Here is a 115,343-nt window from a genome sequence, read left to right as displayed (position 1 = left end):
CTGCTGCAAGACCAGGTGCAAGAAATAATTCTTTAGAAGCATTTATCACTAGAATCAAAGAGATTGAAGATTTATGTACTTCAATTAAAGGTGTTGAAAAAGCTTATGCTGTGCAAGCAGGAAGACAAATTCGTGTTATGGTTGATCCAAAAGTGATTAACGATTATGATGCAAAAGTTTTAGCAAAAGACATCAAAGAACGTTTAGAAAAATTTATTACAATTCCTGGTGACATTCATATCACAGTAATTAGAGAACTAAGAGCAACTGAGTTGATTACTTAGTTTAAAAAAACACTTTTGATTAAGTGTTTTTTTCTTGATTATTTAAATATAGTTAGTTATGCTATTCAAGCAGCAAAAGTTGCAAAAATAAAAGTTAGGTGAATCATGTCATATACAGTTAATCAACATTTTCTTCCACAATTTATGATTAAAAAATGAATTACTATAAATAATACTTATAAAGTTTATAGTAAGTTAAATAATTCATTTTCTGATATTTCATTAAAAAATAAAGCAAAAGATGTTTTTTCAGAAAATGAGTTTTATGAACATAAAAATTATTTATCAAATGAAATTGAAAATAAATTATCTGAAATGGAAAGAGAAATTGCAAATGTTTTTAATAAAATAATAAAATCATCAGAATCATATAAATCACTTCATTTAAGTAGAAAAGACTTAAAATTAATTAGATTATTTTATGTCTTACAAATGGTTCGTTCTAAAAGTATTATTATTAGAACTAATAATTTAGATGGTGATTATTTATTTAATGCCATAAATAAAAATAAAAACAGCGAAGAAATAAAAAATGAATTAATTTCTGAAATTAACTTTTTGTATAACAAGATTTTTAAATTAATTATTAAAAATGAATTAATTAATTGATCTGAATTAGAACAAATGCCTCTATGAACCGCAGGATATTCATATTTTCAAATAAGTAATTCTAAATTTCTAAATTTTTGTAAAATACCCAAAGATTTTAATACAAGTTTTGTAATAACAGATTTGTCTGCAGTTCAGATGGTAGATTCAAGTACAGCAGTTTCTATTGTAGAATTTATGCCTATATCTCCTGATATAGCTATAATTTTTGTTACTACATTGCCTGCTATTGCAAATTTTGAAAGAAAAAAATTAGATAACATTGCAAAACAGCTTTATAATAATGGTTTTAAAAAAGCACAAGAAAATTTTGGCTATTTACTTTTAAATAGAAATATTAGAAATAAGTATCAAAAGAAAGGTTTTAAAAGTTATGAAGATATATTTATATACCAGTTTATTAATTTGGATTCAGAAGAAACTGTTAGTACCATTAATGCATTAATGTTTTCTCAAGGATTAGACAATATTTTATGTAAATCAGAAAAAGACATTGAACAATTAAAAATTCAACGTGAAGAAAAAAATATTTCTATAATTGAAGAAGCAAATAGGTAGTTACCCTTTTACTTAATTAAAAATGATTTTTGATAAAAGAAATATAGTATAACCTTTTAATCGGTTATATTTCTTAAATGTTTCTTATGCTCCAAAAAAATTACTCAATCTATATTGCTTGCAAATTTGGTAGTTAAACTTAAAAATGATATAATATATAGGAACTTTATTAAGAGGTGAAAAAATGAGTTTTGCTGACATTATGGCAAAAAAAATGCAAAAAACATTAGAAAAAAATATTAACAAAAAAACTTTGACATCTGAAAATATTGAAGCTTTTCTAAAAGACTTAAGAGTTATTCTTTTAGAATCAGATGTTAGTTTTAAAGTGGTCAAAGATTTAATTAATCAAATTAGAGCAAAAGCACTTGGTGAGTATGTTAAAGAAGGATTAGATCAACAACAAATGTTGATGAAGATCATTCATGAAGAATTTTCTAACATTATGGGTGCTAAGAATATTGATTTGAATTTATCAAGTAAGCCTGCTGTTGTGATGGTTGCTGGATTGCAAGGTTCAGGTAAGACGACTACAGTTGCAAAATTAGCAAATCATATCATTGAAAAATTACATAAAAGTGTTTTATTAGTTGCTGGTGATACTTATCGTTTAGCTGCTGTAGATCAATTAAAAACTTTGGGAAAACAATTAAATATTGAAGTTTATCATGAAGAAAATCAAAAGCCGCAACAAATTGCGATTAATGCTAAAAAATATGCGCAAGAAAAAGGAATTGATGTTGTTCTAGTTGATACTGCAGGTAGATTACATATTGATGAAGCATTGATGACTGAACTAACAGAAATGCAAAATGCTATTAGTCCAGATGATGTTTTATTAGTGATTGATGGTATGGCTGGTCAAGAAATGGTGAACATTGCTCAAACATTTATGGAAAAAATTAATGTTCGAGGTTTTATCATTACCAAAATGGATGGTTCTGCTAAAGGTGGGATTGCCCTTTCATTAAGTTATTTAACAAAACTACCAATTAAGTTTTTAGGAATGGGAGAAAAAGTTAGAGACTTAGAAATCTTCTATCCAAAAAGAATGGCAGATCGTATTCTTGGGATGGGTGACATTGAAACGTTAATTGAAAAAGCTCAATCAAATTTCAGTGAACGTGATGTTAAAGATACAATGGATCGTATGATGCTTGGACAATTTGACTTGAATGACTTATTGAATCAGATGAAACAAGTTAAAAATATGGGGAAACTTGGTTCTTTAGCAAAAATGGTTCCTGGTCTTGCAGCAAAAGTTAGTGATAGCAAGATTAGTGAAGCAGAAAATGATGTTGCAATTGCTGAGATTATTATCAGTTCAACAACAGTACAAGAAAGAAAAAAACCTCAATTATTAAGATATCCAACAAGAAAGAATCGTATTTTAAAGGGTTCAGGAAGAACCGAAAAAGAATTAAATAAATTACTATCACAGTATGAAAAAACTAAAAAGGTGATGGATCGTATTGCAGGTCAAGTGAAGGCAGGACAAATGCCTGATTTTCCTGGATTAGACAACTTATTAAACTTACAAAAATAATTTTTAGGGGAGTATTTAATGAATTTGCCAAATTCTATTTCATTAGTAAGAATATTATTGATTCCAATTATTTTAGTTTTGATGCTAGTTAATTGAGATCAATCAATTATAAGTGGTAGTTATGAATTGCCAGTTGCTTGATTGTTAGCTGGAATTTTCTTTGTCATCGCAGCAGTATCTGATTACATTGATGGTTACTTAGCGCGTAAGTTAAATCAGGTGACAACATTTGGTAAGTTTTTTGATTCAATTGCTGATAAGTTACTAACAAATTCAGTGTTGATTGTTATGAGTTATCTTGAGATTGTCCCAATTTGGCTTACTTTAATTTTAGTTATGCGTGATTTTTTAATTGATGCGTTAAGACAAATCTTAGCAAGTAAGCAAGTTATCATGGAAGCTAATTGATATGGTAAATGAAAAGCTGCTTTTCAAATGTTTGGGTTGACATTGTTGTTCTTTGTTAGTTATCAGCATTTTAATGGTAGTGCAACTGGAAATGCTCTTTATGATCAATATGGTGTTGTTAATCAAGTAGTGTTGATTCCGATGTATCTAACATTAGCTTTAAGTCTTTATAGTGCTGGAGTTTATTTTTATTTAAACTATCATTACTTATTAAGTGGTGAAGCTAAGAAAAGTACTAAAGTTAAGAAAACTAAGAAATCAAAAAAATAGGAGTAGAAAAAAATGAAAGTTTTAAATCAATGAGCAGTAGTAACAGGAGCTTCGAAAGGATTAGGTTACGCCTATTGTCAAGAATTATTAAAAAAAGGCTATCATGTTCTTGGAGTTTCAAGAAGTGCACAGAATATTTTGGCCTTACAAAAGCAGTATCCAGAATTAAAAGTTAGAGCATGTGATTTGGATTTATCAACTATTGAGAATGTCTACAAACTTTATGATCTAACAAAAGAATTAAATGTTACTTTAGTGATTAATAATGCTGGTTACGGAGTTTTAGGAAAATTTCAAGATAGTTCATTAGATTCAGAGATAAATATGTTGACATTAAATATTGATGCCCTTCATATCTTAACTAAATTATTTACGCAAAGATTTTTACGATTCAACTATGGTCGTATCATCAATATCGCTTCAATGGCTTCGTTTACTCCTGGACCAGGGTTTGCTAGTTACTATGCTTCAAAAGCTTATGTTCTACGTTTGTCGACAGCAATTAATTATGAGTTGAAAGCAGAGAAAAGCAAAGTGCGTGTTATTAGTGTTTGTCCTGGACCTTTAAAGACAGGCTTTTGAGATCGTGCCAAACCTAGTGAAGCTAAGCAAGAATATAAGTCTGGTGTGCCAGTGATTGCTGTTGATGTTTACGCACAGAAATCTTTAAATAAGGCTTTAAAAGCAAAAAGAAAAAATTATATCTTAATTGGCTTTTGAAATCGTGTTATGAGATTTTTTATGGCAGTTTGTCCGAAAAGTTGATCTTTAAAATTACTTTATAAATATCAAGTTAGCCGTTAGAAAGGTGTAACTTTTATGACAAGAGCAGGATGTATTTTAATCTTAATTGTTTTTATCTTTGAGTCAATTTTCATCATTCCACTATTATGGACAATTCCATCCTTTATGGCAATTTCACGCATTAACAATGGTTTGGCAGGACCTAATGATAAGATTCTTGTTGCGGTTTTGGGAATTGTTTTTGGAGGAATTTTAGGAATCATTGGCGGCATCTTTATTTTAGTTAGTTCAAATCAAAGCAACTAATAAAAAAACTTATTAAATTAATTTAATAAGTTTTTTTATTTTTATTAATTATGATTATAATTAATTTAAGTGCTTAAAGGGGGTACAATTATGAAAAAATTATTAAGTTTATTAGCGGCGCTAACATTAGGGTCAACAGGTACTTTATCTGTTGTTGGATGTGGACCAAATAATATGAATGATAATGCTCAGATGCAAACTTATCGTTGAACTGAAATGCAAGCATCAAAAACAAGATTTACTAGTGAAAAGTTAACTCCAAAAATTGATTATTCAAATAAAACAGCATTTATTGAAAATTATGATATTTGAGATAGTTGAGCACTTTTAACAAACGATGGTAGTGTTGCAGTAATAGATGGATACATGTTTTGATTTGCTTTATCAAAACCACTGGATGGTTCAGTTGCTAGCAAGATTATGTTCTTTTATTCTAAAACAGGGTCAAATTGAGTTTCAGGTGGCTATGCTCTAGCAGAAAATTTAATTGCAGGAACTGAAGAATGATCTGGTTCAGCAATGTATGATGAACAAAGTGCTACAATCAACTTATTTTATACAGTTTCAAATTATACATTTGGTGCTAATTGAAATCAAAGAATTGCTTTAGCAAAAATGAAGTTAGTTTTAAGTGAAGGCAAACCTTCATTTGAAAAACCTTATTATCACGCAATTATTGCTGATGCTGATGGCGATTTATATCAAACTCATGATGATGCAGAAGCAGAAAAATATGACAAACAAAAATGAGCTTTTCGTGATCCATTTTATTTTAAAGATCCAAAAACAAATAAAGAATATCTATTATTTGAAGGTAACACAGGTAAGTTGACAGGAAAAGAAAATGAACGATTAAGTGAGTACACAGGTGGATTTAAAGATTATTCAGAAGATTATGATTTTGAAAGATCTAATCATGCTAATTCAGCAATTGGAATTGCAGATTTAGATTTAGTACAAAATAAAGTAACTTTATTAAACCCATTATGAGCTTCTAACTTAGTTTCTGATGAAACAGAACGTCCAGCAATGATTTATAATGCTGAATTTAATCGTTACTATTTATTCACAACAACTCATGGTTACTATAATATGAATTTAGCTGCTGAGTTAAATAAAAAAGATAGTTTACATGGTTTCACAGCAAAAAATTCTTTATTTCAAGCAATGACACCAATTAATGGTGATGGTTTAATTTTATATTCAAATGCAGAAAAAGATGAAGATGATCAATGAAATGCTGATTACTCTTATGCTTGAGGAGTTTTAAAAGATAATAAAGAAAGTAACTGCTTGTTGACTTTAGCTTTCTCTAATTTTTCTTCACAAGGAAATGATAGTGAATTAAAAAAATTAAGAGGAGCAGCACCAACTTTAGGATTAAAAATTGATGATGATAAGATTGTTCTTGATTTTGAATTACTACCAGCACAAGTTGTTAGATAGTTAATAAAAAGGTTTTGATGCTCTTTAATGTATAATGATAGTAGCAATTTATAGGGGTAGAATAAATGATAGGTGCTTATGTTAATTCTTGACAAGAAGCTTTAGTAACATTAGTGATATTGCTGTGAGTAGCATTTATTTTTTGTGGAACTTTAGTTGGATTATGATTATGTCGAGACAATAATAAATGAGGTATTTTAGTTGCTTCAATTGCGCTACCAATTATTGGAACAGCTGCTGCTTTAGGAATTATGCAAGTGAAATATAAAACTGTTGATAAATGAGTTAGTCATATTAAGCAAAAGAATAAAAAACAAAAAACTAAGAAACATAAAAAAGTTAAAAAAACTAAAAGCAAGAAAACAAAAAAGCGCCGTTAGCAAGGCGCTTTTTTCTTTTATTTAAATTTTAATTGAGATTTAAATGTATTTTTCGTTTAATTGCTTATATAATTATCTATAGTTAAATTTATTTATAATATTATTAAAGGAGTAGAAATGGAAGCGATAATTTTAGAAGCAACCAATTGTATGGATCACGCCATTCAGAATTATGAAAAAGAAATTAGCAAAATCAGAACTGGAAGAGCTAATCCTAATATTTTAGATAGCATTAAAATTAATTCTTATGGTGACTATCAACCTTTAAAATCTTTAGCTTCAATTAAAGTTGTTGAAGCAAGACAGTTGGTTATTAAGCCATATGATCAAAATTCAACTAAAGCAATTGCTGAAGCATTAAATAATGCCGATTTACAAATTCAAATCAATGTTGAAAATAGTAATTCAATTCGTTTGATTTTTCCAACTTTAACAGAAGAGGTTAGAAAACGATTAGTGAAGGACTTAGCAAAAGTTACTGAAGAGTATCGTGTCAAGGTTCGTAACTGTCGAAGAGATTCAATGCAGAAGGTGAAAGTACAAAATTTACCAGAAGATAGTGCCAAAAAAGTTGAGCAAGATATTCAAAAATTAACTAATAAAAAAGTTGAATTAATTAACACAATCGAACAAGAAAAAGTAGCTGACTTAATGAAAATTTAGTTCTTTTGCTAGATTAGGAGTGCTAAGAGATGAAAGAGAATTTAATTAAAAGAAGTATTACTGGTTGCTTTTTAGCAGTTGGTGCTGTTGTTTGGATGTTTATTGGATCAGTTTATCTAACATCAACTTTTGGTGACAAGCCACAATGATCAGCATATACTTTTATGGTAATTAATACTTTATTGTTTAGTTGAGCAATGTATGAGATTGTTAAGTTGCGAAAAGCATTAAAGTGAAGTATTTGAATTAAAGCATTAATTTTTATTATGGGTCTAATTTTACTTTGAATGCCAGTTGGTGATGAAACATTTGGACCTTATATCTATAATAATAAATGATTTCAATTTTGAATAACTTTAATAATTTATATCTTTTTCATTTTGCTTTTAGTTGCAATCAGATTTTCTGTTAAGAATTTCAGCACTAATGATTTAGTGTTTGTTTTGTTTTGAACATTTTATTTAGTGTTTGTTTTTAAAGGACTTAATTTTTTAATGTTACAAAGTCAAGACGCTAGACAATTAGGTTGACCAACACTTTCTTATATCTGAATAATTGTTTTAAGTAGTGATATTGGTGCTTACTTTGGTGGTTCATTATGAGGTAAGAAACCACTAGCACCAAAAATTTCACCAAAGAAAACTTGAGAAGGGGCTTTTAGCGGATTTGTTGTTTCAGTTGTTTTAAGTACTGTCTTGGTAGCTTTACTTTTAGAATTAGGAAACTACAATCCACTACCAATCTATCAAGGTCCACATGGTAAGCTACCAGTTTATATTGCTTACATTGGCATTTCTTGTATTTTAAGTTTCATCAGTCAAGTTGGTGATTTGTTATTCTCTTATTTAAAACGTAATCATGAAGTAAAGGACTTTTCTAATGTTTTTCCTGGTCATGGTGGGTTATTAGATCGTTTAGATGGATTTTCACTTGTTGTGTTGGTAACATATTTTCTTACTTTCTTATTGATGACAGGTATTTATTAAGGAGAAATAATTAATGATAATTTTTTTATCAATTTTAATTGGTTTAGTGACAATTTTATTTTTAATTACGATTCATGAGTTTGCTCATTTTATTGTTGCTAAACTTTCTGGAGCGTATGTTTACGAGTTTTCAATTGGGATGGGTCCCAAACTTTTTCAATGAGGAAAAAAAGAAACTCGTTACACTGTTAGATTGCTACCTTTAGGTGGTTATGTTTCAATTGCTTCTGAGATAGTTGATCCTCCAAAAGGAAGAGAAGAAGAAACAGTTGAAGAAAAGCAATTAATGGAAAATCTTCATCGTGGCAAGAAAGCATTATTTATCAGTGCTGGAGCTTTGATGAATTTATTGATTGCTTTTATTTTATTGATGGTGGGCTATGCGATTTTTCCTTATAAGCAAGATTTAAACTTAGCGCCAACATTTACCAATTATGGTCCAGTTAGCGAGGCAGTTGTTCAGTACAATCAAGAGCATGAAGATAACATAATAGTTGATGGTGATGTTATCGTTAAAATTAAAAATATTAATAAAATTGGTAGTGATGCAAATATTGCAAATTATTATCAATTAAATGATTGAATTCAAAAAAATAATGTTAAAAGTGATGAAAAAGAACCTTTTATTGAAATTACTTTTAGTGCTGGACAAATAGTATCAGGGATTGAACCAAAATCAACCGATAATTATTTTCTTGGTGTGACAGCAAGTAGTCAGTATTTAAATGCTGGACAAGTGATTGGATCTGGCTTTGTTGATACATTTAAAAATAGTTATAGTGTCTTACAAGCATTAGGAAAAATGGTTACTTTTCAGTGGGGTGAATTAAGTGGACCAGTTGGAATTATTAAATCAACTAGTTCGTTTTTAGATCCTAATTTGTCAACTCAGCAAAGTTTTAGCACTTTTTTCCGTTGAACTTCGTTACTTTCTGCTAACTTATTTTTATTAAATATGATTCCAATTCCTCCTTTAGATGGCTATAAATTTGCTGAGAATGCTGTTGAGGCAGTAACACGAAAGAAATTAAATCCGAAATTTAAAATAGTTGTTAGCATTATTGGAGCATTATTATTCTTAGGTATTTTTATTGCTATTACGATCAAAGATATCTGGTTTTAAGGTAAAATATTTAAAGAAAGGTCGAAGACATGGTTTCAAAAGAGTTATCAAAATTTTTTCAAGCAATAGAATTTAATGATCATTGATCATTTTTTTCTAATAGTAAATTTAATGTTCAGTATTATCATCATAATCAACAAGCAATTATTAATTTGGAGATTAGCAAATTTCTGCCAGTAAAAGTGCTAGCAGAATTAGAGCAAAAAGTAAAAAAGATGGAATATAAGCTTCGTTTAGAATTTCGTGTTCTTGAAAGTAAGTATGATTTTGAGTTGATTAAAGAATACTTTGATTACATTAAAATTTATAAATTACATTTGTTAGCAGGAATTTATGCTGACTTACCTTTTGATGCTTTTACTTATAAGGATAGTAATTTAATTATTAGAGTTCCTAATTCTACAGCAGCAAAATTAATATCAAAAGAACTTTCAAGTTTTGTTAATTATTTTTCTCGCTATGGTTTTAAAAATTTAAAGATAAAAGTTAATAGTGATTTGTCACTACCTGAATTACCTAGTTTAGATAAAGAACTTGCAGAAGAACTAACAAAAGTAAAAGTTAGTTCTTCTGCTTCACGAACACGAACAACACGTTCTTATGGTTCTTACAACAATAGTAAAATTGATTTAGTAAACGAAGAAAATACTCATAAGATTGCTGAACTTATTGGTGATGAAAGTGATGTATTTAATAGTGTTGTTGTGACAGGTACTGTCCTTAAAATTACTAAATTCTTCACTAAAAATAAAAAATGATTTTATACATTATTAGTTACTGATTACGAGCAAGCAATTTCTGTCAAGGCATTTCTTGCCACACAAAAACAAGAAACTTTAGTGATGTCAATTAAAGAAAAAGATACGATTAAAATTTATGGCCAAGCTAAGTATGATACTTATGCAAAAGAGCATGTTTTATGATTGAATGATTTTGTTGTGGTGCCAGCATTGCAAAAAACAAGAATTGATAGTGCAAAAGAAAAAAGAGTAGAGTTTCATGTTCATACTAAGATGAGTGCGATGGATGGAGTTAGTGATGCTAGTCAGTATGTTCAAACTGCTGGACAATGAGGTCATAAAGCAATTGCCTTTAGCGATCATTTAAACTTACAAGCCTATCCAGAAATTTATGCAACAGCTAAAAAGTTTCCTAATCTTAAAGTAATTTATGGAGTTGAGATGGATTTGGTTGCTGATTTTAATATTGTACACAATGCTAATAATGGTAATCTTGATGATTTAGAATATTTAGTTTTTGACTTAGAAACAACAGGTCTTTCAGTGAACTATCATGAGATTATTGAATTTGGATATGTTGTGATTAAAAATGGTGCAGTGATTGAACAAAATACGATTTTAATCAAACCAGAGACTCCAGTAACTAGTCACATCACAGAACTAACTAGTATTGATAACGAGATGTTAGCTGATAAACCAATGTTGAAAGATAAAATTAATGAAATTAAAGCAATTCTTGCAAATCGAGTTTTAGTTGCGCACAATGCTAATTTTGATATGGGCTTTTTAAAAGCTGCTTTTAAAAAATTTGATTTTCCAGTATTAGATAATCCAGTTGTTGATACTTTACAATTGGCACGAGTTTTAAAGCCAGAATTAAAATATTATCGTTTGGGTACGGTTTGTCGTGCTTTTAGTGTTAAGTATGATAGTGAAACAGCTCATAGAGCTGATTACGATGCTAATGTGTTAGCACAAGTATTTTTAAAGATGTTAGTTAAGATCAAAACTGAACAAAATTTAGTAGAGCTAACAAACTTTAAAGAATTATGTGAAGAAAAAATTACTAATAAAGTTCGTGGTGAACATATTACTGTTTATGCTAAGAATCAAACTGGATTGAAAAATCTCTATCAATTAGTTTCAGACTCACATACTTCATATTTTTATAAGACGCCAAAAATTGTTAGAGAAGCACTTGAAAAGTATCGTGACAACTTATTAATTGGTAGCGCTTGTGTTAATGGTAGTGTTTTTGAAACAGCTATGAATAAATCAACAGAAGAACTAATTGAAAAACTAAAATGATTTGATTTTATTGAGGTGCAACCACCTAGTGTTTATCGACATTTAGTATTGCGAAATAACCTTACTGAAACACAATTGCATGAAGTAATTAAAAAAATTATTACTTGTGCCAAAGAAATGAATAAAATTGTTGTTGCAACAAGTGACGCACATTATGTTGAACCCTATCAAAAAATTTTCCGTAGTATTATCATCAACAATAAAGGAATTGGCGGTGTTGCTCATCCATTGTTTGATTATAAAAAACAAGACTTAGAGTATCCAGATCAACATTTAAGAACAACTAATGAAATGCTAGCAGAGTTTAGTTTTTTAGCAGATGAAGCACTAACTAAAGAAATTGTTGTGACGAACACTAATTTACTAGCAGATCAATTTGAAAAAGTTGAAGCAATTAAGAGTGGATTGTATACGCCAGAAATTGTTGATGTTGATAAGAAATTGCGTGACTTATGTTTTACAAGAGCATGAGAGTTATATGGTAACCCGCTACCAGAAATAATTGAAAATCGTTTGAAAAAAGAATTAGATGCTATCATCACACATGGGTTTGCAGTTGTTTATTGAATTGCTCATAAATTGGTAGCTCAATCTCTTGCAGATGGTTACTTAGTAGGTTCAAGAGGTTCAGTTGGTTCTTCTTTAGTGGCAACTTTAGCTAACATCACTGAAGTTAACCCATTGCAACCACATTATCTTTGTCTACAATGTCACTATTGTGAATTTGTTACAGATGGTGTTACTAAGTGTGGCTACGATTTATCTGAAAAGTTATGTCCTAAATGTAATATTGAACTAACAGTTGATGGTCATGATATTCCGTTTGAAACTTTCTTAGGGTTTGATGGTGATAAAACACCTGATATTGATTTGAACTTTTCTGGTGAGTATCAATTAAAAGCTCATGATTTTACAAAACAAATGTTTGGTGAAAATAATGTTTTTCGTGCTGGAACGATTTCAACAGTTGCAAGTAAGACTGCTTATGGGTTTACTAAGAATTTTGTTGATCAAACAGGATTTAAAAGTAGAAACGCAACAATAGAATGATTAAGTGAAGGTTGCACTGGAATTAAACGAACAACAGGACAACATCCAGGTGGAATTATTGTTGTACCTAAGAAATATGACATCACTGATTTTACACCAATTAATTATCCTGCTGATGACACTAGTTCAACGTGAAAAACAACTCATTTTGATTTTGAAGCAATTCATGACAATTTATTAAAATTAGATATTTTAGGTCATGTTGATCCAACTGCCTTAAGAATGTTACATGATCTAACAGGAGTTGATCCAAAAACAATTCCTAATCATGATGATAAGGTTCTGTCTTTATTTTCAAACTTATCTGCTTTAAATATCACTAATGAAGATTTAAACGGTGAAAATACAGGAGCAATTGGAATTCCTGAGTTTGGCACTGGTTTTGTTAGAAAAATGCTACTAGCAACTAAACCTAATTCTTTTGCTGAATTGGTACAAATTTCTGGTTTGTCTCATGGAACAGATGTTTGAATTAACAATGCTGAATTATTAATTGCTAAAGAAGGACTAAAATTAAAAGATGTGATTGGTTGTCGAGATGACATCATGACATATTTAATGTATCAAAAGTTGCCTGCTAAAGTTGCTTTCAGTATTATGGAAGATGTAAGAAAAGGTAAGGGCTTGAAACCAGAATATGAAAAATTAATGCAGCAGCATCATGTTCCAAATTGATATATTGATTCTTGTAAGAAAATTAAATATATGTTTCCTAAAGCTCATGCAACAGCTTATGTTTTAATGGCTTGAAGAGTTGCTTGATACAAGGTTTACTACCCTCATGAATACTATGCAACTTACTTTACTACTCGTGCTGATATTTTTGATATTGAAACAATGCTAGCAGGTAAGAGTGCAATTGCAGCAAAATTAAAAGACATCAACAATCGTTTAGGCAAAGAAAGTATGAGGTCGAAAACATTATCTGCTACTTCATCAGTTAGTCAAAAAGAAAAAGACTTAGTGCCAATGTTAGAAGTTGCTTTAGAAATGTATGCTCGTGGGATTAGTTTTGTTAACTTGGATATTGAAAAATCAGAAACAAAAACTTTTCAAGTTGTAACAATTGAGAAGCAAAAATTTATTCTTCCAGCTTTTATTGTTCTGGATGGATTGGGAGAAGTAAACGCACAATCAATTGTTGAAGCAAGAAAACTTGCTGCTTTTAAATCAATTGAAGATTTAAGAGAGCGAACAAATATTACAAGAACTAATTCAATTCAATTAAAGGAATTGAAAGTTTTAGCGCACTTGCCTGAGACAACAGTCGTTGAACAAGAAAATGTTTCAAAAACAGAAGAAGTTGTTTTACAATAAATACTAGTAATTAATTTAATAATTGAAAGAAGAGAGATAATGAATTTTAAAATTAGTAGAAGGGCAAGTTTTTATATTTACCTATCAGCACTACTTATGTTATTTCTCTTTTTAGTGATTGATTTGATTATGGCAATTTATTTTCCAATTGGTGTTGCTAAACAATTAGGAGCTGGTGAAAGAGTTAGTCACTATTATTCATTCTTTACAACACAAAGTAACTATTTAGTAGCAATTTATTTTGCCATGGTGCTTTATTATTCGCATTTTAAAAGAATACTACCGATTTTTCAAGTTAGATTAGCTGTAACAGTTTACATCACAATTACAATGATAATATTTTGAGTTGGTCTTTTTAATCAAGTGCAAGATATTGATAAATATGATGTCTATCATTGAATTAACACAATGATTTTACATTTAGTGATGCCAATTATTATGATTATTAATTTTGTCATGACTTCAGGAAAAGAAAGAATTGCCATTAAAAAATGGCATCAGAATTATTTATGATTAATTGGTTTGTATCCAGCAATTTATTCAATTGTTATTTTAATTAGAGGTCACTTACGTTATTTAGATAGTAAACCTGAAGATACTTGATATCCTTATTTTTTCTTTAATATTGATCAGCCATATGGTTGGTTGATTGCTACTGCAGCAATAATTATAATTTTTGGTTTGGTATTTGGTTTACAATATTTTTATATTTCAATTAACAACTTAATGTTTGATCGTAATCAAAAACAAAGAAAACGTTTAGAGACTTACTATGCTAAGACACTAGCAAAATTAAGAAATAGACCAATTAAAAAAAATAAGAGTTAAATAGCTCTTATTTTTTTAATATTTATTCAATGTAGGTAATTTTATCAGCAATGATTTCAGTATAATAAAAATCATTTGTTTTATTACTAAAAGTTTGAATTCTTCCTTTAAGACCTAAGGTTACTCCTGGTTTTAGTAATTCTTTAAGTTCTTGACAATTTGCAAGTCAAGTTTTGATTGTGATGTAGTCTATTTCATATTCATTTTGATGATTTTTAAATGGTCTTTCAATTGCTAAAATAAACTTGGCTCATTTTGTTGGTACATTGTCTTTTGTTGAAACAGCTTCTGGTTCAGAAATTAATCTGCCAACAAGAATTACATTATTAATCATAGATTTATTCCCTCCTTAATTTAAATTATAGGAGCAGAAAATTTAATGTCATGCAGATTATTCCATTTATAAATAAATTTTAGTGACAAATAGCAATTGCTACAACATTAGTTTGATTGTGAGAAAGTGACAAACTAATTTGATAGTCTTTAATTTTTACTGTCGGTTGTCCATATTCGTTTTCAGTGATATTAATTTGATCAAAAACAAGATGTTCTGATGGTAGTGCTTTATAGATTGCTTCTTTTAAAGCTCATTTACTAGCTAAAAATTGTTTTTTACTAAACTCTGTTGCTAAAGTTTGAAACTCTTTTCATTCTTCTTGACTTAGATAACGTTTAATAAATTCAGGTTTTAATTGCATACGATTAATTTCAATAATATCAATACCAACATTTTTCATTAAAAACTCCTTTAAATTTAAATAGTTTCGGTTCAAATTGACTATTTTTATTATATAATATAACTTAGTTAAATAAAATTTTTCAATTTAAGGAGCTAAATAATGATTTTTTATTTGTCAAAAGAAGAAAAAGAAAAAATAATTAATCATTATCGAGAATATGAGATTGATAGTAAAAATATTCATGCTCAAAAAGTATATAAATATAATAATTTAACAATTACATTGTATAAAGAAAAAGTTATGTTTCAAGGGCCATGATCTGAAATTATTACTGAATATCGTGATTACTGATATATTTTTGATGAAAAAGAAACTTTTGTTATTGGTAATGATGAAGTTGGTACAGGCGATTATTTTGGACCAATTGTTGTTACTAGTTGCTATCTAGGTTCAGGAATGTTAGAAAAATTACGTCAATTAGGAATTAAAGATTCTAAATTATTGGATGATAAAACAATTTATCAATTGGCTAATACTATTATGAAAATTGTTCTTTTTGAATCAGTTGTGATTAATAATCGTAAATATAATCAATGAATTGAACAAGGATATAATGCGAATGTTATTAAAGCATGAGGACATAATCAAGTTTTAGTAAAAATTTTACAACATAAAAATAATATTGAAAAAATTGTGATTGATCAGTTTGTTGACAGCAAATTGTACTATAAGTATTTAGAAAATATGGAAGCTAATAAAAATCGAATTGTTAGAGATAATGTTTATTTTACTACTAAAGCTGAAAGTAAGTATTTAGCTGTTGCATGTAGTGCAATTATTAGTCGCTATTTATTTTTAGAAGAAATTAAAAAAATTAGTGAAGAAATTAAATTAGTTGTTCCTTTAGGAGCAGGAAAACCAGTAACTGATTTTTTTAATAATAATAAAGATATTTTGCCTAAAGACTTAAATAAATTTCTGCTTCGTCATACAAAATATCATTTTGCTAATACAAAATTAATCATAAAAAAATAAGAAAGTAACTTTTTTCTAAACAAAATCATTTCTCAACAAAATTTTCCATTTAATTATAAAATATATGTGTAGAAAAATGCAGCATATATTTTTCTTTATAGTCAAAAAATTATAAGGAGGGTTTTTAGTGAGTAAACCTATTAGTACTAATCCAATTAGTGTCTTCTCAGAAATTGGTAAGTTAAAATCTGTTTTAATTCATCGTCCAGGTGATGAAGTTGAAAATTTAACGCCGGATTTGTTAGAGGAACTATTATTTGATGATATTCCATTTAAAGAAGTCGCAATTAGAGAACATAATGCTTTTGCAGAAACTTTAAAAAATAATGGAGTTGAAGTTTTTTATATCGAAGAACTAGTAGCAAAAACATTAGATGAAAACAAAGATTTGAGAGATGGATTTATTGATAAATTTATTTCTGAAGCAAATATCAAACCTGAATATAAAGCTAAATATCGTAGTTTCTTAGTTGAGAAACCTAATTTAGAGATGGTTAAGCATATGATTGCTGGAACTAAAAAAATTGAATTAAGTATCAAAGATCAAGATCCTTATCCATTTATTACTAATCCACTACCAAATATTTTATTTCAAAGAGATCCATTTGCTAGTATTGGTCATGGTGCAACAGTTCATAAAATGTGAGCAGTGACAAGAAATCGTGAAACACTTTTTGCTGACTTTGTTCTTAGAAATAATATGATGTTTAAGAATAAAGTGAAATTTTATTATGAAAGAACAGATAAAGCACACATTGAAGGTGGAGATATCATGGTTCTAAATAAAAAAACTTTAGTTGTTGGAATGTCACAAAGAACAGAAATGGAAGCAATTGAATTATTAGCTAAAAGACTTTTTGAAGATTCTGATGCTAGTTTTACTCATGTTGCTGTGATTGATTTGCCTAAAGCTCGAGCTTTTATGCATTTAGATACAGTTTTCACTAATATTGATTATTCTACTTTTATTGTTCACCCATTGATTTTTAACTATTTAGATAAGTTTAATCTTTGAGAAATTACTAAAGAAGGAAAGAAAAAAGTTGATAAAAACTTACAAGTTTATTTAAGTGAGTTAGTTGGCCAAAAAGTAACCTTAATTAAATGTGGGGGTGAAGATGAGATTGCTGCGGGTAGAGAACAATGAAATGATGGAACAAATTGTGTTGTTGTTGAACCAGGGAAAGTAATTGCTTATGAAAGAAATCATGTCACAATTGATTTATTGAAAAAAGCAGGAGTAACAGTCTTGACTATTCCTTCATCAGAATTATCTCGTGGACGAGGAGGGCCAAGATGTATGTCAATGCCTTTCATCAGAGAAGAAGTTGATAATTATAAAGAAGAGATTAAAAAAGAAGAAGTCAATAATAATAAGCAAGACTTTAAAAATTCAGCATCTGGAAATTATAATGGACAGATGAAAAGAGAAGGTTCTGATAATTTCAAGTCAGATCTTAAAAAAGAAGAATCTAATAATTATAAAGCATTTAAAAGTGAAAAAAATGAGAATGATATGCAAGACTTTAAAAAATCATCAGCTGGAAATTATAATGGACAGATGAAAAGAGAAGGTTCTGATAATAATAAGGGAGACCTTAAAAAAGTTAACTTAAAAGGTAGACACTTCCTAACATTATTGGATTTCACACCAGAAGAAATTAATTACTTGTTAGAATTAGCTTTAAAGCTTAAGAATGATAAAAAAGCTAAAAAAGAGCAACAATATATGGCAAAGAAAAATTTTGCGTTGATTTTTGAAAAGACGTCAACAAGAACTAGATCAGCTTTTGAAGTTGGTGCTTACGATCAAGGTGCACATGTTACTTATATTGGTAGCACAGGTTCACAAATTGGTGTCAAAGAAACATTTGCTGATACAGCAAGAGTTTTAGGAAGAATGTATGATGGTATTGAATTCCGTGGTTCAAAACATACAGATGTAGAAGTTCTAGCAAAATATGCTGGTGTCCCAGTTTGAAATGGGTTGACTGATGAGTATCATCCAACACAAATTTTAGCTGACTTTTTAACTATTAAAGAACATATCAATAACGACTTAAAAGGGTTGAAGTTAGTTTTTTATGGTGATACAAGAAATAATATGGGAAATTCATTGATGATTGGTTCAGCCAAAATGGGGTTACATTTTGTTGGATCGGCACCAAAAGATTTATGGCCAAAAGAAGAATTAATAAAAAAATGTCAAGAGATTGCTAAATCAACTGGAGCGGTTATTGAATTTAGTGAAGATCCAATTGCAGCTGCGAAGGATGCTGATGCAATTTATACTGATGTTTGAGTTTCAATGGGTGAACCAGAAGAAGTTTGAGCTAAAAGAATTGAATTATTAGGACCTTATCAAGTAAATAAAAAAGTTATGGCAGCAGCAAAACCAGGTGCAATTTTCTTACACTGTTTACCTGCCTATCACAACAAAGAAACAAAAGTTGGTAAGGAAATGGGAGATAAATTTAATCGTAACGAATTTGAGGTAACTGATGAAGTTTTTGAATCACAACAATCAAAAGTTTTTGATGAAGCTGAAAATCGTTTACACACTATTAAGGCTGTTATGGTAGCAACAGTTGGGGATTTATAAGCACTAATAAATAATATGGGGGTTTGAAGTGCATAAAGCAAAACACAAAAAGCATAAACCTTTTAAATTAAAGATGTTTACAGCATTCACAATGCTGTTGCTAATTATTTTTGTGATAATTATTATTTCTTGAATTTTAAATGGTGTGGGGTTGACAACAGATCATCATAATCCTGATGGGACTTCTGAGGTAATTAAGATTGGTGCAGCAGGGATTATCGATTTATTTTGGGCACCAATGCAAGGATTTATTCAAAAAGCTGACATCATCATTTTTATTCTAACAATTGGAGCATTTATCAATCTTTTATTAGTTTCTAAATCTTTAATTGGTTCAGCGCAATGAATAACTCGTAAATTAAAAGGAAAAGAATTATGAGCAATTCTTCCTTTGATGGTGTTCTTTTCAATTTGTGGGTCAGTTGAAGGGATGGCAGAAGAATCATTAGGATTTTATATGGTTGCGATTCCGTTGATGATTGCTGCAGGGTTTGATACTTTTACTGGTCTGATGATTGTTTTATTAGGAGCAGGAGTTGGGGTAATTGGATCAACTGTCAACCCATTCTTAATTACAGTATCTGTTAATGCTATTAAAGATTCAGGGTATGATATTAATGCTGGTGACGGGTTAGTTTGAAGAATGGTTTCATGATTAGTTCTTACAGCAGTAGTTATTAGTTTTGTGATGATTTATGCAGCAAAAGTAAAGAAAAATAATAAAATCTCAATTACTTTTTCTACTGCAAAAGCAGATAAAGAATATTTTTTACAAAGTGCTAGTGAAGTTGTTGTGATGGATTGACGAAAAAATACTTCTTTAGCAGTCTTTGGGTTGACTTTAGCAGTTATGATTGTTTATTTAATTGGTTGAGATGCAATTTTAGGAATTGATAACTTTCAGCGTGCTGGAGAATGAATGAATAAAAACATTCCATGAATGACAGCTTTTATTCCAGGATTTGGACTTGGAGGCCTACAAGATGTTGCGGCATTCTTTTTAGTGTCATCAGTGATTGTTGGAGCTATCAATTGAAGAAGTGAAAGTGAATTCTGACAAAAATATCTTGCTGGAGCAAGTGATATTTTAAGTGTTTGTTTAATTATTGCAACTGCAGCTGGAGTTGGAATTATTCTTCAAAGAACTTATATGCAAGATTTAATTGTTAATGGGTTGAGTAGTGCTGTTTCAGGATTAAATTCTATTGTGTTGCTAGTAATTTTATTTATTCTATTCTTGCCTCTCTCATTTTTGATTCCTTCAACTAGTGGGTTTGCATCGGCAATTTTCCCAATTTTAGGTCCGGTCTTAATGACAATGCCAAATAGTGATGTTACAGGTTCAGGTGCGATTACTGCTTTCTCATTTGCTAGTGGAATTTTAAATCTCTTTACGCCAACGTCCGGAGTAGTTATGGGAGCACTGGCAATTTCTAGAATTAGTTATGATAAATTGTTAAAAGGAATCTGACCATTACTATTAATTTTAGCAGCAACATCAATTATCTTATTAGTATTAGGTGGTTTAATTGGTGGCACAATATTTTAGCAAACAAATAAGTTAAGCAAAGGAGTCAGAGAATGGCAAAAATTGTTGTTGCTCTTGGAGGGAATGCTTTAGGAAATAATCCCCAAGAACAAAAAGAAATTGTAAAAGAAACTGCTAAGAATTTAGTAGACATCATTGAAAAAGGGAACACTTTAATTATTTGTCATGGCAATGGTCCCCAAGTTGGGATGATTAATTTAAGTTTCAGTTTAGCTAATAAAAATGATAAGAGTTTGCCAGACATGCCTTTTCCTGAATGTGGCAGTATGTCACAAGGATATATTGCGTATCACTTACAACAAGCTATTCAATGAGAATTATTAAAAAGAAATATCAAAAAAGATGTTGCTGGGATTGTAACGCAAACATTGGTTGATGCTAGTGATTCTGCATTTAAAAATCCTAGTAAACCAGTGGGACCTTTCTATCAAGAAGCAGAAGCAAAAGAATTAGCACAAAAAAATAATTGAACAGTAAAAGAAGATGCTAATCGTGGTTGAAGAAGAGTTGTTGCTTCACCAATGCCAGTGGATATCTTAGAAAAAAATGTTATTAAGAATTTAGTAGATAACGGTTTTATTACTATTGCTGTTGGTGGTGGAGGAATTCCAGTAATCAAGAATGATAGTGGATATGAAGGTGTTGCTGCGGTAATTGACAAGGATTTTGGTAGTGAAAAGATTGCTGAAATTCTTGATGCTGATCAATTAATTATCCTAACAGCGGTTGATAAGGTGATGATTAATTATGGTAAGCCAGAACAAAAAGCTTTAGATACTCTAACTAATGAAGAAGCAGAAAAATATATTGCTGAGAAGCAATTCTCTGCAGGTAGCATGCTACCAAAAGTGCAAGCTGCCTTAAAATTTATTAATAGCAAATCAGGCCGTGTAGCAATAATTGCAAGTTTAACTAATGCTGCAGAAGCAATTGCTGGTACTGGTGGAACAAAATTTGCTAATTAAGAAATAAAGTTGTCCTTAATAATTCTATCTTTTAGAAAAAAATTTCTAATTAGTTAACTCACAAATTAGAAATTTTTTATTTATTTAGTTTTTTCTTACAATTATTAGGGTTTTAATTTAAAATGGAAGCAAGATATTTATAAGAGGAGTACATTACGTAATATGTATATGTTGGATTTAATTCATAAAAAGAAACAAGGATTAGCTTTAAATGAGAAAGAGTTAGAATTTTTAGTGCAAGGAATTACTGATGGTAGTATTCCTGACTATCAAATTACTGCTTGAGCTATGGCAGTTTATTTTCAAAGAATGAGTGATGAAGAATTAGTAGCCTTTACTAAAGCAGTGATTAATTCAGGTCAGACTTTAGATTTAAGTAAAATTAAAGGAATTAAAGTTGATAAGCATTCTACAGGTGGAATTGGTGACAAGACAAGTTTAGTGTTTGGACCTTTAGCAGCTAGTTTAGGGTTAAAAGTGACTAAGATGGCAGGTAGAGGATTAGGAGTTACGGGTGGTACGATTGATAAGTTGTCGACTATTCCTAATTTTAAATATGAACTATCAGTTACTGAATTTGTGAAGGATGTCAACAAAGTTGGATTCAGCATTACCAGTCAAACTGGAAATTTAGTCCCAGCAGATAAGAAACTTTATGCTTTAAGAGATGTTTCAGACACTGTTAACTCATTAGAATTGATTGCTGCAAGTGTGATGAGTAAAAAAATTGCTATGGGAGCAGATATAATTTTATTAGATGTTAAGTGTGGTAGTGGTGCTTTTGTTAGTGATATTAAAGAAGCAAGAGAGCTAGCAAATTTGATGATTAAAATTGGTAAGGCATTTAATAAAAAAGTTATTGCTGTTATTAGTGATATGAATAAACCATTAGGTAAAACGATTGGCAATAGTTTAGAAGTGCAAGAAGCAGTAGCAAGTTTGAATAATCAAGGTCCTGAAGATTTAAAAGAATTATCTGTTAGCTTAGCAGCACTTGCCTTAGTAGCAAGTAATAAAAAACTTAAATTGAAGCAAGCTAAATTAGAAGCAATAAAAATGTTTGATTCTTTAAAACCGCTATCAGTTTTTTATGATTTTATTGTTGCTCAAGGTGGAGATTTAGAATATATTAAAAATATCAATAGTGCTAAATCAGCAAAGTATATTATTCCAATTAAAGCAACAAGAGATGGGTATTTAAGTTTTACTGATAATTATCTTTTAGGTGAACTTTCAAATGTTTTAGGAGCAGGAAGATTAGTCAAAGATGCTAAGATTGATCCTACTGCAGGGATAGTACTTAAGCAAGTTGAAGGGGACAAAATTAAGAAAAATCAAATTATTCTTGAATTGCATACTAATAAAATAAAGAGCCAGCACAAGCAATTTCAAGCAATGGCTTTAGAAACTTTTAGCATTTTGGCAAAAAAACCAAAATTAAAATCATTAATTTTTGAAATAATAATGTAATTTTTTTTAAAATCTTTTATAATATTCTAGTATTTTAAGTTTTCACGTGGAGTTGTTATTGATGAAAAAGTTATTAAAATATTTATTAGTCCCAGTCTTTGCTAGTAGTACAACACTAACAGTAGTTGCCTGTGGTACTAGTGAACCAGTTTGAAATCAAGATATTTTAAGTTCAGCAGTTGGTCAAATGCAAGATCATACTTTTAATATGTCTCAAGATTTATTATTAGCACAAATTCCAGCTACTGGAACGTTATATAATACGTTAACTAATCCTGTTAAGAATAGAATTAATAATTACTATAGTAGTTTAGTAAGTTCTTCTAATATCAATTGAGGTTATCCAGATGTAGCAGTAAGTGTTACTGCTGAAGAAAATAATTCACCTTTTCAAAGAAAATATGGAGAAAATGTTGAATCAAGAATTAACTTAGATGCTCATTTAACTTATAAAGGTTTACAAGCTAAAACTACTATTGTTGTTAAGATTAGCAATGATAAGACAAGTCCTAAACAAAAGATTGATGCGATTGGTTCAACTTTAACAACCTATTTAGCTACAAATCCAGTCTTTAATTTTAAAACTTTATTCAAAGATGGTTTAATGAGCGATGATGCTAGTGCTAATAAATTATACTTTGAAGGGCCATTAAGAACTGCATTATTTATTGATACTACTGAAACTGATCCAGTTCCTTTTATTGATGTTGCAGGAGTTGATATTGCAGTTGAATTGCCATCATCTCCAACTAAAATTTATGACTTAACTGGTGTTGAAACTATTAATGAAAAGAAAGTAATCACAGGTTCAGTACAACATTTAGATTTAATTCTTTATGATCAACGAGGAAATTCAGCAATATTAAATGATAAAACTTTAAAAGTTGCACAGAATATTAATGATGCAAGTAATCATATAACAACAATGTTGACTCAAGGTGAATCAGTATTACAATTTAAACAAGCAACATTACCAACTGAAAGTCAAACTCTTGAAGAATATTACACAGTTGATGCTACTTTAAAAGGTAAAGTACAACAAAAATTCTTTGATATTATTAGTCTTTTTTATCCAGCAAGTAAAATAAATGGTAGTGAAACTTGAAGTGCTGAAAGAGTTTCATTCCCTAATGAAAGTTCAACTCCTTTTATTAAAAAAAATCCAACAGATACTCAGGGTTATTTCTTTATTAGTGTTAAATTTGAGTTTCATGTTGATAGTAATACAGTGATTGACAGTACAGTATATGATATAAAATTAAATCTTAGTCAGGCATAATCTTCTCAACCTGATTTAAAAAGCCATTAAAACAATTAATGGCTTTTTTAAATTTAAATTTAGAAAATTAACTTTTTATTATTATATAATTATCATAACTATAATAGGAGAAAAGGCAGAAAAATGAAAGAACTAACTGTTAGCATTGCTGATTTTCAAGGTCCCCTTGATTTGATGTTGCACTTGATTAAAGAAAAAAAGATGGATATTTTGAATCTTGATTTGCAAGTAGTAACTAAGCAGTATCTTGAGTTTATTTTTCAAGATGGCAACATCAATCTAGAACATATCAGTGAGTATCTTCCAATTGCAGCCTACTTATTAGAATTACAATCAAAGCAGTTACTACCAATTCCTGAACCTGAAGAAGTTGATAGTAATTATGAAGCTGAGATTAATCGTCAAAAATTAATTAATCGTATTTTAGAATATAAAAAATTTAAAGAGATAACTGGTTACTTTCAGCAACAGGCACAAAATCGTCAAAAAATGTTTTTTAAAGATGCTAGCAATTTAAAAGAATATTTTCCTGAAGCAAGTAAACCATCAATTTTAGCAAAAAATAACATTAATCAATTGGGACAAGCAATGATTAATTTATGAAAGCAACTGCAAAAAGAAAATAAACTACCAGTAAATTTAAATTTAAATTTAATTTCAGCAGAAGATCGTGCTGTAGAGATTAAGAAAATTCTTAAATCTAATAAAGAAGAATACCTCAGTTTAGAATCTTTATTTTTAGTTGAAGATTTAAGTTTGCATTATTTTATTATTACGTTTATTGCTATCTTAGATCTAGCAAAGCATCAATTTTTAATAATCAAACAGCAAAATAACTTTGGTCAAATCATGATTAAATATAAAGGAGCAACTCATTAATGAATGAAAAAAAACTATCTGATCAAGAATTAACAGCAATTATTCAAGGTTTATTATTTATTGCTGGTACAGAAGGCTTATCTTTAGAAGCACTTGCTACTTATTTAAATTTAGCTAAGAAAAAAACTAAAGTAGAAGCACTAATTAGTCAACTGCAAGATAAGCTAGAAGCAGATGAAGGTTCTGGATTGAGTGTCATTAAGTTAGGTGACTTATATAAGTTGACAACTAAAATTAAGCACCATCAATTCTATCAAGTACTACAAGAGCAGCCAATCACACGTTTATCGCAAGCTGCACTAGAAACTCTAGCAATTATTGCGTATAATCAACCTGTAACTAAAACTAAAATTGAAGAAATTCGTGGTGTCAATTGTGACGGAATTGTCAGCAAACTAAAAAGTTTAAATTTTATTAGTGAAGCAGGTAGAACTGAGTTACCTGGTCGACCATTTCTTTATGTCATCACTAATGAATTCATGGATCATTTTCAATTGGAATCTTTAGCACAACTGCCAGAACTACCAAATTTTAGTTTTGAAGAAGAACAGGAGATTTATAATTATTCTGATGAAAACAAATAATCAGACTCAAAGACTACAAAAAGTGATTGCTAATTCAGGATTTTGTTCACGCAGAAAAGCTGAATTATTAATTACATCAGGAAAAGTAAAAGTGAATAATCAAGTAGTTACAACATTGGGAACTAAAGTTAGTGATAGTGATGTTGTTAGCATCAATAATCAAGTGCTTCATTTTCATGACTATATCTATTTAGCATTTTATAAGCCAATTAATTGCTTGACTACTTTAAAAGATCCAAAGCATCGACCAACGATTATGCCTTATTTTTCAGATATTAAAATCCGAATTTATCCTGTTGGTCGACTTGATTTTGATACTTCAGGATTGTTACTTATGACTAATGATGGAGAATTTAGTAATCAAATTTTGCATCCAAAATATAAAATCAATAAAGTCTATCAAGTTACTTGTCAGGGAATTTTAACGCCAATGCAAATCAAGCAATTAGAAAAAGGAGTAAAAATTGACAGTAACATCATAACTGCTCATGCTGAAGTCGAAGTTCTTAAGCAAAATAGCAAAAAGCAAGAAACATTAATTAACTTAACAATTCATCAAGGTTATAAAAATCAAGTGAAAAAAATGTTGCAAGCAGTAGGTAGTAAGGTTCTAAATTTAGAAAGAATTGCGATTGGTAGTCTTAGCTTAAAAGGTTTGAAGCCAGGAACTTATCGCTACCTATCAGAAAAAGAAAAAAATAATTTATTAGCACTAGCAAAATAGTGTGCTGTTTGAGGTGAACAATGGAATGTTACTTTGCTGATAGTAGCAATAGCAATCAACAATTAGTTTTAGATCAAGAAGATACAACGCATATCATTAAAGTTTTACGTCATAAAATTGGTGATGAGGTTGTTGTTGTGTTTCAAGGAAAAAAATATCGCACAAAAATTGTTAGTTTGACACCATTTGTTGTTTGTCAAATCATTGAACCATTAGAGAGTGATAGTGAACTACCAATTAAGATTACTTTAGTTATGGCGCTGCTAAAAGAACAGAAATTTGATTTAGTGATTCAAAAAGCTGTTGAGTTAGGAGTGCATCAAATTGTTCCGGTGCAATTAGAGCGCTCAATTAGCGTTGTTAGCAATTTGAATACTAGTAAGCTTACTAGCAAGGTTGCTAGATGACAAAAGATTGCAAGAGCAGCAGCTAAGCAGTCTAATCGAAATATCATCCCAGAAATTATGCCAATTATTAGTAGTATTTCTGATTTAAAAAAGTATCAAAGTGAAGTTAACTTTCTTGCTTATGAAAATGCTGCGATTGCAAATTGAGAACCAAATCTGAAACAAAAACAAAGTGTGACAATTGTTGTTGGTCCAGAAGGTGGAATTAGTGAAAAAGAATTGAAAAGTTTTGCTGCTTTAAAATTCACTAATATCAGTTTAGGTCGAACAATTTTACGTGCTGAAACAGCGCCACTTTATTTTCTATCAGTGGTTAATTATTATTCAGCAATTAAAAATTAAGTGCAAAAAAAAGAGTTGAGCTATTGCTCAACTCTTTTATTCGTATCAGCGAAAGAGTTTTCATGATAAGTAATATAAAAGAACACTAATTAAGTTAATTAAAACAAATGCACCAACAAAAATACCAATTACTCCACCAAGACCGATACTATCAATTAATTGTGAGGTGCTGTTAGATAAACTATGAACAAAAAAGATGAGAACAAATAATGGAAGGATAATTAAGAAGTTAACAATTAATGCTGAGATTGTTTGGCCAGTTCTTGTTTTGATTAGTGATGACATTAATAAAGCAACACTTGTTAGCAAAACTGAACATGCTAAAGTAAATAAAATTGATAGCAACATTTGTCATTGAAAAATAGCATTTAGTAAATTATTTTCTTTAAAAGCAATTGCTAAAATGATGATTACTAAAAAAATAAAGAAATTAGAGATAGTCATCAAAATTAAGTTAAAAATTGAAGACATAATCAAAAAGTTGACTTTTTTAATTCGTGTTAGCCCAATTCGGCGATAAATAATTGATTGTTTGAAATCTAACAGAATTGTTAAGAAAGTTTGAACGGCAAATGATGTTGATTGAACTAGTCACAACAACATAATAATTAAAGCAGGGCTAACATTTTCATTACCCATAATTGTATTATAATTCACACTAACAGCGACAATAAAAATTAGTGGCAATAAGAACATTGAAAAAATAATTGCTTTATTATGTTTTAAATAACTAGTAAAAAGATTTAAAATTCCTCAATTATTAATTGTGAGAGTTTTATTTGTCATTATCTTTATCCTTTTTATCTAAATGTTTCTTTCATGATTTTGCTCATTTTTCATCATTTGCTGTTACTTCTTCAAGATTTTTAGCTACTGCTAGTTTGTTGTATATGCCAACTTTATATGCTTTAAATTTTTCTTTGACAAAGTGTTCAACACTGCCATATTCTTGGATAACTTTTTTGACATTATGAATACTAATAATTTCACCATTTAACATAAAAATTAATTCTTTACAAAATCGTTCAATTTCATTCATATTATGAGAGACAATTAGCACTGATAGATCTTTGTTAGTAAAAATTTCGTTTTCTAATAGTTCATAAATTCTTTCTCTTACTTCTAAATCTAAACCAGTAGCTAATTCATCTAAAATTAACAAGTCAGGGTCAACAATTAATGCTAATAAAATATTTATTTTTTGTTGTTGGCCACCTGATAAAGTACTGATTGGCTTATTAATAATGGTTTCTGCATCAAGAAAATATAATAATTTTTTGATTTCTTTAATAGATTTTTTTAATTTATAGCTTCTTAAATAATAGTTAACTAAATCTCAACCTGTCATTCCTTTCGGATATTTACCTTCTTGTAATTGCATGCCAATTTTTAAATTTGGTTTCAAAGTAATGGCGCCACTAGTTGGACGTCTTAATTGGGCAATCATTTCACAAAGTGTAGTTTTACCGCTACCATTTGGTCCGACAATACCAATTCTAGCTTTGTTAGAAATAGTTAAACTAAGGTCTTTAATAACCAAATTATTTTTATATTTTTTTGAAACATTTGTGATTTTTACATTTTCATCATTTATAATTGATCCCATTTTTTCACCCGGTTTTATTTTTAATAATTTTATCATTTTTTCTTAGTTCAATAAATAGATTTAAAAAAGATTAGAATTAAATTTAATTAGTTAATAGATTTTTTAGTTTAATAATATATTATACTATGAAAATAAATTTATTTTAAGTATATCTTATCTTCTTCATATAATATAAGATTAATGTAAGAACTTTACAAGTGGGCAAGGTTTTATTTCAATCAAAAAGGAGGAACAGGTCTTGAGAAAAATTAATATAATTTCAATTGATTTGGGTACAAAAAATTTAATTATTAAAATAAATGATCAAATAGTGTTTGATCAACCTTCTGTTATTGTGTTTGATACAGAAAGTGGACAAACATTTATTGGTGATGAAGCATTTTATATGCGTGATAGCTTACCAAGTACAAAAATTTTAAAAGAGCCATTAGTAAATGGTGTTATTGCAGATGTAAACGCATTAATTGCGTTGTTAACAGAAATCTTTATAAATATTGTTCAAGTTCACAACAAAAAGATTTGAAAAAAGAATGGATTTTGAAAAAATTCGGTTGTTTTAATTGGAATTCCTTCTAAGATTTGTCGTTTAGATGAAGAAGTTTTAAGTGAAACATTACAAGGTAAGCATGTTGCTAGAATTCCTTTATTTAGTGAAAAATTTAAAAGATATGAATTCTTTAGTAATGTAATGAATGCAGAAAAAATTATTATTGTTCCTGATGTTAAGTTGGCTGCAATTGGTGCAGGTCTATCAATTTGAGATCCACAAGGAGTTTTCTTACTTGATATTGGTGCAGGAACTTCAGATTGTTCAATTCTTGCTTCTGGAGATGTAATTATTCAAGATTCAATAGCTACTGCTGGTAACTTTATTGATACTGAAATTAAAAGATATCTTGAAGAAATGCATTACCTTTCTATTAGCAAAAAACAAGCAGAAGAAATTAAAATTCAAGTAGGTCTACCTATTGTAGATGAAGAATTAGCAGCTAAAGTAGCAGAGATTGATACTAAAATTACAGTTTATGGTAAGAGTTTAAAAACTGGTAACCCAGAAAAAATTGTTTTAGAAAGAAGCGATATTGAAAAAATAATTGCTCAATCAATTGAACCAATTATTGAACTTTGTAAATTAATTATTTTACGTTCTTCAGATACTTTTGCTAAAACAATTCAAGAAAATGGATTAGTTCTAACAGGTGGTAGTGCTTTATTAAAGAATATTGATTCATATATAGCAAAGGAATTAAACTTAGAACATGTTGTTGTAGCCGATGAACCATTAAAATGTGTTATTAAAGGTACACAAATTTATGAAATGCATAAAAGTGATTTATATGAGAAAGGTTACATTAGACCAAGTAGATAAAAGGTGGAGATAGAATGCAGATTTTTAAAAAATTACAAAAAGCTAACAAAAGCTTTAATCTAAATGATTCAATTGCTGGCTACAATTGATTATGTTTAGATATTGGAACTGAAAACATGAAAGCAAGATATATTAATACTGGTTTAAGATTTGATGAACCTTCTTATGTTGCTGAAGATTATGAAAAAAATCGTCTTTATTTTGGTCATGAAGCGAAAGCGTTAGTTGGTAAGACTAATGAAAATATTATTATTAAAAGACCAGTTAGAGATGGAAATATTGCCGATCCTAAATCATTAGAAAAAATTATTGCTAGAATTTTCAATAAGTTTAATCTTAATACTGTCCAAAGACGAAAATTAATTGTTATTATGGCAACTCCAAGTGATATTAATCCTGTTCAAAGAATAGCTTTAGAATCAATTGTTAAAAAACTAGGAGCTTATCGTGGTTTTATTCAAGAAGAAGTAAAAATGGCAGTTCTTGGATCAGGGCAAGATATCTTTGGAACTTCAATCATGTGTATTGATATGGGTGGTGGTTCAACTGATATTGCCATAATTAGTAAAGATTCAATTTTATATTCACTTTCAAGTCATTGTGCTGGAGATTATTTAACAGAAAAAGTTCAAGAGTACATTGTTAAAACTAAAAATGTTCGTGTTGGACTTAAAGAAGCAGAAGACTTGAAAAAGGCAATTGGTTCATTAATTCCAGGTAAAAATGAAGAATTATATCGTATTAGTGGTTTATTAATTCCAAGAAATAGTTCTAAATCAGGTGAAGTACTTGCGATATCTAAAACAATCTATATTTCACCAGAAGAAATTCGTACTAATGTGATGCAAAAGGAATTTCGTGATCATATTATTCCAGCAATTAGAAAAGTTTTACGAATTGCTGTTGAAAAAGCACTTGGTTCAATTGGTGATTTAAAAAAAGTAGGTAAAGGTGTCACAATTTGTGGTGGTGGAGCTTACATTAAAGGAATTGACAAATTTATTCAAGATGAACTTGCTAAAGAGTATCATTTAAAAGAATATGATAAGAAAGAAAAACTAGTTGCAGATGAAGTTTATGAAGGAGACTTCTTTGAAGTTCGCTGTGCAAAAGATCCTTTATATAATGTAATTAATGGATGTATGAAATATCGTGATGAAATTTATCGTGAAATCTTGCAAGAGCAAGAACACAAAGATAATTTATTATTTGATGATTCATCTGCTTTTCATAAAGCAAGAAGATAAAATGATTAAAAAAGTCTTATGAAAAAGCATAAGACTTTTTTAAATAATTATGAATTTTTTGTGATTGTAAAGTTACTTCTTTTCTACCTTAATTTATGCTAATAACACGTATATTATTTAATTTAAGTTATAATTATTATTAGATAAATTGCGGTATTGTTGACTAAATGCTGAAAGGAAAATGGAGTAGTAAGGGATGAATGTAGTAGCTAGTTATAAAACTGATATTGGAACTTTTAGAAGAGAAAATCAAGATTCTTTTGTTTTTTTGAAAAATAAAACAGGACAAGCATTAGCTGTTGTTTGCGATGGTCTAGGGGGACATAATTGTGGTGATATTGCAAGTTCAATGGCTGTAGCAATGTTGAAAAATTTTTTCAATCAAACAGAATGAAAAAAAATAAAAACTGATGACCAAATATATGATTGATTAAGAACAAGTGTTGAAACTATTCAACAAGAAATGAATGAATATAGTGTTAGCCATGAAGAAGCAAATGATATGGGAACAACTATGGTCATCACATTAATTGCGAATCATAAAGCTTATTTAGTGAATATTGGTGATTCAAGAGCATACATGTTTAATGATAAGGGACTGAAGCAACTAACTTCAGACCATAATATTTTGAATCTCTATCTAAAAAATAATCCCGAAAAACTAGCAGAAATGGATGTCAATAAAACTTATTGAAAAGCACTAACTAGTGCTTTGGGTCCGATAAAAAATCTAACAATAGATATCTTTGATCTCTCAATTACAACTCCTTCTTATTTCTTATTAACGAGTGATGGTGTCCACGACTTTTTAGAAGAATGAGAAATTAGTCATATCTTAGAAAAAAATAGTAGTTTAAAATCAAAAGTTAAGATGTTGATTAAACAAGCATTAAGTAATGTTTCAACAGATAATTTAACTGCGATGTTACTTTTAGTTAAAGATTAAAAAATTTTTAATTAAAATCAATTTTTATCAATAAAATTAATTAGTAGTTAAGTTTTATTTTATAAAGAAGGTTTGATTTCAATGTTTAAAAAAAATAATGCTAAAAAGCAAGAATGCTTAAAATGTAAGTATCAAAAGTTGATGCAACAAGGCAAGAAAATTTTTGATACTTGAGATCAAAAAGGAAAGCCACCAAAAAGGCTAATCGCAATTCAAAAAGAACTACTTAAACTGAAAAAGGCAATCAAACAAGAGAAAATTGATAATGAATTAGAATTTTGTGCTGAACATCCAGAAATTTTTGAATTTTTGCCAAGTGAGTGAACTTAAAAAATTGGTGTCTCAATGGAAATGAATCAGAAATTAAACAATCGCTATCAAATTATTAATAAAATTGGCTCTGGAGGAATGGCTAAGGTTTATGAAGCAAGAGATTTATATTTAAATCGTAATGTTGCAGTGAAAATTATTAATTTAGACACAAATAAAATTGATAATTTAAGTCAAGAGCGTTTTATACAAGAAATTAAAGCTGTATCAAGAATTAGACATCCAAATGTGATTTTAGTCTATGATATTTTTATTGATCAAAAAAATTGATGTTTGGTTCTGGAACTTTTAAAAGGTAAGACACTAAAAGAATATTTAAGCAATCTTGGTGTTTTGAGTATTAATGAAACTTTAAATATTATGCAAAAAATTTTACTAGGAGTTAACGCATGTCATCAAGCAGGAATTGTGCATCGTGATTTAAAGCCTGACAATATCTTGTTAAATGATAATGGGGCAATTAAGGTGTTAGATTTTGGAATTGCGATGATTGATGGCTATGAAGTTAAGAAGCATGCTCATCAAGTTGTTGGAACAATGAAGTATATTGCTCCTGAGGTTGTTAAGTTTCAAGCTGCGACAATTCAAAGTGATGTTTACTCATTAGGGATTATTTTATATGAATTACTAGTGGGTAAGCCACCATTTATTCATAAGAATCCACAACTACTGGCAAATAAGCATATTAAAGAACCAATGCCTTTAATTCGAGATTACAATCCGACAATTCCGCAAAGTTTAGAAAACATCATCATGAAAGCAACAAACAAAAATCCTGCTGAGCGTTATGCAACAATTCAAGAAATGAGTCAGGACTTAGCAACTTGCTTAAGTCACACTCGTAAAAATGAAAAACCAATAGTTAGCAAACAGAAAATGCTTGTGAAGACAAAAGAATTTCAGCTTAATAAATTAAATTTCTTTTTTCCATTCTTTTTAAAAAAATGATTTTTAATTTTATTAAGTTTCATCATTGTGCTAATAGTTGTTCTAGCTGTAGTAATTGTTTTTTATTTAAAGTAAGGAGAAAATTATGGAACTTAAAGAAGGAATTATCATTGCTGTTTCAAATAATTTTGCTGACATCAAAGTTGAAGAGAATTTCTATCAAGCTCACATCAGAGCTAAAGTTAAGGATAACGAAGAACTTTTAGTGGGTGACAAAATAGCAGTGACAATCATTGATAGCAAACAAGCAGTGATTGAAAAGATTCTGCCACGAACAAATGAATTGTATCGTCCTAAGATTGCCAATATTGACCAAGTTATTGTTGTGAACGCACTAGCGATGCCAAATTTCAACACTTTAATTTTAAATAAATTGCTAACTTTATTTAATTTTTATCAAATTCCTGTTTTGTTAGTTTTCACTAAAATTGATTTAGTTAAGACAGATGATCCAATTTTAGAAAAAGTTAGATACTATCAAGAATTAAAATATCAATGTTACTTTATTTCTAATCGCAATCAAGCAGGAATTAAAACATTAAGTCCAGTTTTTAAAAATAAATTTTCATTGTTAACTGGACTAACAGGAGTTGGCAAGAGTTCATTATTAAATTCTTTAAAGCCAGAATTAAAGTTGGCGACAAGAGAAATTTCTAAAGCATTAAAGCATGGAAAACATACAACAACGACAACTAAGTTGTATTTTTTATTAGATGGTGTTATTGCTGATAGCCCTGGGTTTATGGTACTTAAATTACAAGGGCTAACTAAACAAGATATTGCAGCTAATTTTCCTGTTATCAAGGATTTTTTTAGCAAATGCAAATTTGCTGATTGTTTGCATCAAAATGAACCAGAGTGTCAGGTTATTGCAAAAGTTACTGAAGAAAGCCAAGAACCAAGTCATAATTTAATTAAATTTTTTTATCAAGATTATTGTAGAATTTTATTAGACTTTATGTACTTAAATTAAGCAGGATGGAGGAATAAAGATGACAGAACCAAATGTTATAATTGCTGCTAGTATTCTAACAGCTGACTTTTTAAATTTAAAAGTTGAACTTGATAGCATTGTTAAAGCAAAAATTCCAGCAGTACATTTTGATGTGATGGATAACAACTTTGTTCCTAATTTAAGTTTTGGTCCTAAGATACTTAGTGATGTTGCTAGTTATTTAAAGACAAAAGGTGTTGCTGTTGATTGTCATTTAATGGTAGCAATTAAATCTAACATTAAAGTAAAAGATTTTTTGCAACCTTTTATTCTTGATGGTGTCAACAGTATTACTTTACATTACGAAGCTTTAAGTAAAAAACAACTAAAAGAATTTCTTAGTTGAAAAAATTGTGGCTTTAAAAAGGGTTTAGCAGTTAGTCCAGAAACAAAAATTAATAAGATTTTTCCTTATCTCGATTTATTAGATTTAGTTCTCATCATGAGTGTTCATCCAGGATTTGGTAACCAAAAATTTATTGATGCTTCTTATCAAAAAATTCAAACTCTATCTGATTACTGTAAGAACAACAATAAAAGTCCAATCATTGCAGTTGATGGAGGAATCAATGATAGTACAGCTAAACGTTGTATTGAAGCAGGAGCTAATTATTTGGTTTCAGGTAGTTACTTGCTTGATAATTCAAATTCGATTAAAAAACAATTAGAAAAGTTAGTGGCATGATGAAACAACTAATAATTGTTTGTCGTGATTTAGCAATTAATTGACAGCAGTTTAGTAATCCAATTTATATTGGTGTTGAATCAGGTGCTTTAGCGTTAATTAAAAGTAAACTACCGATTACATTTACTTGTGGAGATTTTGATAGCACTAGTAGTTCTGAGTTACAAGTTATTGAGGATGCTGCTAAAAAAGATAATTTTAAAATAATTAAAGTTGATGGCCAAAAAGACTATCTTGATAGCGAACTAGCAATTGTTGAAGCAATAAAATTAAAGTTAGAGTTTGATCAAATTGTTTTGATTACTGATGGTTCAAGATGAGATATGATTTTTGCACAAATTAATTTTTTAAGAAAGTATGCTAAGTATCAGCCAATTTTAATTGGTAGAGAAAATTATTTATTTGCTTTGCAGCAAGGAACAAAGTTTACTTTTACTAGTGAACAAATCAAGTATAAATATATTTCATTTTTTAGTTTAGATGAAAAAGCAGTGCTATATAATTTTACTGGTTGCAAATACTATCCTAATCAAGATGTTAGCATCAATAATCAGGATGTTCTAGCAGTTAGTAATGAGTTTCTAGCAAACGAAGCAAAGCCGACAATTGAAATTAAAAAAGGTTGATGTTTGGTTTGTTTGGCAGAAAAATTAAATTAAAAATATTGCTACCAAAAATAATTGCCAAAACTATACTTTTTATAATATAATTTATTAGGTAATTAAGAAATGGGAGCTGAAATAAATGCCATCAGTAAAATTAAAGTCACAAAGAGTTGACTCTAATGATAAAAAAGCTAATGAAGAAGATTTTAATAAAGCTTTAAAGTCTTTTCAAAAGATTTCTCAAGAAACTAAGCGTCAAGTAAAAAGACGTGAGTATTATGTTTCTCCAAGAGTTGAAATGAGAGCAAAGCGTAATTCATCTAAAAAAGGGAAGCGTCGTACTAAATAAGTTTTATTAGATTTTAAATCTAAGCAATGGTAAATCACTATTAATTTTATTAATAGTGATTTTTATTTTAATTAATTGAAAGTTAACAATAAATTATTGATATAATTAACAATATAAAGATATTTAGGAGTAAATAATAATTGATGAGTAATCAAGTGAATGTTTTTAATGAACAAAATTATGCTTTGGAAAATTTTCCAAATTTTGCTTTGTCAATTTTAAATCAAACTTTAGTAACTATTAAAAATCAACATGCTAATTCTGAAGTTGCAGTTGTTTTTATTGATGAAGCTAAGAGTTTAGAATTAAATCAAACTTATCGCAAAAAAGATTATGTGGCTGATGTTTTATCGTTTAGCAATAAAGATGAAAAAGATTTAGTTGAAGAAGAAAGTAATGATTTAGGGGATGTTTTTATTTGTTATCCTAAAGCTAAAAAACAAGCAGAAGAATATCAACATAGTCTAACAAGAGAATTATCTTTTTTATTTCTCCATGGATTGTTACATAATTTAGGATATGATCATGAAAATAAAGTAGATGAAGAAGTTATGTTTGGTTTACAAAAAAGAATATTGAATGAATTAAAGATTTATCGTAACTAAAAGGAGAATCACAATGGATGAAACAAAAGTATTAGATTTGCTAAATAAAGTAAAAGTATTGCAAGAAAAGGCTTATGTTCCTTATTCTAACTTTCGTGTTGCTGCAATAGTTGGTCTAAAAGACAACAAAGAAACATTAGGAGTTAATATTGAGAATGCTGCGTTTCCAGCTACTATTTGTGCTGAAAGAACAGCACTAGCACAAGCTATTACTCTAGGTTACAAAAAAGATGATGTTGATTTTTTATTTTTAATTACTGATAGCAAAAGTTTAGGTTCACCTTGTGGAGTTTGTCGTCAATTTATGGTTGAAACAATGCCATTAGATGCAAAGGTTTATATGAGTAATTGTAATACAAAAGAATTAAAAGATATTAAAATAGTTACTGTAGCAGATTTACTACCATTTGCTTTTATGTGCGAATCATTGAAGGGAAACGAAAAATAGAATGGACAGTAATTTTAAAGCTGGATTTGTCAGTTTTGTTGGTAAGCCAAATGTAGGTAAGTCAACTTTATTGAATACAATTTTACAAGAAAAGGTTGCGATTGTTAGCCATAAGCCACAAACAACAAGAGAACAAATGCAAGGAATTTATACTGATGATAATATGCAAATTGTTTTTTTAGATACTCCGGGAATTCATAAGCATCATAATCAATTAGGTAAGTTAATGAATCGTCAAGCAACTAGTGCTACTAAAGGTGCTGATGTTATTTGTTTACTAGCACCATGCAATGAACCAATTTCAGTTAATGAACAACATATTATTAGAATCTTAAAAGAAAGAGATACACCAATTTTTTTATTGCTTACAAAGGTTGATTTAGTGACAAAAGTTGAATTGTTTAATAAAATTAATGAATGAAAAGATTTATTAGAGTTTAAAGAAATTATTCCAATCTCAGCAACGAAAGAAGTTAACTTAAATATTTTATTGAAAAAAATTTATGATTATCTACCAGTTGGTGGTAAATTTTTTGAAATTGAACAAAAAAGTAATAGTACATCTCAACAAATAACTAAAGAAGTTATTAGAGAAAAAATTATTTTTCTAACAAGACAAGAAGTACCATATAGTGTTGCAGTTGTGGTTGAAAGTATGGAAACTAGTAAGAATTTATTAGAAATTTCAGCTGTGATTGTGGTTGAAAGAGATTCACAAAAAGCAATTTTAATTGGTAAGAAGGGGGAAATGATTAAAAATATTGGCATTCAAGCTCGTCAAGAGTTAGAGAAAATTTTTAATATCAAAATTATGTTGACACTTTTTGTTAAGGTTATCGATGAATGATCAAATAATCCTAAGAGCTTGAAAGAGCTGGGATACTTTTAATGAGAGGATAACAAGATAGCATGGAAAATAAGTATATTTTAAATCAGGGAGAATCAGATACAAAAAGATTAGATTCTTTATCAGAAATTTATGATAACAATAGCAAGAAATTTATTATTGAGAATATTGCAGAAAATTCAGTAGCAAAAATTATTGATGTTGGATGTGGTCAAGGAAGCATAACTAAGTTTTTTGCTAATCAGTATCCAAACGCTAAAGTAATCGCGCTTGATATTTCACAAGATCAATTAGTAATTTCTAAAAATAAAATGATAAATGAAACCAATATTGAATATCTTAGCGTTGATATTGAAAGTGACAGTATTACTTCAGAATTATGAGAAAAATTGCAATCAGCGGATTTAATTTATATTAGATACTTATTACTGCATTTAAAAAAATGAGAAATATTTTTTGATAATATTTATAAAATTTTAAAAAAAGGTGGACAAATAATTATTGAAGAACCTGGATTTCCATGAATAACTTATCCTTATTCAGAAACACTACAAAAAGCTTCTGTTGCTGCTCAGAAATTACTTCATAATTTAAATTATAAATTTGATTGTATTCCTCATCTTTGAGAGTTTTTAAATCAACAAAATCAATTTAAAATTAAAAATGTTGATTTTAGTCATCCAATTTTAAAAACTTATAATCAAAAAAGTCTTATGTGGATGTCTTTTGCACAAATTAAAGAACCTTTAATTAAAGCTAAAGTTTATGATGAAGTAGAATTTAACAATATTGTAAGCGAATTAAAAAAGATTGCTGAAGATCCTAAATATATAGGTATCTCTTTACGTTTGATTCAATTACATTTAGAAAAAATTTAACACTTATAATATATTGACAAATAAGGTATATAATAATAAAATATCTTAGTTTTTTAAAATAATAAGATAAAATATTTACTATACTCTTAAAATATAGATCATTAATTTAAAAATTTTATTATTAAATTAATTTGGAGGCATAAATGCAAGCGAATAATGCTTTTTCTATGAAAGAAATTATCAATCATTTAAAAGACTTTGGATTTGTATTTCAAGGTTCAGAAATCTATGGGGGCCTAGCAAATACTTGAGACTATGGTCACTTAGGAGTAGTTCTAAAAAATAAAATTAAGCTTGCTTGATGAGATTTTTTTATTAAGAATAATCAATATAATATTGGCTTGGATAGTTCAATTTTATTAAATTCTAAAGTTTGAAAAGCTTCAGGTCACTTAGATAGTTTTAATGATCCATTAATTGATTGTAAGGAATGTAAGTTCCGTTTCCGTGCTGATAGTTTAATTCAGCATTATTTTCCTGATTTAAATTGTGATGGTTGATCTGTTGAAAAATTAGATACCTTCATCACAGAAAAACAACTTAAATGTTTGAATTGTCAGAAATTTAACTTTACTAAAGTTAGACAATTTCAACTAATGTTTGAAATTAATCAAGGATTACTTCAAGATCAAGGAAATAAATTATACTTACGTCCTGAAACTGCCCAAGGGATTTTTATTAATCTTAATAACATCAAAAAAGCCTACAATAAAAAACTTCCTTTTGGCATTGGACAAATTGGTAAGAGTTTTCGTAATGAAATCACACCAGGAAATTTTATTTTTCGTACTTTAGAATTTGAACAAATGGAACTAGAATTTTTTTATAGTCCAGAAGATAAAACTAATTGATTTCAATATTGACTAGCTGAAATGACAAAATTTATTGAATCATTAGGAATTGCAAAAGACAGTTATCAATTAAGAGAACATGATAAAGAAGAATTATCGCATTATTCTCTTGGAACAACTGATGTTCAGTATCAATTTCCGTTTGGTACAAAAGAATTATGTGGAATTGCTAATCGTGGTAGTTTTGATTTAGTAAAACATAGTGAAGCAAGTAAAACAAAATTTTTAGTTGAAGACAGAACAACAAATAAACCAGTGATGCCTTTGGTTGTTGAGCCTTCTATGGGAATTGAAAGATTATTTTTAGCAATTATTTGTGAGAATTTAGTTCAAGAAGAAATTGAAAGTAAGAAAAGAATTGTGCTAAAGTTAAATCCTTTATTAGCACCTTATCATGTTGCAGTTGCTTCATTAAATAAGAAAAAATTAGGTCCAAAAGCGCAAGAAGTTTTTGAATTACTAGCTAAGAGTTGTATCGATGTTTTTTTTGAGCAGAAATCAGAAATTGGTAAGGTTTACAACTATCATGATCAAATTGGAACGCTTTATTGTGTGACAGTTGACTATCAAACATTAGAAGATAGCAAAGTAACAGTTAGAAACCGTGACACTATGAATCAAGAGAGAGTAGAAATTAATAGTTTAAAAAAATATTTATATGACAAATTAAATATTATTTTTTAATGGAGTAGAAATAGATGAGTTTAGAATTTAATCAAAAAATTCAAAAAATTAAAGAAGCAGTGAATATTGTTGATATTGTTGGTCAATATTTAAAGTTGAATCGTAAAGGTCAAAATTTTTGAGCAGTATGTCCATTTCATGAAGATTCAAATCCTTCTTTATCAGTATCGCAAGACAAGCAGATTTATAAATGTTTTGCTTGTGGTGAACAAGGGAATGTTTTTAAGTTCTTACAAAATTATAAGAACATTGATTTTTTTACTGCCTTAAAAGAAATAGCAAAATTGAGTAAAATTGATTTAAAAGATTTTGATTTAGAAATAGATGATGCTAGAAAAGTTGAATTGCATCAGTTTAAAATTTTAAATAATTTAGCAGTGAGTTTCTATCAGTATCAGTTGACAACAGAAGAGGGCAAACAAGCGTTTGAATATTTAAAGCAACGTAACATTACTGAGACAAACATTAATGATTTTGGCCTTGGATATGCACCAAATAGTAATCAATTATTAGAATATTTGAAGTTGCAAGGTTACAAGCAAATTGACATCATTGAATCGGGTCTTGCTAAGGTTAATGATAAAGATAAAGTGAAAGATATGTTTTTTAATCGTATTACTTTTCCAATTGTTGACTTGGAAGGTAATTGTGTTGGATTTAGTGCTAGAAAGTATTTAAATAAAGGAAACGATAATTTTAAATATATCAATACATCAGAAACTGAGATTTTTAAAAAAGGTCAAATTCTTTATAACTTGTATAATGCTAAAAAAGCAGTTTCAGTCAACAACAATAATATTTATTTAGTTGAAGGTTATATGGATGTGATTAGTTTAACTAATCAGCAAATAAAAAATTGTGTTGCTTTAATGGGTACTAATCTAACATTACAACATATGGATACGTTAAAAAAAATTACCAACAACATTATCATCTTTTTAGATGGTGATGAAGCAGGGAAAACAGCAGCATATAAAATTGCCATTAATTTATTAGCTCATGAATTTAATGTCAAGATTGTCGACAATCCAACAAATTTAGATCCTGATGAATTAATCAGTAAAGATGTTGAAAACTTTAAAGAAATAATTAAAAATACTTTACATCCTTTAGCTTTTGCAATTAATTTTTTCTTGCAAAAGTATGATTTGAAAAAAGATAGTGAACAAGTAAAAGAATTTCTTGCACAATTAAAGCCATTATGACAAGTGATACAAGACCCAGTAACAATTAAGTTTTATTTAGATAACTTAGAAAAACTTACTAACTTATCGCAAAAAGAATTACGGTTGAGTCTGCAGTTACAACAAAAATATATAGTTCAAAATACAACATATGTTAACAAGCCAAAAAATAAATTTAAAAGTATTTCTTTACAAGAGAAATTACTAGAAGTACAGAAACAATTATTTTTCTTGTTGCTATTAGATCGTAGTGTTTATTTGTTTTTAGAGCAAGAAAAATTTATTTTTGCTAACAAGGAATTAATGAATTTATATTTCTTAATTAGTCAGCAGTATCAAGAAAATGATAAGCTGACCAAAATTGATTTTGATGAAATTCTAAATCTGTTAAAAGATAATGAGATTTTTAATTTCTTACAAGCAATAATCAACCAGTATAAAGATAAAAATTATGAAGTTAAGCAATCTATTTTACAAGACTATTTAAAAATTATTAAAAAGTGTTTAATTGAAAGCGAAATTGCTAGTTTGAATCAACAACTTATCAAATCAGATGATTTGGACAATAAACTTAAACTATTAAAAGAAATGTCAGTTTTGAAAAATAAACTTAACGATTAGAGGAAAAAATTTATGAATAAAGAAAAAAAAGAATTTAAAAGCAAAGAAGAATTGAAAGCTGACTTAATTGACAAAATTAAAGTAGGTGAAGAGCTTAAGCAAGAAGAAATCTTAAGCGATTTACAACATTTGAGCTTATCTGATGATGAGATTGAAGAGATTTTTGATTTTTTAGAATCAGAAGGAGCAATTTTTCTTGATGCTTTAGTTGATGAAGAAGAAACAATTGAAGAAGATGACTTAATGCTTGACAACATTGCAGCTGAGTTAAATTTGAAAAATACTATGAGTATCTCAAATGATACAAGAAGAAAAGATGGGATTAAATCTTACTTCAACATCTTAGGAACTAGTCAAATTTTAACCCAAGAGCAAGAAGTTGAATATGCAAAAATGTTAGAATCAAAAGATCCAGAAGAAAGAGATTTTGCTTTTAAGCAATTATTTAACTCTAACTTAAAGTTAGTTGTATCGGTTGCTAGAAGACATTTAAATCGTGGCTTAGCATTTGAAGATTTAATTCAAGAAGGAAACATTGGTTTAGGAAAAGCAATTGTTAAGTTTAACTATCATAAAGGATTTAAGTTTTCTACTTATGCAACTTGATGAATTAGACAAGCCATCACAAGAGCGATAGCAGATCAAGGTAGAACAATTAGAATACCTGTCCATATGGTAGAAAGAATTAATAAACTAACGCGAATTGAACGTCAATTGAATCAAGAATTAGGTAGAGAGCCAACCCCAGAAGAAATAGCTGAAGCAATGGGACAAAATATGAATGCTAATCGAATTTTAGAAATAAAAAAATTAGCTTCTGAACCAGTATCTTTAGAAAAACCAATTGGTGAAGAAGATGACACTCATTTTGGTGATTTTATTAAAGATAAGAATATGTTGTCACCAGATGAAGCAGCAGAACGTCATTGATTGAGAGAACAACTTGATCAAGTTTTTGGTGATGTGCTAACGTTAAGAGAAGAAAAAGTAATTAGAATGCGTTTTGGTATTATGCCGACAAAATTAAAACGACTAATAAATCTTTGTGAAGAAGATGAAAAACAAGAATTAAAAAACGCAATGGATGAAATGCATTTACATGCTGAAACTAGTTTAGATGTCCCAGAAATTGTTCGTAATAAAGTAATTTATACACACATCAGCAAATATGATACACCAAAAACTTTAGAAGAAGTCGGCAGAGAATTTTCTGTTACAAGAGAAAGAATCAGACAAATTGAAGCTAAAGCAATTCGAAAATTAAAGCATCCTTCCAAATCAAAACTTATTAAGGAATTCTATAAAGGCTAAAATGAAACTATCAATTATCATTGAAAAGTTAGAAAATGCTTTTCCTTTAGAAGATGCTGCAGATTGAGATTTTGTTGGATGACAAGTTAGAAGTAAGAAAAAAGATAATGAGATTAGTGAAATACTAATTGCATTAGATGTAACTGAAAGTGTCATTGAAGAAGCAATTAAGAATAAAATAAAATTAATTATTGTTCATCATCCTTTTATTTTTGCTAAGAGCATTGCTACTTTAGCAAATAATAAATGAAAAAAAGAGTTACTTCGTAAATTAAAAGCAAATAATATTAATGTTTATGTTTTGCATACTAATTTTGATAAGAATCGTTTTGGGATGAATTTTTTAATTGCTGAACAATTGAAATTAGCAAAGATAAAATACTTTGATCAAGAAAAATTAAGTGTTGTTGGTTACTACAATAATTTATCTTTAGCAAAAGTTGTAGCTAATACCAAAACATACTTTGATTTTGATCAAGTTAAAGTTATCACTAAAAATTTAAAAGCAAAAATTAATAAAGTGATAGTAGCGTCTGGAGCTGCAGGAGATGTTGTTGAGTTGTTAAGCAAATCTGATAGTACTAAGAATGATATTTCACTTGTGATTACAGGTGAAGTTAAGTGACATCAAGAACTAGAGGCATTAGATAAGAATATTAATGTCCTAGTATTAGGACATAATATGGAAGAAAAATTTGTTGATTTCATGAGTGAATTTTTAGTTGCAAAGGTTTTTGAGCAAGAAAAAATTAAAATTCAAAAATACTTTTTCTCAAAACCAATTTTTTGTTAATTAAAATCCTTTTTAAAAAGGATTTTTTTATTTTGTTTTAGTAATTAATTATTAGGAGTCGATAGTCTATGAAATTCAAAGATTTTCAAAATGATAAAAAGCCGCGCGAAAAAGCAATTAAATATGGAATTGCAAGTTTAACGGATGAAGAATTATTAGCAATTATTTTACGTACAGGAACAAAAGAAAAAAATGTTTTGTTGCTAGCAAGAGATATTATTGATACATTTAAAGGAATTGAAAATTTTAATCAGATTGAATTTAATAGTTTAATTAAAATTAAAGGAATTGGTAAGAGTAAGGCTTTGGAGTTAGTAACTTGTTTAGAATTAACAAAACGAATTAAATTAGTCAATAAGCAATTTCAGTATGCAAAGATAATTTGGCCTGAAGATGTTTTTAATCTAGTAAAAGATTATTATGAAGATTTAAAACATGAGCATTTTTATTTATTATTGCTAAATAATCAAAATAAATTAATTCATCAAAATTTGTTGTATAAAGGTACTCATGATAGTTTAAAAGTCGATATTAAAGATATTTTATATTTAGCAATTACGTATCGTGCTAATAAAATTATTTGTATTCATAATCATCCAGGAGGTGATAGTGAGGCTTCTTTTGCAGATTTAAAAATTACTCAGGAATTAAAAAAACAATTAAAAATTTTTGAAATAACTTTATTAGACCATATCATTATTGGTTGAGAAAACTATTATAGTATTAATTTGAATAAAAAATATCTATTTCCAATTGATAAGTAGAAAAATAAATGTAATTTTTTATTAATTAGTATGAATATTTTATTTTTTTTGATTATAATTTACTTGAATGATTATCATCATTATTAAATTCAAATTATAGGAGAGGTATTAATGAAAATGCACGGAATAGGTGCTAGCAATGGAATTGCAGTAAGTAAAGTTTTAATTCTTAAAGAAGAAACAACTAAAATTAGTAATAATAAGGTTGAAGAAAAGAATTTAAACTCTGAAATTAACAAAGTTGATATAGCAATAGTACAAGTAAAAAATGACCTTGAAAAATTAGTTGTTACAACAAGAGAAAAATTAGGCGATGAACATGCTGCTATCTTTGAAGCTCATTTATCGATTTTAGCAGATCCAGAGTTATATCAGCAAATTAAATCATTAATTAATGATGAAAAATGGAATGCTGCTAAAGCAGTTGAACTTGCATGTGATAGTTTTTATCAAATTTTTAGTTCATTAGATGATGAATATTTGCGTGAACGTGCAGCAGATATTCTTGATATTAAAACTAAACTATTAAATCAAATTTTAGGAATTAAAGATAACTTTTTAAGTGAAATTAAAGAAGAAGTTATTATTGTTGCTAATGATTTGACTCCTTCTCAAACAAGTCAATTAAATCCAAAATTTGTTAAGGGATTTTTATGTAATATTGGTGGTCGAACTTCTCATTCTGCTATTATGGCAAGAAGTTTAGGAATACCTGCAATTGTAGGATTAAAAAATATTACAACTCAAGTACAAAATAATGAGTATGTAGCTTTAAATGGTAGTAGTGGTTTAGTTGAACTTAATTTATCAACAGAAGAAGTTAATAAGTGAAAACATCAAGAAAAATCTTGAGTAAATTTAAAAGCAGAACTAACTAGTTTTAAAGGTAAAAAAACAATTACAAAAGATAACTATGAATTTAAATTAGAAGCAAATGTTGGATCATCAAAAGATTTAGATTCAGCAATTGAAAATGATGCCCAAGGAATTGGACTATTTAGAACTGAATTCTTATATATGGAAAATACTGATTTTCCAACTGAAGAAGAACAATTTAATGAATATAAAATTGCATTAGAAAAAATGCATCCTTATAAAGTTGTTATCAGAACATTAGATATTGGTGGCGATAAAAAATTATCATATTGAGATTTACCACATGAATTGAATCCTTTTTTAGGATATCGTGCGATTAGACTATGTTTGGATCAAAAAGATATTTTTAGAACACAAATCAGAGCTTTATTAAGAGCTTCAGTTTATGGACAATTAGGAATTATGTTTCCAATGATTGCAACAGTTGAAGAATTTAAAGAAGCTAAAGCGTTTGTTTTACAATGTAAAGAAGAATTGATTAAAGAAGGACAAAAAGTAAGCGATAACGTTCAAATTGGAATGATGATTGAAATTCCTTCTTCTGCAGTTAATGCACATATCTTTTCTAAGTATGCTGACTTTTTCTCAATTGGAACTAATGATTTAATTCAATATAGTTTAGCAGCAGATAGAATGTCTGAAAAAGTTTCTTATTTATATCAACCTTACCATCCAGCAGTTTTAAGATTAATTAAAATGACAATTGATGGCGCTAAGGTGCATGAAAAGAAAATTCCTGTTGGAATGTGTGGTGAAATGGCAGGAGATAGCATTGCTGCTCCGTTATTAGTAGGTATGGGATTGGATGAATTTTCAATGTCAGCTTCTGATATTTTATCAACAAGAAAGTTAATTAATAGTTTAAGCAAAAAAGATATGGAATTATTAGTTGAACAAGCACTAGCATGTGAAACTCATGAAGAAGTAGAAAAATTAGTAACAGACAAACTTAATCAAATATTAAATTAAAAATACATTTTAAAATTTGGAGGAAAAAATGTTTTTATTTAGAAAAAAAAGAATTGAAGTATACGCACCAATTTCAGGGGAAGTTATTAAAATTGAAGATGTTCAAGATCCTGTATTTTCAACAAAAATGTTAGGTGATGGATTTGCTATTATTCCTAAAAGTACAAAAGAAGCAACATTTCTTGCACCAATCTCAGGAGTTTTGACTACTACAATGGATGCAGGACATGCGTATGGTATTACTGAAAAATCAACTAAGATTGAATGTTTAGTTCATATTGGGATGGATACAGTAGAATTAAATGGTAAGGGTTTTGATGTGAAGGTTAAGAAAGAAGATAAAATTACAGCAAAAGACTTATTAGTAAAAGTTAATTTAGATTCAATTAAGAAAAATAATAAAGATATTACAACACCAATTGTTTTTACTAAAGAAACAATTGCAGAATATGGTTATAAAATTAACATCTTAAAATATGGTAAAGTTAAGCAAGGCGATGTGATTGCTGAGCTTGTGAAGGAATAATTTTAAAAAAGCTCTAATGATAAATTAGAGTTTTTTTAATTATTAAGATAAAAATGATTTAATTTGATAAAATTAATATCATACAAATAGCAAAGCAAATTGGAGGTTGAAGTTAAATAATGAATTTTTGAGATAATTATTGGTGGGTGATACTTTTAATTTTTCTGTTAATTCTTGTCTTACTTTTTTTATTAAGATGGTATCAATTTCATCATATTGATTATAAGTGAGAAAAAAAACGTCATTTTCCCCAATGAACTAATTCTGGTGTCATCACTAGAGATAATTATTTATTAAGAACTAATTATAATTTTGTTGAAGATAGTAGATGTGTTGTCATTGGTGTCCATAGTATGGGTGGTTCAAAAGAGGACTTTAATCTAGCAAAAGATTTTTTCCATAAACAAAAAATTTCTTTTTTAAGTTTTGATCAAAGAAACTGAGGAGAAAATGGTAAGTGAAAATATCATAGTCTAGGAACAACAGTTAGTGATATTGAAGATATCATTAATGTTGTGATTGAAAGATTTCCTAAGCAAAAGATTATTTTATTAGGAGATTCGTTTGGTTCTTCATTAGTAGCACTTGCTTTAAAAAGATTAGATAATCAAGTAGCAGGCGCAATTCTAACTAATTTTGTTACTAAGAATTGAAACTTTAAATTAACAGCTAGTTTATTTTTTAAACTTGCTGCTGGACTTATTTTTTATAAAAATATCCTTCTTCCAATTACTTATGATCCTTCAGATTTATCTGATCGCACTGAATATGTTGATGCAGTTAATGAACGTAATTATCGTAGAAATAATAAATCCTTTACTTTGTTGTATCTAATGCAAGCAAAAAATAGTACTAAGTCAGTAGTTAAAAATATTAATGATACTGTTTCACCAGTACTGGTAATTCAGAGTGGTGAAGATATCTTAGCTGATTACGATAAAGTAGAAGATAATGAAAAGAAATGAAGAAAAGGTGTGACTTACAAATTTTATAAAAAAGGTAAGCACGCAATTCTAAATGATTCTCATACCGATGCAGTTTTAAAAGATATTGAAAAATGAATTTCAGGAATTAAAGGATAAACAAAAATGGTAGCTTAGCTACCATTTTTATTAATCCATTAAACCAGCTTGATAGAGGTTTTTGAAGTGTCCTTCTTTAACTTTTAATTCTTCAAATGTTCCAGTTTGAACCAGACCACGATTTTTTTCTAACACAAGAATTTGATCAACATTTTTAATTGTTGATAGGCGGTGAGCAATAACAATACTTGTTCGACCAACCATTAGTTTATTAAATTGTGCTTGAATTTCTTTTTCAACAATATTGTCTAGAGCACTTGTAGCTTCATCAAGAATTAGCAACTCAGGATTTTTTAAGAAGACTCTTGCGATGGCAACTCTTTGCTTTTGTCCTCCTGAAAGATTCATTCCTCTTTCTCCTAGCATTGTTTGATATTTATCAGGTAACTCTTCGATGTAGTCAGATAGATTAGCTTTTTTAGCTGCTGCTGCAATTTCGGCATTGGTTGCATTTTGTTTGGTGTAACGAATGTTTTCCGTGAAGTCACCATATAAAATTTGTGGATCTTGTTCGATGTAACCAACATGGCCTAGATAAGATTTTAAATTAAGTTGCTTTAAATTAGTATTGTTGATTAGGATTTCGCCACTTTCTGGGTCATAGTATCTTAGTAGTAGTTTACTAATAGTACTTTTTCCAACTCCAGTTGCACCAACAATGGCATAGCTTTTTCCTTTTTTAAAAGTATAATCAAAGTCTTTTAAGATTCAAGGAGAGCCTTCTTTATAGCGGAAATTGACATTCTTAAAGATGATGTCACCACTAATAGAGTTAACTTTAATTGCCTTATCAGCATCAACAATTTTTGGTTTGACATCTAGAATTTCATTAATTCTTAAAATCGCAGTTGAAGCTCGAGCTCAGTTAGTTAAGAATTGAATACTTTGAATAATTGGAAAAATTAAAGTGTTGACTGAAAGCATGAAAGAAATAACAACAGCAGGTTCAATGATTCCCTTACTTGCAAAATGCAGTCCAGTAACTAGACCAACAATATTAATTCCTGTTAGTAGTGTTACTAGTAAAGCTTGTGCAAAACTGTTAAAGTTAATTGTTTTCTTTGAAGCACCATAGTATCTTTTATGTTCAGATAGAAATCTTTTCATTTCTGATTCTTCAGTAGCATTACTTTTAATTAAAGCAATAGTTGAGATACGATCAGTTACATCAGCATTAACTTCAGTGTAGACTTTTCTTCATTTATAATTTAGAATTCGAATAATTTGAACACTAAAAATTGCTGCAACAGCGATAATTAAGATTATCCCTAGAACAATTAGTGACATTTGTCAATTAATTGAAAAAGTAACAATGATTCCTCCAATAAAAGTTACCAATGCACTAAGAAAAGCTAAAGGAATGGCTTGCATATTATCACCAATAATCTCAGTATCACTAATTAATTTAGTTAGTGATTCACCAATTTTACTAGTTTCATAATATGACATATCAACTTTTAGTAGTTGATCTAAAACTTTATTTCGGTACTCAATTTCAATTTTAACGCCAATTAATCCACCAGTTAGATTTCTGATGTACATTAAAATTCCTGAACCAACTTGTAAACTAATTAAGATATAAGTTAATTGAATAATTTTATTAGGATCAAAGCCATTAGTTAAAAAGGTATTAGTTACTTTTGGAATGATAACTGTTAGAACAGATGCAAGAATTGTCGCAGTAATAGCAATAGTATACAAAACTGGATAAACTTTATAGTATTTAAAGATTGCAGAGATGAAACCACTTTTTTTGATTTTTATTTCCGAATATTCTTTTTTTGCTTTTGCTTTTTTTAATTTTAATTTTTTAAACTTTTTTGATTTTTTCATTATGATACCTTTCTTTAATTTTTATGTCACTTTTCATAAATCAAATTAAATTCTTGATTTAATTTTACATTTTTATTTAGTAAATTAGTTCTTAATAATTCTAAGTATTTACTAAAGGCTAAACTTAAATCTTTAGCAGCAAGTTTTCTTAATGTCTTTACTTCAGGGTACTTTCTTTCTTTAGAAATTTTATCTGCTAGAAATACTATTAAATCTAATTTGCTCATTTTTAGGTCACCACTAGTATGTTTAAAAATTGCATCAATTATATCTTGATCATGAAATTTTAGGTGATGCTTTAAATAGAGTGCTCCAACATAAGCGTGATAGAGGTTAAATGGCGCTGTTAGACCTTCAGGGTAGTACTTATTAAGGTATTTAGTTAGTTGTGTCTTTGGCCATTGTTTGGCGATGTCATGGAAGGTTCCTGCGATTAGTGCTTGATTGGGGTCAACATGATGTTTGATTGCAAGTTCTTTTGCTGCTTGTCCCACATTAAGACAATGTTGGATACGTTCTTGATCTAAATTAAAATTTAAACGTTCTTGAGCATAAATTAAATTATTATTGATGTAATCTATAACTTTTGGATCAAGTAGTTCAATCGCTTCGCCAGTACGAATTTTTGATGAACTAACATCACTACTTGGTTGAACAACTAAATTCTCACAATGATATCTTTGCATTAATTCAATTGTTTTTGGATAGTGTGGTCGATTAACGACAATGATCTTAACTAGCTTATTTAATTCATCAATCCCTTTTCATTGATTTAAAGTAGCTAAGTTATCTGAACCAATAATGAAAAAGAATTCAGTCTTAGGATAAGTTTTTGTTAAATATTTAATTGTATTAATTGAATAACTAACTTTACTTTTACTTTTTAATTCGTATTCATTCAATTTTAATCAAGCAAGATTTTTAATGGCTAACTTAATCATGGCAATTCGTTGTTCAGTAGTTGCGCTAACATTATTTTTTAAAGGATTTTTTTTATTTGGTAGAATTCATACTTCATCAAGTTTTAATTTAGAAAAAGCAGTTTTTGCAATTTTTATGTGCTGATTGTGAATTGGATCAAAAGTGCCACCTAAAATACCAATTTTTTTCATTAGTTGTCTCCTTTAAGCGCTAGTAGAGTATCTTGATTAAAAGTTTTGCTATGAATCATCGCAAGTTCTTCTTTATAAGGTGGTTTGTTGTTAATTCAGGGAGTTTCTAAGATTTTTGTTTTGTTGATAAATAGAGGATGATAAATAATTTTGATTAAGCTATCAAAACCAATTTTTCCTAAGCCTAAATTTTCATGACGATCTTTATGACTATTTAAGCCAAATTTAGAATCATTTATGTGAAGAACTAGTAACTTATCAAGACCAATTAGTTGCTCAAATTCTTTAATAATGCCATCTAGATTGTTAACTAAATCATAACCTGCATCATATAAATGACAAGTATCTCAGCAGACACCAATTAATGATTTATTTTTGACATTGTTGATGATGTAAGCTAGTTCTTGAAAATTGCTACCAGTTTCGTTACCTTTACCTGCCATAGTTTCTAAAGCAATCTTCACTGTTTGATTTTCAAAGCATGCTGCATCTAAACCTTTGATAATTTGATTTAGAGCAAGATTTTTTTCTGCACCAACTGTGCTACCAGGATGAAGGACAATTGTGCTAACACCAATTTCTTGACAACGCTTTAATTCTTTTTGTAACAATTCAACAGAAAAGTTAAAAGTACTAGGTTTTAATGTATTAGCTAAATTAATAAGATAAGGTGCATGAACGATGACATCTTTAATATTAATATTATTTGTTTTTAATTCTACTTTGAATTCGGGTAGTAATAGTTCTTGGATTGGCTTACGATTGGCATTTTGTGGTGGTCCTGTATAAATCATAAAAGCATTAGCATTGTAACTAACTGCATCTTGGACTGAACCAAGTAAATATTTAGGTGCTTTCATTGAAACATGACAACCAATAATAACGTTAGAAGTATTCATTTCTCTAACCTCGAAATTTTTTCTTTTTTTGCAGATCTTTTTTTCTTATCTTTGTTAGTTTTGTTTTAAAATCTTTTTTGTATCCAGGCTTTACTTTTTTGTTAGCATGAAAACGATTGATTGTTTGTAAAGCTAGTTTGCTTTCAGTAGGTTTATTAGTTTTACTAGCAAGATTTTTTTCTTCCACTAATTCATTCTTTTTAATTTTATAATATTTTATATTAAGATTGGACTTTTTAAGTTCTTGAATAGCATTTAAATCATGATGATCATAAAAGATATATGAGATACCAGATTGGTTGTTTCGTCCAGTTCGTCCAGCACGATGTAAGTAATAGTTTAATTCTTTTGGCAGTTGTAAAGAAATAATATGTGAAATCCCTGGAATATCAATCCCTCGTGAACTAACATCAGTTGTCACTAAATATTGATAGTCAAGATTTTTAATTCTTTTGAAAATTTGGATACGACTTCTAGGTGATAAATCACTGTGCAGTAAAGCAGTTTTTTTGCCGGCATTAGTTAGTAAGGAACCAATCTCGGCAATTTGATTTTTAGTGTTGACAAAAATTAAGCATAAATAAGGATTGATTAAATTTACTAATGCTAGTAAGTCATTTTTTCTTTGGTTAAAAGGACAATTAATAAAAATGTGTTCAATTTTTGGTGCTACCATCTTATTAAGATTGATAACTTTTGTGTTACTAAAATATTTTTTTAAAAAACTTTGTAGTTCTTGATTGATTGTCGCTGAAAAAGCTAAACATTGAATATCAGAATTAAATTTTGTCATTAGAAAATCTAAATCTTTAACAAAACCTAATTCAAATAGCATATCACATTCATCAAGTACTAAAGTTCTAGCAGTAGTGATGTTTAGACCATGCTCTTGATAGAGTGTTTTGATTCTTGTTGGCGTACCAATAACAATCTCAGGTTGGTTATTTTTAAATTTTTCTGTTTGTTTTTTTAATTCTGTTCCACCAACAAAACAAGCCACTTTAATTGGTTGGTTTGCTGTTAGTTGCTTTGTAAAACTGAAAATTTGTTGTGCTAGTTCTCTAGTTGGTGCCATAATTACTGCTTGTGTTTTATTATTATTTTCAATTTGATTTAAAATTGGAACTAAAAAAGCATGAGTTTTTCCTGTACCAGTTGGACTTGTAACAATTAAGTTACTGCCTTTTAATGCTAAAGGAATCACTTGGTTTTGGATTTCAGTTGGTTTGATAATTTTGTTAATTTTTAATGCTTCAATAATTCACTCTTTAAGATTAAAATTGTTTCATGACATGATATTCACTCTCTTCTCATGATTAATATTTTATCGTAAATTTAATAAAATTAATTGTTTTTTTGTTAGTTTTATTTAGTGGTTTTTATTAATTGCTTTTATTTTTTTTATCTTTATAATAGGTTATAAATAATTAGGTAGATTAAAAAAAGAAAGTGAGTAGAAAGTATGAGTTTTGAATTTAAGTGTCCCAATTGTAATCATTTAATTACTGAGAAAGATTTTAATAACAATGAAAAAATTATGAGTCATTTAAATGAAATTTTTAAGAAACATGAAACTGAATATATTAATCAATTAAGAGCAAAGTTATCTGATCGTTACAAAGCTGAATTAATGAGAGAATTAAAACGTACAGCAGCTGAAAAAGAGATTGAAGTTAGTAGAATTTATCAAACTAAACTTGATCAATTAAATCAAGTTATTGCGAGTCAAAAAGTTGCTGTAAGTAAAAGTGAAAGTGAATTAGCCAAAGCATTGCTAGAAAAAGAAAATGAATTAATTAAAATCAATCAAAAAGAATTAGATAAGTTAAACGAAATTATTGCTGAGCAAAAAAATAGGATTGAAAACACTAATATCGAAATTGACCGAGCTTTAGCGCAACATGAAGTGAAACTAAACAAGCAAAGTCATGATGAGATTACAGCATTAAGAACACAAATAAGTCGCTTAGAAAAAGATAAGGAAGCGCAAAAACTAATGTTAGAAAAATTATTAGTTGATAAAGAAAATGAATTAATTAAATTAAATCACGAACAACTTGACCAATTAAAGCAAGTTATTGCGGAGCAAAAAAATAAAATTGAAACTAGTAGTGTGGAATTAGAAAAAACTTTAGCGCAACATGAAGTGAAACTAACTAATCAGAAACATGAAGAAATTACTACTTTAAAAGCCCAAATCAATGAGTTAAGAGAAGCAAACTTACAATTTAAAGTAATTCAAAATAAAACTAAAGGTGAAAATTTTGAACATGAAGTTGAAAGTGAATTAAGAAAAGTTTTTGAACCAGATGATATTATTTCTAAAATTACTGCACAAGATAAAAAAGCTGATTACTTACAAGAAGTAAGACAAGATAATAGTGTTATAGGTAAAATTGTTTATGAAGTTAAGAATGCAGAATGAAGTAACAATTGAGAAAAAAAATTAGTTGAAGATATGGCAAAGCAAAATTCTAAATATGGAATTTTAATTGCCACAAGTTTTAATAGTAAGTATCAAGGAATTCCTTTTAAACGTTCAGATTACAATGCTAATGTTTATCTTAGTGATCCTGAAAGTTTCTACTTTGTTGGTCAAATTTTACGAACATTAATTAAAATTGAGCATCGTTTAGAAAGTAATCGTGATAAGAATGATTATAATGAAAAAATTAATCAGTTTAATAAATGAAAAGAAACGCAATTGCCAAAATTAGATTTAGATATCAATAATAGTTTGCAAGAAATTGATCGCTTAGCAAATCTTATTACAGGTCGAGCTGAAGATATCAAAAAAGAAAAAGGTAGAATTTATAAAAATTGAGTTAAGAATGTTAAGGACTATTTAGAAAACTTTATTTTCTAAAATTAAACAAAATGAAAAATTTAAATTTGTTTGCAAATTTAAATTTTTTTTACCATTTTCATTTTTTTTAAAAAATCTTTTATACTTTATTATATAGAATAAATCAATAAAAGAAGGAGAAACAATGACTAAGTATGATGTCGTAGTTGTTGGAGCAGGGATTATTGGAATTGCTGTTTGTGATGAGTTAGCAAAGCGTGGTTTTAAAGTAGTTGTTGTAGAAAAGAATCCTAAAATTGCAGAAGAAACTACTGAAGGTAACTCTGGGATTATTCATGGTGGATTTGATCCAACACCAGGGAAATTAAATGCTAAATTAAATCTTGTTGGTAGAAAACTTTATGAAGAAAAATGATTTAAAGAATTAGATTTTCCTTGACAGAAAGTTGATTCTTTAGTGATTGCTTTGAGTGAAAAAGAAAAAGAAGCAGTAGAAAAACTCTACTATCGTGGCATTGAGAATGGATTACAGCCTAGTGAGTTAAAGATTCTAACACAAAAAGAAGTAAGAAATTTAGAACCTAATATTAACCCAATTGTTGATTCAGCTTTATTATGTACATCATCTTATATTGTTGACCCAGTTCTTTTAACCTATGCTTTGTGAAATCGTGCTAAAGCTAATAAAGCAGAGTTATTTTTAAATCATCAAGTTACGAAAATAAAAGAAAGTAAAACTGATTTTTTAGTTACTTGTAAAAATTTAGATCAAGAAGTTACTTTTACTTGTAAGAAAGTAATTAATGCTGCAGGTCACTATGCGGATGAGATAGCTAAAATGATTAAGGCACAAGATTTTAATTTAATCAGAAGAAGAGGACAGTATTGTATTTTAGAAAAAACAGAAGCTCAAACATTAAAAAATCATGTCATCTTTTTAGTGCCAACTATTTATGGTAAGGGTGTGATTGTTGCTCCAATGCCTGATGGTCATATTTTAGTTGGTCCAACAGCAGAAGAAAATATTGCTAAAGCAGATACAAGATTAGTTGATTTTAAGCATTTAAAGATTATTCAAAAACTTGGCAAGAAAATTATTCCAAGCCTAAATGTTGAGCGAATTAGTAAGCTTACAAGTGGTTCACGACCAATTTGTCAAGAAACAGATGATTTTGTGATTCGATATGCTAAGCATAATCAAAATTTTATTAATATCGCTGGGATTAAGTCACCAGGATTGACTGCTGCGCCAGCTATTGCTTTACAAGTAGCAGATATGATTGATAGAACTAGAAAAGGAGAAAAGTAATGTCTGAGATTGGACAAGTAATTGTTGGTGAGTTAATAGGAACTTTTTTATTAATATTATTAGGAAATGGCGTTGTTGCGAATGTTATGCTAAAAGGTACTAAAGGAAATAATAGTGGTTGAATTGTACTTTCAGTTGGGTGAGGCTTTGCTGTGACAATTGCAGGTTTATTAAGTAGTATCTCACAAGCACATTTAAATCCTGCTGTGACAATTGGATTTTTAATTGGTGGCAAGACAGCAGCATTTGTTGGTGGTAATTTTGCTTATGCACCAATTTATATTATTGTGCAGTTTCTTGGTGCGATGATTGGTCAGTTGTTTGTTTATTTAGCTTATTTTAAAGAGTATCACAACACAGAAAAACCAGATGATATTTTATTTACCTTTGCAACCATCCCAGCTAATCGTAATTTTATTTGAAATACAATTACTGAGATACTAGCTACTTTTGTTTTAATGATGATTATGTTTGGAACGTTAGTAATTAAAAATTTAATGAAAGATTCTGGCATCTCAGGACTTAATAATTTTACAACTCCGCTTATGGTAGGAATTGGTGTGATGGTGATTGGTCTTGGGTTGGGTGGTCCAACTGGATTTGCGATTAATCCTGCCAGAGATTTAGGTCCAAGAATTATGCATGCCATATTACCCTTGAAACATAAAGGTAGTTCAGATTGAAAGTATGCACCAGTGCCAGTGGTTGGTCCGCTTTTAGGTGCTTCTATTGCTGCTGCGTTAGTTCAAGTGATTGCTGTGTTATAATGGCAAGGAAAGGAATTGAATATGAGTGACAATAAATACATTATGACCTTAGATGAAGGAACTTCAAGTTGTCGAACTTTAATTGTTGATAAAAAAGGACAAGTTAAGGGAAGTAATCAAATTGAAATTCGTCAACAGTACCCACAAGGTCATCAAGGATGAGTTGAGCATGATCCCATTGAAATTTGAAATAATCAACTAACAACAATGATTCAAGCATTAAATAAAAGCAAAATTAGTTCTAAAGCAATTGCAGCGATTGGCATCACTAATCAAAGAGAAACAACAGTGATTTGAAATCGTGAAACTGGTCTACCAATATATAATGCAATTGTCTGACAAGATAGAAGAACAACGCCTTATTGTGAACAATTAATTAAAGCAGGATGAAAAGAAAAGATTCATAAGAAAACTGGTTTGTTGATTGATGCTTATTTTTCTGCAACAAAAATTAAATGAATCTTAGATAATGTTCCTGAAGCAAGAATGTTAGCGCAAGAAGGAAAATTAGCATTTGGAACAATTGATTCATGATTGATTTATAAAATGACAACAGGACTTGATAAAAGTGAAGCTGTTCATGTGATAGATATCACAAATGCTTCACGAACAATGCTTTTTAACATCAACAGTAAGCAATGAGATCAAGAATTGCTAAACTTGTTTGATATACCAGAGAATATTCTACCAAAAGTGATTCCTAGTTCAGGGTTGATTGGTCATACTTATCCAGGAATGTTGTTTAAAAATGATGACACAAGTATTCCGATTTGTTCTGCGATTGGTGATCAACATGCTGCTTTATTTGGTCAATTATGTTTGAATTCTGGCCAAATCAAAACAACTTATGGGACTGGTTGCTTTATTATGATGAATATTGGCAATAAGCCTTTACTTTCAAAGCAAGGCTTGTTAACAACAATTGCTTATCAGTTGCCTAATCAAGAACCTGTCTATGCAATTGAAGGTTCAGTGTTTATTGCTGGTGCAGCGATTCAATTCTTAAGAGATCAATGAAAAATGTTGTATCGTTCTGATGAAAGTTTGTGATATGCTGACATCATTGATCCTGCTGATGAACAAAGAGTTTATTTTGTTCCAGCATTTGTTGGTCTTGGAGCTCCTTATTGAGATTCAACAGCACGAGGAGCAATTTTTGGTTTAGAAAGAGATACTAAAAGAGAACATATTGTTAAGGCAACATTAGAATCATTAGTCTATCAAGCAGAAGATATTATTTTAGCTATGAGAGAAAGTACTAAAAAAATCATCAAGAAGAATAAAATTGTCATCAAGGTTGATGGCGGAGCAAGCAACAATCGCTATGTGATGCAGTTTCAAAGTGACATCAGTGATATTGATTTAATTAAGCCTAGAAGTAGCGAAACAACAGCAATGGGTGCAGCATATTTAGCTGGTCTTGCAGTGAACTATTGAAAAGATTTGAATCAAATTAAAAAAATTTATAAAGTGAAGAAAGAGTATCATCCAAAGATGGATCGTGAAACTGCTAAGATTCTCTATCAGGGTTGAAAAGAAGCAGTTAAGCGAACAAGAAATTGAACTTCAGCAATTGGAGAAATAAAAAAATAGTTCTGAACGAACTATTTTTTATTATCTCATTGATCAATTGATGCTTTGATGGTGTTTTGAATTTGACTTGCTAGTTTATTAGAAGGTAAATGCATGAATTGTTTAGGATCAAGCGCTTTATTGAAAACAACATGAATTGTTTTTTTACCTCTGAATTTCTTATCAAAAATTTGATAAGAGTTGACAATTGAAACTGGTAGGATTGGTACATAAGCTTGGTAGGCTAACTTTAAAGCCCCTGGTTTGAATTCATTCATTTCTTGCTTGTGACTTCTTGTTCCTTCAGGAAAGATTACCATTGTACGACCTGGATTTCTGATTAAATCTTGGGCTTCTTTAAAAGTTTCAAGGGCTGAACGAGGATCTTTACGATCAATGAAAAGAACATCAATTAAAAAAACAAATCTTCGTGCTAGTTTGTTTTGTTTTAGTTCTGATTTAGCAATGAACCCTAAAGGAGCATATAAACTGTAATCATTTAATGAAAGTAAGATAATGAAATCAAAATTAGATTGATGATTGGCAACTAAGACACATCCTTTATGTTTTGGTCAATTATTGATATCATGAGCAACAACTTTGACATCATAAAGTCAGCGAAAATATTTTGTTTTCTTTTTTAGTCAGATGTATCTTTTTCCTTCTGAAACTAAAGTTGGGTCTTTTAAAACTTTTTTTGTCATTGAACCCATTTTAAGATAGACATGTAGTAAATGTGGTCATGTTAGTAGTGCTTTTCATCAATTCATTTTTATTCCTTCCTTTGATAAACATAAGCCGTAAATTCTTGATATTCAGTTTTTTTAATTTCTTTAAAATCTGAAAAATCAGTGATAGGGAATTTTAAGTTTCCTGGATAATCTTCTTTAATAATTGAAACATATAAGTAGTCAGCAGATAGAAATGTTTGTTGATAAATATTTGCTCCACCAATTACTCATAATTCATTATTAGGATTCTTAGTATATGTTTTAATAATATTTGTTAAATCACTAGTAATTATACAATATTCACTAGCAAAATTTTGATATTTTTTTGGATCTGATGTGATGACAATGTTATGGCGATTGTTTAATGGTTTTCCTATACTTAAAAGTGTTTTTGAACCCATTAAAATTGTTTTTGATTGTGTTAAAGATTGAAAGTATTTCATTTCTTCTTTAATGTTTCAGGGTAAAGTTTGATTGTTTGCAATAACTCCTGCTTTAGTCATAGCTCAAATTAAATAAATCATTATACTGCTACTACACCTTTAATAGGTTCATCAGGATTATAGTCTTCAATTCTAAAGTCTTCAAATTTAAAAGCAAATAAATCTTGGATATTAGGATTGATGATAATTTTAGGAAGTGCTTTAGGTGTTCTTTTTAATTGTGTGTTAACTTGTTCAAGATGGTTGCTGTAAATATGTGCATCACCTAAAGTGTGAACAAAGTTACCTAATTTATATCCTAGAACTTGAGCAAGCATTATTGTTAGTAAAGAGTAGGATGCAATATTAAAAGGAACACCTAAAAAGATGTCACCACTTCTTTGATAAAGCTGACAAGATAAACGTTTATCTTCGCTTACATAAAATTGAATTAAAGTGTGACAAGGAGGCAAAGCCATATTACTAATTTCTTCAGGATTTCAAGCTGATAAGATATGTCGTCTTGAAAAAGGATTTTCTTTTAAATTAGTCAGTAAGTCTGTTAATTGATCAACGCCATTAAAGTTTCTTCATTGCTTACCATAAACAGGACCTAAATCACCATACTTTAAAGCAAATTGATGATCTGATTTAATTTTTTCATTAAATTCTTTTAAAGTTTCACCAAGATAATCTTTGTTTTGACAATATTTTTGATAAGGTCAAGCACTTCATATGTAAACTTTATTTTTAACTAAATATTCAATATTTGTATCACCCGCAATAAATCATAGTAGTTCATGAATAATTGCTGGTCAGTGAACTTTTTTTGTTGTTAATAATGGAAAACCTTGATTTAAATCAAATTTCATTTGATAACCAAATACTGATATTGTTCCAGTATTAGTACGATCAGCTTTTTTTTGACCATGTTTTAAAACATATTGACATAATTCTAAATATTGTTCCATATTCTTCCCTCTTTTGCTTTAATTGAATGTTACCCTTATTATACTTACTTTTCTTAACTTTTCTTTATATTATCTTATAATAGAATAGTAATAAATTAGGGGTGAATTTATGGATATAGCAATTATTGTACTTTCTTGAGTGGGAACTTGTTTGACTGGAATTACTTGAATTCCTCAATGCTATCGAGTTTTTAAAACTAGAGAAACAGATTCTATTTCTCTACTAATGATGATTATTATTTTTTTAGCTTCAATTGTATGAATTCTTTTTGGTGCTTTTAGTCAACAGTGAGCGATTTTGGTAACTAATAGTTTAGTTCTTGTTGCAGTAACTTTAATTTTATTGTTTAAAATTTACAATTTGATTAAGAAAAAAGAAAAGGTTTTAGTATAGTTCTTGATGATTATTAAGGAAATTGATTCATCATTTAAATCCATGAGCACCATTTTTTTCAACAAAAAAATTAACTTTGATTTGTTGATGTGATGTTAAAATTGATTTAACATTCAGGGCATCTTGATAGTAATTAGTAGCAATTGTTTTTTCAAATGACTTGGGTTCTTTTAGACCAACTCATAAATTAACAGTTAGTGAACTATTATTATTAAGTGCTTTAGTTTTTAAATCGTTGAGAATTGCTTCATTAAATCAAATGCTGGCAGAAAAAAGATAAGCTTTTTTAAAAGTTAAATTACTTAGATACAACATTTGTAAACTAAGATATGCTCCCATTGAACAACCTAATAAATTTAAGTCGGCAATTTGGATGCTTTTTTGACTAGTAAGTCAAGGAAGCAAATCTTTAGTAATAAAGTTGATTGTTGCTTGTCCTTGGCCACCTAGATAGTCATTAGTGATGTCTTTTAGTTCAGGAAAATATTTTGTCATGAGTGATTTAACAGTTCTGTTGTGGTAGGCTGCTAAATTGTTAAATCTAGTTGCATCATTACTACTGTTGAGACCGATAAAAATTTTGTTAGTTTGATTGTTAGCTAAAATATTGCTTTCTGAATTAGTAAGTAATTGTTGACCATCAAAAACTAGATAGAGACTATATTTTTGTGTACTATTAAAATCTTTAGGTACTGCTAAATTAATAGTTTGATTTTTTAATGTGATGTCTTCTAGAATATAATTCATTTTATCTTACTCATAATGACCAGTAGTAATATAGTTGATTACTCTTCAGTACAAATTAAAATTCTTTCCTTTTAACTCCATTAGTGCTTGATTGAATTTTTGCATTACTAATAATTTATAAGAAAAAAGATCTTCATATAAGAAGAATGATTTTAAGTTTCAATTAGTGCTACTGTTGAATTGCATCGTTTTTTTTGTTTCTAAATTTAATAAATAGAACAACATTAAATAGTAACCTAATTGGTAGTTATTAGTATTTAAAGTTTCAAATAATTGCCCGCTAATATGAGTCAAACTGATAATTTTTGTTTTGATAGCTTTAGGTAGTTTTTTGTTGCTAAGAATAAAAGTTAAGTCTTCAGTATTAGGTTGTTTTAAGTTGAGACTTTCTTGATATCATTTTTGAATATCAGGGTTTAGTAAAGATTCATTAAATAAAATATCTTGAATTTTCTTATAGTCTTTATAGTATATTGTTTGAAATTCAAAAACTGGCATTAAACCAGCTAGAATAAAATTAAAATCGATGATATTAGGAAAATAAGTGTCTAAACTAAATTGATTTAATTCTGAATCTAGTCCAATAACATGGTTAAAAACACGATTATTATTAACGTTAAACATAAAGTTGTAAATTTTTGTTTGCTTATCGTAATCAAAAGTTTTGATCTTATTTTTAATCACTTTTTTTGTTACTTTATTAATTGGTAAATTAACCAATGAGTTAATTAGGCGATATTCAGGAATCATTTTTTTCTCCCAAGATAAAATATTAAATCTTACTTATATATAATTATAATTGAATTTAAAATTATTTATTGACTTTATCTAAAACGCCGTTAATGTACTTATAAGCATTATTGTCACAATATTGTTTAGCTAGAATAATTGCTTCATTGATGATGATTGGTTTTTGTGTGTTAGTATAAAAAATTTCATATGATGCCAAAATTAAAATTGCTTTTTCTGTTGGTTTTAAACCTTTAAAAGTTCAGCCAGGTTTTAAATGCTTTTCAATTTCTTTAATTAAAGTTTTTTGATATCAAAGAATTTCTCTTACAGTTTTGATTTGTGATTCATTTTCTGAAGTTGTAATTTCTTTTAGATAGTTTTCAAAGTTTGCTTCATTTTCTTGTTGTAAGAAGTATTGATAGAGAATTTCGATAATATTAATTCGCTTTTGATGCTGAGTAATGGGAGGTTTTTTTTGTGCTGCCATGATTATTTAGAAGAAAAAATTAGGTTAATGTTGGTTACATTAACATTTAAAACAGCATTAATTCGTTTTAAAATTAATTTAATAATTTGTTCTTTTAAATCAATTAAATTACTTTTTTCATTTACCATTACTTGAATTTGTGCTTCTAAATCAGCATTTTCTTTATTAAGAATTTGAATACCATCGAAATCAACTTGATAATTTTCTGAAGTTAGTAAACGATAAATTAATTTTTTCAGAACAGTTTTAGAAACTGATAGTTTGCCACTATTAGTTTGATCGATTTCAATTGTTTGATTTTTATCTACTACTTCAACTTTATTTTCCATTTTTTCACCTTATGCCCTAGATTTATAAGTTCCATCTACTGTGTTGATAATAATTTTATCATTATTATTAACGAATAGTGGTACTTGTACTTTATAACCTGTCTCTAAAGTTGCAGGCTTAGTTGCACTTGTTGCCGTGTTGCCTTTAACTCCTGGTTCAGTGTAAGTTACTGTTAGTACAACTGTTGAACGAAGTTCAACTCCGATAACAAGTTCTTCATAGACTTTTAATTTAATTACTTGACCTTCAACAAGAAAGTTTTTTTCTCATTCTAATTGTGTTTCAGGGATGATTACTTGATCGTAACTTTCTTCATCCATAAATATGTAATCTTGATTGTCTTTATAGAGATATTGTGCTTTTCTAGTATCAATTATTGCAGGATAAACCACATCGCCTCCTGTGAAGGTGATAGATTTAATTGTTCCTGTTTTTAAGTTTCTTACTTTAGTCTTGACATGAGCTTGACCACGACCAGATTTAGAGTGATTTGATTCAAGCACTAGATAAATTTCTTTTTCATATAAGAATGTTACACCTGGTTTAAAATCGTTTACGTTGATCATTTCTACCTCTTTAAAATATCAATTTCTCTTGGTGATTGTGTTAGAATTTGATAACTATTCTCAGTTACTAAGATGTCATCTTCAATTCTAACGCCACCTAATTCAGGAATATATATTCCTGGTTCGACAGTGATAACCATACCTGGTTTCAAGATTGTTTGTTCATTTTTAGTCACTCAAGGTGCTTCATGAATTTCAATTCCTAGACCATGACCGGTACCATGACTAAAATACTCACCATAACCTTTTTCAGTGATGTAGTCACGACAAATCTTGTCTATCTCACCAATTTTAATTCCTGGTTTTACTGCTTTAATACCGTTCATTTGAGCTTCGCGAACAATATTATGAATTTCAATTAGTTTAGGATCGATTGTTCCTAACGCAAAAGTTCTTGTCATGTCTGAACAAAATCCTTGAAAGACACAACCAAAGTCACAAGTAATAATTTCATTATCATTAATTACTTTGTCACTTGCCTTACCATGAGGCATAGAACTTCTAAGTCCTGAAGCAACAATAGTTTCAAAAGATGCTTTTGTTGCACCATTTTTACTAAAAGAATTTAAAATGATTGCTTCTAGTTCTCTTTCTGTCATTCCTGATTTAACATTTTTTAGAATGTCTTGATAAGCTAAATCACCAATTTCACATGCTTTTTGAATACGTTTGATTTCTTCTTGATCTTTAATCATTCGTAATTCTCGAACATTTAAAGGAACAAAATTAATTTTGGGTAGCATTTGTTTTCAGTCTTGTAGTTGGCCATAAGTAATATAGTCAGCTTCAAAGCCAACATTGATGATTTGTTCTTTTTGACAAATATCTGATAGTGATTGAAAAATGTTTGTAAAATTTTCAACAGTGACATTTTTAGCTGTAGTTTTCGCTTCAGTAATGTATCGTCCATCAACTAATAACTTTGCTTCTTTGCTAGTAATTAGTAAGTAACCTAAAGTTGAGATAAAGTCACTGTATCAAAAGCGATTTTCAAAACTATAAAATAGCACTGCATCTAATTTATTTTGACTGATAATTTGTTCTATGATTATTTTTTTATTCATACTGAATTCTCCTTTTAATTAATTATAAATTTGAATATTGGCTAATAAAGAAAAAAAATAAGCTAACCTTATTTTTTTTCTTTATGTAGAGTATGAGAATTACATCTAGAACAATATTTATTTACTGCTAATTTTTCTACTTGCTTTTTTTTATTTCTGTCGGCAATATAATTTTCTTCCTTACATTGGTCACAACGTAAAGTAACACCATCACGCATAATAGTTCCTCCTTATAAGAATGTTAATTCACAACAAAATTATGATTAACAATTGAACTGTAATATTATCTCATAAATTATTAAATTCAGCAATAGTTATTAGGCTAATAAATCTTCGTTAATTAAAGTAGCAAATTGCTTTCATTCTTTGTCAGTTTTGTTGTGAATTTCGTATAGTGGATAAATATGATCGACATTTCAACCCATATATTGATAAGTTTCAATTACGGGTAATAAAACATTTTGGAGATCTTTTTTGTTATAAAAATGTTCTGTACGACCACAAGTGATGATGATTGAAACTTTCTTTTTAGTTTCTTTATGAGTGTTATAAAAAGTACTAAGAACACTATCCATTCATAATTTCATTGTTCAAGGAACACTGTATCATCAAATTGGATGGAAGAAGATAATATGGTCAGCTTCTAATAAAGCCTTTAAACTATTTTCGTAATTAAAGCTATTAGTTTCTGGATTAAATTCTTGTTCTAAAAGTAAGATTTGATCAATTTTTTCTTGATTTAAAAGATAAAAAATATTTTTATTATGATTAGAATTAGTACTAAATTCAGGATGGCCAATAATTAATAATTTCTTTTCTTTCATTTGTTACTCCCCTTTTCTTTTTGCTAAGACTTTTTTACTAATTTGATCTAATTCTGCTTCAGTTTTTATTTCATAAAAAATATGATAAATTAAATAATTAAGTTCGTTTTCTTTAATACGTTTTGCTTTTTTGTTCTTTTCTAAAGTGTCAATTAATTGTGAAATTTGATCAACTAATTTCATAACACTTTCTTTGTCACCATTATTTTCTTTCACTTTATTTTTAATGACAGTCGGCATAGTTCTAATAAATTCATAGTTTGTTAGCACATTTTTACCTTCTAATTTATAAAAAATATTGAAATCGTTAGCTTTAGTTGGTGCGTTGTTCATATTGCTTAAAATTTTCTTAACATTGTTCTTAACTAAACTTTGAACAAAAATCCCGATAATTAAAGCTAAACTTGAAGCAGGAATGAAATATTTTAAAATTTGATCAATATCAATATTAATACTACTACTTTTTAAAATATTTTTTAGTAAAAAGTAACTAACCTCAATTGCTAAGATTGTGATGGTTGATTTTTGTTCGTTATTATCTCATCATTTAGTTGTTATTTCTTCTTTAGTAAATTTAAAATTCTTATCTAAAATATTATCAATAATAAAATAAATTAAAAAGTAAATTAAAACAAAAATAAAAGTAATTGCATTAGTGAAACAAAAAATATAAGTAATGTTTTGACTTATGCTAACAAATAATAGATTTTTAAAAATAAAATAGTTATTGTTCACATTAGAAAAAATTTGATACTTTGCTTCAATATATCTTTTCCTAATGATTTTAATTTCAATTAAGATTAAGCCAATATTTGCGATGGCGCTTGCTAAAATTGCCATATATAAATATGTTTCAATTAAAATTAAATTTTCTTGGCTGAATTTTGGGTCAACAAAATTCATGCCATTATTAAAAAAGTCTCATTTTAATAATGTTTCAAATCAATCAGGATGGACTCTAATAACTACAGAAAAAACAATTAGAGCAACTGTAAGAGTAGATCATAAAATTGTTTTTAGTAGATATTTGTTTGCTATAATTTTTCAATTATTTTTTAAAACTTTGTTGATAGTTTTTTGATTCATTATTTATCCTTTTTTGCTTTTCTTTGTAATTTTTCAACAGGAACAGGTTCTTTTTGTGGTGCATTACCAGCATTGCCACCATGCATACTACGAGTTGAAACAGCAATCATAAATAGTTTTGGATCGATAGTAGCTATTTTTTCCTTAAAGAAATTATACTCTAATAGTGACATAGTAGTCATCATCATATTGTATTCTCTTCCTGAATAAAGCCCCTTAACATTTCAAATGTTTCCGCCACGTAAATAATTATTAGCATAAATGTATTCACGAATTTTTTCAATTTCAGTAGAAATGATAAAGATAGTCATCATCATATATTTTGGATAAACACGATTCATAATAAATGATGAAACATAAATATAAAAGATAGTAGCAAAGAATAACGGGTCACTGAAATAAGTATCAGCAACATTTTGTTTATGCATAATTACTCCATCAATAAAAATAACAATAACAACAATAATGATATTAGTATTTTTAATAATGTTAGCAATTGAATATTTTCTTTTCATTGAAATATAAGTGCTAATGAAGTCCATTCCCCCACTAGAACCACCTGCTTTAAATAGTAAACCTAAACCAGCGCCAAAAATTAGTCCTGCCATACCAGCAAAAATAAATATTAGAGCAAGTTTATTATCAGCATTTATTACGCTTTTAAGTACTTGAAAATCTTTTAGACCAGGAACTAAAGAAAGCATTGTCATAAATCCAATATTTAATCCCATATATATAGTTGTATATATTGAGAAACGAAGTCCAATTTTTAAAATTCCTCAAATAATGATTGGAATGTTTATTGCAAAAAAGATTGGATAGTAGTATAGGTTACGCATTTGATTGAAGTATTCAGGATCTGAATTTTCAAATGGTAAGAAAATTGCTTTAGTAATTAACTGAGCAAAAGCAGATAGTCCATTAGTGTATAAGTTAGCAGGAGTAATAAAGTAGTAGAATGCTACTGAAGTTAGAATAGCTCCAATTAAAATTAAAAATAAATTTTTTGACGTTTCTTTGATATTGAAATTTCTTTTTGAAGAATGTCACTCTTCTTTAATTTTGATATCTTTAAAATTAAAAGCATCAACAATTAAAGGTGTTTGCTTTTTCTTTTTTAGTTTGAAAAAGTGATTTTTTTCTTGATTCTTTGCCATTCTTACCCCCTTAAACATTAAAATTTATTTAAATCAAATATAAAAAGTTTCAGTATTTTGTTTTGCATTATTTTTGCTAACAGAAAGATAGATTTTTAATTTTAAATCCATAGAAAGAGTTTCTTCACTACGAATTGTTCAAGAAGCAGAATATTTAGTTTCTATTTCTTGTATTTGTTTTTTAAGAACTTCATTAGTTTCTTTTTGCACTTTAGCGTCTAAGTCTGTTCAATCAACTTTAGCTTTTGGTAACTCAATATTTTTTTCTTTTAAGTTAATTTCAAGTGGTTGATCATTATTTCATTTTTGTTCGCTAATTTGTTTGTTAAAAAGATTAACTCATTCATCAACAATATTGTCACTTTCACTTATACAACATTTAATTACAAATGACATATCTATTTTTTGTTTGGCATCAAATTTTTGTTCAGAATTAATTGTTCCTACTAAGTAACTAATGTTAACTAGAATTGTCCCAGTAGTTTTTTGTACATTTCAACTTAAATCTGTTTCATTTTCTTTTTTTGTACCATTAGTAATTTTAAAACTATAGGCTTTTTGATTAGATTCAGGATTTTCATCAGCTCAAATAATCTCAGTTTCATTTTTAGCTTTGTCTAAGATTACTTGAAAAATACCTTTAGCTAAAGCAGTGGAATCTTGCGTTGATAGACTGTATTTATCTTTAAATGGTTCATTTTTTTTATCAGGTAAAATGTTGTTAATTGAATATTTTGTCTCACCTTTATAAATTATGTTTAAAGTGTCGTCTAAACTTTCTTGACCACAAGCAATAACAGATAAAGGAAGAGTAGTTGTTCCTGATAAAACAAATAATAATTTTAATAATTTTTTCATTTTTACCTCTTTAATTTATTTTAGATACTAGAATTATAACAAAATTAAAACTTTTAATAATTATTTTTCTAAAGATATTTTTAGGATAGAATTGTTATAATAATATATATTAACAGTATCATATTATCTTAGTATGATTTTAGAATAAGTGTGGTTTAATGAAAAGAAATTATTTTTTAATTAGTGTTTTGATAGCTTTTATTGCTCCAAGTTTAATAAGCGGTTTTAGTATATTAAAAAATCCTGATACTTATGACACAATTGAATCAGCAGCAGAAATTAATATTCCATCGGAAAATTATTTAAATTTGTCCTATCAAAATGGAACATTTTATTCTTGAAATCAAATAGATAGTAATGATCAACATGTTATTGGAGTTTTTAGTTCTGATGATCAAAGTTATTTGCTTGATAGCTTTGGTGTATTTTGAAGTTTAGATTATCAAATCAGCAAATTTTATCGAATAACTGATGAATATGGAATTGCTCAAGTTAAATATTTTCAAGATGAAAATAAGAATGAATATGTTGATCGAACTTTTGTTGTGAAGTTAGCAAATAATAAACTGACAATTACTAGTTCAGTGATTCTTTCTGAGAATACTACTTTTACTATTTTAAGCAAAAATTATGTTGTAGCTTCAGGCCTTGGTTTGGATTTAATTCAAATTGATGATCAAGGTACAGTAACTAATGTTTCTAATCTAATTCCAGCTTATAATAAAGGAAACTTTTTGACTTCTTTTTATGCTATTAATGCAGATAGTGGAATTTTTGTTGATGGTGATCAATATTTTTATTTATTAAAAAATATTACAAGTACTGTAGCAGCAACACAAATAAATTTTAAAGCTCCATTTAAAAATGGTAACAATATTGTGGTTATTAATAGTGCTAATTTATTAATTCGTGATATTGATAATACTTTACATGTTATTAATAGTAGTGATGGAAGTGTTGTTAATAGTTGACCATCAGATAAAATTTGAAGTAAGGCTGATAATTTTGCTTTTGCTTTGAGCGATGATACTTTTATTTTAAATACTTCTTTTAATAATTCTGGCATTGAGGGTAAACCATATTTAATTAAAACTAGTGATTGAAGCAATTTAATTGAAATTCCCAATATCAAATCAATTACTAATTTTATCTTTACTGATAAGGATAGTAGCAAAGGTATTTTTATTGATAAAGATTTAAATGCTAACAATTTTGTTTATCAAAATGATAGTTTTACCATTAATAATTTTGGGACATTAAATAATTTTCAGTTTGTTAGTAAGAATTTAATTTTTAGTTCAGTTCAAAGCAATAATTTGTTAATTGCACAAGACTCTAATCAAACATGAGCAGCAACGAAAAGTATAAAATTTACAACAAATAGTACTAATACTAGTGGAAATTTATTAAATAGTATGATTGTTGCTAAAGAAGAAGAAATTAATTACCAAAATACTTATTTTGCGAATGGCTCAGCAAATATTAGTGTAACAGATGAAAAATTAACTGAAGTTATTATTGAAACTGATGCTGGTACAAGAAGATTGGAACCAACAAAAAATAGTGTTACTTATGATTTTTTAAATTTTGATAAATATAAGGTAACAGTTAAGTTTTTTAGTGATGATGTTACTTATCAGATAGTCTATCAAGTGAACATTGTTAATTTTGCTAATAAAGAAATGCTAAATATCTCTGGTTCAAATCTTAAATCTTATGTCGGTTCTTCACAGGATATTTTGTATGACATTAAAAGTATTGATCGACAAAATATTTTTAATGTTGATGAATATGATTATAATTTTTTGCAATATGTTGAATTATTAAGCTATGGAGACACTAATGATATGGTTGTAAAAAATATTTATAATTTGCAAAATAATAGTGAGATTAAAGTAAGCACAATTGATCCAGATTGATTTTTTGGTTTAAAAATTGTTAATTTAGTAAATCAAGTGAGTTGAATTTATTTAGGATTTAGTCATGACGGTGTCAATCCAATGATTGATTTTTGAGATACTGATAAAGGTAAGGACTTAATGGATCAAGCTTTAATGCATCGATATTTAGAACGAGATTTAAGAAAATTGAGTTCTTTACAAATTAACCAATTATTGATTACTTCTAATAATTGATATTCAATTGCTGTACAAGGGAAAGCGATTGTTATCTCAATAATTAGTATTTTTGGGATTTCAATTATAGCTATTTGTGCAGCAGGCATTTATAATATAACTTTAAATAAAAAAATTGCGATTGATCAAGTTGAACGAAATAAAATTTTAAAGAATACAATTGACCTTTAACCTTATAAGTAAAAGCTCTTTGCATCTATTAGATGCAAAGAGCTATTTTTTATTTAAAATTACTGGAATAATTAATGGATTACGACGCTTTTTCTTAAAAATGAAAGGTGCTAAATTTGATTTAATAGTATTTTTTAAAATTGCAAAAGTAACTTTTTCATTTTTTAGTACATCATTTATTGCTTTAGTAACAATGGCAATTGATTCAGCAACTAAAGGTGCAGAATCACGAACATAGAATGAACCGCGAGAAATGAAGGTTGGTGGTGCAAGTAATTTGTTGTTTTGTGAGTCAATTGAAACAACAATTGCAATTAGACCTTCTTTAGAAAGAATTTGGCGATCTCTAATAATTGCTGTTGTTGTGACTTCGGACATATCCTTGCCACCATCAACATAAATAGGATCAGCGTTAATTCTTTGATTACTTAAATGACAGTGACCTTTTTCCATAATAATTTGATCACCATTGGCACAGATAAAAGCATTTTCTTCTTTAACACCAACTGATATTGCGGTTTCTTTGTGAGTTTTCAACATTCGATAGTCACCATGCATTGGCATAAAGTATTTTGGTTTGATTAAGCTAATCATTAACTTTTGTTCTTCTTGAGAAGCATGACCTGAAGTGTGTAATCAATTTAATGGTGAATTTTCTTCAACAATTGCATTTAGTCTTGTTAATTTATTGATAACACGTTCAACATTAAGCTTATTACCTGGAATAGCAGAAGAAGAGAATATTACAGTGTCACCTGGAATAATTTTAATTTGACGATGTTCACGATTAGCAATTCTTGAAAGAGCTGCTAAAGGTTCTCCTTGTGAACCAGTACATAAAATTACAATTTGATTATTATGATATTTTTTTGCTTCGTCTGGTTTGATGAAACAATCATCTTTTACTTTTAAGTGTCCCATTTGACGAATAACATTAATAATTCGCTCTAAACTACGCCCAATAACAACAACTTTTCTTTTATGATTGCTAGCAACTTCAACAATTTGTTGAATTCGATGAACATTTGAAGCAAAAGTAGAAATTAAGATTCTTCCTTTAGCCTTAGCAAATAGTTCACTAATTCGCTTAACAATAATCATTTCTGTCATTGTGTAACCTGGCACTTCAGCATTAGTTGAGTCAGCTAAAAATAGAGTCACACCATCTTTACCCATTTGTGCCATTTTTTCTAAATCAGCTTGATGACCTAATGGTGTTCAATCAAATTTATAATCTCCTGTTGAAACAATACGCCCATTAGGTGATTTAACACATACTCCAAAAGCATCAGGAATTGAATGGTTGACAGCAAAGAAGTTAACAGTAAATTTCTTTGTTTTGATAACTGAGTTACCATCAATTATTTCGATTTTAGTTTTAGTTCTAACACCTTTATCCTTTAGTTTATGACGAATTAAAGCAGCAGCTAGTTTAGGTGCATAAATTTTGGGAATAGTGTCAATTTCTTTTAATAAGTAAGGAATTCCTCCAATATGATCTTCGTGACCATGAGTAATAAAAATTGCTTTAATTTTTTCTTTATTTTCTTTTAAGTAACTGTAATCAGGGATAACTGCTTCAATTCCTGGCATTGTTTCATCAGGAAATTTAACTCCTGCATCAATTAGAATAATTTCGTTGCCTTCTTCAACAACATAAGTATTCTTTCCGATTTCTTCTAAACCACCAAGAGCAAAGATTTTAGTAACTTGTGATGTTTTATGTTCTTGTGGTTTTATTTTTTCATTATTTAGTTTTTTTTCTTCTAACATTAATTTTTCTCCTTTGATTAAATAATAATTCAATCTTCTTTTTTAAACCATGGGTCTTTTTTATTAATATGATGATAATATATTTTTTTTTCTAAATGATCTTGTTCGTGTTGAAAAACAATTGCTTCATAACCTCTAACGATTAAACTAACATGCTTCTTTTTCAAGAAGTCGTAACCACTCACATGAATTTTATAACTGCGTGGTACTAATCCTTCATGTTTTTTATCAACACTTAGGCATGCTTCTCCTGGTTTTAAAGCAGCAATTTGTTTTGACTTACCACTAATTTTTGGATTGATTAAAGCATGTTCAAAATATGTAACTTTATCAGTTTTTTCATTTAGAATTGGCAATAAAATATAATACATATTTAGATTAGCGCCAATTTGTGGTGCAGCAATTCCAATTGCTTCTGTTAATTCTTTGTCAGTATTTAGTTTTTCATCTTGAGAGACACGAACTCAATCAATCATTTTTTTCATTACTAATGTATCTTCTTTACTTAAAGGTAAAGTGACTGGTTTGCAACCAGATAGTAATGATTTTTTATTATCTTTAACAATTCATGTTGCCTTAGGTGTTTCTTCTTGTAATAGTTTTAACATAAAATAAACCTTCTTTGTTTACATTTAATATTTTTTTGTAAATAAATTATTTAATTATTCAACTTAATTTTAATTCTTAACTTACTAATTATAATACCAAAATTTTCTTTTTAATTAAACTGTTAAATTTTTCTTTTCTTTAAAAATTTTTATAAAAAAATTGTTTTAACACTTAAAAGGTGAGATAATTATTGTACTAGCCAAATAAAAATACTTTTTTACTTGACTAAAAAATATTCAAATGCTTATAAGCATTAATATTATTTAAGTAAGGAGGTTTCATTATGTATAAAAGTAATGGAAACTATGAGGCCTTTGCAAGACCTAAAAAACCAACAGATGTTGAGAATAAATCAGCTTATCTGATAGGAGCAGGACTAGCATCTTTATCTGCTGCAACATTTTTAATTAGAGATGGAAGAATGAAACCAGAAAATATTCATATTTTTGAAGAATTAGCAATTCCTGGTGGTAGTTTGGATGGTATTCTAAACCCAGATAGAGGATTTATTCTTCGTGGTGGTAGAGAAATGGAAAACCACTTTGAATGTTTATGAGATTTATTTCGTTCAATTCCATCTTTAGAAATTAAAGATGCTTCAGTTTTAGATGAATTTTATTGATTAAATAAAGAAGATCCAAATTATTCAAAATGTCGACTTATTCATAAGCTTGGGCAAAGAAAAGTTGATGATGGAAAGTTTACTTTAAGTGAAAACGCTTCTAAAGAAATTATTAAATTATTTTTAACAAAAGAAGAAAGTTTAAATGATAAAAGAATTGATGAAGTTTTTTCAGCAGATTTCTTTGAATCAAACTTTTGATGATATTGATCAACAATGTTTGCTTTTGAAAAATGACATAGCGCAATGGAAATGAGAAGATATGTTTTAAGATTTATTCATCATATTGGTGGCCTTCCTGATTTTTCTGCCCTTAAATTTACAAAGTACAATCAATATGAATCACTTGTTTTACCACTAATTACCTATTTAAAAGAACAAGGTGTTAAATTTGAATACGAAACTATTATTAAAAATATTTTAGTTGAAAATAAAAATGGTGAAAAAGTTGCAAAAAAAATTCTTTTACAAAAGAGTGGAAGAAATACTGAATTAAATTTAACAGAAAATGATTTAGTTTTTGTAACTAATGGAAGTATTACAGAAAGTACAACTTATGGAAATAATACAACTCCTGCTCCAGTTACTAATGAATTGGGTGCAAGTTGAGAATTATGAAAAAATCTTGCGAAACAAGATGAAGCTTTTGGAAAACCAGAAAAATTCTGTGACAATTTACCAAAAGAAAGTTGATTTATATCAGCAACATTAACAACTTTAGATAAAAAAATTACACCTTATATTGAAAAAATTAGTAAAAGGGATCCTTATGCTGGGAAAACTGTTACTGGTGGAATTGTTACTGTTACAGATTCAAATTGAATGTTAAGTTATACTTTAAATCGTCAACCACAATTTAAAAAACAACCAAAAGATCAATTAGTTGTTTGAATTTATGGTTTACTTTCAAATAAAGAAGGAAATTACATCAAAAAAAGTATTACTGAATGTACAGGAGTTGAAATTGCTCAAGAATGACTATACCATATGGGTGTACCTGAAGCAGAAATCTTAGATTTAGCGCAAAATTCATGTAATGTAGTGCCAGTTCGCATGCCTTATATTACCTCATATTTCATGCCAAGAGCAATTGGAGACAGACCATTAGTAGTGCCTAAAGGTTCAAAAAATTTAGCTTTTATTGGTAACTTTAGTGAAACCGAAGCTGATACAGTTTTTACAACAGAATATTCTGTTAGAACTGCTATGGAAGCTGTTTATACATTGCTAGATATTGATAGAGGAGTGCCTGAAGTATTTGCTTCAGCATATGATCTAAGAACATTATTGAACTCGACTCATATTCTTTTAGACAATAAAAAAATTCAAGATATTAAACTTCCTTGAGTACTAAGAATTTTTGAAAAACATGGATTGAAAAGAATTAAAGGAACTTTTATTGAAGAAATGCTTGAAAAAGCTGGATTGTTATAAAATTTAAAATCAAACAAAAAATATTTGTATTACATTTCTAATACAAATATTTTTTTTAAAAAAATTTATTAAAAAAAATTTATCATTTATAATTTACTTAAAACTATATTTAAATAAGAAAGAATAAGTTAATGAATATTATTGGTGGAACACTAAAAGGAAAAAAGTTAATTACATTAGAAGGAAAAGATACTCGTCCTACTTTAACACGTATTAAAGAAAATATATTTAATATTTTACAGAATTATAGCCAATTTACTGATTTAATTGTTGTAGATGTTTTTGCAGGTAGTGGTAGTTTAGCATTAGAAAGTTTGTCACGTCAGGCAAAATTTGCTTATCTTAATGATAGTAATTTAGAAGCATGTAAAATTATTAAGAGAAATATTGCTAATTGTCGTTTTGATAAAATAACATTAGTAAGCAATGTGGACTATCAAACTTTTTTTAAAACATTTAAAACAAAATTAGATTTATTATTTATTGATCCGCCATTTGCTGACATTACTTGTCAGCAATGAATTCTTGATTACTGTCAGAAACATAATTTATTAAATCCAAAAGCTTTAATTGTTTTAGAAACTAATGTTTATTTAAAAGATTTATCATTAAATTCAGATTTTACAATTCTATCAGAAAAAAAATACGGTAAGATATATATCACAATTATTCAGTATCAAAAACAATAATCAATTCAGAAAGAGGAAGCCATGAGTGATAGTAAAGGAAAATTAATTATTATTTCTGGTCCTAGTGGTGTTGGTAAGGGAGCTATTATTAATGAACTGTTTAAAGATAAAAGTTTAAATTTAGCTTATTCAGTTTCTTATACAACAAGACAACCAAGAAATTATGAAATTCCTGAAATTAATTATTTCTTTGTGACAAAAGAAGAATTTTTAAAAAGAGTTAAGGAAAATGATTTTTTAGAATATACTAACTTTATTGATAATTATTATGGAACAAGCAAGAGTTATGTTGAGCAACTACAAAAAGATGGTTACAATGTTATCTTAGAAATTGAAGCTGATGGAGCAAGTCAGGTGATTAAGAATTATCCAGATAAGGCACATTGTTTCAGCATCTTTATTATGCCACCATCATTTGAAGTGTTAGAACAAAGGATTCGTTTAAGAGCAAGTGAGTCAAAGGAAATTATTGAAGCACGATTAAATAAAGCTAAAGAAGAATTTGAATTGCAAAGTCAGTATGATTATGTTGTGGTGAATGATATTCTTCAAGATGCAGTGACAGAAATTCAAGAAATAATAAGAAAAAATATAAATAAATAATTTTATTTATATTTTTTTTATAAAAATTTATAGATTAAAAAGAATTAAACAGTTATAATTAACGGAATATAAAAATGAAAGGAGAGATTAATTATGAAAAAATTAAATTTTAAACAAATATTAGCAATGATTGGGTTAGGATCAATTGTTGTTTCGGGGTCATTAAGTGTTATAGCTTGTGATAACAAAAAAGTGGTTGATGATACTAATAAGAAAGATATAGAAGATTTTGATGATAATGATGTTGTTGATAAGGATGTAGAAGAGATTGACGATGTAGAAGATATTGATGACATTGATGCTGATAATCCAGATGATAACAATCAATGAAAACCATTAATTAATAAATGAAACAAAGTTAACCCTAATCGAAATAAATCTGTAACTAATAGAGCAGCTAGAAGTTCAAATTATATTTTTCAACCATATTATGATGGTGGGTTATATTCAGGGACAACAGTTAGAGATATTATTGAAGGTAAAAATATGACTTTAAAAAATGGTGAGACTGTTTTTAATAAGGTAAATAATTTTGATAGTATTACTTTATCATTTGTGCAACAAGCAGTGGGTGTTTCTGATCGTTTACAATTAACAGTTGCTGGTCAATCCTTTGGTGAAGGTTATAATTGATGAGTTGAAAACAAATTTAAACCAGAAGTACTAAATCCTTTAGTACAAAATCAAACTTTTAAAAATATTGTTGTTGCTTATGGTGGTGCTGCTTCAGCTGTAGGTTATAATCCTTGAGATATTGCTTATAAACTTGCTAATAAAAACATTAATAAAGCAGTAGATCTATTAATCCCTGCTTTTATTGAATATCAAAAAAGAATTACTAAATTTGCTGGCTTAGATCCAAATAAAGATATGCCTTTAAATCTTGACCTTGATATTGAAGGAATACCTTTTGATCAAGAACATATTGCAGGAATGAAAGTATTATTTACTGCATTAGCAAAAATGAAATTAGATAATCCTAATTGAAATTTCACTATTACTCTACCAGTTCTACGTACAGGTTTAGTATCAAGAGATATTGATAATGTTTTAAAACCAGCGTTATTGATTTTTAAACAGCATGGCTTAACGAAAAAAAATAATCTGTTTAACATTAATATTATGACAATGGATTATGGAGAAGCAACTGGTAATGATGTAATTAAAGAAGGTATTACTTTTTTTAAAGCAGCAACTGATGCAACTGAAAATACAGGAAAGCAGTATAAAACTTTAATTAAAGAAATTTGAGGAATTGATCTATCAGAGCAAGATATAAATAGAAAATTAATTGCAACTCCAATGATTGGTATTAATGATGTTAATAATAATTACTTTACATTAGAGGATGCTAAAGATTTGTATAACTGAGCTCAAGTTAAGAATTTGGCAGGATTGAGAATGTGATCACTTAATCGTGATGATTCTGGAAAAACAAATGAAGCATGATCAGTAACAAATCATGGTTTAAAATATTTAAATCTTTGAGATTTTACTCATGCTTTTACAGGAGATTGAACAAATTGAGTTAAGAATCCTGTTCATAGTGCTAAATAAATTATTTAGTATTATATAGTTAAGTATTAAGTAAGTATTATTTTAATTTAAAAACAATTCTTTACAAATTTAAGGAAAGAATTGTTTTTATTTAATTTTTTTTATATAATATAAATGAAAGAAAAATTATGTCGAAGACAGCAAATGCTGTCTTTCTTATTTGTTGTTTAGGTTAGACATTATTTGAAGGAGGAAAAATGACAGATAAAAATAAAGCAATTTTAGAAGAAATTGAAAATATTGCTAAAGAAAAACAAATTGAACCTGCAGTTATTTATGATGCTTTAAAAGAAGGTCTTTTAAAAGCTTATGAAAGACAAATTCATAAAACATTAGATAATGTTAGAGTTGAAATTGATGAAGAGCAAGGAAAAATTAGTATGTTCAAAACACTTAGCGTTGTTGCTAAGGTTGAAGATCCAGATTTAGAGATTGCGTTAAGTGAAGTTAAAGAAAAAAAACCTGAGTTAACAATTGGTGACACATATGATGAAGAAATTCCAACTGATAACTTTGATCGATTAGCAATTTTTCAAGCAATTCAAATTTTTAAACAATCAATTAGAGAAGCAGAAAAAAATTCAATTTATGATGAATTCCTTGATAAAATTGGAACAATTTTAATTGGTAAGGTTGAGAGTATGGAAGAAAAGTATTGTTTGATTAAAATTGGACGTGCTTATGCTTATCTACCAAAGAAAAATCAAATTCCTGGTGAAACATTTACCATTGATGAACCAAACAATCATATTAAATTTTATGTTGAAGATATCATCAAAACCAAAAATTATGGTCAAATTTTAGCTTCAAGAAGTCATCCTGGTTTTTTAAGTTGTTTATTAGAATTAGAAGTACCAGAATTTAATCAAATAAATCAAGAAGGAAAGAATGTAATTGAAATTAAAGAAGTAGCTAGAATTCCTGGAGTTAGAGCTAAAGTTGCCATCATCAGCAATGATGATAGCATTGATGCAGTTGGAGCATGTATTGGTCCAAAAGGTTCAAGAATTCAAAATATTTCAAAAGAATTAAATGGTGAAAAGATTGATGTCATCCTTTATGATGAAAATATTAAGAACTTTATCATCAATGCTTTAGCACCAGCTAAAGTTATTTCAATTAAAACTAATGAGAGCGATCAACAAGCAGATGTTATTGTGCCAACAGAACAATTTTCTTTAGCAATTGGTAAAGATGGAATGGCAGCTAAACTTGTTGCAAGACTAACACATTGAAAGATTAATATTGTTTCTTTAGAACAAGCTAAACAAAACAATATTGATTTTACTTGAAATGGAAATTTAAAAGAAACAGACTATGACCAGTTTGTTAGCGATTTGAGAAATAAAAGTAATTTTAGACAAAGACAAGTTAAATAAAAAATGACTTTAAAAAATTATAAGAAAATTCCAATGCGTAAATGTGTGGTTAGTCATGAAATTTTGCCAAAAAAAGAATTAATCCGTATTATTAAGAATAAAGACGGAAAAATTTTTGTTGATCATAGTAATAAAGCAAATGGTAAGGGTGCTTACATTCAACCTAAAATTGCTTTAGTGAATGAAGCAAAGAAAACTAAAGCTTTAGAAAAAGCTTTACAAACAAAAATTAGTGATGAAATTTATCAAGCAATAATTTCTGAGATTGAGAATTATTGAGATTAAAAAAGGAAGGTTGAGAGTATGGCTAAGAATCAGAATGCAAAAGATATTAAAAATATTAACCAACAATTAAAACAACAAACAGCTCATGTGGATGATAAGGGAGTTTTTGTTTTTAGTGAACCCTTAACTATTGCTGAATTAGCTAATGCTTTAAATGTCTCAATTGTTGACATCATTAAATACTTTATGAAACAAGGAAAATTATATAATCAAAACTATTTGCTTAATGAAGAATTAATGTCAGAAGTATGTTTAGAATTTGGTTTTGATTTTAAAAAAACAAAAAGTGTTACTTATGAAAACATTTTAGAAACGGTAGAATTTGATGACAAGCCTGAACAGATGATTACTAGACCTCCTGTAGTGACAATCATGGGACATGTTGATCATGGAAAGACTACTTTATTAGACACGATTAGAAATTCAAAAATTACCAATCAAGAGCATGGTGGTATCACACAACACATAGGTGCCTATCAAGTTAAAACAAATGAAAATAAATTAATTACTTTCATTGACACACCAGGTCATGAAGCCTTTACTGAAATGCGAGCAAGAGGATCTAAAATTACTGACATTGTTATTTTAGTTGTTGCTGCAGATGATGGGGTTATGCCACAAACTAAAGAAGCAATTGATCATGCTAAAGCAGCCAATGTTGAGATTATTGTTTTTGTCAACAAAATGGATAAACCAGAAATTAAAACTGACAGAGTCCTTTCTGAACTATCAGCACTTGGTCTAACGAGTGAAGAATGAGGTGGAGATACTATTTTTGTTTATGGTAGTGCCTTAAAACATGAAGGAATTGATAAGTTACTAGAAGCAATTTTAATAGTTTCTGAAGTTAAGGAATTAAAAGCTAACCCTAATCGATTTGCGAACGGTACAGTAATTGAATCTCATTATGATAAGAACATTGGTTCAATTTGTACTTTATTAGTTCAAGGTGGAACATTAAAAGTTAAGGATATTATCGTTGCTGGAGCAATCAGAGGAAGAATTAAAAAAATGACTAATGATTTAGCTCGAGAAGTAACAGAAGCCTTACCTTCTGCAGTTGTGCAAGTTTTAGGATTTGAAAGTGCTCCAACACCGGGTGAGCCATTTGTGGTTTTCAATGACGAAAAACTAGCTAAGAAAATTTCTTCAGCAAGACAATTACAAAATGATTACAAAAGCCAACAAGAAAAGCAAATTAGTTTAGGAAATATTGTTCAAGAAGCATCAAGTGGAAAATTAAAGCAAATTAATATTATTTTAAAAGCAGACACACAAGGTTCTCTACAAGCTCTAACACAAGCATTAAACAAAATTAATGTTCAAGATATTCAAGTTAAATTAGTTCGTGCTAGTGTTGGTGGAATTAGTGAATCAGATGTTACTTTAGCTGTAGCATCTAATAGTGTGATTTATGGATTTAATGTTAGACCAAATAATATTGTTCGCGATGCTGCAAAAGATGCAGGAATTGAAATTAGATTACATAACATTATTTATAAGGTAACTGAAGAACTAGAAAAAGCAGCAAAAGGTTTATTAGAACCTGAGTATGAAGAAAAAGTTTTAGGTCAAGCAAGAGTTGTTAGACTTTTTCATTATTCAAAAGTTGGAACAATTGCAGGTTGTCTTGTTGTTGATGGTGTCATCAATCGTAATAATAAAGCAAGAGTTTTAAGAGATGATGTTGTGATTTATGATGGTGAGATTAATACATTAAGACACGAAAAAAATGACATCAAAACTGCTAAAAAAGGTTTTGAATGTGGTCTTACAATTAAGAACTATAATGATTTAAAAGAAAATGACATCATTGAAGCTTATGCAATAGAAATGGTGCAAAATAATGGCTAATCAAAAAATTGCTCGAACAGAGAAATGAATGAAGATTGAAATTACTAACATTCTTAAAATAAAAGCAAAAAATCCTAAGTTTTCAGATATCACTATCACAGATGTGAAGCTAACAAATGATTTGAGTTATGCAACTATTACTTGATATCTTTACAATCAAGATCAAAGTAAGATTAAAGAAATTAGTCAAGAATTAGAAAATGTAAAAGGTTTTTGCCGCAGGGAGTTAGCCCAAATTAGTAGTGCTTATAAGGTGCCACAATTAAGATTTAAATATGATCAAACAATTGAAGAAGCTGATCGTATTGAATCAATTTTAAATAAACTTAAAGAAGAAAAGTAGTTCTTAATAAAAAAAATCAGTATTTTAGTTACTGATTTTTTTTATTTTAGGGAGTATAATTTTATTGTTATTTATAGTTACAAGGATTTTAACAATTAAGAGCGGAATTATTCAGTAGCACGAAAGGAGTGCTACTATGGCAAAAAGAATTTTTAGTACACCTAGCAGTGATGATTTTTTTTCATGTCCAGAATTTATTGAGCACAAGCAATCATGATTAATTTGACCTGAAAGAACTGATAATTGAAGAATGGGTGCAAAGCCAGCACAAAAGATTGTTGCTGAAATTGCAAATATTTTAATTGATTACGAAGAGGTTAACATAATTGTAAGTAAGAATCAGTTTCAAAATGCAAGACAGCAATTAAATGAAAAAATTAAAATTATTGAGATGACAACAAATGATTGTTTAATTCGTGACTTTGGTCCATTATTTTTAATCAACTCAGAAACTAAAGTGGTTAGAGGATTGAAAAGTACTTTTAATGCATGAGGTGGAACTAAATATGGTGTGTACTATCCTTGAGATGATGATGACATGCTAAGTTACAAAATTTTTGAGTTAGAAAAACTTAATTATTATGAATTACCAATTATTTTAGAATGAGGGATGATTTTATTAGATGGTAAGAGTACTTGCTTTGCTAGTGAAGAAGGGATTCTTTCAGAACTTCGTAATCCTAATCTAACAAAAGAACAAGCAGAAAATTACTTAAAAGACTATCTTAATGTTAGCAAAATTATTTGATTACCTTCTGGTTTGCCTTATGATCAAACAAAAGGAAGGCTAAATAATTTACTAACCTTAGTTGATGAAACAACAATTTTATTAAGTTGAACAACTGATATTTATGATGAATGCTTTCAAGTAGTTTCTGAGACAGAAAAAATTTTAAAAAAAACTGTCAATGCTTATGGCAAATCTTATAAAATTATCAAAGTTTTGTTACCAAAAATTAAAAATCGTAGTAAAGAAGAAACAGAAATGATTGATTTTAATATCAATCATAATCCTAATGCTTTTGATCAATCTTTAGTTGGAAGTTACACTAATTTATATATTACTAATCGAGCAGTTTTAGTTCCAACATTTGATGATGAAGAATCGCAAGCACAAGCACTTGCAGAATTAGCTAAAATTTTTATCAATAAAAGAATTATTTTGGTGAATAGTAGAGAGTTACTACTTGGTCATGTTAACTTACAAAATATTATTTGTCATCAGTCAAAAATTATGTAATTAAAATATAAAAAATCGTTTAGAGGGTCTATTATTTTTCCTTTTAAATGCTATAATAATTAAAAAGTGAAAAATGGGGATTTATAAGATGGAAAAAAATCAAAAGGATTATCAAAAAATTAATCCTATTCTTCGTTGAATAATGATTTTAAGTTTAATTGTTGTTTTTTTCACATTATTAATTAGTTGATTATTATGGTTTTTATTTTATCGTAATGTAATTGATTCAATATTAGTTAGTTTTAGTTTTTTAGCTTTTAGCATTATTATTTTAATATTTGCTGGTTTAGCATTATTCTTTGCTTTACCATTAATTGTGTTAAAGCGAAAAACTATAGCTAACAATATTTTTTCTTTATTAAGTTTTGTTTTGGCACTAATTCTTGCAAGTGTTAGCTTATTGCTTTATCATAATTTAGAAATTAATAATTTCTTAGTTGTGGTTATACCTTGAATAATTATTATCATTGCAACAACTTTTTTATTTGTTAGCAGTGGTGTAAATTTAATTATTGTGACAGATGATTCTAATAAAATTGAAAAAATATCAATTTTAATGAAAAAAGAACTAAACAACCAGAATTTAGAAAATAATAACAAACAAGATATTAAATCAGTTGCTACTGATGCCATTAATAATAAGCAGAAAATTAAAACTGAAACACTTAATGAGTTAGCACCATTTGATGCAGAGCAAGAAGAAGACATTACTTTTGCTGATATCACTATTGTCAAAGAACAAACTGATTTTTGGTCTAAAAAATCAGAAAATAATACTACAGAAAAAGTAGTTGATGAAGAGCAGAAATGAACAGAAAAACAAATTAAAGAAGTATGAGAAAAAGGAGAAATTATTCCAGGAGTTAATAAAGATTTATATCGTAAAGATTATGCAGGTGCTTGAATGTTTTTTTCAGCCTTTCTTGCTGAATCAGATCAAAATAACTTTGATATTCGTAGTTATAGCTGAACGATTGCTAATCATAATCCAACATCGCAAGAAAAAATCAATGATATTGCAAATTTAATGCCAATGAATCTTATCAATGCTATGGCCAAAGGACAAAATTATCCAAAATGAAAAACTAAAATTTCTTCTTGAGGTAATGAGAATATTATTAAAGAACAAATTTGAAGTGATTAAAATATAATGAATTTTATTGAACATTTATTTATTAATTTAAACTATCAAAATGAAAATGAGAATTTTCTTGATTTTTATGTTACGTTAGAAAAAGAAATTAATATTTTAAAAGAAAATTATCAGTTGCAAATTAAAACAATCTATATTGCAACTAATGATTTTCTTTTTCTAACTAATCAACAATTAGTTTCACTACTAAGTTTATTAAAGCAATTTACTAATAATTTAACTGAATATAGTTTTGAGATTGGTTATGAAACTTTACAACAAGAACAATTAGAAATTTTAAAACAATTTAGTATCAATCGCTTGGTGTGAAAAGTTAGAACATTTAGTACTAAATTTCTTTCACAAATAAATCAAAATTTTAATGCTGAAAAAATGATGAGTTTAATTAAAGTAAGTTTTGAAGCAGGATATCGTAATTTTTCAATTGATTTAGAAAATAATATTAGTAAACAAAGTAAATCAGATTTGATTAGTGATTTAAAAATAACTCTAAAATTAAACTCACCTCATATTAGCTATCAAAGTCATAATGATAGTCATAGTGTTGAGAAAAAAAAGATTATTAGTGAATTTTTAAAGCAACACAATTATCAGAATTATGAATTTTTTAGTTTCACTAAAGCAAAAAAATATTATAGTCAACAAACACTAGCTTATTTAACTTTAAAAAATTGATATGGTTTAGGGCCAAATGCTAGTAGTTTTTTAAAATTAGATGATCAATTTATCACAATCAACAATAGTGGTCAAATTCCTTGAAATAGTGAACTAATAACACTAACACATGAAGAGTACTATCAATTAATTCTTACTCAAAATTTAATGTTGCAAGAAGGCATTGCTTTAAAAAAGAATGATGTTTTAAAGCATCAAGCATTCTGACCACAAATTACTACTTTAATTACTAATGGTTATTTGCAATTAGAAAATGATTATTTAAAGGCAACAAATCAAGGTTGGGACTTGTTAAATGATATTTTAATTGATATTATAATTAGTACTTAATTTTAGATTGAAAAGGAAAGAAGTAACTAGAATAAAACATGGGCTATTGTATTAGATGTAAAGGAACCGTTTTAGCAACTGAGAGATGAATTAAATTAGTAGCAGGATTTTATCATTTAAAGTGTTACGACAAATTAGTAGCAAGAAATAAAAAATTTATCATAATCTTTAGTTGTAGTTTTGGGTTATTTTTTATTACTTTAGTTACTGTTGTGTTAGTTCTAGCATTATAAATTAAAGGAGATAACAATGGAATTTAATGAGCAAGTATTAAAAGATAACTATTTTAGTGAAGCAATTGAAAAAATTAAAGCAATAGTAAGCATTCCTTCATATGCAGGTTCTGCTAGCAAAGATGCTCCTTATGGTGAAGGAGTTCTAAAAGTTTTACATTATGCTGTTGATTTAGCAAAGTCATTAGGATTTAAAACTTTTATTGATTCAGAAAATAAGTATGGTTACGTTGAGTATGGTGAAGGTGAAGAAATCTTTGCAATTTTAGGGCATTTAGATGTTGTGCCACCAGGTAACATTGAAGAATGAAATGTTCATCCCTTCAAACCAGAAATTATTGATGATATCTTATATGGTCGTGGTGTTTTAGATGATAAGGGTCCAACAATTATCATTTTATATTGTTTGAAATACTTAAAGGATTACAACTATCAACCAAATCGTAGAATTAGATTAATTTTTGGGTTAGATGAAGAAACAACTTGAGATTCAATTGATACTTATATGAAAAAAGAAGGCACACCAGATTTTGGCTTTACTCCAGATGGATTGTTTCCTTTAACTTATGCTGAAAAAGGAATTATCGATCTTGATTTTGTTGGGCCTGGTTCAAATCAAGTTAGGGTTAGCGCAGGGGATGCTTATAATGTTACTTGTGCATTTTCTACTGTTGAAAATATTGATTTAGCAAGTTTTGTTGAGATTGCAGAAAGAAATAAGTATCGTTTAGAAAAGACTGATAATAAAGTTACAATTCTTGGTAAGCCAGCTCATGGTTCACATCCAGAAGAAGGAATTAATGCTGGTTTAAGAACTTTATTAGTTTTAAAAGAATTAAAAATTGATCATCCGTTAGTTAACTTTGTTGGTGATGTTCTAAAAGAAGATACTGAACTAAGAAAATATTTTGGACAATATGATGATGAATCAGGTGCCTTTACGATTAATGTTGGTCTTGTTACCATCAATGAAAAAGAATCATACCTTGGTTGCAATGTAAGATTTCCTGTTCATACAACAAAAGATGATGTTTTAAATAAACTAACAGAAATTTTAGCACCTTATAAGTTAACAACTAGAATTGAGCACTATGATAAGCCATTGCATATGCCTTTAGATTCACCAATTGTTACCGAATTGATGACTATCTATCAAACAGTAACAAAAGATAAGATAAGTAAACCAATTGCAATTGGTGGTGGCACTTATGCCCGAGCAATGCCTAATTGTGTAGCTTTTGGAGCTATATTTAATGAAGCAACATCAACTGAACATCAATACAATGAATCAATTAAGATTGAAGAATTATGACATTCAATGTTGATTTATGTAAGAGCAATTGAAACTTTGGGAACAATTGAAAAAATAAAAAATTAGGCATTTTGCCTAATTTTTTTGATTTAATTTATTAAAATCTAATAGTGAGAAAATATTATTGGTTATAATATAATAATAAATGTATAATACAAGATAGATAAATTTTGAATGGGATTTTTAATGTTTTTAAAAGCAAAAGACTCAACAGCATTACCATTAAAGCCTTTTAGTTGAAATAGGTTTTTTTTAGGAATAAAAAAAATTTTTAAAACTATTTTTGTTGGTAACACAAGACCAAGACAAATGTTTAATTTATACTTATACTTTTTGTTATTTGGAACAATTTTGTTGATGACTCCTTTAGCAACAGTAAAAGGTCAATGAAATTTTCTTGAAGCTTTATTTACTGCTTCTAGTGCTTTTTCTGATACAGGATTAACTGTTAAGAGCACTGCGAATGATTTTACTTTTTTTGGTCAACTAGTAGTTCTTTTATTAATTAAATTTGGTGGGATTGGATTAATTGCTGTTAAATTATTTTTGTTGTCATTATTTCAATTTGGACACAATAGTAATTTAAAAGAACGTTTATTAATTCAAGGTGAAAGAGGGTCACCAAAATTAGGAACATCAGTCAATGTTTTAAAAGTTGGAATCATTGTGATGACATTGACTGAATTTCTTGGTGCCATAACTTTAGCTTTATATTTTTATTTTGTTCCTAATTCTGGTGTGTCCTATGGAACTAATGCTGATATGATTTATAACAATAATTTTTGATTATCTTTATGAGCAGGTGTTTTTCATTCCATTTCTGCAGTTAACAATGCTGGGTTTGATATTATTGGACAAAATTCTTTAGTTCCATTTCAAACTGATTATTTTGTGCAATGAGTTTTTATTATTGAATTTGTTATTGGTGGGATTGGATTTCCAGTGTTTTATGATTTATTTAGTTATATTAGATCAAAGACAGAAGGTAAACGTTTTAGATTTAGTTTATTTACCAAATTAACGGTATCAACTTATTTTATTGTCGCCATTCTTGGAGTTGGAAGTGTTGTTTTAGTTGAACTAGTTTCACCAATAGATAGTCAATCAATATGAGGGAATATGAGTAATGGTAATGCCTTAATGGCAATTTTCTTTAACACTATGTCAACAAGAAATGCTGGATTTTATACCATTGAATTAACTAGATTTCATGCTACTTCTGGTGTGATTCAATCTTTTATGATGTGAATTGGTTCTTCACCAGCTTCAACTGCTGGGGGAATTAGAACAACAACTTTAGCAATTATTATCATGTCAATTTTTAGCCTTGCTTCTGGAAGAGAGAATGTCAACATATTTAAACGTAAAATTGCACCACAAACTATCAAAATGGCTTTTGCTGTAGCTTTTGTTGGTGGCTTTATGGTTATTTTCACATCAATGGTGATTTTAATTGAAAATTTATTCAATAATATTAATGGTGATATTGGCTTTGTTCAAAGTCTTTATGATGCAGCAAGTGCATTTGGAACAACAGGACTATCAGTATTTGATAATGCTCGGTTAGGAGTTGTTAGTAAAATTTGTTTAATTATTTGTATGTTTGTGGGACAATTAGGAGTGTCGACAACGATTTTAGCTTGAAGTGATAGTAAGCGCAAGCGTAATATTAATCGTATTCAAGAAGACGTACAAATTGGATAGAAGGTGGTTTTATGCAACTACTTGATGGTAAGAAAATTAGTCAAAAGATAAAAGATGAGATTAAACTCACAATTGATCAACTTATTAAACAAGAAAAACGAATTCCAAAATTAGTTGTTGTTCTGATTGGTGATGATTATGCTTCTCATCTTTATGTCAAAAATAAAATTAAAGCTTGTCAAGAAGTAGGAATTCAGGGTGAAATAATTCATTTCCCTACATCAGTGACAGAAGTAGAAGTTCTTCAAGCAATTGAAAAATTAAATCAAAATTCTGAAGTTGATGGAATTTTAGTTCAATTACCTTTAGTTGAAAATTTAAATGAATTTAAGATTCTTAACACTATTGCTGTTAGCAAAGATGTTGATGGTTTAACTAATATCAATGCAGGTAAGTTACTACAAGGTGATGCTACAGCCGTTATTCCTTGTACTGTCAAAGGGATTATAGCTTTACTAAAAGCATATAATTTAGAAGTTGTAGGCCAAGATATTACAATAATTAATAATAGCAATATCATTGGCAAACCATTAGCAATGATACTAAATAATATGGGTGCAACAGTTAGTTTGACCCATAAAGCAACAAAAGATTTAAAAAATTATTTAAGCAATGCTGATATTATTGTAACTGCAACAGGAGTTTATCAATTATTTACTAGTCAAAATATTAAAGCAGATGTTATTATTATTGATGTAGCAATTAATAGTAGTAAGGATAAAAAACTTGTTGGCGATGTTGATTTTGAATCAGTAAAAGATAAAGTTAAAGCAATAACACCTGTTCCTGGTGGAGTTGGTCCAATGACTATTGCAATGCTACTAGAAAACTTAATGTTGCTATATCACGATAAATAATTTTATTAATAAAATTATTAAATACTTATTGCAAAAAATGATTATTGCTTTTATAATGAATAAGGTTTAATAAATGCCTGCTTAGCTCAGACGGTAGAGCGTTCGGCTGTTAACCGAAAGGTCGTAGGATCGATGCCTACAGCAGGCGCCATTATTATTAAAATTAGATAAAAGGCCCGGTGGTGAACTGGTGAACACACTGGATTTTCATTCCAGCATGGCGGGTTCGATCCCCGTTCGGGTCACCATAATTATTAGCAAGTAAATTTTTGATACTTGTTTTTTAATTCTTTTGCCTCGTTAGCTCAATTGGCTAGAGCATCAGACTCTTAATCTGGGGGTTATAGGTTCGAGCCCTATACGGGGCACCATAATTAAATACTGCGGGATTGGCGAAACTGGCAGACGCACCAGACTTAGGATCTGGCGCCTAACGGCATGAGGGTTCAAGTCCCTTGTCCCGCACCATTTTAAAAGCATAATTTCTTATGCTTTTTTATTTTGTAATTTTATTCAAATAAAGAAATAGCAGTAACTTCAAACTCATAAGAAAAGTAAACTAAAGACTTTAAAAATTATTCAAATATAGCTTGGTGCTGGTGTGATGTACTGACTAGATTCACCAAGAATAGAAACACTAATTGAAAGAATTTCTAAAATAAGAATAATTACTATGACAGAAAATCAAATTTTTGTTTTTTTGTTCTGATTGATTTTAATTTGTTTCTTAAATAATGGCATTAAAGTAAGAGTTAGTAACATTAGAGTAAGAGCAATTGTGACTGCAGAGATGATGTAAGCAGTAGTTTCCATAATTTTTTCTCCTTAATTCAATTAATTTTGTCCTAAATAACCAGTGACTACATTTTTAATATCAATTAAACCTCTTTGATTGCTATCAGTTGGTTTATTAATTCATTGTTCAATCTGACTTTGCGGTTGGTTAGTATAGAATCATGCTTTTAAAGATTTACTATCTAATTGATGATGTTGGCCGTCTAAACCTTTATCTCGACCATGATCAGTAAAGAGAAGAAACATTCATTTTTCACCAAATTCTGCAGTTCTTTTTGCTAGCAAATCTTGAAGCCCTTTAACATATTGATTTTGGATTCATAAAGAATATTGGTATTTTTTACTATGTACGGTTCATCCAAAATGAGCTACCTCATCAGATAAAGTATCAAAGCCAAAAACAAGTTGTTGATTCATGTTAATAGCATTAATCATTTCTAGATATAAATTATAAATACCTGCTGCATCATTAACTCCTACAGCAGCATCTCAAGCTAATTCTTTTGCATCTATTTTTTGTAGTGTTTCTGGTTCAATATAGAGATTATTAATTGCTAAGATTTCGTCTGGATAGTGTAATTGAATACTAGATGTTTTATAATTAGCATTTTGATTTAAAACACTAGTAAAAAAAGAGGTACTATCATATTGATATTCGCTAGCATCTCAATTAATACTACCTCCACGAACAGCAGCTTTAACATTAGCTTTTGAAAAATGATCAGGCAATGCAAAACGATTAACTGAATCTCAATAATTAGTTGCTTCAGCATTTAAGGATTTATGCATAATATCAGGACTGTTCTTGACATTTAACTCTTCTTCTAGAATGCCATCTAATCCTAAAACTAGAACTTTATATTTTAATGGATTATCCTTACTTTCTTGATAGTGTGAGTAGTACTGATTCATCACCAATCGTTCATTAATGTCTATTGGATAATATTTTAAAGTAAAAAATACATAGACAATCATAAATCAACTTAGCATCATTGCTATTAAAGGGATAAATAAAATTGTACTCACAATAAAAAAATTTGTTTTGGTTACTTTAACTTCCATAATTTAAACTTCCTTTTACCATACTTGAATAAAGTATAATATGAATTTAATAAAATAGCATGTTTTATAACTTTAAAACATGCTTAATTATTCAAATCACAAGAAGAAACAAAATAAAAATTTTATGCTATTTATTAGCTCCCCCGATGGAAATAATACATTGCCATTAATACTAAAGTACAAGATAAAGCATCAAAGCAAACAGAAGTTATTGTTGCTCATCATGAAATATATTCATTTAAAAATGTTGGAAATAATGTGATAAAACTAATAATTCCAAAGATTAACCCTACAATCCCAAATATAAAACTTCAAAAGTCATAAAGAAATGAATAACGTTCACATTTTAAAATTTCTGGTTTATGTTTTTGTCTGATATTTTTTGTCATTTTATATAATTTAATTCCATAATGATAAGCAGTCATTGCACTTAAAACACTTAAACTATCACAACAAATTGTTGTTGCTGTGAAAGTAAAAGAATGAAAATCACGAATACTATCATTTTTATTTCAAAATGTTTCTAGTGCTAAAACGCTTAAAATACCAAAACAAACACCTAAGAAACCAAATGTAAAACTTAAAATATCTGATCAGAAAATTGTTCTTTTTAATTGTTGTATAGTCATATCTCTCATATAATTTCTAATTGTTTTTACTAATATACAATTTAATATTATATTCTATCTTTTTTTAAAAAAAAGTAAAATTTTTTTCACATAAATTTATTAATAATATTGAGAAGTAAAAAAATAATTAATTTATACAGAACTGCTAGTAAATTTTTATTTTTTTACTAAAAATAGTATAATTACTTTAGAATAGAAAATAAAAGGAATTATTGATGAATAAAGATATGCATTTAATAAGAGCAATTGAGATGGCTGCAATTGCTGCTTATAAATATATTGGTACTAAAAATAAAAATGCTGTTGATGATGCAGCAGTTCAAGCATTAGAAACAATTTTAAAAGTTGCTCCAATTAAGACTAAAGTTGTAATTGGTGAAGGTGAATTAGATCAGGCGCCAATGTTGTATGTTGGTCAAGAGTTAGGTACAGCGCCAAATGTTACTTTTGAGATTGCTGTTGATCCAATTGAAGGAACTTACCCCGCTGCTTATAATATTGCAGGCAGCATTGCTTGTCTTGCAGCAGCGAAACCTGGAACAATGGTGTATCTACCAGAAATGTATATGGATAAGTTATTTGTTAATCAAGAATTAGCTCATGTAATCGATTTAGAAAAAGGTCTAGCATGAAATGTTGAACAAATGCAAAAAGCAAAATCTTATCATGATTTGATTGCAATTGTTTTAGACAAACCTAGAAATCAAGCTGCAATTAATCTTTTAAGAGAATATGGTGTGATTGTGAGATTAATTGGTGATGGTGATGTGCTTGCAGCAATTGATGTTATCAATCAAGAAGCAGATTTTGTCTATGGGATTGGTGGAGCTCCAGAAGGCGTTTTAATGGCTGCTTTAGCAATTAGTAGTTGTGGCAACATGCATGCCAGATTACTACCCTATCAAGATATTTGGCCTAATGAACCAGAAACGCCAACAAGAATGAGAATTGAAGCAGAGCAACTACTTAAATGTGGTTTAAAAAACTATCAGTATCTAACCAGTGAAGAATTAATTAATGATGAAGCAGTACGCTTTATTGCTACTGGTTTAACTGCTGGAGGTAGTTTAAAACCAATTAAATATCAACATGGAATTTATCATCTTAATACTTTCTTTGCTTCACATGGAATTTTAAGAAATATGCAAGTTAAATATAGTATTGAGCAAATTAAAAAATTACGTCCTGAAATTAAAACAGTAATTGATAAGTATCAAAGAAGCTATGAGAAAAAAAATCCAAAAAATGATATATAGTGTAAAATTATATGTAACTATAAAAGGAAGGAAATTAAAGAATGAGTAATATTTTAAAAGTTAGCAAAAATGATGAACTTGATAAAGCAATTCAAGAAAACAAATATGTTGTCCTAGATTTTTATGCTGATTGATGTGGTCCTTGTAAAGCACTAGCTCCTGTAATCCAAGATGTATCAAAAGAATTAGATGATGTAACTTTTATTAAAATTGATGTTGATCATGCAGAAGAATTAAAAAACCTATTTAAAATTAGTTCAATTCCAACATTAGTTTATTTTAAAAATGGACAAGAAGTTAATAAAACTTTTGGGTTCATTCCAAAACCAACTTTGTTAAATAATGTTAATAATTTAAAAAGTGACAACAAATAATTTCAATAAAATTTCTTATTAAGGGAGCTATTTATTATTATGTCAATTAAATTAATTGTTCTTGATTTAGATGGAACTTTATTAAAATCAAAATGAAAAGTTCATCCTGAAAATGTGGCAATGATTAAACGTGTCTATCAAGAAAAACCAGAAGTTAAGGTTGTTATTGCAACAGGAAGAGCACCAATTTCAACAATCCCACATGCACGAGCATGTTTGATAAATGAAAAAGCAGGCCACATCATTTGTTACAATGGTGGTAGCATCATCGACCTTCTTAATAATAAGCAAGAGATATTATTTGAAAAAGCACTCTCAAATGAACAAGGACAAAAAATCCTTAATTTTGCAAAGGAAAATAAGTTAAACATTTGAGGTTATGCAACAGATAATCAAACTGCTTATATTAATCATAGATCGCTAAAAGTTCTATTCGTAGAATATTTCAATAAATTAAAAGTAAAAAAAATTAAACACAATGAATTACCTTCATTTTATAAAATTTTATTATTTTGTAAGAATAAAAAACAAGTTCCAAAAATGTTGGAAAATCTAGATCAAGAAAAAGATTTAGAACTAGCAACATCTTCACATTCAGTAATTGAAGTGAATCCAATTGGAATTAATAAAGCTACTGCAGTAGAATTTCTAGCAAAAAAATGAAATATCCAGCCAGAAGAAATTCTTGCTTGTGGTGATGGGATGAACGATTATAAATTATTAGAATGAGTTAAGTATGGCATTGCAATGGACAATGCTCCAGATGAATTAAAAAAAATTGCTTATGGCATCACAGCTTCAAACACTGAAGCAGGAGTTGCTAAAGCAATTCAGAAATATCTTTTCTCTTAATCAACAAAATTAAACTAATTAAGCAGGGGTAGCAAATTCGCTTGAGAAAAACCCTTCGAACCTGATCTAGTTGACACTAGCGTAGGAAGTCTTAATATTTTTTAGACTTCTTTATGCTGAAATAAAGGAGTTTTTTATGTTAGATCAAAATCCTAAATACTATTGATTAAAAATTACTAGCATTTTTAATATGGTTGTTTTCTTTAGCTTGTTTTTAGTAGTCACAATAGTTAGTAGTACTACTTTAAATAGCATCTTTAATATCAACTCGACAGTAAGTGGGTGACAATTTTATAGTTTGAAAATTTTTTTAATTTTAATTGGACTGCTAGTTTTACTTGCTGCAGGATTATGAGTTGCCATTAGTTTCAAACATAGTTCAATTGATGCCATTAAAGAGAACTATTTTATTAGTTTTTTACTAACTATCTTAACATTAAATTTTTATGGTTGTTTTTTTGTTGTTAGGTCTATGCAAGAGAGTAAAGAAACTAGTTTTAAAAAAAATAAGTTTTGAGTTAAATTTAAAGCAAATTTAGGAATCAAACAATGACTAACAGTTGATTATGTGTTAATTGCTTTCTTTTGTGCTTTAACTTTAACGTTTGCTTATATTGAAGAAAATTTATTGCCGAGAATGCCTTTTGGTGGTGGAATTGCAATTAAATATATTCCTTTGATTATTATTAGTTTTTCAACTTCTTTTCTAGCAGGTTGACTAACAGGTTTTATTACTGCATTAATGTCTTTATTATTTATTCCAGCAAGTAACATTATTAGTCCATGAAGTTTTTTATTAGATTATTTTCTGCCTATGACTACTCCAGCTGTGGTTGCTTTTTTACCTAATAAAGTTAGTACTGAAAAATCAATCTTTACTTATATTAATTATTTTTTACATTGTTTTTTAGTTTTTTTCATTATTTACTTTTGACAGTTTCTATCAGGATACTTTCTTTGAACTACTGCTTTTCCAAATAGTGTTTGAACTGGTTACAGTGCCATTTTGTATTCGTTAGTTTACAATTTTATTCATATCTTTATTTTTAGCTATCCAATTAGTCAAGCAATAGTTCCAGTGCTTTATCGTAATTTAGGAATTTACTATATAAATCGCTATCATTAAGACTTATTAATTTGCAAAATATATACTATAAGTGTATAATGTACTTATAGATTTTTAAAATTTAGGGAAAGGAAAAAAGGAAAAAATATGAAAACAAAATTGAATTTTAAAAAAATGTTGGCAACACTTGGATTACTTGCAGTTGCAGTTCCAACTTCATTAAGCGTAGTAGCTTGTGGTAGCGGAACAACAAGTGTTGAAGAAAGTACTGAACAAAAAATAGCTAAAGCAATTAGTGAAGTTTCATATTCAGTAGATTTTTCTAGAGGAACTAAAGCACAGGAAATTGTTAATCAAGTTAAAGAGCTAAACTTTATTAAAGCTGGATTGACTGATGAAGATGTTAGAAATTCTTTTGTAGATAGTTTATTTAAGTTTGAAAAGATTACTGTTGAAGGTAATGAGTTAAATAATGATCATTTAGCAAACCCTGAATCTGTTAATGCTGAAATTAATTTTAGTTATGGTGATATTACTGAAAAAGCTAAGTTGATAATTAATTTTAAAATGAGAGCAGTAACGGATGAAGAATTTGTAGAAATTGCAAAAGAACGAAGTGAAACTGATCCAATGAAGTTTACAATTAAAGCTAGAAAGAATGCTAGCAATTATTTACCTGAAGTTAGAGAAAAGATGGCTGTTCAAATCTATGATGAATTTTCAAGAATTTATGGATTAGAAGTTGATATTAAATTATTAAATCTTGAAGGTATAACTAGTTCTGAACAAGACGAACCATTATTTAGTTATAAATGATTTCAAGAAGTAAAAACATTTAATGCTACAGGTGCAGTTTTCTATAATGGCACATCAACTGGATATATTAACATTATATTTAATGTAGTAGAATAATTATATTTTTAAATGTTAAATTAAAAATGTATCTTATAAAAGAGATACATTTTTTTAATTATTAAAATTATTCTAGATTTAAATTAGAGTCATATTTCAAAATTTTTCATCGATATCATATTTCATTTAAATAAAAAAAATATCTATATAATAAAAAAGGACAAAATATAGAGTTTGTTTTAAAGGGAGATATAACAGATGAAGATAAATATCAATTTTAAAAAAATATTAACAACACTTGGATTAATAAGTGTTTTTGTACCATCATCATTGAGTGTTGTAGCTTGTGGAGCAAGTAAAACATTAGAAAATGTTGATAGCAATACAGTGATTGAAACTATCAATAATATTGAAGATTTAAAAATCAATATTTCAGAAAATGAAGTAACTGAAACAATATTCAATGTTTTAAATAATGTTGACAAAGGACTTTCAATAGCAATTGCTAAGCATGATATTATTAATTTTGACAAAAATTTATTTAAACTTGATACTGAAAATATTTACACTGATATAGAAAGAAATAATAAAGTAAAAGAAGATCAGAAAATTGAACTTACAACATATTATTTTCAATTTAGTTATGCTAATAAAACTAATAATGCTATAGTTCCTGTAACTATTACTAATCGAGAAAGAGAAGTTGTTACTGCAATTAATCATGTTACTTATGGTATAGGTGTTGTACTTGGTACAACAGTAAAAAAATTGCAAGAAGCAATTAATTTTAATTTTATTAAGAGTTCATTAAATAGTAATATTCAAATTATTTTTAATGCTAGTTTATTTCATTTAAATAAAATTATTATTGCTGGACAAGAAATAACAGATGAAGATTTAAATGAATTTGGGTTAATTAATGCTGAAATTAGTTATAATTATGGCATGATTGAAAATCAAATTACTACTTTAAAAATTAGTAAAAAATTACCTGAAGTAACAAAAGAAGAATTTATAAAAATTGCAGAAGAACGAAGTAAAACTGATCCAATAGTGTTTACAATTAAAACTAAACAGCCTGGCGATTATAATTATTTACCAGCAGTGTTACAAATAATGAGAACTGCAATTTATACTGAATTTTTAAATACTTATCAATTAAGAGTTGATATTACTAAGTTAAAAATGGAAGACATCCATAGTGATGAAATGAATCCTGTTAGATTTAGCAATTCATGATTTAATCAAGAAAAATATTTCAATGCTATAGGTTCAACAAAATATGATGGATTATCAACTGGTCCAATTAATATTATCTTTGATGTAGTAAAACGCTAATTTATTGATTTAAAAAATGTATTCTTTCATTAGAATACATTTTTTAATTATTAAAATTATTCTAGATTTAAATTAAAAGCCCTTAAAAAATTATGATATGATTTTTATAGAAATATTTAAGGAGTACTAATGAGTTATCCCTATAAAAAAATTGAAGCAAAATGACAAAAGTATTGAAGTGCTAACAAGACTTTTCTTAGCAATCTTGATGACATTAAAAAACCAAAAATGTATCTGTTAGATATGTTTCCTTATCCTTCAGGGAATGGATTACATGTGGGTCATCCTAAGGGTTATTGTGCAACAGATATTATTAGTCGCTTTAAAATCATGCAAGGTTATCAAGTACTGCATCCAATTGGTTGAGATGCTTTTGGTTTGCCTGCAGAACAATATGCTTTAAATACTGGCAATAATCCTGAAACTTTTACGAAAACAAATATTGATAATTTTCGTAAGCAACTGCAAAAAATTGGTTTTACTTTTGATTATACAAAAGAAGTAAATACAACTGATCCTAATTACTATCGTTGAACACAATGAATTTTTATTAAACTATATCAACAAGGCTTAGCTTCTTTAGAAGATGTTGAAGTAAATTTTTGTCCTGAGTTAGGGACAGTACTTGCTAACGAAGAAATTATTAATGTTAATGGTAAGATGGTTTCTGAACGTGGACATTTTCCAGTGATTAAAAAACCAATGCGTCAATGAGTACTTAAAATTACTCATTATGCCGAGAAATTATTAAAAGGTTTAGATAAATTATATTGACCAAATTCAGTTAAGGAACTACAAAGAAATTGAATTGGTAAAAGTAATGGAGCAATTGTTAATTTTCCAGTAGCTAATCAAAATGAGATTGTTCAAGTCTTTACATCACAAGTAGATACTATTTTTGGAGTAACTTTTCTTGTCATCAGTCCTGAACATCCATTAGTGCACCATCTAACAACTGCAAAATATTATAAAGATGTCGAAAAATATATCTTAGCTGCTAAAAGTAAAACTAATTTAATGCGTCAAGAAGATAGCACTTTAAAAACTGGTGTCTTCACTGGTAGCTATGCAATTCACCCACTAACAAAAGAAAAACTGCCAATTTGAATTGGTGATTATGTTTTAAATAGTTATGGTACAGGAGCAATTATGGCTGTACCATGTGGAGATCAAAGAGATTTTCTTTTTGCAAAGAATCATAAATTAGAAATTAAATGAATTTTTAGTACAAACGATAAAACAAAAGCCTTTACAGGCGAAAAAAGTTATATTAATTCTAAATTTATTAATAGTTTATCAGAACAAGAAGCAAAACCCAAAATGTTAGCAGAACTAACAACTTTAAAAGTAGCTCAACCACATATTAGTTATAAATTAAGAGATTGATTATTTTCTCGTCAACGTTACTGAGGTGAACCATTTCCAATCGTTTATTGAGAAGACAACACCATCACAACGTTAGATGAAAAAGAACTGCCGTTAATACTACCAAAAATTGCTAATATCAAACCATCTAAAGACGGATTAGCTCCTTTAGCTAATGCTAAAGCTTCATGATTAGAAGTAGTAAGAAAAGATGGAGTTAAGGGTCGCAGAGAAGTCAACACTATGCCACAATGAGCAGGTAGTTGCTGATACTATTTAGCTTATTTATTAAAAAAAGATAATAATGGTTATTATGATTTTAATAGTAAAGAAGCAAAAAAACGTTTCAAACATTGGCTACCAGTTGATTTATATGTTGGTGGACAAGAACATGCGGTATTGCATTTGTTGTATGCTCGATTCTGACATTTAGTACTATATGATTTAAAACTTGTTCCAGTTGCTGAACCTTTTATGAAATTAGTCAATCAAGGGATGATTCTAGGACCTAATAATGAAAAGATGTCTAAATCTAGAGGAAATGTCATCAATCCTGATGACATTATTGAAAAATATGGTGCTGATACTTTAAGAGTTTATGAAATGTTTATGGGTCCAATCACTGCGTCTCTACCGTGACAAGAAAATGGTCTTGTTGGAATTTATAAATTCTTAACTCGTATTTATCGTTTATTTACTGATGAACAGTATCAAACAAAAATTAGTCAAGAAAATAATCATACTTTAGATTACATCTATCATCAGACAGTAGCTAAAGTAACAAAAGATATTGAGAACTTAGATTTTAATACAGCAATTGCTCAATTAATGATTTTTATCAATCATTGCTACAAGAGTAGTACTATTTATCAAGACTATTTAGTTAACTTTTTAAAACTATTAAATCCTTTTGCTCCTCATTTAAGTGAAGAATTATGATCACTACTAAATCAAAAAGATAGCATTTCACATGCTGAGTGACCAAAATATGATAAGAAATTCTTAATAAATGAAAAAGTAACAATTGCTATTCAAATCAATGGCAAAACAAGAGTAACTCTAGAAATAAATAATAATTTATCACAAAAAGAAACTTTAGAATTAGTAGAAGATAACCCTAGAGTACAAGAATACTTGAAAAAGAAAACAATCATCAAAAAGATTTGTATTGTTAATAAAATTGTTAACTTTGTTGTTAAATAATGGAGAAAAAAATGAAAGTTGCTGTTATTTTTGCTGCAGGAGCAGGAAGAAGATTAAATCCACTAACTCAAACAATTCATAAGTCACTAATTAAAATTGATGAGTTACCTTTAATTGAATACTTAATCAATAATTTATTAACTTTAAAAACTTTAAAAGAAATTATTGTTGTGACAGGATATCGCCATGAAGACTTTTTATATTTAAAAGATAAGTATCTTAATTTAAAAATAATAATCAATCAAGACTATCAAACACATAATAGTGCTTATGTTTTATCTTTACTACCAAAAGATATCTTTGAACATGATTTATTCTTTATTTCTGGAGACTTTGTCATGAAAGAAAACTGCTTTAGTGATCAAATTAATGATAATGTTATGGCAGCTTTGAAAAGAGTTAACACAAAAGAAGATTGAAGCTACAAGTTAGATCAATCAGGCAACATTGTTGGTCTTGAAAAGAATACCGAATTCAATAGTTTATTAGCAAGTGAATGAAGTCACATCAATCACGAATGAAGCAAAAGAATTGCTAGTAATTTAAACAATGAACAAGAATTAGCAATTTTAAGAAGAACTATGATTGGTCAGTATTTAATTAATCGTAGCTTAAAAGATAAAGTAAGTTTGAAACCTTATCTATTAGCATATAATAGTTTTTGAGACTTAGATGATCAACATGATTTAGAACGAATTAAAAAATATTTTCATTCATCATAATTAAAAAGGAGCAATTTGAATTGCTCCTTTTTAATTAAATTATAATTTTTTTATTTATCTAAGTCACATCATCACAACAATGAAGAGAATAATAATTATTAGCACTACTGCTAATTCAATTAGTAAGACTGTAATATTATTTGATCCTTGTCGAGCTAACAATTTATTATATTGATCTTGCATGTAAGGATCAAAGCCACGGCGATACAGGCCATTATAGTATCCAGCAGGTTTTGATGAATTGTCTACAGGAGCAATTTGTGTAGCTCCAGGTTTGTATACATTTTCTCAGTTTGTTCCTGGATGAGTTTGGCTTACTTCATCAATTACTGCTTGAACAGGAGAAGTGTAACCAAATTCTTCACTTAACTCAATTTGAACATCATGTTTTAGAATATATTTAATAAAGTTATAAGATAAATCTTGATTTTTGCTTCTTTTACTAATTACCATATCATCATTTCAAACATTAACACCCATATAAGGGCGAGCAATAGTGTAGTTAGTGTTAGCAAAATCTTGACTCATTGCTGCTAGTAAATCACCATTATACATATAAGCAATGTCTCAATTGCTTGGAATTGCTACTGTATCAACAATTTCATCACTTTGAATTTTAGTATTAGGACTATGAATAATTGGTTTTAATCATTCAGCGACATCATCAATTTCTTTATTGCTGTGAGCATTAACATAATCAGTAAAATCATTACCTTCTTGCTTAATAGCACCTGTACCAGTATTTTCGTCTCATTGATTTTGATAGTGATAAGTTACTAATCCTAACATGAAAAGATTATGCATATCATTATTTAGAACAATTCTTTTTTGTTGGTTGACAGCTGTTTGCAAGATATCTCAGTTAACCTTAGTAGGATCAGAAACTCCTAACTCTGTTAGTAAATTAGGATTTTGCACAGTATTGAAAACTAACACTAAATCACCCCAAAAATATGGAATGGCATATTGTGATAAATCTTTTTCTTGACCTTTTTCTGGACCACTAGTAAGACTAAATTTATAATTTTTCATCATTTCAACTAAAGTTGTGTTAAGTTCTAAATCACCTAATTTACTCTGATCTAATTCTAATAAACGATCTTCACTTGCTAATTGAGCAATCATATAATCACTTGGTACCATAACATCATAGTCAGTTGTAGCTAATTTAGCATATAATGTTTCATTATCTTCATAAGTAGTATATTTCACCTTAACATCATATTCATCTTCAAAACCTTTTAAAACTTCAGGAGAAATATATTCACCTCAATTAGCAACTGATAAATCATAAGTATTACTTTCAATATAAAAGGCTAAAGTTCCAGCAAAAACTCCAACAACTAAAAAACTAACTAAAATTAATTTTCATGGTCAACGTAAAAAACGAAATTTTTCTCTTCTAATTCTTGAATGTCTTTCACTAATACGTTTTTTAGTGATAATACGCTTTTTAATTTGATGAACTCAAACTTGTTCTTTATTCAATTTTTTTTCTAAACTAAGAATTTTTTTAACAATATTTTTATTTTTGTTGACAAGGTTTTCATAATAATTAATATAATAAAATTCTTCTGCATCAGAAATTGGACGAAATAAAATATTTTTCTTTGATTTTCGTTTGCTTAATTTAACTTTATTTAGTAATAGATAATTTTTATTTAAATTTTTTTCTAATTTGATAATACGTTTATCACGATAAGTTTCATTCATAATTCTTTCATTACGAGTATGAATTTGTTTCTTAGTAACTTTATAACCATTTCAAGAAATAATAATTAACGCAATAATAATGATTATGATTGTTGAAAACGCATTAATATAAGGTTTAATTCGTTTTAAAGAATAAATATAAGTTGAAAGATTAGCAGAATTACCCCCAGTAAAATAAGAAATAATAAAATCATCAAAACTCATAGCAAAAGCTATCGCAGCTCCTGCGATAATTGCTGGCTTAAGCGTTGGAAAAACAACTTTTCTTAATGTGTATCATGATGAAGCTCCTAAATCTTGACTTGCTTCTAATTGCTCATTATTAATTGTTTTAATTTTAGGCATGACAGTGATGATCACATAAGGAATATTAAAAGAAATATGAGCTAATATTAAAGTTACAATGCCAAAATTAAAAGCAAAAGCCATAAATAGCAACATTAAAGAAACAGCAGTAACAATATCAGCATTTACTAAGGGAATATTTGTAATTCCTAAAGTCATGTTACGAGTTAATTTACTTGTTCTACTTAAACCTAAAGCAGCAAATGTTCCAACAATTACTGCAACAAAGGTTGAAATGAAAGCAACTAACAAAGTAACACTAAGTGATTGTCACAAAGCTGTTTGGCTAAATAAATCAGCATATGCTGATCAACCTCATCCTTGAATATTTCGAACTGATGAACCGGTATTAAAAGAAAAGACCATCAAAACAGCAATTGGCAGATATAAAATTAAAAAGATAATAGCTAAATAGCTACTTTGAAAAAACTTTTTCATTACTTAGTCCCAAATTTTCTTTCCAGTTGCTCAACGACCTAATAGTTTTAAAACAACAATAATAATTAAAACAATAATTCCTAAAATAACTGATATTGCTGCACCAAGCGCAAAATTGGCGCCCCGATAGAAATAGGATTCGATAATATTAGAAATCATGACACTCTTGCCACCACCAATATATTTAACAACAATCAAAGAAGTCATGGCGCTTAACATCATTAAAGTAAATCCAGAAAATACTCCAGGAAGAGAAAAACGAAATGTTACTTTTCAAAATGTTTTAGTTGAAGAAGCCCCTAAATCTTGACTTGCTTCTAAAAGATTATGATCAGTTTTTTCTAATGAATTATAAATTGGTAGAATCATAAATGGCAAAAACATATAAGTCAGAGCTAAAATAATTCCTACTGGTGTTCCAATTAAAATATCTTCACCAACAATTGCAAATACAATTGAAAGACCAATTGTTCGAAGCAACATATTAATTCAAATTGGTAGTGTCACTAAAATTCAAACATTTTTTGAAACTAACTTACTAACTTTAAAAGCCATGATATATGCAACTGGATAACCTAATAAAGCAGCAAGAACAGTAGCAAAAAAACTATAAATAATGGAATTAACTAAAACTAGAACAAAACTAGATTCAGAAAAGAAATCATTAAAATTATCAAATGTAAAGCGGAAAATGAAAGCATTATTTGTTGCTTGAATTATTGAATATAGAAGAACAATTAATAAAGGTAAAACAATTAAAATAATCATCAAAATAATATATGGATAACTTAAACTAGCTCAAGATTTAAAACGAAAATGAGTTGCTTGAGCTTTAATTTTAGCTTCATATTTCTTTAATTTGCGCATTAACTTATGATTTTTTCTTTTGCTAGGTTGTTTTTTAGTAGTTTTTTTTGGTTCTTTTTTTACTTTATCAGTATTTTTTTTCACTACTCGTCAATTTCCTTTCACATAACATGAATGTCTTCAACATTTCATTTTAAACTAACAGTCTCACCAACTCCAAAATAATCAGTTGAATGAATTAATCATCTTCTTTTTTTAACTGCTACTAAAATTTCTCAAACAACACCTTTAAAAATAATACTCTTAACAACACCATTAAAATAACCATGATCTTCTTTATCTAAATCCACATCTTCAGGACGAATGATGATATCAATATTTTTTTCATCATTACCAAAACCACGATCTGCACATTTAAATTTCTTGCCATCAAATTCAACTCAATAATCTTTTAAAAAAGTAGCATTTTCAATCACATTAGAACTACCAACAAATTGTGCTGTTCATTTATTTTCTGGCTCATTATAAATATCTTGTGAACTTCCAATTTGTTGAATTTGTCCATTATTCATTACTACAACACGATCAGACATAGTGAAAGCTTCTTCTTGATCATGAGTAATAAAAATAAAAGTAATTTCAACTTCTCTTTGAATTTTCTTTAATTCTAATTGCATTTGTTGACGTAACTTTAAATCTAATGCAGCAAAAGGCTCATCTAACAATAAAATTTTTGGATTTAACACTAAAGCTCTAGCTACAGCTACTCTTTGCTTTTGACCACCAGATAAATCATTAATATCTTTATCTTCAAAACCTTCCAATTTTACTAAATTTAAAGCTTTGATCACTTCTTTTTTAATTTTATCTTTATTTATTTTTTTTAATTTCAAACCATACGCAATATTATCAAATACATTTAAATGAGGAAATAAAGCATAACTTTGAAAAATAGTATTTACTTGTCGCTTATGAATTGGAATTTTAATTAAATCCTTGCCATTGAAAAGAATTTGACCATTATTTGGTTTTTCAAAACCAGCAATTAAACGCAATAATGTTGTTTTGCCACAACCACTTGGGCCTAAAATTGTTAAAAATTCTCCTTCATGAATATTTAAACTGATTCCTTTTAGGATAATTTTCCCATCATATTCTTTTGAAACATTACGTAGTTCCAGAATGTTATCAGCCATCTAAGTCTCCTTAAAAAATTGGTGGATTTGAAATTCAAAGAATTTCAGTATGTTTATTAGTAGGATTTTCTAGATAATGCTTAGCATCACCTTTGATATAGAATGATTCAGTTTCATTGATTTTACTATTTTGATGACCATAATGAACAATGACTTGACCAGTCAAAACATAACCAAAAATTTGTCCTTGAAAAGGATTAATTATTTGAGAGGTGCCAAAAGGTTTTAAAGTCATAATGATTGGTTCTAAATTTAATTTTTGTGCATTAGGAATTAACCACTTAACTTGATATTTTTCTTCATCTAAAATGCTAACTTCATGATTTTTAAAAACAAACTTCTTTTCAATTTCATTTTCATTAAAAAAATCAGACAAACTCAAATCATAAACTTCTAAAATTGTAATCAGAGTGTCAATACTTGGTGAAGATAAATCATGTTCTAACTGGCTGATAAATCCTTTTGATAAGTCACAACGATCAGCTAATTCTTGCATTGTTAAATTATGTTTAATTCTTAAGTTTTTTAACTTTTTTCCAATTTTCATTTTTTTAATTCCTCAACTTAGTTTACTTATTCTAAACTTTTAGTTTTATAACAAATAAATTATACATAAAAAAAACAGAAATAAAGAAATAATAATATTTTTTTTAAAACTAAAAAAAGTAGCAAAATATTTTGCTACTTTTTTGTTTAACTTTTTGAGATATAATGTTCAATTGCTCGACAAACTCCATGATTATCATTATTAGGAGCAATCCATTCACCATAACTTTTAATTGCTTCATGAGCGTTATCCATCACAACAGGATGACCAACAACTTCAAACATTGTCAAATCATTAAAACTATCACCAATTGCTAAAGCATCTTGCACGTCAATCTTTAAATGCTGACACAATCAACTAATGGCAGTTCCTTTACTAATGTCTTTATTACCAATTGAGAAAACATTAGTATGATATTGTACGATTGTTAGGTCAGGAAATTTTGTTTCAAAGTCAGTTATGAATTGTTTTATTTTGTTACTATCTCAGTATTGCTCTAAAATCACAAGAACTTTTGATACATTTTCTTCAATGTCATTAAAAGTAGTAATTTGTTTAATTGAAATATCTAAATGCTCTAATCACTTACCTCATTTTGAATACAATCTGTTGACATACATATGATTCAAAGCACCAAAATTTAGTAATAAATCAGGATGATAATTTAGTAATCATTCTGCTAATTTACTAGCAACTTCATGATTTAATTGCGAAAGATAAATTCATTTGTTATCTTTAAATGATCAAATCTCTGCTCCATCATTTCCAATTGAGTAACCGTGATGTTGATCAGCTTTAATTATCTTTGCTACTTTTAGCGCATTAGTACCATATCTACCTGTGTTGACAACAACGGGAATATTTTCTTGTTGAGCTTTCATACAAGCATTAATGTTATCTTGACTTACATTGCCTCAACTATCTAATAAAGTACCATCAACATCAGTAAAAATTATTTTAATCATAGAAACCTCTATTTTCTTTTTTAAGATAGTTTATTTTATTATAAACTAATCTGCAATAAATAAAAATTCTAAGAATTTAATTCTTAGAATTTTTTAAATATTTAACAGTAACTTAACATCACTAACATTTCACCTTGTAACTCAAAACTATTGTAGCCATTAACTAAAATAAATGAATCACCCAGTTTAATATTAGTTGTATCAATTGTTCCTTGTCCTTTTAAGACTGAAACTTGTAGTCATTTTGCTTCTGGAAAGTGATAAGATTGCTTATCTTGATTAGCAATCTTAACTAACTTAAAGAATTGGTTGTCAACTAAATAATCATCATGACCATTTGCTTCACTACTATTTTGATCAGGACAAACAATTATATCTTTAGCTTCTTTTAAATGTAAGTCTCTACTGTCACCACTTTTATCAACACGATTGTAATCGTATAAACGATAAGTGATATCTGAGGATTGTTGGAGTTCAAAGACTAATGTATTTGCTAGTAAACCATGAATTTTTAATGAAGGAACATAAATAAATTGATCTTTTGCTATTGTTAGATAATTTAGTAATTGATCAAATTTATTTTCATCTAACCATTGCATTAATTGTTCTTTCGTTTGAGCATGATGACCATAAACTACTTTTTGTCCTGAAGAACAATCTAAAACATATCAACATTCTGTCTTACCATAACTTAGATGATGCTTTTTAGCATACTTATCATCAGGATGAATTTGAACACTCAAATTATCGCTAACATCAAGAATTTTTGTTAGTAAAGGATACTCTTTTTCTGTTGGAAAACCAAATAATTGTGGTTGATCTTGATACAATTGTTTTAAGCTGTAACCTTGAAATTCACCATTCAAAACATAACTCATACCTTGCTCAAGACCACTAATTAGTCATGCTTCTCCAATTAAAATATTTTCTGGGAAATCAAAATTAAATTGTTGCTTTAATTTTTGATTACCTCAAATCTTTTCAACAAAAGCTGGCTTTAAAAATATTATTTCTTTAACAGAGTGACTCATACAATCCTCTTTATATCTTTTTATTTATAATTTAAAAATTCATTTATTTTTTCATTAAATAAGCTCATTGTTTGACATTGTAAATTAATTTCTGGACATTTTCTTTTTGCTTGACTTTCAATATTATAGATTAATAAGTTTATTCTTTGTCTATTTGATGGAATTGGATTACATTCAAAAATAAGAAATGTTAAATAATTTTCATATCATATATGAAAATGAGATAAAATTTTTTTCATACCTGCAAACTTATTAATCATATCAGGAATACTTTTCCTTGGTTTTAAATTTTTTTCATTTCTATATCTAAATTCTATTAAATTTAATCGATAACTAGATTTAACTAAATCATAAGATAAAGTTATAGCATCATGAGATGCAGGAAGCAAACAAGATTTGTCTTTACTATATTTTATAGCAAGGTCATCACCAGATAATGCGTATTGTTCATTATTAAGTAGTGGTTCTGTTATTTCGCCTGTTATAGAATGTTTACTTCGTGATAATTGAGCCATAGATTTTTTAAAATTATTAAATAAACTATCATATGTATTAAAATCAAAATTAAGATTCATTTTTTAATAAACTATTTGTATTTTTATTAGTAGATCATTTATACTTTAGTCTATCTAATTCATCATATGGTTCAATTAACAATTTTAAAATTCTTTCTGGACTTTTATAAGTTTTTATTACAGAATTTCCATTACTTTTTAAGTCTAAAAGATTGAAGTTTACTTTTAAATCAAAAAGTTCTTGATTATATTTAATATATGAATATACTGATTCAATAATATAAGGACTATGTGTAGCTAATATAATTTTACATTTTGTTAATTTAATTAATTCAAATATCATTTTTATATATAAATGTTGTCATTTGGGATGAAAAGAATTTTCTGGTTCATCAAAAATTACTATTTTATTCTCGTCGAAAATTCCAGAATAAATTAATAACTTAAAATTTTCTAAATTTACTAAACCTTGTGACATATTTACAATCTTAAATTCTATTCCATCCTTTTCCACTGTTCCTTTTGAATAATTAATTTGAGAATTAGTATTAAATTCCTTTTTAATTTGTGTAATTAATTCAGAAAATTTTGCTATTGTAAATTTATCTGAGGAAATAGAATCATTTGATTTTCTAATTTTAAAATTAGCATCAATATTAAAATTAAAATCTGAAAATGAATATAAATTATCATCATGAAATCTATGATAAAATTTATTATCAATAAGATTTGTTAAATTATTTATATATGTAATATCTCTAATTGTTTCTCTAAAAATTGTTTCATTAGTAATTTTAGATATATTTTCATCATCAATTTCAATTTCAATATTTTTATTTTTATCTTTAATAAAAATTTTAGATTTATCATTTAAAAAATATTTATTTTTAATTGTTTCATTTTTAAAATTTACATTTAAAATTGCTTGATTAATAAATTCTAAATTATTTTTTTTAATTAAATTTATTGTAGACGACATTAATTGAGATATTTCCTGAATATTTTCAATTAATCTTTGTCTCCTATCTTTTATTAATAAAGTTGGATTATTAATTTTTATGCCTTCTTTATTAAACGTATTATTTAATGTTTTTAGAATATTCTCAATTTCATTATTTAATTCTTTTATTTTTTTAATTGTTTCATCATAATTATTCTTTTCTTTTTGAATTAAAATATTTTTTAGTTCTTCAAATTTTTTATTTATATCCAAAAAAAATTTATTTTCTTTATCATCTCTTTTAATTGTTTTATGCATTCTATAAAAATAATATTCATATCTTGAATCTCAATTAACTAAAATTTCTGTTAATGGTCTAAGCGCCAAAGAAATTTTATCTGCATTAATTATCTTAATGATTGAATAAATAACTTTATTTAAAAAACTTTTGCCTGTATCATTTATACCCGCAATTAATGTTAAATCTTCTAATTTGATTTCACTTTTTTTAAAAGGACCAATATTAGTAAGTTCAATTTTCATACTTAACCTTACCTCCTAATTTAAAAACTATATTTATTATATGCGTGAATTAGAGATTTTTGACATTTTTTTGATTATATTTTTTAAATTAAAAACGTCTAATAATTAGACATTTTTAATTTTTTATATTACATTAACATTTTCATTTAAAGAATGATTCATTACTTACTATAGCCTAATTTCTTAGCCCATTAGTTCCTTTAAAATTTTTTCTTTATCTTTTGAAGTACTTAATACTTTTTGTACTTCTGGTTTAATAATTCTTTGTGCAACTTTAGAAAGTAATTCTAAGTGAGTATCACTTGCTTTATCTAAAGGTACAATTAAGGCAATAACAATCTTAACTGGATTACCATCAAGAGCATCTCATTCAACGCCATCTTTTAAACGAAGGAAGAAAATACCTGGTTTTTTAATATCGTTGTTACGAGCATGAGGGATAGCAAATCCGTCACCAAAACCTGTACTTGATTCTTTCTCTCTTTTATAAAATGCTTTAATTAATTTCTTTTCTTTATTAATAAAATTTAGTTCTTTTGCTACACTAGCAATTTTAATAAAAGTTTCTTTTTGTGAACTTTCATCAATATCAAGAAAAATTTGTTCAGGCTTTAAAATCTGATTCTTTTCCATGTATATTCTCCTTATTAATTTTTTTCTTTTTACACACTAATTATAATTGAAAATCATTAAATTAACTTATTTTTTTAATAACTTTATTAGCCTTTAAGTGGTTATTTAAATATCATTCTTTCTCTGGTAATTTTAAGAAATAAGTAACAATTAGATCATTGAAATAGGCCATAGCAAATAAAGGAGAAATTAAAACTTCTTTTTCTTCATATAAACCCGATGAAATAATTGTAAAAATTCAATCAGCATAGTCATTTAAGATTGACTTTTCTTGTGAGGTAATCGCAACAACAACTGCTTGATTATCTTTTGCAATTTGAACTGCTCTTCTAATTACTTCTGTTTTTCCTGATAAAGAAAAAACAACCAAAATATCATTCTTTTGCAAAACTGAACAATGAATTAAAAGGCTATCATCATCTTTATTCAAACAAAATGCTTTCAATCCTAAACGATGTAACTTCCCAGCTAAATCTTCTGCTCCTAAAGCAGATTGACCAACGCCAGTAACATAAATTGTTGACTGCTGATTTTTATTAATTCAAAAAATAAACTTTTGAAGTTTTTGATAGTCAATTGTTGCATCGTTTAAATCTAGTAATCTACGATAAGTTTCTTTTAGAATACTGTATTCACCAAAGAATTCTTGATTTAATGCTTTGTATGTGTTTTCTTCTGCAGCTATGTTAATAATAAATTCATGATAACCACTAAAACCAAGTTTCTTAATCAAATTGTAAACAACACTATAGCCAACATTATTTGCTTTTGATAAAGCGCTAATTGTAACATTATTCATGTTTTGACTATTAGCAGTAATATAGTTAATAAGAATTTTCTCTTTCTTAGTAAAACTACTTTGTTCTTTTGATACCCGTACTCAAAAGTTATTATATATAGACATAATTTCTCCCTTACTTAAATCTATCTTTTGTATATAAAAATTATTGAAAATTAATTAATAAAGTTATCCCCCAGATATAAAGGTTGCAATTCTTCAAGTTTATTTATATCTTTTGCATTTTCTTGCAAAACTAAAAAATTAGCAACAATATCAACATCTTGAAAGTCACTAACTACCTGATATCCCTGTAAGTCACTAATAATCCCTTGCTTAGCATCTTCAGTTACTAATTGAGTAGTAATGATCTCTTTACCTCGATCATAAACTGCTAAATAACTTTTATTGTTGTATCCACTAAGGATACTAATTGTTTTTTGTAATCCAGCTTGTAGCAGCAAACTGTTGATTACAAAAATTTTAATTCTTGGATTTAAAACTGATAGCGTCTTAGCAAAAGTAATTGCAACTCTGACACCTGTATAACTACCTGGTCCATTGGTAATCATCACTTCATCAATTTCTTTCAAAGATATTTTTATTTTTGTTAAAATTTCATCAATTGTTTTTAAAGCTAATTCAGTTTGCTTTTGAAAAGCAGGTTTTGAATAACTTGCTAAAACCTGATCATCTTTTGTCACAACAATTGTTAAAATAGCCCCTGATGAATCCAAATATAACTTATACACTCTTTCCTCCAACCCGAAGTTATAAAAATCATTCGTTTTCATTTTATCCTTACTAAGGATTTTAAAATTTCTCTTATAATCATATCATTATTATTTTTTCCTAACATAAAAAATTCTCTCTAATTCAATTAAAAAATGTTAAAATAGTTCCTACGAATCTAAATTTATAATTTACTAAATAATTTTTCCTCTTATTTTTTAACATATAGAAGGAGATAGTTTCTATGCAATTACATACTAACAAAAGAAAACATTATTTAATCCTTACCTTAATGTTTTCAGTAATTATTATCACATCCATTGCTTTAATAATTCAATTTATTAGTTCAGCAGTTGAATCTGTTGAAATAAATTCAGCAGTTGAAAATCCTAACAATTTATGAGTTGCTTCTGGACCATGAGCAAGAATCTGAAACTCTTTATCAACATTTACAATCCAAAGCAATATCTTAGTTCTAGTATTTTTTCTTTTAGTTTTAGTTAATTATCTAATGAAAACAAAAGTTAAATGAGTAAATAGTTATTTCAATCTTGCTACAACTGTTTACATCACAATTACAATGATTATCTTTTGAGTAGCGTTATTTAAACCCCTACTTGAAACAACTAACTTTCAAACAACATTTGGTGTCCTTAATTTTATTAATACATTTTTATTACATCTAATTACACCTGTTCTTGCTATTGTTTTTTACTTTCTAACAGCAGGAAATCAAAAATGAGCGGGAAGAACTACTGTTATTAAAGCTCTACCAGCAACTATTGGTTATATGTTTGCTTACTTAGCATATGCTTTAATCAAGGGTAGTTTTGTTGGCCAAATTAAAATTAAAGAAGATACTACTTTTGTTGATTATTCTTATCCATATTTTTTCTTGAATATTAAAGAAAATCTTGGTACTTTCTTTTTATACTTCTTTATCATCTTAATTTTATTTTTATTTCTTTTTGCCATTTATTATTTTTACAATAATTGAAAATATCAAAAAAACCATGCTCAAAAAATAGAAAATAAAAAAGAACTACTTAAAGCGATATTATTCTAATATCGCTTTTTTTATTTATTTATCATTTTAAAATTAATAAAAATTAAAGATTTTAGTTCAATGTTATAATTATCTACATATAGTAAAGAAAGGTGTAAAAACCATGGAAATTAGTTTTATTGTTACAACAAATAATAATGATGAATCAAAATATGTCTTACAATTTTTATCTAATATTTTTAATATCAATGATAAAAATTTTGAAATAGTACTTGTTGATAATTCGTTTTATTACAGTGATTCTTTAAAAATAATCAATGAATATTTCATTTTGTATCCTAATCAAATTCAAATTATCACTAGCTACAAACCATTAGATATTTCAGCAAGTAGAAATTTAGCAATTAAAATTGCCAAAGGAAAATATCTAGTCTTTTTACATCCAACTGAACTAATAAGTCCCAACTTTTTTTCAACTATTAAAGAAATTTTAAAAAAGAATCATAGTTTAGATTGTATTGAATATTCTGTTAGTTATTTTTGAGGATTAAAGTATGCTTTTGAATCAACAGTAAGATTAAAGCCAAATAAAATTTATAATCTTAAAGCTACAGAAGATAAAGAAGTTTATGCCTTAACTTCTCCTTTACTTTCAACAAAACTATTTAAAAAAGAAATCATAACTAAAAATGATATTACTTTTCGTCGATCATTACAATTTGATAGTTACTTTGTTTACGCATTTTTAGCACATGCTGAAACTTTTTATGCTGTTGACAAAATCTTAATCAACAATGAAGTTAATATTATGATGTACGACAATAGCTTTGAATTAGTAAATCAATGAGTTCATATTTTAAATTACTATAATAATAATCAATTGAAGAAAAAACTAAATAAAGAATTAGAATATGCTTTTGTTCGCTATGCTTTATTTAGTTTTCTACTAAGTCTTGCTAGTAGTAAGAATCCACAACTATTACAAAAAATGTATGATTATGTTAAGGATTATATTACTCGTAGATATAAAAATTTTACTACTAACCCTTACTTAAGAGATAAAGCTGCAAAAGATGATGATTTTCCAATGGTTGCTAGAGATTTAAGCAAATTCTTTAAAAAATATTTCACTGATAACAAACTAAAAGATGACTCACGCTTTTGAGAATAATTGAAAAATATGGTATTATTAATTAACTATGAATAAAGAGTTTGAAACTTATTATCTTGCTAAGACATGAAAAAGAATTACAGCACGAATAATTGATATTATCATTGTTAGCTTAATTCCTGGAATTATTACTTTAATTTGATTTTTGATTGATAAAAGTTCAGTTAATAATTGAAAAGCATTATTAATCATGATGCTATTTAATTATCTTCTTTTTACTTTATATTTTGTTATTATCCCATGA

At 27.9% G+C, this 115,343-nt stretch carries 114 protein-coding genes, 4 tRNA genes, 1 pseudogene and 1 riboswitch (2 of these 120 cut by a window edge); of the genes and pseudogenes, 81 read left to right on the top strand and 38 right to left on the bottom strand.

Features of this window, described 5'->3' with window-relative positions:
• The 13 genes from rny to SPLAT_RS02170 all read left to right on the top strand — a co-directional run.
• On the top strand, positions 1-284 hold the 3' portion of the coding sequence (gene rny / locus SPLAT_RS02230; RefSeq protein WP_168104778.1) for a ribonuclease Y. Its footprint begins 1,276 nt before the window's first position; the window shows 284 of its 1,560 coding nt (coding positions 1,277-1,560); its start codon lies off the left edge, out of view; it ends in the stop codon at positions 282-284.
• Between the two features lie 105 nt (positions 285-389).
• The gene (locus tag SPLAT_RS02225) at positions 390-1,451 is read left to right on the top strand and encodes a DUF4238 domain-containing protein (RefSeq protein ID WP_168104777.1); all 1,062 of its coding nucleotides are present in this window, start codon (positions 390-392) and stop codon (positions 1,449-1,451) included.
• A gap of 184 nt (positions 1,452-1,635) precedes the next feature.
• Entirely contained in the window at positions 1,636-2,997 is a 1,362-nt protein-coding gene (gene ffh / locus SPLAT_RS02220) for a signal recognition particle protein (protein ID WP_168104776.1), read from the top strand.
• Between the two features lie 18 nt (positions 2,998-3,015).
• A complete protein-coding gene (gene pgsA / locus SPLAT_RS02215) occupies positions 3,016-3,675 on the top strand; it encodes a CDP-diacylglycerol--glycerol-3-phosphate 3-phosphatidyltransferase (RefSeq protein WP_168104775.1) in 660 nt (219 codons plus the stop codon).
• A 12-nt stretch (positions 3,676-3,687) separates the two neighbouring features.
• Positions 3,688-4,479, top strand: coding sequence for an SDR family NAD(P)-dependent oxidoreductase (locus SPLAT_RS02210; protein WP_168104774.1), 792 nt, complete (start codon positions 3,688-3,690; stop codon positions 4,477-4,479).
• A gap of 15 nt (positions 4,480-4,494) precedes the next feature.
• A complete protein-coding gene (locus tag SPLAT_RS02205; RefSeq protein ID WP_168104773.1) occupies positions 4,495-4,725 on the top strand; it encodes a hypothetical protein in 231 nt (76 codons plus the stop codon).
• A gap of 90 nt (positions 4,726-4,815) precedes the next feature.
• The gene (locus SPLAT_RS02200; protein ID WP_168104772.1) at positions 4,816-6,171 is read left to right on the top strand and encodes a glycoside hydrolase family 68 protein; all 1,356 of its coding nucleotides are present in this window, start codon (positions 4,816-4,818) and stop codon (positions 6,169-6,171) included.
• Positions 6,172-6,236: 65 nt separating this feature from the next.
• Positions 6,237-6,551 carry a hypothetical protein gene (locus SPLAT_RS02195; protein ID WP_168104771.1) on the top strand — a complete coding sequence of 105 codons (315 nt, stop codon included), beginning with the start codon at positions 6,237-6,239 and terminating at the stop codon, positions 6,549-6,551.
• 117 nt (positions 6,552-6,668) lie between these two features.
• On the top strand, positions 6,669-7,214 hold the full coding sequence (gene frr, locus SPLAT_RS02190; RefSeq protein WP_168104770.1) for a ribosome recycling factor: 546 nt from the start codon (positions 6,669-6,671) through the stop codon (positions 7,212-7,214).
• 29 nt (positions 7,215-7,243) lie between these two features.
• Positions 7,244-8,200 (top strand): phosphatidate cytidylyltransferase, encoded by a 957-nt coding sequence (locus tag SPLAT_RS02185; protein WP_168104769.1) that lies wholly within the window; start codon positions 7,244-7,246, stop codon positions 8,198-8,200.
• 13 nt (positions 8,201-8,213) lie between these two features.
• The gene (locus tag SPLAT_RS02180; protein ID WP_168104768.1) at positions 8,214-9,323 is read left to right on the top strand and encodes a M50 family metallopeptidase; all 1,110 of its coding nucleotides are present in this window, start codon (positions 8,214-8,216) and stop codon (positions 9,321-9,323) included.
• 29 nt (positions 9,324-9,352) lie between these two features.
• Positions 9,353-13,738: a PolC-type DNA polymerase III gene (locus SPLAT_RS02175; RefSeq protein ID WP_168104767.1), complete on the top strand. Its 4,386-nt coding sequence runs from the start codon at positions 9,353-9,355 to the stop codon at positions 13,736-13,738.
• Positions 13,739-13,777: 39 nt separating this feature from the next.
• Positions 13,778-14,566 (top strand): Pr6Pr family membrane protein, encoded by a 789-nt coding sequence (locus SPLAT_RS02170; protein ID WP_168104766.1) that lies wholly within the window; start codon positions 13,778-13,780, stop codon positions 14,564-14,566.
• A gap of 22 nt (positions 14,567-14,588) precedes the next feature.
• Here the strand turns inward: SPLAT_RS02170 and SPLAT_RS02165 are convergent, their stop codons facing one another.
• Together SPLAT_RS02165 and SPLAT_RS02160 are read right to left on the bottom strand one after the other, a co-directional pair.
• Positions 14,589-14,900: a single-stranded DNA-binding protein gene (locus SPLAT_RS02165; protein WP_168104765.1), complete on the bottom strand. Its 312-nt coding sequence runs from the start codon at positions 14,898-14,900 to the stop codon at positions 14,589-14,591.
• Positions 14,901-14,979: 79 nt separating this feature from the next.
• Entirely contained in the window at positions 14,980-15,303 is a 324-nt protein-coding gene (locus tag SPLAT_RS02160; RefSeq protein WP_168104764.1) for a holo-ACP synthase, read from the bottom strand.
• A 102-nt stretch (positions 15,304-15,405) separates the two neighbouring features.
• Between SPLAT_RS02160 and rnhC the strand changes: the two genes are divergently transcribed.
• The 11 genes and pseudogenes from rnhC to SPLAT_RS02105 all read left to right on the top strand — a co-directional run bounded on the left by rnhC (position 15,406) and on the right by SPLAT_RS02105 (position 27,082).
• Positions 15,406-16,281, top strand: coding sequence for a ribonuclease HIII (gene rnhC / locus SPLAT_RS02155; protein WP_168104763.1), 876 nt, complete (start codon positions 15,406-15,408; stop codon positions 16,279-16,281).
• 127 nt (positions 16,282-16,408) lie between these two features.
• Positions 16,409-17,590, top strand: a pseudogene (locus tag SPLAT_RS02150) (arginine deiminase); the annotation flags it as partial.
• A 252-nt stretch (positions 17,591-17,842) separates the two neighbouring features.
• Positions 17,843-18,883 carry an ornithine carbamoyltransferase gene (gene argF / locus SPLAT_RS02145; protein WP_168104979.1) on the top strand — a complete coding sequence of 347 codons (1,041 nt, stop codon included), beginning with the start codon at positions 17,843-17,845 and terminating at the stop codon, positions 18,881-18,883.
• 28 nt (positions 18,884-18,911) lie between these two features.
• A complete protein-coding gene (locus tag SPLAT_RS02140; protein ID WP_220190933.1) occupies positions 18,912-20,432 on the top strand; it encodes a YfcC family protein in 1,521 nt (506 codons plus the stop codon).
• Positions 20,433-20,464: 32 nt separating this feature from the next.
• Positions 20,465-21,397 (top strand): carbamate kinase, encoded by a 933-nt coding sequence (arcC, locus tag SPLAT_RS02135; RefSeq protein WP_168104762.1) that lies wholly within the window; start codon positions 20,465-20,467, stop codon positions 21,395-21,397.
• A gap of 168 nt (positions 21,398-21,565) precedes the next feature.
• On the top strand, positions 21,566-22,867 hold the full coding sequence (locus SPLAT_RS02130) for a thymidine phosphorylase (RefSeq protein ID WP_168104761.1): 1,302 nt from the start codon (positions 21,566-21,568) through the stop codon (positions 22,865-22,867).
• A 61-nt stretch (positions 22,868-22,928) separates the two neighbouring features.
• Positions 22,929-24,146 carry a hypothetical protein gene (locus SPLAT_RS02125; RefSeq protein ID WP_168104760.1) on the top strand — a complete coding sequence of 406 codons (1,218 nt, stop codon included), beginning with the start codon at positions 22,929-22,931 and terminating at the stop codon, positions 24,144-24,146.
• A 123-nt stretch (positions 24,147-24,269) separates the two neighbouring features.
• Complete coding sequence (locus tag SPLAT_RS02120; RefSeq protein ID WP_168104759.1) at positions 24,270-25,025, top strand: segregation and condensation protein A; 756 nt, start codon at positions 24,270-24,272, stop codon at positions 25,023-25,025.
• Positions 25,025-25,609 carry an SMC-Scp complex subunit ScpB gene (gene scpB / locus SPLAT_RS02115; protein WP_168104758.1) on the top strand — a complete coding sequence of 195 codons (585 nt, stop codon included), beginning with the start codon at positions 25,025-25,027 and terminating at the stop codon, positions 25,607-25,609. The genes SPLAT_RS02120 and scpB overlap by 1 nt, the downstream gene beginning before the upstream one ends.
• On the top strand, positions 25,596-26,333 hold the full coding sequence (locus SPLAT_RS02110) for a pseudouridine synthase (RefSeq protein WP_168104757.1): 738 nt from the start codon (positions 25,596-25,598) through the stop codon (positions 26,331-26,333). Before scpB ends, SPLAT_RS02110 begins: the two co-directional genes overlap by 14 nt.
• A gap of 20 nt (positions 26,334-26,353) precedes the next feature.
• Positions 26,354-27,082, top strand: coding sequence for an RsmE family RNA methyltransferase (locus SPLAT_RS02105; RefSeq protein ID WP_168104756.1), 729 nt, complete (start codon positions 26,354-26,356; stop codon positions 27,080-27,082).
• Positions 27,083-27,118: 36 nt separating this feature from the next.
• On the opposite strand, the gene SPLAT_RS02100 is transcribed toward SPLAT_RS02105, so the two are convergent.
• Both SPLAT_RS02100 and SPLAT_RS02095 read right to left on the bottom strand, forming a co-directional pair.
• A complete protein-coding gene (locus SPLAT_RS02100; protein ID WP_168104755.1) occupies positions 27,119-27,868 on the bottom strand; it encodes a hypothetical protein in 750 nt (249 codons plus the stop codon).
• Entirely contained in the window at positions 27,858-28,688 is an 831-nt protein-coding gene (locus tag SPLAT_RS02095) for an ABC transporter ATP-binding protein (protein WP_168104754.1), read from the bottom strand. The genes SPLAT_RS02100 and SPLAT_RS02095 overlap by 11 nt, the downstream gene beginning before the upstream one ends.
• Positions 28,689-28,926: 238 nt before the next feature.
• On the opposite strand from SPLAT_RS02095, the gene SPLAT_RS02090 reads away from it, so the two are divergent.
• The 21 genes from SPLAT_RS02090 (at position 28,927) to SPLAT_RS01990 (ending at position 48,600) form a co-directional block, all read left to right on the top strand.
• Positions 28,927-30,057, top strand: a complete 1,131-nt coding sequence (locus SPLAT_RS02090) for a rod shape-determining protein (protein ID WP_168104753.1) — start codon at positions 28,927-28,929, stop codon at positions 30,055-30,057.
• Positions 30,058-30,071: 14 nt separating this feature from the next.
• The gene (locus tag SPLAT_RS02085) at positions 30,072-31,304 is read left to right on the top strand and encodes a rod shape-determining protein (RefSeq protein ID WP_168104752.1); all 1,233 of its coding nucleotides are present in this window, start codon (positions 30,072-30,074) and stop codon (positions 31,302-31,304) included.
• 196 nt (positions 31,305-31,500) lie between these two features.
• Positions 31,501-32,250: a protein phosphatase 2C domain-containing protein gene (locus tag SPLAT_RS02080; RefSeq protein WP_168104751.1), complete on the top strand. Its 750-nt coding sequence runs from the start codon at positions 31,501-31,503 to the stop codon at positions 32,248-32,250.
• An 81-nt stretch (positions 32,251-32,331) separates the two neighbouring features.
• Positions 32,332-32,580, top strand: a complete 249-nt coding sequence (locus SPLAT_RS02075; protein WP_168104750.1) for a hypothetical protein — start codon at positions 32,332-32,334, stop codon at positions 32,578-32,580.
• Between the two features lie 15 nt (positions 32,581-32,595).
• Entirely contained in the window at positions 32,596-33,603 is a 1,008-nt protein-coding gene (locus SPLAT_RS02070) for a protein kinase domain-containing protein (protein ID WP_168104749.1), read from the top strand.
• 10 nt (positions 33,604-33,613) lie between these two features.
• Positions 33,614-34,501: a ribosome small subunit-dependent GTPase A gene (gene rsgA / locus SPLAT_RS02065; protein WP_168104748.1), complete on the top strand. Its 888-nt coding sequence runs from the start codon at positions 33,614-33,616 to the stop codon at positions 34,499-34,501.
• Positions 34,502-34,520: 19 nt separating this feature from the next.
• The gene (locus tag SPLAT_RS02060; RefSeq protein ID WP_168104747.1) at positions 34,521-35,219 is read left to right on the top strand and encodes a ribulose-phosphate 3-epimerase; all 699 of its coding nucleotides are present in this window, start codon (positions 34,521-34,523) and stop codon (positions 35,217-35,219) included.
• Positions 35,207-35,866 carry a thiamine diphosphokinase gene (locus tag SPLAT_RS02055; RefSeq protein WP_168104746.1) on the top strand — a complete coding sequence of 220 codons (660 nt, stop codon included), beginning with the start codon at positions 35,207-35,209 and terminating at the stop codon, positions 35,864-35,866. The genes SPLAT_RS02060 and SPLAT_RS02055 overlap by 13 nt, the downstream gene beginning before the upstream one ends.
• An 85-nt stretch (positions 35,867-35,951) precedes the next feature.
• On the top strand, positions 35,952-36,161 hold the full coding sequence (gene rpsU, locus SPLAT_RS02050) for a 30S ribosomal protein S21 (protein ID WP_168104745.1): 210 nt from the start codon (positions 35,952-35,954) through the stop codon (positions 36,159-36,161).
• Positions 36,162-36,304: 143 nt separating this feature from the next.
• The gene (gene ybeY / locus SPLAT_RS02045; protein WP_168104744.1) at positions 36,305-36,766 is read left to right on the top strand and encodes an rRNA maturation RNase YbeY; all 462 of its coding nucleotides are present in this window, start codon (positions 36,305-36,307) and stop codon (positions 36,764-36,766) included.
• A 13-nt stretch (positions 36,767-36,779) separates the two neighbouring features.
• Positions 36,780-37,214, top strand: coding sequence for a cytidine deaminase (cdd, locus tag SPLAT_RS02040; protein WP_168104743.1), 435 nt, complete (start codon positions 36,780-36,782; stop codon positions 37,212-37,214).
• Position 37,215: 1 nt separating this feature from the next.
• Positions 37,216-38,103 (top strand): GTPase Era, encoded by an 888-nt coding sequence (gene era, locus SPLAT_RS02035; RefSeq protein ID WP_168104742.1) that lies wholly within the window; start codon positions 37,216-37,218, stop codon positions 38,101-38,103.
• 20 nt (positions 38,104-38,123) lie between these two features.
• Positions 38,124-38,939, top strand: coding sequence for a class I SAM-dependent methyltransferase (locus SPLAT_RS02030; RefSeq protein WP_168104741.1), 816 nt, complete (start codon positions 38,124-38,126; stop codon positions 38,937-38,939).
• A gap of 143 nt (positions 38,940-39,082) precedes the next feature.
• Positions 39,083-40,474 (top strand): glycine--tRNA ligase, encoded by a 1,392-nt coding sequence (locus SPLAT_RS02025; protein ID WP_235083217.1) that lies wholly within the window; start codon positions 39,083-39,085, stop codon positions 40,472-40,474.
• A 14-nt stretch (positions 40,475-40,488) separates the two neighbouring features.
• Positions 40,489-42,279, top strand: a complete 1,791-nt coding sequence (gene dnaG, locus SPLAT_RS02020) for a DNA primase (RefSeq protein WP_168104976.1) — start codon at positions 40,489-40,491, stop codon at positions 42,277-42,279.
• 12 nt (positions 42,280-42,291) lie between these two features.
• The gene (locus tag SPLAT_RS02015) at positions 42,292-43,590 is read left to right on the top strand and encodes a sigma-70 family RNA polymerase sigma factor (RefSeq protein WP_168104740.1); all 1,299 of its coding nucleotides are present in this window, start codon (positions 42,292-42,294) and stop codon (positions 43,588-43,590) included.
• Position 43,591: 1 nt separating this feature from the next.
• Positions 43,592-44,383, top strand: coding sequence for a Nif3-like dinuclear metal center hexameric protein (locus SPLAT_RS02010; protein ID WP_168104739.1), 792 nt, complete (start codon positions 43,592-43,594; stop codon positions 44,381-44,383).
• Positions 44,384-44,451: 68 nt separating this feature from the next.
• On the top strand, positions 44,452-45,147 hold the full coding sequence (radC, locus tag SPLAT_RS02005; RefSeq protein WP_168104738.1) for a RadC family protein: 696 nt from the start codon (positions 44,452-44,454) through the stop codon (positions 45,145-45,147).
• Positions 45,148-45,258: 111 nt separating this feature from the next.
• Positions 45,259-46,992, top strand: a complete 1,734-nt coding sequence (gene ptsP / locus SPLAT_RS02000) for a phosphoenolpyruvate--protein phosphotransferase (RefSeq protein ID WP_168104737.1) — start codon at positions 45,259-45,261, stop codon at positions 46,990-46,992.
• Positions 46,993-47,020: 28 nt separating this feature from the next.
• The gene (locus tag SPLAT_RS01995) at positions 47,021-47,518 is read left to right on the top strand and encodes a PTS sugar transporter subunit IIA (RefSeq protein ID WP_168104736.1); all 498 of its coding nucleotides are present in this window, start codon (positions 47,021-47,023) and stop codon (positions 47,516-47,518) included.
• Positions 47,519-47,664: 146 nt separating this feature from the next.
• Positions 47,665-48,600: an alpha/beta fold hydrolase gene (locus SPLAT_RS01990; RefSeq protein ID WP_235083216.1), complete on the top strand. Its 936-nt coding sequence runs from the start codon at positions 47,665-47,667 to the stop codon at positions 48,598-48,600.
• 30 nt (positions 48,601-48,630) lie between these two features.
• Here the strand turns inward: SPLAT_RS01990 and SPLAT_RS01985 are convergent, their stop codons facing one another.
• From SPLAT_RS01985 to SPLAT_RS01970, 4 genes are read right to left on the bottom strand one after another with little or no spacing between them, the layout of a single operon-like run.
• Complete coding sequence (locus tag SPLAT_RS01985; protein ID WP_168104734.1) at positions 48,631-50,433, bottom strand: ABC transporter ATP-binding protein; 1,803 nt, start codon at positions 50,431-50,433, stop codon at positions 48,631-48,633.
• 14 nt (positions 50,434-50,447) lie between these two features.
• The gene (locus tag SPLAT_RS01980) at positions 50,448-51,545 is read right to left on the bottom strand and encodes a nicotinate-nucleotide adenylyltransferase (RefSeq protein ID WP_168104975.1); all 1,098 of its coding nucleotides are present in this window, start codon (positions 51,543-51,545) and stop codon (positions 50,448-50,450) included.
• The gene (locus SPLAT_RS01975; RefSeq protein ID WP_168104733.1) at positions 51,545-52,444 is read right to left on the bottom strand and encodes a deoxyribonuclease IV; all 900 of its coding nucleotides are present in this window, start codon (positions 52,442-52,444) and stop codon (positions 51,545-51,547) included. Before SPLAT_RS01975 ends, SPLAT_RS01980 begins: the two co-directional genes overlap by 1 nt.
• Before the next feature lie 4 nt (positions 52,445-52,448).
• Complete coding sequence (locus tag SPLAT_RS01970; protein WP_168104732.1) at positions 52,449-53,738, bottom strand: DEAD/DEAH box helicase; 1,290 nt, start codon at positions 53,736-53,738, stop codon at positions 52,449-52,451.
• Positions 53,739-53,906: 168 nt separating this feature from the next.
• On the opposite strand from SPLAT_RS01970, the gene SPLAT_RS01965 reads away from it, so the two are divergent.
• The 4 genes from SPLAT_RS01965 to glpK all read left to right on the top strand — a co-directional run bounded on the left by SPLAT_RS01965 (position 53,907) and on the right by glpK (position 58,919).
• Positions 53,907-55,310, top strand: a complete 1,404-nt coding sequence (locus SPLAT_RS01965) for a DUF2130 domain-containing protein (RefSeq protein WP_168104731.1) — start codon at positions 53,907-53,909, stop codon at positions 55,308-55,310.
• Positions 55,311-55,434: 124 nt separating this feature from the next.
• On the top strand, positions 55,435-56,559 hold the full coding sequence (gene glpO / locus SPLAT_RS01960; RefSeq protein ID WP_168104730.1) for a type 2 glycerol-3-phosphate oxidase: 1,125 nt from the start codon (positions 55,435-55,437) through the stop codon (positions 56,557-56,559).
• Complete coding sequence (locus tag SPLAT_RS01955; RefSeq protein WP_168104729.1) at positions 56,559-57,326, top strand: MIP/aquaporin family protein; 768 nt, start codon at positions 56,559-56,561, stop codon at positions 57,324-57,326. The genes glpO and SPLAT_RS01955 overlap by 1 nt, the downstream gene beginning before the upstream one ends.
• A gap of 21 nt (positions 57,327-57,347) precedes the next feature.
• A complete protein-coding gene (gene glpK / locus SPLAT_RS01950; RefSeq protein WP_168104728.1) occupies positions 57,348-58,919 on the top strand; it encodes a glycerol kinase GlpK in 1,572 nt (523 codons plus the stop codon).
• Between the two features lie 11 nt (positions 58,920-58,930).
• Here glpK and SPLAT_RS01945 read toward each other — a convergent pair whose 3' ends face one another.
• Genes SPLAT_RS01945 through thyA form a run of 3 tightly spaced genes read right to left on the bottom strand, consistent with a single transcriptional unit; the run spans position 58,931 to position 61,022 of the window.
• Complete coding sequence (locus SPLAT_RS01945; protein WP_168104727.1) at positions 58,931-59,668, bottom strand: lysophospholipid acyltransferase family protein; 738 nt, start codon at positions 59,666-59,668, stop codon at positions 58,931-58,933.
• Positions 59,669-59,670: 2 nt separating this feature from the next.
• Complete coding sequence (locus SPLAT_RS01940; protein WP_168104726.1) at positions 59,671-60,153, bottom strand: dihydrofolate reductase; 483 nt, start codon at positions 60,151-60,153, stop codon at positions 59,671-59,673.
• On the bottom strand, positions 60,153-61,022 hold the full coding sequence (thyA, locus tag SPLAT_RS01935) for a thymidylate synthase (RefSeq protein ID WP_168104725.1): 870 nt from the start codon (positions 61,020-61,022) through the stop codon (positions 60,153-60,155). The genes SPLAT_RS01940 and thyA overlap by 1 nt, the downstream gene beginning before the upstream one ends.
• Before the next feature lie 109 nt (positions 61,023-61,131).
• On the opposite strand from thyA, the gene SPLAT_RS01930 reads away from it, so the two are divergent.
• Complete coding sequence (locus tag SPLAT_RS01930) at positions 61,132-61,416, top strand: SemiSWEET family sugar transporter (protein WP_168104724.1); 285 nt, start codon at positions 61,132-61,134, stop codon at positions 61,414-61,416.
• Here SPLAT_RS01930 and SPLAT_RS01925 read toward each other — a convergent pair.
• From SPLAT_RS01925 to SPLAT_RS01875, 11 genes are all read right to left on the bottom strand, one after another.
• Positions 61,408-62,163 carry an alpha/beta hydrolase-fold protein gene (locus tag SPLAT_RS01925; protein WP_168104723.1) on the bottom strand — a complete coding sequence of 252 codons (756 nt, stop codon included), beginning with the start codon at positions 62,161-62,163 and terminating at the stop codon, positions 61,408-61,410. The two genes, SPLAT_RS01930 and SPLAT_RS01925, sit on opposite strands and share 9 nt — an antisense overlap.
• A gap of 6 nt (positions 62,164-62,169) precedes the next feature.
• Complete coding sequence (locus SPLAT_RS01920; protein WP_168104722.1) at positions 62,170-62,913, bottom strand: hypothetical protein; 744 nt, start codon at positions 62,911-62,913, stop codon at positions 62,170-62,172.
• A gap of 61 nt (positions 62,914-62,974) precedes the next feature.
• Positions 62,975-63,382 (bottom strand): transcription antitermination factor NusB, encoded by a 408-nt coding sequence (gene nusB, locus SPLAT_RS01915; protein WP_168104721.1) that lies wholly within the window; start codon positions 63,380-63,382, stop codon positions 62,975-62,977.
• A gap of 2 nt (positions 63,383-63,384) precedes the next feature.
• A complete protein-coding gene (locus SPLAT_RS01910; protein WP_168104720.1) occupies positions 63,385-63,711 on the bottom strand; it encodes a hypothetical protein in 327 nt (108 codons plus the stop codon).
• A 9-nt stretch (positions 63,712-63,720) separates the two neighbouring features.
• On the bottom strand, positions 63,721-64,278 hold the full coding sequence (gene efp / locus SPLAT_RS01905) for an elongation factor P (protein ID WP_168104719.1): 558 nt from the start codon (positions 64,276-64,278) through the stop codon (positions 63,721-63,723).
• Between the two features lie 2 nt (positions 64,279-64,280).
• The gene (locus tag SPLAT_RS01900) at positions 64,281-65,342 is read right to left on the bottom strand and encodes a M24 family metallopeptidase (RefSeq protein ID WP_168104718.1); all 1,062 of its coding nucleotides are present in this window, start codon (positions 65,340-65,342) and stop codon (positions 64,281-64,283) included.
• Positions 65,343-65,410: 68 nt separating this feature from the next.
• On the bottom strand, positions 65,411-65,560 hold the full coding sequence (gene rpmG, locus SPLAT_RS01895) for a 50S ribosomal protein L33 (protein ID WP_168104717.1): 150 nt from the start codon (positions 65,558-65,560) through the stop codon (positions 65,411-65,413).
• A gap of 99 nt (positions 65,561-65,659) precedes the next feature.
• On the bottom strand, positions 65,660-66,166 hold the full coding sequence (locus tag SPLAT_RS01890) for an NAD(P)H-dependent oxidoreductase (protein ID WP_168104716.1): 507 nt from the start codon (positions 66,164-66,166) through the stop codon (positions 65,660-65,662).
• 3 nt (positions 66,167-66,169) lie between these two features.
• Positions 66,170-67,252, bottom strand: coding sequence for a hypothetical protein (locus SPLAT_RS01885; RefSeq protein ID WP_168104715.1), 1,083 nt, complete (start codon positions 67,250-67,252; stop codon positions 66,170-66,172).
• On the bottom strand, positions 67,252-68,409 hold the full coding sequence (locus tag SPLAT_RS01880; RefSeq protein ID WP_168104714.1) for a YitT family protein: 1,158 nt from the start codon (positions 68,407-68,409) through the stop codon (positions 67,252-67,254). Before SPLAT_RS01880 ends, SPLAT_RS01885 begins: the two co-directional genes overlap by 1 nt.
• Positions 68,410-68,433: 24 nt before the next feature.
• A complete protein-coding gene (locus SPLAT_RS01875; RefSeq protein WP_168104713.1) occupies positions 68,434-69,267 on the bottom strand; it encodes a hypothetical protein in 834 nt (277 codons plus the stop codon).
• A 158-nt stretch (positions 69,268-69,425) separates the two neighbouring features.
• On the opposite strand from SPLAT_RS01875, the gene SPLAT_RS01870 reads away from it, so the two are divergent.
• The gene (locus SPLAT_RS01870) at positions 69,426-71,573 is read left to right on the top strand and encodes a hypothetical protein (protein ID WP_168104712.1); all 2,148 of its coding nucleotides are present in this window, start codon (positions 69,426-69,428) and stop codon (positions 71,571-71,573) included.
• A gap of 42 nt (positions 71,574-71,615) precedes the next feature.
• On the opposite strand, the gene SPLAT_RS01865 is transcribed toward SPLAT_RS01870, so the two are convergent.
• Positions 71,616-73,346: a ribonuclease J gene (locus tag SPLAT_RS01865; RefSeq protein ID WP_168104711.1), complete on the bottom strand. Its 1,731-nt coding sequence runs from the start codon at positions 73,344-73,346 to the stop codon at positions 71,616-71,618.
• A 17-nt stretch (positions 73,347-73,363) separates the two neighbouring features.
• Positions 73,364-73,954: a peptide deformylase gene (locus tag SPLAT_RS01860; protein WP_168104710.1), complete on the bottom strand. Its 591-nt coding sequence runs from the start codon at positions 73,952-73,954 to the stop codon at positions 73,364-73,366.
• A 284-nt stretch (positions 73,955-74,238) separates the two neighbouring features.
• Between SPLAT_RS01860 and SPLAT_RS01855 the strand changes: the two genes are divergently transcribed.
• The 19 genes from SPLAT_RS01855 (at position 74,239) to SPLAT_RS01765 (ending at position 90,693) form a co-directional block, all read left to right on the top strand.
• Entirely contained in the window at positions 74,239-76,011 is a 1,773-nt protein-coding gene (locus SPLAT_RS01855) for an oleate hydratase (protein WP_168104709.1), read from the top strand.
• A 131-nt stretch (positions 76,012-76,142) separates the two neighbouring features.
• On the top strand, positions 76,143-76,700 hold the full coding sequence (rsmD, locus tag SPLAT_RS01850) for a 16S rRNA (guanine(966)-N(2))-methyltransferase RsmD (protein WP_168104708.1): 558 nt from the start codon (positions 76,143-76,145) through the stop codon (positions 76,698-76,700).
• A 21-nt stretch (positions 76,701-76,721) separates the two neighbouring features.
• Entirely contained in the window at positions 76,722-77,303 is a 582-nt protein-coding gene (gene gmk, locus SPLAT_RS01845) for a guanylate kinase (protein WP_168104707.1), read from the top strand.
• Positions 77,304-77,396: 93 nt separating this feature from the next.
• Positions 77,397-78,860, top strand: a complete 1,464-nt coding sequence (locus tag SPLAT_RS01840; protein WP_168104706.1) for a glycoside hydrolase family 18 protein — start codon at positions 77,397-77,399, stop codon at positions 78,858-78,860.
• A gap of 197 nt (positions 78,861-79,057) precedes the next feature.
• Entirely contained in the window at positions 79,058-80,239 is a 1,182-nt protein-coding gene (nusA, locus tag SPLAT_RS01835; protein WP_168104705.1) for a transcription termination factor NusA, read from the top strand.
• A gap of 33 nt (positions 80,240-80,272) precedes the next feature.
• The gene (rnpM, locus tag SPLAT_RS01830; protein ID WP_235083215.1) at positions 80,273-80,524 is read left to right on the top strand and encodes an RNase P modulator RnpM; all 252 of its coding nucleotides are present in this window, start codon (positions 80,273-80,275) and stop codon (positions 80,522-80,524) included.
• A gap of 18 nt (positions 80,525-80,542) precedes the next feature.
• Complete coding sequence (infB, locus tag SPLAT_RS01825) at positions 80,543-82,378, top strand: translation initiation factor IF-2 (RefSeq protein WP_168104704.1); 1,836 nt, start codon at positions 80,543-80,545, stop codon at positions 82,376-82,378.
• On the top strand, positions 82,371-82,721 hold the full coding sequence (gene rbfA, locus SPLAT_RS01820) for a 30S ribosome-binding factor RbfA (RefSeq protein ID WP_168104703.1): 351 nt from the start codon (positions 82,371-82,373) through the stop codon (positions 82,719-82,721). The genes infB and rbfA overlap by 8 nt, the downstream gene beginning before the upstream one ends.
• A 136-nt stretch (positions 82,722-82,857) precedes the next feature.
• On the top strand, positions 82,858-83,961 hold the full coding sequence (locus SPLAT_RS01815) for an agmatine deiminase family protein (RefSeq protein WP_168104702.1): 1,104 nt from the start codon (positions 82,858-82,860) through the stop codon (positions 83,959-83,961).
• 88 nt (positions 83,962-84,049) lie between these two features.
• Positions 84,050-85,105, top strand: coding sequence for an NADH-quinone oxidoreductase subunit J (locus SPLAT_RS01810; RefSeq protein WP_168104701.1), 1,056 nt, complete (start codon positions 84,050-84,052; stop codon positions 85,103-85,105).
• Between the two features lie 6 nt (positions 85,106-85,111).
• Entirely contained in the window at positions 85,112-86,119 is a 1,008-nt protein-coding gene (locus tag SPLAT_RS01805) for a hypothetical protein (protein ID WP_168104700.1), read from the top strand.
• 38 nt (positions 86,120-86,157) lie between these two features.
• Positions 86,158-86,352 (top strand): hypothetical protein, encoded by a 195-nt coding sequence (locus SPLAT_RS01800; protein ID WP_168104699.1) that lies wholly within the window; start codon positions 86,158-86,160, stop codon positions 86,350-86,352.
• 16 nt (positions 86,353-86,368) lie between these two features.
• The gene (locus SPLAT_RS01795) at positions 86,369-87,730 is read left to right on the top strand and encodes a Sapep family Mn(2+)-dependent dipeptidase (RefSeq protein WP_168104698.1); all 1,362 of its coding nucleotides are present in this window, start codon (positions 86,369-86,371) and stop codon (positions 87,728-87,730) included.
• 120 nt (positions 87,731-87,850) lie between these two features.
• Entirely contained in the window at positions 87,851-89,368 is a 1,518-nt protein-coding gene (locus SPLAT_RS01790; protein WP_168104697.1) for a TrkH family potassium uptake protein, read from the top strand.
• A gap of 11 nt (positions 89,369-89,379) precedes the next feature.
• The gene (locus SPLAT_RS01785; protein WP_168104696.1) at positions 89,380-90,225 is read left to right on the top strand and encodes a bifunctional 5,10-methylenetetrahydrofolate dehydrogenase/5,10-methenyltetrahydrofolate cyclohydrolase; all 846 of its coding nucleotides are present in this window, start codon (positions 89,380-89,382) and stop codon (positions 90,223-90,225) included.
• Positions 90,226-90,300: 75 nt separating this feature from the next.
• Positions 90,301-90,376 (top strand) — tRNA-Asn (locus SPLAT_RS01780).
• 22 nt (positions 90,377-90,398) lie between these two features.
• A tRNA-Glu gene (locus SPLAT_RS01775) sits at positions 90,399-90,473 on the top strand.
• Between the two features lie 46 nt (positions 90,474-90,519).
• Positions 90,520-90,596 (top strand) — tRNA-Lys (locus tag SPLAT_RS01770).
• Positions 90,597-90,608: 12 nt separating this feature from the next.
• Positions 90,609-90,693, top strand: a tRNA-Leu gene (locus tag SPLAT_RS01765).
• Positions 90,694-90,711: 18 nt separating this feature from the next.
• Here SPLAT_RS01765 and SPLAT_RS01760 read toward each other — a convergent pair.
• The 3 genes from SPLAT_RS01760 to SPLAT_RS01750 all read right to left on the bottom strand — a co-directional run bounded on the left by SPLAT_RS01760 (position 90,712) and on the right by SPLAT_RS01750 (position 92,711).
• Positions 90,712-91,038 (bottom strand): hypothetical protein, encoded by a 327-nt coding sequence (locus SPLAT_RS01760; protein ID WP_168104695.1) that lies wholly within the window; start codon positions 91,036-91,038, stop codon positions 90,712-90,714.
• Positions 91,039-91,059: 21 nt separating this feature from the next.
• On the bottom strand, positions 91,060-92,082 hold the full coding sequence (locus SPLAT_RS01755) for a hypothetical protein (protein WP_168104694.1): 1,023 nt from the start codon (positions 92,080-92,082) through the stop codon (positions 91,060-91,062).
• Between the two features lie 134 nt (positions 92,083-92,216).
• Entirely contained in the window at positions 92,217-92,711 is a 495-nt protein-coding gene (locus SPLAT_RS01750) for a hypothetical protein (protein ID WP_168104693.1), read from the bottom strand.
• Positions 92,712-92,926: 215 nt separating this feature from the next.
• Between SPLAT_RS01750 and SPLAT_RS01745 the strand changes: the two genes are divergently transcribed.
• From SPLAT_RS01745 to SPLAT_RS01710, 8 genes are all read left to right on the top strand, one after another.
• Positions 92,927-93,967: a fructose-bisphosphatase class II gene (locus tag SPLAT_RS01745; protein ID WP_168104692.1), complete on the top strand. Its 1,041-nt coding sequence runs from the start codon at positions 92,927-92,929 to the stop codon at positions 93,965-93,967.
• A 41-nt stretch (positions 93,968-94,008) separates the two neighbouring features.
• A complete protein-coding gene (trxA, locus tag SPLAT_RS01740; protein WP_168104691.1) occupies positions 94,009-94,341 on the top strand; it encodes a thioredoxin in 333 nt (110 codons plus the stop codon).
• A gap of 39 nt (positions 94,342-94,380) precedes the next feature.
• The gene (locus tag SPLAT_RS01735; protein ID WP_168104690.1) at positions 94,381-95,193 is read left to right on the top strand and encodes an HAD family hydrolase; all 813 of its coding nucleotides are present in this window, start codon (positions 94,381-94,383) and stop codon (positions 95,191-95,193) included.
• A gap of 14 nt (positions 95,194-95,207) precedes the next feature.
• Positions 95,208-95,299, top strand: a riboswitch (TPP riboswitch).
• 30 nt (positions 95,300-95,329) lie between these two features.
• A complete protein-coding gene (locus SPLAT_RS01730) occupies positions 95,330-96,319 on the top strand; it encodes an energy-coupled thiamine transporter ThiT (protein WP_168104689.1) in 990 nt (329 codons plus the stop codon).
• Between the two features lie 87 nt (positions 96,320-96,406).
• Positions 96,407-97,171 carry a hypothetical protein gene (locus SPLAT_RS01725; RefSeq protein ID WP_168104688.1) on the top strand — a complete coding sequence of 255 codons (765 nt, stop codon included), beginning with the start codon at positions 96,407-96,409 and terminating at the stop codon, positions 97,169-97,171.
• Between the two features lie 198 nt (positions 97,172-97,369).
• A complete protein-coding gene (locus SPLAT_RS01720) occupies positions 97,370-98,449 on the top strand; it encodes a hypothetical protein (RefSeq protein WP_168104687.1) in 1,080 nt (359 codons plus the stop codon).
• 129 nt (positions 98,450-98,578) lie between these two features.
• Entirely contained in the window at positions 98,579-101,017 is a 2,439-nt protein-coding gene (gene leuS / locus SPLAT_RS01715) for a leucine--tRNA ligase (RefSeq protein ID WP_168104686.1), read from the top strand.
• Between the two features lie 11 nt (positions 101,018-101,028).
• On the top strand, positions 101,029-101,739 hold the full coding sequence (locus SPLAT_RS01710; protein WP_168104685.1) for a sugar phosphate nucleotidyltransferase: 711 nt from the start codon (positions 101,029-101,031) through the stop codon (positions 101,737-101,739).
• A gap of 54 nt (positions 101,740-101,793) precedes the next feature.
• Here the strand turns inward: SPLAT_RS01710 and SPLAT_RS01705 are convergent, their stop codons facing one another.
• The 11 genes from SPLAT_RS01705 to tsaB all read right to left on the bottom strand — a co-directional run bounded on the left by SPLAT_RS01705 (position 101,794) and on the right by tsaB (position 112,942).
• The gene (locus SPLAT_RS01705; protein WP_168104684.1) at positions 101,794-104,235 is read right to left on the bottom strand and encodes an extracellular solute-binding protein; all 2,442 of its coding nucleotides are present in this window, start codon (positions 104,233-104,235) and stop codon (positions 101,794-101,796) included.
• A 3-nt stretch (positions 104,236-104,238) separates the two neighbouring features.
• Positions 104,239-105,186: a spermidine/putrescine ABC transporter permease gene (gene potB / locus SPLAT_RS01700; protein ID WP_168104683.1), complete on the bottom strand. Its 948-nt coding sequence runs from the start codon at positions 105,184-105,186 to the stop codon at positions 104,239-104,241.
• Positions 105,186-106,238, bottom strand: coding sequence for a spermidine/putrescine ABC transporter ATP-binding protein (gene potA / locus SPLAT_RS01695; protein WP_168104682.1), 1,053 nt, complete (start codon positions 106,236-106,238; stop codon positions 105,186-105,188). Before potA ends, potB begins: the two co-directional genes overlap by 1 nt.
• Before the next feature lie 10 nt (positions 106,239-106,248).
• Positions 106,249-106,785 carry a helix-turn-helix domain-containing protein gene (locus tag SPLAT_RS01690; protein WP_168104681.1) on the bottom strand — a complete coding sequence of 179 codons (537 nt, stop codon included), beginning with the start codon at positions 106,783-106,785 and terminating at the stop codon, positions 106,249-106,251.
• 146 nt (positions 106,786-106,931) lie between these two features.
• Positions 106,932-107,750, bottom strand: a complete 819-nt coding sequence (locus tag SPLAT_RS01685; protein ID WP_168104680.1) for a Cof-type HAD-IIB family hydrolase — start codon at positions 107,748-107,750, stop codon at positions 106,932-106,934.
• 101 nt (positions 107,751-107,851) lie between these two features.
• Positions 107,852-108,781, bottom strand: coding sequence for a type I phosphomannose isomerase catalytic subunit (locus tag SPLAT_RS01680; protein ID WP_168104679.1), 930 nt, complete (start codon positions 108,779-108,781; stop codon positions 107,852-107,854).
• Positions 108,782-108,801: 20 nt separating this feature from the next.
• Positions 108,802-109,356 (bottom strand): hypothetical protein, encoded by a 555-nt coding sequence (locus tag SPLAT_RS01675; protein WP_168104678.1) that lies wholly within the window; start codon positions 109,354-109,356, stop codon positions 108,802-108,804.
• A complete protein-coding gene (locus SPLAT_RS01670) occupies positions 109,346-110,779 on the bottom strand; it encodes an AAA family ATPase (RefSeq protein ID WP_168104677.1) in 1,434 nt (477 codons plus the stop codon). Before SPLAT_RS01670 ends, SPLAT_RS01675 begins: the two co-directional genes overlap by 11 nt.
• Positions 110,780-110,962: 183 nt before the next feature.
• Complete coding sequence (locus tag SPLAT_RS01665; protein WP_168104676.1) at positions 110,963-111,412, bottom strand: PTS sugar transporter subunit IIA; 450 nt, start codon at positions 111,410-111,412, stop codon at positions 110,963-110,965.
• A gap of 61 nt (positions 111,413-111,473) precedes the next feature.
• Positions 111,474-112,316: a MurR/RpiR family transcriptional regulator gene (locus tag SPLAT_RS01660; protein ID WP_168104675.1), complete on the bottom strand. Its 843-nt coding sequence runs from the start codon at positions 112,314-112,316 to the stop codon at positions 111,474-111,476.
• Between the two features lie 50 nt (positions 112,317-112,366).
• Entirely contained in the window at positions 112,367-112,942 is a 576-nt protein-coding gene (gene tsaB, locus SPLAT_RS01655) for a tRNA (adenosine(37)-N6)-threonylcarbamoyltransferase complex dimerization subunit type 1 TsaB (RefSeq protein ID WP_168104674.1), read from the bottom strand.
• A gap of 224 nt (positions 112,943-113,166) precedes the next feature.
• Here tsaB and SPLAT_RS01650 point away from each other — a divergent pair, with 224 nt between their 5' ends.
• From SPLAT_RS01650 to SPLAT_RS01640, 3 genes are all read left to right on the top strand, one after another.
• The gene (locus SPLAT_RS01650; protein WP_168104673.1) at positions 113,167-113,988 is read left to right on the top strand and encodes a hypothetical protein; all 822 of its coding nucleotides are present in this window, start codon (positions 113,167-113,169) and stop codon (positions 113,986-113,988) included.
• Between the two features lie 103 nt (positions 113,989-114,091).
• A complete protein-coding gene (locus SPLAT_RS01645) occupies positions 114,092-115,099 on the top strand; it encodes a glycosyltransferase family 2 protein (protein ID WP_168104672.1) in 1,008 nt (335 codons plus the stop codon).
• Between the two features lie 28 nt (positions 115,100-115,127).
• Positions 115,128-115,343, top strand: partial view of an RDD family protein gene (locus SPLAT_RS01640; RefSeq protein ID WP_168104671.1) — the 5' portion only. The gene runs 474 nt beyond the window's last position; 216 of the gene's 690 nt are visible here — the first part of the coding sequence; it begins with the start codon at positions 115,128-115,130; its stop codon lies off the right edge, out of view.

This window comes from Spiroplasma platyhelix PALS-1 (assembly GCF_021496725.1).
In the GTDB taxonomy this organism is placed as follows: domain Bacteria; phylum Bacillota_I; class Bacilli_A; order Mycoplasmatales; family VBWQ01; genus Spiroplasma_D; species Spiroplasma_D platyhelix.
This window is presented reverse-complemented; position numbering and strand designations above follow the sequence as displayed.